The 113,932-nt window shown below is 60.4% G+C and carries 100 protein-coding genes and 5 tRNA genes (1 of these 105 cut by a window edge); 75 read left to right on the forward strand and 30 right to left on the reverse strand.

Annotation, left to right across the window (positions count from 1 at the left end; genetic code table 11):
- The 3 genes from ilvI to cra all read left to right on the forward strand — a co-directional run.
- Positions 1-1,476, forward strand: partial view of an acetolactate synthase 3 large subunit gene (gene ilvI, locus ACJ8IJ_RS16735; protein ID WP_442518829.1) — the 3' portion only. 258 nt of this gene lie to the left of the window's left edge; only the last 1,476 of its 1,734 coding nucleotides appear in the window; its start codon lies beyond the left edge, outside the window; it ends in the stop codon at positions 1,474-1,476.
- A gap of 2 nt (positions 1,477-1,478) precedes the next feature.
- Complete coding sequence (gene ilvN / locus ACJ8IJ_RS16740) at positions 1,479-1,970, forward strand: acetolactate synthase small subunit (protein ID WP_004932806.1); 492 nt, start codon at positions 1,479-1,481, stop codon at positions 1,968-1,970.
- A 217-nt stretch (positions 1,971-2,187) separates the two neighbouring features.
- A complete protein-coding gene (gene cra, locus ACJ8IJ_RS16745; RefSeq protein ID WP_442518830.1) occupies positions 2,188-3,192 on the forward strand; it encodes a catabolite repressor/activator in 1,005 nt (334 codons plus the stop codon).
- Positions 3,193-3,229: 37 nt separating this feature from the next.
- On the opposite strand, the gene ACJ8IJ_RS16750 is transcribed toward cra, so the two are convergent.
- The gene (locus ACJ8IJ_RS16750) at positions 3,230-3,670 is read right to left on the reverse strand and encodes an L-alanine exporter AlaE (RefSeq protein ID WP_004932798.1); all 441 of its coding nucleotides are present in this window, start codon (positions 3,668-3,670) and stop codon (positions 3,230-3,232) included.
- An 862-nt stretch (positions 3,671-4,532) separates the two neighbouring features.
- Between ACJ8IJ_RS16750 and mraZ the strand changes: the two genes are divergently transcribed.
- The 16 genes from mraZ (at position 4,533) to lpxC (ending at position 22,384) form a co-directional block, all read left to right on the forward strand.
- Positions 4,533-4,991 (forward strand): division/cell wall cluster transcriptional repressor MraZ, encoded by a 459-nt coding sequence (mraZ, locus tag ACJ8IJ_RS16755; RefSeq protein WP_004932796.1) that lies wholly within the window; start codon positions 4,533-4,535, stop codon positions 4,989-4,991.
- A gap of 2 nt (positions 4,992-4,993) precedes the next feature.
- Complete coding sequence (rsmH, locus tag ACJ8IJ_RS16760) at positions 4,994-5,935, forward strand: 16S rRNA (cytosine(1402)-N(4))-methyltransferase RsmH (protein ID WP_004932794.1); 942 nt, start codon at positions 4,994-4,996, stop codon at positions 5,933-5,935.
- Positions 5,932-6,252, forward strand: coding sequence for a cell division protein FtsL (gene ftsL, locus ACJ8IJ_RS16765; RefSeq protein WP_015376645.1), 321 nt, complete (start codon positions 5,932-5,934; stop codon positions 6,250-6,252). The genes rsmH and ftsL overlap by 4 nt, the downstream gene beginning before the upstream one ends.
- Before the next feature lie 42 nt (positions 6,253-6,294).
- The gene (locus tag ACJ8IJ_RS16770) at positions 6,295-8,058 is read left to right on the forward strand and encodes a peptidoglycan glycosyltransferase FtsI (protein WP_004932790.1); all 1,764 of its coding nucleotides are present in this window, start codon (positions 6,295-6,297) and stop codon (positions 8,056-8,058) included.
- Positions 8,045-9,532, forward strand: coding sequence for a UDP-N-acetylmuramoyl-L-alanyl-D-glutamate--2,6-diaminopimelate ligase (gene murE / locus ACJ8IJ_RS16775; RefSeq protein ID WP_131165218.1), 1,488 nt, complete (start codon positions 8,045-8,047; stop codon positions 9,530-9,532). The genes ACJ8IJ_RS16770 and murE overlap by 14 nt, the downstream gene beginning before the upstream one ends.
- Entirely contained in the window at positions 9,529-10,890 is a 1,362-nt protein-coding gene (gene murF / locus ACJ8IJ_RS16780) for a UDP-N-acetylmuramoyl-tripeptide--D-alanyl-D-alanine ligase (RefSeq protein ID WP_442518831.1), read from the forward strand. The genes murE and murF overlap by 4 nt, the downstream gene beginning before the upstream one ends.
- A complete protein-coding gene (mraY, locus tag ACJ8IJ_RS16785; RefSeq protein ID WP_004932782.1) occupies positions 10,884-11,966 on the forward strand; it encodes a phospho-N-acetylmuramoyl-pentapeptide-transferase in 1,083 nt (360 codons plus the stop codon). The genes murF and mraY overlap by 7 nt, the downstream gene beginning before the upstream one ends.
- Positions 11,967-11,968: 2 nt before the next feature.
- Positions 11,969-13,288, forward strand: a complete 1,320-nt coding sequence (gene murD, locus ACJ8IJ_RS16790) for a UDP-N-acetylmuramoyl-L-alanine--D-glutamate ligase (RefSeq protein ID WP_025301569.1) — start codon at positions 11,969-11,971, stop codon at positions 13,286-13,288.
- A complete protein-coding gene (gene ftsW, locus ACJ8IJ_RS16795; protein ID WP_004932776.1) occupies positions 13,285-14,487 on the forward strand; it encodes a cell division protein FtsW in 1,203 nt (400 codons plus the stop codon). Before murD ends, ftsW begins: the two co-directional genes overlap by 4 nt.
- Positions 14,488-14,490: 3 nt before the next feature.
- The gene (murG, locus tag ACJ8IJ_RS16800) at positions 14,491-15,555 is read left to right on the forward strand and encodes an undecaprenyldiphospho-muramoylpentapeptide beta-N-acetylglucosaminyltransferase (RefSeq protein WP_004932773.1); all 1,065 of its coding nucleotides are present in this window, start codon (positions 14,491-14,493) and stop codon (positions 15,553-15,555) included.
- 84 nt (positions 15,556-15,639) lie between these two features.
- Positions 15,640-17,115, forward strand: a complete 1,476-nt coding sequence (gene murC, locus ACJ8IJ_RS16805; protein ID WP_028127852.1) for a UDP-N-acetylmuramate--L-alanine ligase — start codon at positions 15,640-15,642, stop codon at positions 17,113-17,115.
- A complete protein-coding gene (locus ACJ8IJ_RS16810; RefSeq protein ID WP_131165220.1) occupies positions 17,108-18,028 on the forward strand; it encodes a D-alanine--D-alanine ligase in 921 nt (306 codons plus the stop codon). Before murC ends, ACJ8IJ_RS16810 begins: the two co-directional genes overlap by 8 nt.
- A 1-nt stretch (position 18,029) precedes the next feature.
- Positions 18,030-18,881, forward strand: coding sequence for a cell division protein FtsQ (gene ftsQ / locus ACJ8IJ_RS16815; protein WP_004932761.1), 852 nt, complete (start codon positions 18,030-18,032; stop codon positions 18,879-18,881).
- The gene (ftsA, locus tag ACJ8IJ_RS16820; RefSeq protein ID WP_004932758.1) at positions 18,878-20,134 is read left to right on the forward strand and encodes a cell division protein FtsA; all 1,257 of its coding nucleotides are present in this window, start codon (positions 18,878-18,880) and stop codon (positions 20,132-20,134) included. Before ftsQ ends, ftsA begins: the two co-directional genes overlap by 4 nt.
- Positions 20,135-20,208: 74 nt before the next feature.
- Positions 20,209-21,363, forward strand: coding sequence for a cell division protein FtsZ (gene ftsZ, locus ACJ8IJ_RS16825; RefSeq protein ID WP_004932757.1), 1,155 nt, complete (start codon positions 20,209-20,211; stop codon positions 21,361-21,363).
- A 103-nt stretch (positions 21,364-21,466) separates the two neighbouring features.
- Positions 21,467-22,384, forward strand: coding sequence for a UDP-3-O-acyl-N-acetylglucosamine deacetylase (lpxC, locus tag ACJ8IJ_RS16830; protein ID WP_004932754.1), 918 nt, complete (start codon positions 21,467-21,469; stop codon positions 22,382-22,384).
- 101 nt (positions 22,385-22,485) lie between these two features.
- Here the strand turns inward: lpxC and ACJ8IJ_RS16835 are convergent, their stop codons facing one another.
- Entirely contained in the window at positions 22,486-23,001 is a 516-nt protein-coding gene (locus tag ACJ8IJ_RS16835) for a DUF721 domain-containing protein (protein ID WP_004932751.1), read from the reverse strand.
- 26 nt (positions 23,002-23,027) lie between these two features.
- Between ACJ8IJ_RS16835 and secM the strand changes: the two genes are divergently transcribed.
- From secM to mutT, 3 genes are all read left to right on the forward strand, one after another.
- Entirely contained in the window at positions 23,028-23,558 is a 531-nt protein-coding gene (secM, locus tag ACJ8IJ_RS16840) for a secA translation cis-regulator SecM (protein ID WP_033650184.1), read from the forward strand.
- An 82-nt stretch (positions 23,559-23,640) separates the two neighbouring features.
- Positions 23,641-26,349, forward strand: coding sequence for a preprotein translocase subunit SecA (gene secA, locus ACJ8IJ_RS16845; RefSeq protein ID WP_004932741.1), 2,709 nt, complete (start codon positions 23,641-23,643; stop codon positions 26,347-26,349).
- Between the two features lie 80 nt (positions 26,350-26,429).
- Entirely contained in the window at positions 26,430-26,834 is a 405-nt protein-coding gene (gene mutT, locus ACJ8IJ_RS16850) for an 8-oxo-dGTP diphosphatase MutT (RefSeq protein WP_442518832.1), read from the forward strand.
- A 39-nt stretch (positions 26,835-26,873) separates the two neighbouring features.
- On the opposite strand, the gene yacG is transcribed toward mutT, so the two are convergent.
- Genes yacG through coaE form a run of 3 tightly spaced genes read right to left on the reverse strand, consistent with a single transcriptional unit; the run spans position 26,874 to position 28,489 of the window.
- Positions 26,874-27,065, reverse strand: a complete 192-nt coding sequence (gene yacG / locus ACJ8IJ_RS16855) for a DNA gyrase inhibitor YacG (RefSeq protein ID WP_004932737.1) — start codon at positions 27,063-27,065, stop codon at positions 26,874-26,876.
- A gap of 51 nt (positions 27,066-27,116) precedes the next feature.
- Positions 27,117-27,869, reverse strand: a complete 753-nt coding sequence (zapD, locus tag ACJ8IJ_RS16860; RefSeq protein ID WP_004932732.1) for a cell division protein ZapD — start codon at positions 27,867-27,869, stop codon at positions 27,117-27,119.
- A gap of 5 nt (positions 27,870-27,874) precedes the next feature.
- Complete coding sequence (gene coaE / locus ACJ8IJ_RS16865; protein WP_004932729.1) at positions 27,875-28,489, reverse strand: dephospho-CoA kinase; 615 nt, start codon at positions 28,487-28,489, stop codon at positions 27,875-27,877.
- Positions 28,490-28,851: 362 nt separating this feature from the next.
- Here coaE and ACJ8IJ_RS16870 point away from each other — a divergent pair, with 362 nt between their 5' ends.
- Entirely contained in the window at positions 28,852-29,895 is a 1,044-nt protein-coding gene (locus tag ACJ8IJ_RS16870) for a GMP reductase (protein WP_004932727.1), read from the forward strand.
- Between the two features lie 52 nt (positions 29,896-29,947).
- Here ACJ8IJ_RS16870 and hofC read toward each other — a convergent pair whose 3' ends face one another.
- The 4 genes from hofC to nadC all read right to left on the reverse strand — a co-directional run bounded on the left by hofC (position 29,948) and on the right by nadC (position 34,109).
- Positions 29,948-31,147, reverse strand: a complete 1,200-nt coding sequence (gene hofC / locus ACJ8IJ_RS16875) for a protein transport protein HofC (protein ID WP_442518833.1) — start codon at positions 31,145-31,147, stop codon at positions 29,948-29,950.
- Positions 31,144-32,586: a type II secretion system protein GspE gene (gspE, locus tag ACJ8IJ_RS16880; RefSeq protein WP_442518834.1), complete on the reverse strand. Its 1,443-nt coding sequence runs from the start codon at positions 32,584-32,586 to the stop codon at positions 31,144-31,146. Before gspE ends, hofC begins: the two co-directional genes overlap by 4 nt.
- A 5-nt stretch (positions 32,587-32,591) precedes the next feature.
- Positions 32,592-33,029 (reverse strand): prepilin peptidase-dependent pilin, encoded by a 438-nt coding sequence (ppdD, locus tag ACJ8IJ_RS16885; RefSeq protein WP_033631793.1) that lies wholly within the window; start codon positions 33,027-33,029, stop codon positions 32,592-32,594.
- A 189-nt stretch (positions 33,030-33,218) separates the two neighbouring features.
- Positions 33,219-34,109: a carboxylating nicotinate-nucleotide diphosphorylase gene (gene nadC, locus ACJ8IJ_RS16890; RefSeq protein ID WP_442518835.1), complete on the reverse strand. Its 891-nt coding sequence runs from the start codon at positions 34,107-34,109 to the stop codon at positions 33,219-33,221.
- 84 nt (positions 34,110-34,193) lie between these two features.
- On the opposite strand from nadC, the gene ampD reads away from it, so the two are divergent.
- Both ampD and ampE read left to right on the forward strand, forming a co-directional pair.
- The gene (ampD, locus tag ACJ8IJ_RS16895; RefSeq protein WP_442518836.1) at positions 34,194-34,790 is read left to right on the forward strand and encodes a 1,6-anhydro-N-acetylmuramyl-L-alanine amidase AmpD; all 597 of its coding nucleotides are present in this window, start codon (positions 34,194-34,196) and stop codon (positions 34,788-34,790) included.
- A complete protein-coding gene (gene ampE / locus ACJ8IJ_RS16900; RefSeq protein ID WP_004932714.1) occupies positions 34,790-35,644 on the forward strand; it encodes a beta-lactamase regulator AmpE in 855 nt (284 codons plus the stop codon). Before ampD ends, ampE begins: the two co-directional genes overlap by 1 nt.
- Before the next feature lie 58 nt (positions 35,645-35,702).
- Here ampE and hemL read toward each other — a convergent pair whose 3' ends face one another.
- Positions 35,703-36,992: a glutamate-1-semialdehyde 2,1-aminomutase gene (hemL, locus tag ACJ8IJ_RS16905; protein WP_442518837.1), complete on the reverse strand. Its 1,290-nt coding sequence runs from the start codon at positions 36,990-36,992 to the stop codon at positions 35,703-35,705.
- Between the two features lie 174 nt (positions 36,993-37,166).
- Between hemL and clcA the strand changes: the two genes are divergently transcribed.
- Positions 37,167-38,606, forward strand: coding sequence for a H(+)/Cl(-) exchange transporter ClcA (gene clcA / locus ACJ8IJ_RS16910; RefSeq protein ID WP_442518838.1), 1,440 nt, complete (start codon positions 37,167-37,169; stop codon positions 38,604-38,606).
- An 89-nt stretch (positions 38,607-38,695) separates the two neighbouring features.
- A complete protein-coding gene (gene erpA, locus ACJ8IJ_RS16915) occupies positions 38,696-39,040 on the forward strand; it encodes an iron-sulfur cluster insertion protein ErpA (protein WP_033641865.1) in 345 nt (114 codons plus the stop codon).
- A 126-nt stretch (positions 39,041-39,166) separates the two neighbouring features.
- Here the strand turns inward: erpA and ACJ8IJ_RS16920 are convergent, their stop codons facing one another.
- The 3 genes from ACJ8IJ_RS16920 to mtnN are packed head-to-tail and all read right to left on the reverse strand — an operon-like array spanning position 39,167 to position 41,290.
- A complete protein-coding gene (locus ACJ8IJ_RS16920; protein WP_019455092.1) occupies positions 39,167-39,781 on the reverse strand; it encodes a TRIC cation channel family protein in 615 nt (204 codons plus the stop codon).
- Positions 39,781-40,566 (reverse strand): vitamin B12 ABC transporter substrate-binding protein BtuF, encoded by a 786-nt coding sequence (gene btuF / locus ACJ8IJ_RS16925; protein WP_442518856.1) that lies wholly within the window; start codon positions 40,564-40,566, stop codon positions 39,781-39,783. The genes ACJ8IJ_RS16920 and btuF overlap by 1 nt, the downstream gene beginning before the upstream one ends.
- A 22-nt stretch (positions 40,567-40,588) precedes the next feature.
- Positions 40,589-41,290, reverse strand: coding sequence for a 5'-methylthioadenosine/S-adenosylhomocysteine nucleosidase (gene mtnN / locus ACJ8IJ_RS16930; protein ID WP_015376665.1), 702 nt, complete (start codon positions 41,288-41,290; stop codon positions 40,589-40,591).
- Between the two features lie 129 nt (positions 41,291-41,419).
- On the opposite strand from mtnN, the gene dgt reads away from it, so the two are divergent.
- Both dgt and degP read left to right on the forward strand, forming a co-directional pair.
- Positions 41,420-42,937, forward strand: a complete 1,518-nt coding sequence (gene dgt / locus ACJ8IJ_RS16935) for a dGTPase (RefSeq protein WP_442518839.1) — start codon at positions 41,420-41,422, stop codon at positions 42,935-42,937.
- A 181-nt stretch (positions 42,938-43,118) separates the two neighbouring features.
- Positions 43,119-44,558: a serine endoprotease DegP gene (gene degP, locus ACJ8IJ_RS16940; protein ID WP_004932695.1), complete on the forward strand. Its 1,440-nt coding sequence runs from the start codon at positions 43,119-43,121 to the stop codon at positions 44,556-44,558.
- Between the two features lie 68 nt (positions 44,559-44,626).
- On the opposite strand, the gene barA is transcribed toward degP, so the two are convergent.
- Complete coding sequence (gene barA, locus ACJ8IJ_RS16945) at positions 44,627-47,353, reverse strand: two-component sensor histidine kinase BarA (RefSeq protein WP_049188039.1); 2,727 nt, start codon at positions 47,351-47,353, stop codon at positions 44,627-44,629.
- A 66-nt stretch (positions 47,354-47,419) separates the two neighbouring features.
- Here barA and rlmD point away from each other — a divergent pair, with 66 nt between their 5' ends.
- The 8 genes from rlmD (at position 47,420) to ACJ8IJ_RS16985 (ending at position 58,385) form a co-directional block, all read left to right on the forward strand.
- Positions 47,420-48,769, forward strand: coding sequence for a 23S rRNA (uracil(1939)-C(5))-methyltransferase RlmD (gene rlmD, locus ACJ8IJ_RS16950; RefSeq protein ID WP_015376669.1), 1,350 nt, complete (start codon positions 47,420-47,422; stop codon positions 48,767-48,769).
- 9 nt (positions 48,770-48,778) lie between these two features.
- Positions 48,779-51,010 carry a GTP diphosphokinase gene (gene relA / locus ACJ8IJ_RS16955; protein ID WP_442518840.1) on the forward strand — a complete coding sequence of 744 codons (2,232 nt, stop codon included), beginning with the start codon at positions 48,779-48,781 and terminating at the stop codon, positions 51,008-51,010.
- 102 nt (positions 51,011-51,112) lie between these two features.
- The gene (gene mazG, locus ACJ8IJ_RS16960) at positions 51,113-51,907 is read left to right on the forward strand and encodes a nucleoside triphosphate pyrophosphohydrolase (RefSeq protein WP_033631803.1); all 795 of its coding nucleotides are present in this window, start codon (positions 51,113-51,115) and stop codon (positions 51,905-51,907) included.
- A gap of 351 nt (positions 51,908-52,258) precedes the next feature.
- Entirely contained in the window at positions 52,259-53,896 is a 1,638-nt protein-coding gene (gene pyrG, locus ACJ8IJ_RS16965; RefSeq protein ID WP_004932674.1) for a glutamine hydrolyzing CTP synthase, read from the forward strand.
- Positions 53,897-53,977: 81 nt separating this feature from the next.
- Positions 53,978-55,273, forward strand: a complete 1,296-nt coding sequence (eno, locus tag ACJ8IJ_RS16970; RefSeq protein ID WP_004932670.1) for a phosphopyruvate hydratase — start codon at positions 53,978-53,980, stop codon at positions 55,271-55,273.
- Positions 55,274-55,570: 297 nt separating this feature from the next.
- Positions 55,571-56,761: an NAD(P)/FAD-dependent oxidoreductase gene (locus tag ACJ8IJ_RS16975; protein ID WP_049188045.1), complete on the forward strand. Its 1,191-nt coding sequence runs from the start codon at positions 55,571-55,573 to the stop codon at positions 56,759-56,761.
- Positions 56,758-57,162: a hypothetical protein gene (locus ACJ8IJ_RS16980; protein ID WP_004932663.1), complete on the forward strand. Its 405-nt coding sequence runs from the start codon at positions 56,758-56,760 to the stop codon at positions 57,160-57,162. The genes ACJ8IJ_RS16975 and ACJ8IJ_RS16980 overlap by 4 nt, the downstream gene beginning before the upstream one ends.
- 29 nt (positions 57,163-57,191) lie before the next feature.
- Complete coding sequence (locus tag ACJ8IJ_RS16985) at positions 57,192-58,385, forward strand: methionine gamma-lyase (protein WP_442518841.1); 1,194 nt, start codon at positions 57,192-57,194, stop codon at positions 58,383-58,385.
- Positions 58,386-58,422: 37 nt separating this feature from the next.
- Here the strand turns inward: ACJ8IJ_RS16985 and ACJ8IJ_RS16990 are convergent, their stop codons facing one another.
- The 4 genes from ACJ8IJ_RS16990 to ACJ8IJ_RS17005 form a co-directional block, all read right to left on the reverse strand.
- A complete protein-coding gene (locus tag ACJ8IJ_RS16990; RefSeq protein WP_015376675.1) occupies positions 58,423-59,817 on the reverse strand; it encodes an amino acid permease in 1,395 nt (464 codons plus the stop codon).
- 102 nt (positions 59,818-59,919) lie between these two features.
- The gene (gene hutH, locus ACJ8IJ_RS16995; RefSeq protein WP_025301604.1) at positions 59,920-61,455 is read right to left on the reverse strand and encodes a histidine ammonia-lyase; all 1,536 of its coding nucleotides are present in this window, start codon (positions 61,453-61,455) and stop codon (positions 59,920-59,922) included.
- Entirely contained in the window at positions 61,452-63,143 is a 1,692-nt protein-coding gene (gene hutU, locus ACJ8IJ_RS17000) for a urocanate hydratase (RefSeq protein ID WP_442518842.1), read from the reverse strand. The genes hutH and hutU overlap by 4 nt, the downstream gene beginning before the upstream one ends.
- A gap of 375 nt (positions 63,144-63,518) precedes the next feature.
- The gene (locus tag ACJ8IJ_RS17005; RefSeq protein ID WP_197806559.1) at positions 63,519-64,859 is read right to left on the reverse strand and encodes an MFS transporter; all 1,341 of its coding nucleotides are present in this window, start codon (positions 64,857-64,859) and stop codon (positions 63,519-63,521) included.
- 323 nt (positions 64,860-65,182) lie between these two features.
- Here ACJ8IJ_RS17005 and queE point away from each other — a divergent pair, with 323 nt between their 5' ends.
- Entirely contained in the window at positions 65,183-65,854 is a 672-nt protein-coding gene (queE, locus tag ACJ8IJ_RS17010) for a 7-carboxy-7-deazaguanine synthase QueE (protein WP_004932641.1), read from the forward strand.
- 30 nt (positions 65,855-65,884) lie between these two features.
- On the opposite strand, the gene queD is transcribed toward queE, so the two are convergent.
- Positions 65,885-66,244 carry a 6-carboxytetrahydropterin synthase QueD gene (gene queD / locus ACJ8IJ_RS17015; protein ID WP_004932638.1) on the reverse strand — a complete coding sequence of 120 codons (360 nt, stop codon included), beginning with the start codon at positions 66,242-66,244 and terminating at the stop codon, positions 65,885-65,887.
- A gap of 436 nt (positions 66,245-66,680) precedes the next feature.
- Between queD and cysJ the strand changes: the two genes are divergently transcribed.
- The 3 genes from cysJ to ACJ8IJ_RS17030 all read left to right on the forward strand — a co-directional run bounded on the left by cysJ (position 66,681) and on the right by ACJ8IJ_RS17030 (position 70,994).
- Positions 66,681-68,483: an NADPH-dependent assimilatory sulfite reductase flavoprotein subunit gene (gene cysJ, locus ACJ8IJ_RS17020; protein WP_015376679.1), complete on the forward strand. Its 1,803-nt coding sequence runs from the start codon at positions 66,681-66,683 to the stop codon at positions 68,481-68,483.
- Positions 68,483-70,198: an assimilatory sulfite reductase (NADPH) hemoprotein subunit gene (cysI, locus tag ACJ8IJ_RS17025; RefSeq protein ID WP_442518843.1), complete on the forward strand. Its 1,716-nt coding sequence runs from the start codon at positions 68,483-68,485 to the stop codon at positions 70,196-70,198. Before cysJ ends, cysI begins: the two co-directional genes overlap by 1 nt.
- Positions 70,199-70,259: 61 nt before the next feature.
- Positions 70,260-70,994: a phosphoadenylyl-sulfate reductase gene (locus ACJ8IJ_RS17030; protein WP_015376681.1), complete on the forward strand. Its 735-nt coding sequence runs from the start codon at positions 70,260-70,262 to the stop codon at positions 70,992-70,994.
- 55 nt (positions 70,995-71,049) lie between these two features.
- On the opposite strand, the gene ACJ8IJ_RS17035 is transcribed toward ACJ8IJ_RS17030, so the two are convergent.
- The gene (locus tag ACJ8IJ_RS17035; protein WP_028127845.1) at positions 71,050-72,120 is read right to left on the reverse strand and encodes an aminopeptidase; all 1,071 of its coding nucleotides are present in this window, start codon (positions 72,118-72,120) and stop codon (positions 71,050-71,052) included.
- A 261-nt stretch (positions 72,121-72,381) separates the two neighbouring features.
- Between ACJ8IJ_RS17035 and cysG the strand changes: the two genes are divergently transcribed.
- The 5 genes from cysG to ACJ8IJ_RS17060 all read left to right on the forward strand — a co-directional run bounded on the left by cysG (position 72,382) and on the right by ACJ8IJ_RS17060 (position 77,221).
- The gene (gene cysG, locus ACJ8IJ_RS17040) at positions 72,382-73,812 is read left to right on the forward strand and encodes a siroheme synthase CysG (protein WP_442518844.1); all 1,431 of its coding nucleotides are present in this window, start codon (positions 72,382-72,384) and stop codon (positions 73,810-73,812) included.
- A 22-nt stretch (positions 73,813-73,834) separates the two neighbouring features.
- Positions 73,835-74,743 (forward strand): sulfate adenylyltransferase subunit CysD, encoded by a 909-nt coding sequence (gene cysD, locus ACJ8IJ_RS17045; protein ID WP_004932620.1) that lies wholly within the window; start codon positions 73,835-73,837, stop codon positions 74,741-74,743.
- Positions 74,744-74,754: 11 nt separating this feature from the next.
- A complete protein-coding gene (cysN, locus tag ACJ8IJ_RS17050) occupies positions 74,755-76,182 on the forward strand; it encodes a sulfate adenylyltransferase subunit CysN (protein ID WP_049242652.1) in 1,428 nt (475 codons plus the stop codon).
- A complete protein-coding gene (gene cysC / locus ACJ8IJ_RS17055; RefSeq protein ID WP_077791443.1) occupies positions 76,121-76,810 on the forward strand; it encodes an adenylyl-sulfate kinase in 690 nt (229 codons plus the stop codon). The genes cysN and cysC overlap by 62 nt, the downstream gene beginning before the upstream one ends.
- Positions 76,811-76,894: 84 nt before the next feature.
- A complete protein-coding gene (locus tag ACJ8IJ_RS17060; RefSeq protein WP_004932611.1) occupies positions 76,895-77,221 on the forward strand; it encodes a DUF3561 family protein in 327 nt (108 codons plus the stop codon).
- Between the two features lie 52 nt (positions 77,222-77,273).
- Here ACJ8IJ_RS17060 and ACJ8IJ_RS17065 read toward each other — a convergent pair whose 3' ends face one another.
- From ACJ8IJ_RS17065 to ACJ8IJ_RS17075, 3 genes are all read right to left on the reverse strand, one after another.
- A complete protein-coding gene (locus ACJ8IJ_RS17065) occupies positions 77,274-77,996 on the reverse strand; it encodes an amino acid ABC transporter ATP-binding protein (RefSeq protein ID WP_131165237.1) in 723 nt (240 codons plus the stop codon).
- Positions 77,980-78,699 (reverse strand): amino acid ABC transporter permease, encoded by a 720-nt coding sequence (locus tag ACJ8IJ_RS17070; RefSeq protein ID WP_042706788.1) that lies wholly within the window; start codon positions 78,697-78,699, stop codon positions 77,980-77,982. The genes ACJ8IJ_RS17065 and ACJ8IJ_RS17070 overlap by 17 nt, the downstream gene beginning before the upstream one ends.
- A 114-nt stretch (positions 78,700-78,813) precedes the next feature.
- The gene (locus ACJ8IJ_RS17075; RefSeq protein WP_033631812.1) at positions 78,814-79,584 is read right to left on the reverse strand and encodes a basic amino acid ABC transporter substrate-binding protein; all 771 of its coding nucleotides are present in this window, start codon (positions 79,582-79,584) and stop codon (positions 78,814-78,816) included.
- 403 nt (positions 79,585-79,987) lie between these two features.
- Here ACJ8IJ_RS17075 and ftsB point away from each other — a divergent pair, with 403 nt between their 5' ends.
- The 8 genes from ftsB (at position 79,988) to rpoS (ending at position 86,293) form a co-directional block, all read left to right on the forward strand.
- The gene (gene ftsB / locus ACJ8IJ_RS17080; RefSeq protein WP_016929043.1) at positions 79,988-80,308 is read left to right on the forward strand and encodes a cell division protein FtsB; all 321 of its coding nucleotides are present in this window, start codon (positions 79,988-79,990) and stop codon (positions 80,306-80,308) included.
- A 3-nt stretch (positions 80,309-80,311) separates the two neighbouring features.
- Positions 80,312-81,019 carry a 2-C-methyl-D-erythritol 4-phosphate cytidylyltransferase gene (gene ispD, locus ACJ8IJ_RS17085; protein ID WP_440484626.1) on the forward strand — a complete coding sequence of 236 codons (708 nt, stop codon included), beginning with the start codon at positions 80,312-80,314 and terminating at the stop codon, positions 81,017-81,019.
- Positions 81,020-81,029: 10 nt separating this feature from the next.
- The gene (gene ispF, locus ACJ8IJ_RS17090; RefSeq protein WP_004932594.1) at positions 81,030-81,503 is read left to right on the forward strand and encodes a 2-C-methyl-D-erythritol 2,4-cyclodiphosphate synthase; all 474 of its coding nucleotides are present in this window, start codon (positions 81,030-81,032) and stop codon (positions 81,501-81,503) included.
- Between the two features lie 4 nt (positions 81,504-81,507).
- On the forward strand, positions 81,508-82,554 hold the full coding sequence (gene truD, locus ACJ8IJ_RS17095) for a tRNA pseudouridine(13) synthase TruD (RefSeq protein ID WP_004932592.1): 1,047 nt from the start codon (positions 81,508-81,510) through the stop codon (positions 82,552-82,554).
- A complete protein-coding gene (surE, locus tag ACJ8IJ_RS17100; RefSeq protein WP_265261592.1) occupies positions 82,535-83,296 on the forward strand; it encodes a 5'/3'-nucleotidase SurE in 762 nt (253 codons plus the stop codon). The genes truD and surE overlap by 20 nt, the downstream gene beginning before the upstream one ends.
- On the forward strand, positions 83,290-83,916 hold the full coding sequence (locus ACJ8IJ_RS17105) for a protein-L-isoaspartate(D-aspartate) O-methyltransferase (protein ID WP_044029655.1): 627 nt from the start codon (positions 83,290-83,292) through the stop codon (positions 83,914-83,916). The genes surE and ACJ8IJ_RS17105 overlap by 7 nt, the downstream gene beginning before the upstream one ends.
- Positions 83,917-84,241: 325 nt before the next feature.
- A complete protein-coding gene (nlpD, locus tag ACJ8IJ_RS17110; RefSeq protein ID WP_015376692.1) occupies positions 84,242-85,240 on the forward strand; it encodes a murein hydrolase activator NlpD in 999 nt (332 codons plus the stop codon).
- Positions 85,241-85,294: 54 nt separating this feature from the next.
- Complete coding sequence (rpoS, locus tag ACJ8IJ_RS17115) at positions 85,295-86,293, forward strand: RNA polymerase sigma factor RpoS (RefSeq protein ID WP_004932578.1); 999 nt, start codon at positions 85,295-85,297, stop codon at positions 86,291-86,293.
- Between the two features lie 79 nt (positions 86,294-86,372).
- Here the strand turns inward: rpoS and mutS are convergent, their stop codons facing one another.
- The 4 genes from mutS to ACJ8IJ_RS17135 form a co-directional block, all read right to left on the reverse strand.
- Positions 86,373-88,928, reverse strand: coding sequence for a DNA mismatch repair protein MutS (mutS, locus tag ACJ8IJ_RS17120; RefSeq protein ID WP_442518845.1), 2,556 nt, complete (start codon positions 88,926-88,928; stop codon positions 86,373-86,375).
- A 311-nt stretch (positions 88,929-89,239) separates the two neighbouring features.
- The gene (locus ACJ8IJ_RS17125) at positions 89,240-90,232 is read right to left on the reverse strand and encodes a hypothetical protein (protein WP_442518846.1); all 993 of its coding nucleotides are present in this window, start codon (positions 90,230-90,232) and stop codon (positions 89,240-89,242) included.
- A gap of 30 nt (positions 90,233-90,262) precedes the next feature.
- A complete protein-coding gene (locus tag ACJ8IJ_RS17130) occupies positions 90,263-91,234 on the reverse strand; it encodes an aldo/keto reductase (protein ID WP_442518847.1) in 972 nt (323 codons plus the stop codon).
- 12 nt (positions 91,235-91,246) lie between these two features.
- Entirely contained in the window at positions 91,247-92,047 is an 801-nt protein-coding gene (locus ACJ8IJ_RS17135) for an SDR family NAD(P)-dependent oxidoreductase (protein WP_442518848.1), read from the reverse strand.
- 106 nt (positions 92,048-92,153) lie between these two features.
- On the opposite strand from ACJ8IJ_RS17135, the gene ACJ8IJ_RS17140 reads away from it, so the two are divergent.
- The 6 genes from ACJ8IJ_RS17140 (at position 92,154) to chbG (ending at position 98,359) form a co-directional block, all read left to right on the forward strand.
- A complete protein-coding gene (locus ACJ8IJ_RS17140) occupies positions 92,154-93,047 on the forward strand; it encodes a LysR family transcriptional regulator (RefSeq protein ID WP_440484622.1) in 894 nt (297 codons plus the stop codon).
- A 417-nt stretch (positions 93,048-93,464) separates the two neighbouring features.
- Positions 93,465-93,782 (forward strand): PTS sugar transporter subunit IIB, encoded by a 318-nt coding sequence (locus ACJ8IJ_RS17145; protein WP_442518849.1) that lies wholly within the window; start codon positions 93,465-93,467, stop codon positions 93,780-93,782.
- Positions 93,783-93,794: 12 nt separating this feature from the next.
- Entirely contained in the window at positions 93,795-95,156 is a 1,362-nt protein-coding gene (gene chbC, locus ACJ8IJ_RS17150) for a PTS N,N'-diacetylchitobiose transporter subunit IIC (RefSeq protein WP_004932557.1), read from the forward strand.
- 43 nt (positions 95,157-95,199) lie between these two features.
- Positions 95,200-96,585 (forward strand): glycoside hydrolase family 1 protein, encoded by a 1,386-nt coding sequence (locus tag ACJ8IJ_RS17155; protein WP_442518850.1) that lies wholly within the window; start codon positions 95,200-95,202, stop codon positions 96,583-96,585.
- 15 nt (positions 96,586-96,600) lie between these two features.
- Positions 96,601-97,449, forward strand: coding sequence for a transcriptional regulator ChbR (gene chbR / locus ACJ8IJ_RS17160; RefSeq protein WP_004932550.1), 849 nt, complete (start codon positions 96,601-96,603; stop codon positions 97,447-97,449).
- 148 nt (positions 97,450-97,597) lie between these two features.
- Positions 97,598-98,359, forward strand: coding sequence for a chitin disaccharide deacetylase (gene chbG, locus ACJ8IJ_RS17165; RefSeq protein ID WP_004932547.1), 762 nt, complete (start codon positions 97,598-97,600; stop codon positions 98,357-98,359).
- A gap of 9 nt (positions 98,360-98,368) precedes the next feature.
- Here chbG and ACJ8IJ_RS17170 read toward each other — a convergent pair whose 3' ends face one another.
- Complete coding sequence (locus ACJ8IJ_RS17170; protein WP_442518851.1) at positions 98,369-99,748, reverse strand: MFS transporter; 1,380 nt, start codon at positions 99,746-99,748, stop codon at positions 98,369-98,371.
- A 240-nt stretch (positions 99,749-99,988) separates the two neighbouring features.
- Here ACJ8IJ_RS17170 and pncC point away from each other — a divergent pair, with 240 nt between their 5' ends.
- The 14 genes from pncC to luxS all read left to right on the forward strand — a co-directional run bounded on the left by pncC (position 99,989) and on the right by luxS (position 110,101).
- A complete protein-coding gene (gene pncC / locus ACJ8IJ_RS17175) occupies positions 99,989-100,477 on the forward strand; it encodes a nicotinamide-nucleotide amidase (protein ID WP_004932543.1) in 489 nt (162 codons plus the stop codon).
- Between the two features lie 111 nt (positions 100,478-100,588).
- The gene (recA, locus tag ACJ8IJ_RS17180) at positions 100,589-101,653 is read left to right on the forward strand and encodes a recombinase RecA (RefSeq protein ID WP_004932541.1); all 1,065 of its coding nucleotides are present in this window, start codon (positions 100,589-100,591) and stop codon (positions 101,651-101,653) included.
- A gap of 60 nt (positions 101,654-101,713) precedes the next feature.
- Positions 101,714-102,229, forward strand: coding sequence for a recombination regulator RecX (recX, locus tag ACJ8IJ_RS17185; RefSeq protein ID WP_004932538.1), 516 nt, complete (start codon positions 101,714-101,716; stop codon positions 102,227-102,229).
- 133 nt (positions 102,230-102,362) lie between these two features.
- The gene (gene alaS / locus ACJ8IJ_RS17190; protein WP_004932534.1) at positions 102,363-104,990 is read left to right on the forward strand and encodes an alanine--tRNA ligase; all 2,628 of its coding nucleotides are present in this window, start codon (positions 102,363-102,365) and stop codon (positions 104,988-104,990) included.
- Positions 104,991-105,242: 252 nt separating this feature from the next.
- Positions 105,243-105,428, forward strand: coding sequence for a carbon storage regulator CsrA (gene csrA, locus ACJ8IJ_RS17195; RefSeq protein ID WP_004091602.1), 186 nt, complete (start codon positions 105,243-105,245; stop codon positions 105,426-105,428).
- 310 nt (positions 105,429-105,738) lie between these two features.
- Positions 105,739-105,831, forward strand: a tRNA-Ser gene (locus ACJ8IJ_RS17200).
- Positions 105,832-105,834: 3 nt separating this feature from the next.
- Positions 105,835-105,911 (forward strand) — tRNA-Arg (locus ACJ8IJ_RS17205).
- Between the two features lie 61 nt (positions 105,912-105,972).
- Positions 105,973-106,049: transfer RNA gene (locus ACJ8IJ_RS17210), tRNA-Arg, on the forward strand.
- Between the two features lie 189 nt (positions 106,050-106,238).
- A tRNA-Arg gene (locus ACJ8IJ_RS17215) sits at positions 106,239-106,315 on the forward strand.
- Positions 106,316-106,390: 75 nt separating this feature from the next.
- Positions 106,391-106,467 (forward strand) — tRNA-Arg (locus ACJ8IJ_RS17220).
- 315 nt (positions 106,468-106,782) lie between these two features.
- Entirely contained in the window at positions 106,783-107,349 is a 567-nt protein-coding gene (gene yqaB, locus ACJ8IJ_RS17225) for a fructose-1-phosphate/6-phosphogluconate phosphatase (protein WP_004932523.1), read from the forward strand.
- Entirely contained in the window at positions 107,346-107,774 is a 429-nt protein-coding gene (locus tag ACJ8IJ_RS17230) for a YqaA family protein (protein ID WP_025159656.1), read from the forward strand. Before yqaB ends, ACJ8IJ_RS17230 begins: the two co-directional genes overlap by 4 nt.
- Positions 107,775-107,856: 82 nt before the next feature.
- Positions 107,857-109,419: a glutamate--cysteine ligase gene (gene gshA, locus ACJ8IJ_RS17235; RefSeq protein WP_044029641.1), complete on the forward strand. Its 1,563-nt coding sequence runs from the start codon at positions 107,857-107,859 to the stop codon at positions 109,417-109,419.
- Between the two features lie 166 nt (positions 109,420-109,585).
- Positions 109,586-110,101 carry an S-ribosylhomocysteine lyase gene (luxS, locus tag ACJ8IJ_RS17240; RefSeq protein WP_004932513.1) on the forward strand — a complete coding sequence of 172 codons (516 nt, stop codon included), beginning with the start codon at positions 109,586-109,588 and terminating at the stop codon, positions 110,099-110,101.
- Between the two features lie 65 nt (positions 110,102-110,166).
- Here luxS and ACJ8IJ_RS17245 read toward each other — a convergent pair whose 3' ends face one another.
- Positions 110,167-111,456 carry an HlyC/CorC family transporter gene (locus ACJ8IJ_RS17245; RefSeq protein WP_015376704.1) on the reverse strand — a complete coding sequence of 430 codons (1,290 nt, stop codon included), beginning with the start codon at positions 111,454-111,456 and terminating at the stop codon, positions 110,167-110,169.
- Between the two features lie 42 nt (positions 111,457-111,498).
- Positions 111,499-112,290, reverse strand: a complete 792-nt coding sequence (locus ACJ8IJ_RS17250; protein WP_004932506.1) for a cytochrome C assembly family protein — start codon at positions 112,288-112,290, stop codon at positions 111,499-111,501.
- Positions 112,291-112,459: 169 nt separating this feature from the next.
- Here ACJ8IJ_RS17250 and ffh point away from each other — a divergent pair, with 169 nt between their 5' ends.
- Positions 112,460-113,821, forward strand: coding sequence for a signal recognition particle protein (gene ffh, locus ACJ8IJ_RS17255; RefSeq protein WP_004932504.1), 1,362 nt, complete (start codon positions 112,460-112,462; stop codon positions 113,819-113,821).
- Positions 113,822-113,932 lie beyond the last annotated feature (111 nt).

The following is a 113,932-nucleotide window of genomic DNA, read 5'->3' on the forward strand; positions in this document are numbered from 1 at the left end:
GCCACCGCCTATATGGACTCGATCCCGATGGTCGTCCTGTCGGGGCAGGTGCCCAGCTCGCTGATCGGCTACGACGCCTTCCAGGAGTGCGATATGGTGGGGATTTCTCGGCCGGTGGTGAAACACAGCTTCCTGGTGAAACGTACCGAAGACATCCCGGCGGTGTTGAAGAAGGCCTTTTACCTGGCTTCCAGCGGCCGCCCCGGCCCGGTGGTGATCGATCTGCCGAAAGACATCGTCGGCCCGGCGGTGCGGATGCCTTATGCCTATCCGCAGGACGTGAGCATGCGTTCCTACAACCCGACGGTGCAGGGCCATCGCGGGCAGATCAAACGCGCGTTGCAAACCATCCTGGCGGCCAAAAAGCCGGTGATGTACGTCGGCGGCGGCGCGATCAACGCCGGTTGCGAAGCCGAACTGTTGGCGTTGGCGGAGCAGCTGAACCTGCCGGTGACCAGCAGCCTGATGGGGCTGGGCGCTTTCCCCGGCACCCATCGCCAGAGTGTCGGCATGCTCGGCATGCACGGCACCTATGAAGCCAATAAAACCATGCACCATGCCGACGTGATCTTCGCCGTTGGCGTGCGTTTCGACGATCGCACGACCAACAATCTGGCCAAATACTGCCCGGACGCCACCGTGCTGCACATCGATATCGATCCGACCTCGATCTCCAAAACGGTGGACGCTGATATCCCGATCGTCGGCGATGCCAAACAGGTGCTGGTGCAGATGCTGGAGCTGTTGGCGCAGGATGACAAGGCGCAGGATGACAAGGCGCAGGATCACGATGCGCTGCGCGACTGGTGGCAGTCTATCGAACAGTGGCGCGCCCGCGACTGTTTGGGGTACGACAAAAACAGCGGCACCATCAAGCCGCAGGCGGTGATCGAAACCCTGCATCGCCTGACCAAAGGCGACGCCTATGTCACCTCGGACGTGGGGCAGCACCAGATGTTCGCCGCGCTCTATTATCCGTTCGACAAACCGCGCCGTTGGATCAACTCCGGCGGCCTCGGCACCATGGGCTTCGGCCTGCCGGCGGCATTGGGCGTCAAGCTGGCGCTGCCGGAGGAAACCGTGGTGTGCGTGACCGGCGACGGCAGCATTCAGATGAACATTCAGGAGCTGTCCACCGCGCTGCAATATAACCTGCCGGTGGTGGTGGTGAACCTCAACAACCGCTATCTGGGCATGGTCAAGCAGTGGCAGGACATGATTTATTCCGGCCGTCATTCGCAGTCTTACATGGATTCGCTGCCGGACTTCGTCAAGCTGGCCGAGGCTTACGGCCATGTCGGCATCGCCATCCGCACGCCGGATGAGCTGGAAAGCAAGCTGGCGCAGGCGCTGGCGGAAAAAGAGCGGCTGGTGTTCGTCGACGTGACCGTCGATGAAACCGAACATGTCTACCCGATGCAGATCCGCGGCGGAAGCATGGACGAAATGTGGCTTAGCAAAACGGAGAGGACCTGATCATGCGCCGTATTTTATCTGTCTTGCTGGAAAACGAATCCGGCGCCCTGTCGCGCGTGGTGGGGCTGTTCTCCCAGCGCGGTTACAACATCGAGAGCCTGACGGTGGCGCCGACCGACGATCCGACGCTGTCGCGTATGACTATCCAGACCGTCGGCGACGAGAAAGTGCTGGAGCAGATTGAGAAGCAGTTGCACAAGCTGGTGGACGTGCTGCGCGTCAGCGAGCTGGTGCAGGGCGCTCACGTCGAGCGCGAGATCATGCTGGTGAAGCTGCAGGCCAGCGGCTACGGCCGTGAAGAGGTGAAGCGCTGCGCCGACATTTTCCGCGGCCAGATTGTTGATGTGACGGCGACGCTGTATACGGTGCAGCTGGCCGGCACCAGCGACAAGCTCGACGCCTTCCTGAGCGCGGTGCGTGAAGTGGCGGAGATCGTGGAAGTGGCGCGTTCCGGCGTGGTCGGCGTGTCGCGCGGCGACAAAATCATGCGCTGAGCGCGGTCTGGCGGCGAATAATCGGGGCGCGGCGTGGCTGCGCCCTTTGTTTTTCGGTATTTTTTGCCCGATTGCTGGCACCTTTCGGCAAAAGCGGTTGCTAGGCAGTGTTTTCTGCTGTTAGATCGCAGAGGCTGGATTGAATAACCGTACGGGATGCCATGGTTAATCCGAGCACAGCCTTCACTTCTATTTTCAGCGTCATTAAGGGGTTAATGTGAAACTGGATGAAATCGCGCGTCTCGCGGGCGTTTCGCGCACGACGGCCAGTTATGTCATCAACGGCAAGGCGAAGCAGTATCGTGTCAGCGATAAAACCGTCGAGAAAGTGATGGCCGTGGTCAGGGAGCATAACTATCACCCGAATGCCGTCGCGGCGGGGCTGCGCGCCGGGCGCACCCGTTCTATCGGCCTGGTGATCCCGGATCTGGAAAATACCAGCTATACCCGCATCGCCAACTACCTGGAGCGCCAGGCGCGCCAGCGGGGTTATCAATTGCTGATCGCCTGTTCCGAAGATCAGCCGGACAACGAAATGCGCTGTATCGAGCACCTGTTGCAGCGCCAGGTGGATGCCATTATCGTCTCCACCGCCTTGCCGCCGGAACATCCTTTCTATCAACGCTGGGCCAACGATCCGCTGCCGATCATCGCGCTGGACCGCGCGCTGGATCGCGAGCATTTCATCAGCGTTGTGGGCGCCGATCAGGAAGATGCCTTTGCGCTGGCGCAGGACCTGCGCACCTTCCCGGCTGAATCGGTGCTGTATCTGGGCGCCTTGCCGGAGCTTTCGGTGAGTTTCCTGCGTGAGCAGGGCTTCCGTCAGGCCTGGCAAGAGGATCCCCGCCACGTCGATTACCTGTACGCCAACAGCTATGAACGCGAAGCCGCCGGCGCGCTGTTTGCCGAATGGCTGAAAACGCACCCGATGCCGCAGGCGCTGTTTACCACGTCGTTCTCTTTATTGCAGGGCGTGATGGACGTGACGCTGAAGCAACGCGGCCGCTTGCCGACCGATCTGGCGATTGCCACCTTCGGCGATCATGAACTGTTGGATTTCCTGGAGTGTCCGGTATTGGCGGTAGCGCAGCGCCATCGCGACGTGGCCGAGCGCGTGCTGGAGCTGGTGCTGGCCAGCCTGGACGAACCGCGTAAACCCAAGCCGGGGCTGACGCGCATTCGCCGCAATCTGTTCCGCCGCGGCAGCCTGAGCCGCAAGTAGTTTGCCTGACAGGGGCCCACATTGGCGGGCTCCTGGTTTAGACGTAATCCGCCACCCGGAACAGCCGCCGGCAGTATTCCAGGAAATAGCCATACACCACGCCCATCGCCATGGAGACCAGCGCATTGCTGGTTACCGCCGCCAGCATTTGTTGGCCGTCGGCGCCTACGCTCCATAGAATGGCGGCATAAACCGGCGACTGGAAGCTGACGTAGGCCAGCAGATCGGCGAGGTTGCGCAGCAGGAACTGGCCGCGCGGGCAGCGGCGCGCCGTGCGGATAAACAGATCGCGATAGCGGCCGTAAGGCCAGGCGATCAGGATGTTGACCGGGATCGACAACAGGCGTGAAGAGAGGGATTGCTGGAAGCTCATGCCTGAGATCAACACTTCTATCGCCATGCCGGCGATAAAGCAATACACCACCAGTGCGAACGTATCGGCAGCGGCGCTACGCCAGTGAGTAGCGGGCGAAAGCATGCGTCACCCCTTATGGTTAAAATTCTGTTAAATCATTCATTGCTGGATGTTAAGGCTGGTATTTTGCCTTTTTTATAGTGTACTAATCTGGATTGTGTTTTTTAACTAGGTTTATATTTTTATTTTTAACATTTGTTCGCTTTTTGTCCCGCAGAACAGGGGCGTAGGATGGAGCGGAGAGATTAAAATCGGCGTTTTTAAATAAATCGATTAAAAACATAAGGTTGCGATTTTTCGTTTTTGAAGAGGATTTTTTCCGGCAAAAATTGTGGAAATAAAGGTGTAAGAAAATGAAACCATAATTGTAAACAGGTATTTTGGGAATAATCTTACCAAGTTGATTTGAATCGAAATTACTTCTGCTCGTAATATCCGAGCCATTTATTTTTATCGCGGCCTCATCACGGCGGTGCAAATTGAAGTAAAATAGCGCCCGGTTTTACGGTGAATAACGATTGAGCGTTATTAACTCAAGGAGTTATGGCCTTATTCCGCGATCGGTTCGCCTGGCGCCGAGCCTTGGCGGGCGCGGCTCGCCAGCGGTTACAGCCCTGAGATTGCCGAGCTGAAAAATGAGACATGGCTTGCAGAAGGAAGTAATGAGTTAATTAATCGCCAGTTCGTCAGGTTTTTAATCAGATTCTTTCCGCTTAGAAAATTCTCTCCGTTTATCATGGTGTTAATTTTTAATCGTCGAATAATCAGAGTTTCTTTCGCGAGTCAGCTCCCAAAATGACCAGAGAAATATTGCCAAAGCGCTGGCGCTCTGGCTTGACAAGGTTTTCATACCCTCCGTAAACTCCATTGTGTGGGAATTTGTGGGGTAAAGTGGTGAAAACGGTCACTAAGGGGTAGCTCAGGAATGTTCCGTGGAGCGACGATGGTCAACCTCGACAGCAAAGGGCGGCTCGCCGTACCTACCCGATATCGGGAATTGCTCAACGAGGAATCGCAAGGCCAAATGGTCTGTACCATTGACCTCCATCAGCCCTGTCTGCTGCTTTATCCTTTGCCCGAATGGGAAATTATTGAACAAAAATTATCACGTCTGTCGAGCATGAATCCCGCCGAGCGCCGCGTTCAGCGCCTGCTGTTGGGGCATGCCAGTGAGTGTCAGATGGATAGTGCCGGTCGTTTGCTGTTAGCCAGTACGCTGCGGCAACACGCCGGGCTCACGAAAGAAGTGATGCTGGTCGGTCAGTTCAACAAGTTTGAACTGTGGGATGAACAGACCTGGTATCAACAAGTCAAGGATGATATTGACGCTGAACAGTCGACTCAGGAACCGTTGTCTGAGCGGCTACAGGACTTGTCGCTATAAGCATGTTGGAAAACTATAAACACACCACCGTCCTGCTGGACGAAGCCGTCAACGGCCTCAACATCCGCAGCAACGGCATATATATCGACGGTACTTTTGGTCGCGGTGGCCATTCTCGTCTGATTCTGTCCCAGCTGGGGCCGGAAGGGCGCTTGCTGGCGATTGACCGTGACCCTCAGGCGATTGCAGCCGCCAAATCTATTGAAGATCCTCGTTTTACCATCGTACACGGCCCATTTTCCGAGTTGTCGCACTATGTGCGGGAGCGCGAGCTGGTGGGCAAGATCGACGGCGTTCTGCTCGATCTGGGCGTTTCCTCGCCGCAGCTTGACGACGCGGAGCGCGGGTTCTCCTTTATGCGCGACGGCCCGCTGGACATGCGCATGGATCCGTCCACCGGCCTCTCCGCCGCGGAATGGCTGATGAAGGCCGAAGCGGACGACATCGCCTGGGTGCTGAAAACCTTTGGCGAGGAGCGTTTCGCCAAGCGCATCGCGCGCGCCATTGTGGAAAGAAACCGCGTGGAGCCGATGACGCGCACCAAAGAGCTGGCGGATCTGATCGCCGATGCCAGTCCGTTCCGGGAAAAGCACAAGCACCCGGCGACGCGCAGCTTCCAGGCGATCCGCATCTATATCAACAGCGAGCTGGAAGAGATCGAGCGTGCGCTCGACGGCGCGCTGGAAGTACTGGCCCCACAGGGCCGTTTGTCGATCATCAGCTTCCACTCGCTGGAAGACCGCATCGTCAAACGCTTTATGCGTCACCACAGCCGCGGCGCCCAGGTGCCGGCCGGCATTCCGTTGACCGAAGAGCAGCTGCGCGGCATGGGCGGCCGGACGCTGAAAGCGCTGGGCAAAATGATGCCGTCGGAAGCGGAAGTGGCGGACAACCCGCGTGCGCGCAGCTCGGTGCTGCGTATTGCTGAGAGGATGCCCGCGTGATCGGCAACGAACGTCACGGTCTGGTTGGGGTCATTGGCGGCGATCTGCTGCGCAACGCCAAGATCCCCCTGATTTTACTGATTGCGTCACTGGTCTCCGCGATTTTCGTGGTGACTACCGCGCACCGCACCCGCCTGCTGACCGCCGAGCGCGAGCAGCTGGTTCTGGAGCGCGATGCGCTGGATATCGAGTGGCGCAACCTGATTTTAGAAGAGAACGCCCTCGGCGATCACAGCCGGGTTGAACGTATCGCGACAGAAAAACTGCAGATGCAACACGTTGATCCATCGCAGGAAAATATCATCGTTAAACAATGAATGGTTTAACCGGAATAATGACACGGAGTAGAAAGGAAACGCATGAAAGCAGCGCGCCCCGGTAAGTTGAGACGCCAGGAAGATCAGGCCAGCTTTGTCAGCTGGCGTTTTGCGTTGCTGTGCGGCTGCATTTTGCTGGCGATGGTTGGCCTGATGTTGCGCGTCGCGTACCTGCAGGTCATCAACCCCGATCGTCTGGTGAAAGAAGGCGACATGCGTTCGCTGCGCGTGCAGGAAGTGCCGACCGCGCGCGGCATGATCAGCGATCGCGCCGGCCGCCCGTTGGCGGTCAGCGTGCCGGTCAATGCGGTGTGGGCCGATCCGAAAGAGCTGAACGAGCGCGGCGGCATCACGCTGGACAGCCGCTGGAAAGCGCTTTCCGATGCGCTGAACATCCCGCTGGACCAGCTTTCCAACCGCATCAACGCCAACCCGAAAGGGCGCTTCGTTTATCTGGCGCGCCAGGTTAACCCGGCGATCGGCGACTACATCCACAAACTCAAGCTGCCGGGGATCTACCTGCGGCAGGAGTCGCGCCGTTACTATCCGGCGGGGCAGGTGACGTCGCACATCATCGGCGTGACCAACATCGACGGGCAAGGCATCGAAGGCGTCGAGAAGAGCTTCGATCGCTGGCTGACTGGGCAACCGGGCGAGAGAACGGTGCGTAAGGATCGCTTCGGCCGGGTGATCGAAGACATCTCCTCCGTCGACAGCCAAGCGGCGCACAACCTGGTGCTGAGCGTCGATGAGCGCCTGCAGGCGCTGGTGTATCGCGAGCTGAACAATGCGGTGGCGTTCAACAAGGCCGAATCGGGCACTGCGGTGCTGATCGACGTGAACACCGGCGAAGTGCTGGCGATGGCCAACAGCCCGTCTTACAACCCGAACAACATGGCCGGTACGCCGAAAGAAACCATGCGTAACCGCGCCATCACCGATATTTTTGAACCCGGTTCAACCGTGAAGCCAATGGTGGTGATGACCGCGCTGCAAAACGGCGTGGTGAGAGAAAACAGCGTGCTGAACACCATCCCGTACCGCATTCAGGGCCACGAGATCAAAGACGTGGCGCGGTACTCGGAGCTGTCATTGACCGGGATCTTGCAGAAGTCGAGTAACGTCGGTGTTTCAAAGCTGGCGTTAGCGATGCCGTCCTCAGCGTTAGTAGATACTTACTCTCGTTTTGGGCTGGGAAAAGCGACCAATTTGGGGCTGGTCGGAGAAAGCAGTGGCATATACCCAAAAAAACAACGGTGGTCTGACATAGAGAGGGCCACCTTCTCTTTCGGCTACGGGCTGATGGTAACTCCGTTACAGTTGGCGCGAGTCTATGCAACGATCGGCAGCCTGGGCGTGTATCGCCCATTGTCGATCACCAAGGTTGACCCTCCGGTTGCCGGCGAGCGCGTTTTCCCTGAACCTCTGGTGCGCACCGTAGTGCACATGATGGAAAGCGTGGCCTTGCCGGGCGGCGGCGGCGTAAAAGCCGCCATCAAGGGATACCGTATCGCCATCAAAACCGGTACCGCGAAAAAAGTGGGCCCGGACGGCAAATACGTCAACCGATACATCGCTTATACCGCCGGCGTCGCGCCGGCAAGTAACCCCCGTTTTGCCCTGGTGGTCGTCATCAACGACCCGCAGGGTGGGAAATACTATGGTGGCGCAATCTCCGCGCCGGTGTTCGGCGCCATCATGGGCGGCGTATTGCGCACCATGAACGTCGAGCCTGACGCGTTGCCCACCGGTGACAAAAGCGAATTAGTGATTAACAAGAAAGAGGGTTCAGGTGGCAGATCGTAATTTGCGCGACTTACTCGCCCCGTGGGTGCCGACGGCACCCGGGCGCGCGCTGCGGGAAATGACATTAGACAGCCGTGTGGCGGCTGCCGGGGATCTGTTTGTCGCCGTGGTCGGCCATCAAACGGATGGGCGCCGCTATATTCCGCAGGCCATCGCGCAGGGCGTCGCCGCTGTGATCGCCGAGGCTGACGGTCAGGCCGAAGACGGCGCCATCGTTGAGATGCACGGCGTGCCGGTGATCTACCTGAGCCAACTGAACCAGCGCCTTTCCGCGCTGGCCGGGCGTTTTTACCATCAGCCGGGCGAGCGCTTGCGCCTGGTCGGCGTGACCGGCACCAACGGCAAAACCACCACCACGCAGCTGCTGGCGCAGTGGAGCCAACTGCTGGGCGAAACCAGCGCGGTGATGGGCACCGTCGGCAACGGCCTGCTGGGTCAGGTGTGTCCGACCGAGAATACCACCGGTTCCGCGGTGGATGTTCAACACGTATTAAACGAGTTGGCGGAACAGGGCGCGACCTTCGCCGCCATGGAAGTTTCTTCCCACGGTTTGGTGCAGCACCGGGTAGCGGCGCTGCCGTTCGCTGCGGCGGTCTTCACCAACCTGAGCCGCGATCACCTGGATTACCACGGTGATATGGCCAATTACGAAGCGGCCAAATGGTCGCTGTTCGCCGCCCACAACGTGGGGCAGGCGATCATCAACGCCGACGATGAAGTCGGTCAGCGCTGGCTCGGCAAATTGCCGGATGCGGTAGCGGTGACGATGCAAGGCAATCTGCAGCCGGGCTGCCACGGCCGCTGGCTGAAAACCACGGCGGTCGACTATCACGACAACGGCGCGACTGTTCGTTTCAGCTCCAGCTGGGGCGACGGCGAGATTGAAAGCCGCCTGATGGGCGCGTTCAACGTCAGCAACCTGCTGTTGGCATTGGCGACGCTGCTGTCGCTGGGCTATCCGCTGGCGGCGCTGGTGGAAACCGGCAGCCGTCTGCAGCCGGTCTGCGGCCGCATGGAAGTGTTCAACGCGCCGGGCAAACCGACGGTCGTGGTGGATTACGCCCACACGCCGGATGCGCTGGAGAAAGCGCTGGAAGCCGCGCGTCTGCACTGCCAGGGGCAGCTGTGGTGTGTGTTCGGCTGCGGCGGCGATCGCGACAAGGGCAAGCGTCCGCTGATGGGCGGCATCGCCGAGCAGTTCGCCGATCGCGTGGTGATCACCGATGACAACCCGCGTACCGAAGAGCCGCGCGCGATCATCAACGACATCCTGACCGGATTGCTGGACGCCGGGCAGGCGCTGGTGATCCACGGCCGCGCCGAAGCGGTGACCAGCGCTATTATGCAGGCGCAGGAGCAGGATGTGGTGTTGGTGGCGGGCAAAGGCCACGAAGATTATCAACTGGTGGGCAACCGCCGCCTGGATTACTCCGACCGCACGACGGTCGCCCGACTGCTGGGGGTGCTGGCATGATCCCTGTCTCTCTTCAGACACTGGCTGAGGTATTGAGCGCTGAACTGGTGGGCGCCGATTGCCAAATTGTCGAGGTGACGACAGACACCCGCAAGGTGACCGCCGGTTGCCTGTTTGTGGCGCTGAAAGGCGAGCGTTTCGACGCGCACGACTTCGCGGCGGATGCCGTAGCCGCAGGCGCCGGGGCGCTGCTGGTCAGTAAGCGCTTATCAGTGGACGCGCCGCAGCTGGTGGTGCAAGACACCCGTCTGGCGCTGGGCCAGCTTGGCGCCTGGGTGCGTCAACAGGTGCCGGCGCGCGTGGTGGCGCTGACCGGTTCCTCGGGCAAGACATCGGTGAAAGAAATGACCGCCGCCATTCTGCGTGAATGCGGCGAAGTGCTGTATACCGCCGGCAACTTCAATAACGACATCGGCGTGCCGCTGACGCTGTTGCGTCTGGCGCCGCAGCATGATTTTGCCGTGATAGAGCTGGGCGCTAACCACATTGGCGAAATTGCATACACCACCGCATTGACGCGTCCGCAGACCGCTTTGGTGAACAACCTGGCGGCCGCGCACCTGGAAGGCTTCGGCTCGCTGGCCGGCGTCGCCCAGGCGAAAGGTGAAATCTTTACCGGCCTGCCGGCCGACGGCGTGGCGATCATCAACGCCGATAACAACGACTGGCCGCACTGGCAGAGCATGCTGGGCGGCAAAACCGTCTGGCGCTTCTCGCCGCAGGCCGCCGAAGGCGTGGACTTCTTCGCGGACGAGGTGCGGGTGAACGGCGCAGGCACGCAGTTTACGCTGCACAGCCCGTTCGGCACCGCCGAGATCGCGCTGCCGCTGCAGGGGCGCCACAACGTGGCCAACGCGTTGGCGGCCACGGCGCTGGCGATGTCGGTAGGCGCCACCCTGGAAGCGGTGCGTCAGGGGTTAAAACAATTGCAGGCGGTGCCGGGACGTTTGTTCCCGGTAGCGCTGGCCGAAGGCAAGCTGCTGCTGGACGACAGCTACAACGCCAACGTCGGGTCGATGACCGCGGCGGCGCAGGTGCTGGCGGAGATGCCGGGCTACCGCGTGATGGTGGTCGGCGATATGGCCGAGCTGGGCGCAGAAGCGGAAGAGTGCCACCGTCAGGTGGGTGAAGCCGCCCGCCAGGCCGGGGTCGACAAAGTGATCAGCGTCGGCGGGTTGAGCCGCGTGCTGAGCGAAGCCTCCGGCAATGGCGAACATTATCAGGACAAGACAGCAGTGATCGCGCGCGTGGCGGAATTACTGTCGGAACATGCGGTCATCACCGTGTTAATCAAAGGTTCACGTAGTGCCGCAATGGAGCAGGTAGTACGCGCGTTACAGGAGAAAGCACCATGTTAGTTTGGCTGGCCGAGCATTTGGTCAAGTATTACTCAGGCTTCAACGTCTTTTCTTATCTGACGTTCCGAGCCATTGTCAGCCTGCTGACCGCGCTGTTCCTGTCGTTGTGGATGGGCCCGCGGGTGATCAAGCGTCTGCAAGAAATGTCCTTCGGGCAGGTGGTGCGTAACGACGGCCCCGAGTCGCACTTCAGCAAGCGCGGCACGCCGACCATGGGCGGCATCATGATCCTGACCTCCATCACCATTTCGGTGCTGATGTGGGCCTACCCGTCCAACCCGTATGTCTGGTGCGTGCTGTTTGTACTGGTGGGTTACGGCATCGTCGGTTTCGTCGACGACTACCGCAAGGTGGTGCGTAAGGACACCAAAGGGCTGATCGCCCGCTGGAAGTATTTCTGGCAGTCGGTGATTGCGCTGATTGTCGCATTCGCCATGTACGCCGTAGGAAAAGACACGCCAGCCACCGAGCTGGTTGTGCCGTTCTTTAAGGACGTGATGCCGCAGCTGGGCTTGCTGTACATCCTGCTGGCCTATTTCGTCATCGTCGGCACCAGCAACGCGGTCAACCTGACCGACGGCCTGGACGGCCTGGCGATTATGCCGACGGTATTCGTGGCGGCCGGTTTCGCGCTGGTGGCCTGGGCGACCGGTAACATGAACTTCGCCAACTACCTGCATATTCCGTATCTGCGTCATGCCGGTGAATTGGTGATCGTTTGCACCGCCATCGTCGGCGCCGGCCTTGGGTTCCTGTGGTTCAACACCTACCCGGCTCAGGTATTTATGGGCGACGTCGGTTCGCTGGCGCTGGGCGGCGCGCTGGGCACCATCGCGGTGCTGCTGCGCCAAGAGTTCTTGTTGGTGATCATGGGCGGCGTATTCGTGGTAGAGACGCTGTCGGTGATCCTGCAGGTGGGATCGTTCAAGCTGCGCGGACAACGCATTTTCCGCATGGCGCCGATTCACCACCACTATGAATTGAAAGGCTGGCCGGAACCGCGCGTGATCGTGCGCTTCTGGATCATTTCGCTGATGCTGGTGCTGATTGGCCTGGCAACGCTGAAGGTGCGTTAATCATGGCAGACTATCAGGGTAGAAAAGTCGTCATCATCGGGTTGGGCCTCACCGGCCTGTCCTGTGTCGATTTCTTCATGGCGCGCGGCGTAACGCCGCGCGTGATGGATACCCGTATCGCGCCGCCAGGGTTGGACAAACTGCCTGAAAGCGTGGAGCGCCATCTGGGCGATTTGAATCAGGACTGGCTGCTGGCGGCGGATCTGATCGTCGCCAGCCCGGGCGTCGCGTTGGCGACCCCGGCATTGAGCGCCGCAGCGGACGCCGGCGTGGAAATCGTCGGCGACGTCGAACTGTTCTGCCGCGAGGCGCAGGCGCCGATCGTGGCGATCACCGGCTCCAACGGCAAAAGCACCGTCACCACCCTGGTGGGCGAAATGGCGAAAGCCGCCGGTTGGGCGGTAGGCGTGGGCGGCAATATCGGCCTGCCGGCGCTGAGCCTGTTGCGTCAGGAATGTCAGCTGTATGTGCTGGAGCTGTCCAGCTTCCAGCTGGAAACGACGTATAGCCTGCGAGCGGCGGCGGCGACCATCCTGAACGTGACCGAAGATCATATGGATCGTTATCCATTTGGCCTGCAGCAGTATCGCGGCGCCAAGCTGCGCGTGTATGAAAACGCCGCGGTGTGCGTGGTGAACGCGGACGATGCGCTGACCATGCCGGTGCGCGGCGCCGACGAGCGCTGCGTCAGCTTCGGGGCGGACGTGGGCGACTATCACCTGAACCGTCAGCAGGGCGAAACCTGGCTGCGGGTGCGCGGTGAGAAGGTGCTGAATACGCGCGAGATGAAGCTGACCGGCCGCCACAATTACACCAACGCCCTGGCGGCGCTGGCGTTGGCGGATGCGGTCAATATCCCGCGAGCCTCCAGCCTGAAGGCGCTGACCACCTTTACCGGCCTGGCGCACCGTTTCCAGCTGGCCTGGGAGCACAACGGCGTGCGTTGGATCAACGATTCCAAAGCCACCAACGTCGGCAGCACCGAAGCGGCGCTGAACGGCCTGCAGGTGGACGGCACGCTGCATCTGCTGCTGGGCGGCGACGGCAAGTCCGCCGATTTCTCGCCGCTGGCGCGCTATCTGCAGGGCGACAACGTGCGGCTGTATTGCTTTGGCCGCGACGGCGCCCAGCTGGCGCAGCTGCGGCCGGAAGTGGCGACGCTGACCGAGACCATGGAGCAGGCGATGCGCACCATCGCCGGCCGCGTACAGCCCGGCGATATGGTGCTGTTGTCGCCGGCCTGCGCCAGTCTCGATCAGTTCCGTAATTTTGAAGTGCGCGGCGATGAGTTCGCCCGCCTGGCGCAGGAGCTTGGCGGATGAAACTACGCTTGCCGAACTTCGGGCTGACAGAACGGATGAAAGACTGGGTGACCGGCGCGCGTGACAACGACGCGGTCAACATGGTGCTGTACGATCGCACCCTGCTGTGGCTGACCTTCGGGTTGGCGATCATCGGCTTCGTGATGGTGACTTCGGCGTCGATGCCGATCGGCCAACGCCTGGCGGACGATCCGTTCCTGTTCGCCAAGCGTGATGCGCTGTACCTCGGCCTGGCGTTCGGCCTGTCGCTGGTGACGCTGCGCATCCCGATGGAAGTTTGGCAGCGCTACAGCAACGTGATGCTGCTGATGTCGATCGTGATGCTGCTGATCGTCCTGGTGGTGGGGAGCTCGGTGAACGGGGCCTCGCGCTGGATCGCGCTCGGCCCGCTGCGTATTCAGCCGGCGGAGCTGTCCAAGCTGTCGCTGTTCTGCTATCTGGCGAGCTATCTGGTGCGCAAGGTGGAAGAGGTGCGCAGCAACTTCTGGGGCTTCTGTAAGCCGATGGGCGTCATGGTGGTGCTGGCGGTGCTGCTGCTGGCGCAACCGGATCTCGGCACCGTGGTGGTGCTGTTCATCACCACGCTGGCGATGCTGTTCCTGGCCGGCGCGAAAATGTGGCAGTTCCTGGCGATCATCGGCTCCGGCGTGTTCGCCGTGGTGCTGCTGATTATCGCGGAACCTTACCGTATGCGCCGCGTGACCTCGTTCTGGAACCCGTGGGCCGACCCGTTCGGCAGCGGCTACCAGCTGACCCAGTCGCTGATGGCATTCGGCCGCGGTGAGTTCTGGGGGCAGGGGCTCGGCAACTCGGTGCAGAAACTGGAGTATTTGCCGGAAGCGCACACCGACTTCATCTTCTCCATTTTGGGTGAAGAACTGGGCTATATCGGTGTGGTTTTAGCCCTGTTAATGGTATTCTTCGTCGCTTTTCGCGCGATGTCCATCGGGCGCCGCGCGCTGGAGATCGACCAACGCTTCTCCGGCTTCCTGGCCTGCGCGATCGGCGTGTGGTTCAGCTTCCAGGCGCTGGTTAACGTCGGCGCCGCCGCAGGCATGCTGCCGACCAAAGGTCTGACGCTGCCGCTGATCAGTTACGGCGGCTCGAGCCTGCTGATTATGTCGACGGCGATCGTGCTGTTGCTGCGAATTGATTATGAAACGCGCCTGACCAAGGCTCAGGCGTTTGTGAAGAGGTAAGGTATGAGCGGGAAACCTAAGCGTTTAATGGTGATGGCAGGCGGTACCGGCGGGCACGTGTTCCCGGGGCTGGCGGTCGCGCATCATCTGATGGCGCAGGGCTGGCAGGTGCGCTGGCTCGGAACCGCAGACCGAATGGAAGCCGATCTGGTGCCGAAGCACGGGATCGAGATTGATTTTATCCGTATCTCCGGCCTGCGCGGCAAGGGCCTGAAGGCCCAGTTGACGGCGCCGCTGCGGATCTGGCAGGCGGTGCGGCAGGCGAAAGCCATCATGCGCAGTTATCAGCCGGATGTGGTGCTGGGGATGGGGGGCTACGTTTCCGGCCCCGGCGGCCTGGCGGCCTGGCAGTGCGGCATCCCGGTGGTGCTGCACGAGCAAAACGGCATCGCCGGTTTGACCAACCGCTGGCTGGCGCGCATCGCCGCCAAAGTGATGCAGGCCTTCCCCGGCGCGTTCCCGAACGCCGAGGTGGTGGGCAACCCGGTGCGTACCGACGTGCTGGCGCTGCCGTTGCCGGCGGAGCGGTTGCAAGGGCGCGAAGGCCCGATCCGCGTGCTGGTGATTGGCGGAAGTCAGGGCGCCCGCGTGCTGAATCAGACAGTTCCTGAAGTCGCGGCGCGTTTGGGCGATAGAATTACGCTCTGGCATCAGGTTGGCAAGGGCGCGCTGGAAACGGTGCTGCGTGACTACGAGAGGGTAGGGCAGACGCAGCACAAGGTGACCGAGTTCATCGACGACATGGCCGCCGCCTATGCCTGGGCCGACGTGGTGGTCTGCCGCTCCGGCGCGTTGACCGTCAGCGAAATCGCGGCGGCGGGGCTGCCGGCGATCTTCGTGCCGTTCATGCATAAGGATCGTCAGCAGTACTGGAATGCACGTCCGCTGGAAGAAGCCGGCGCGGCGAAGATTATCGAACAGCCGCAGTTTAACGCCGATGTGGTGGCCGAACTGCTGGCGAGCTGGGATCGCAAGACGCTGCTGGCCATGGCCGAGAAAGCGCGTGCGGTCGCCATTCCGGACGCCACCGAGCGCGTGGCGGCGGAGCTGGTGCGGCTCGCCAAGTAATGAGTGCAGGGGTTCGGTGCGCCGAACCTGAATAAAAGCAATGTGATGCAGGGCCGGGGTACCGGGTCCGGATTAGAGAGAGTGATGAATACACAACAACTGGCGAAACTACGTACTATCGTGCCCGAGATGCGTCGCGTCCGGCACATTCACTTTGTCGGCATCGGTGGCGCCGGCATGGGTGGTATCGCCGAAGTGTTGGCAAACGAAGGGTATCAGATCAGCGGCTCCGACCTGGCGCCGAATCCGGTGACCCAACAGTTGAGCGCGCTCGGAGCGACGATTTATTTCAATCACCGTCCGGAAAACGTGCTGGATGCGAGCGTGGTGGTGGTCTCTACCGCCATCTCCGCCGACAACCCGGAGATCGTCGCCGCTCGTGAAGCGCGCATCCCGGTGATCCGCCGCGCTGAAATGCTGGCGGAGCTGATGCGTTTTCGTCACGGCATCGCTATTGCCGGCACGCACGGCAAAACCACCACCACGGCGATGGTCTCGAGCATTTATGCCGAAGCCCGCCTGGACCCGACCTTCGTTAACGGCGGGCTGGTGAAGGCGGCGGGCACCCACGCGCGACTAGGGTCCAGCCGTTATCTGATCGCGGAGGCGGATGAGAGCGATGCGTCGTTCCTGCATCTGCAGCCGATGGTGGCCGTGGTCACCAACATTGAAGCCGACCACATGGACACGTACCAGGGCGACTTCGAGAACCTGAAACAGACGTTTATCAATTTCTTGCACAACCTGCCGTTCTACGGCCGCGCGGTGATGTGCATTGACGATCCGGTGGTGCGTGAGCTGTTGCCGCGCGTGGGTCGCCATATCACCACCTACGGCTTCAGTGAGGATGCCGATGTGCGCATCGAAGACTACCGGCAGATTGGGCCGCAGGGGCACTTTACCCTGAGCCGCCAGGACAAGCCGTTGCTGACGGTGACGCTGAACGCGCCGGGCCGCCACAATGCGTTGAACGCAGCGGCGGCGGTGGCGGTAGCGACCGAAGAAGGCATCGACGACGAAGATATCCTGCGCGCGCTGGCGGGCTTCCAGGGCACCGGGCGCCGCTTCGATTTCCTCGGCGAGTTCCCGCTGGAACCGGTCAACGGCAAAGCGGGCAGCGCGATGCTGGTGGACGATTACGGCCACCATCCGACCGAGGTGGACGCCACGCTGAAAGCGGCGCGCGCCGGCTGGCCGGACAAGCGACTGGTGATGATCTTCCAGCCGCACCGTTATACGCGCACCCGCGATCTGTACGACGATTTCGCCAACGTGCTGTCGCAGGTGGATGTGCTGCTGATGCTCGACGTGTACGCCGCCGGCGAAGCGCCGATCCCGGGCGCGGACAGCCGTTCGCTGTGCCGCACCATCCGCAGCCGCGGCAAGCTGGATCCGATCCTGGTTTCCGATGCCGATAGCGTGCCGGAAACCCTGGCGCAGCTGCTGCAGGATGAAGACCTGGTGCTGGTGCAGGGCGCCGGCAACGTGGGCAAAATCGCCCGTAAACTGGCCGAGCTGAAGCTGCAGCCGCCGAAGAAAGAGGAGGAGCACCATGGCTGATAAAGTTGCAGTTCTGCTGGGCGGCACCTCCGCCGAACGCGAAGTTTCCCTGCAATCCGGCGCCGCGGTGCTGGCCGGGCTGCGCGAAGCCGGTATCGATGCGCACGGCGTCGATACCCGCGATTTCCCGGTGACCCAGCTGAAAGATCAAGGGTTCACCAAAGTGTTTATCGCGCTGCACGGCCGCGGCGGCGAGGACGGCACCCTGCAGGGGCTGCTGGAGTTCCTCGAGCTGCCTTATACCGGCAGCGGCGTAATGGCCTCGGCGCTGACCATGGACAAATGGCGCACCAAGATGGTGTGGCAGTCGATGGGCTTACCGGTGGCGCCTTACGTGGCGCTGAATCGCCAGCTGTACCTCGGCGCCGAAAAAGCGGCGCTGTTGGCGCGCGTGGCGGATCTCGGTTTGCCGCTGATCGTCAAGCCGAGCCGTGAAGGCTCCAGCGTCGGTATGAGCAAGGTCACCGAAAGCGCTGCGTTGGAAGCGGCGTTGGAAGAGGCCTTCCGCCATGACGACGATGTGCTGGTGGAGAAGTGGTTGAGCGGCCCGGAATACACCGTGGCGATGCTGGGCGACCAGGTTCTGCCGTCGATCCGCATCCAGCCGGCCGGCGTGTTTTACGACTATCAGGCCAAGTACATTTCGGACGATACGCAGTACTTCTGCCCGAGCGGTTTGAGCGCCGAGCAGGAAGCCGAGATGGCGGCGTTGGCGCTGCGCGCCTACCGCGGTCTGGACTGCAGCGGCTGGGGCCGCGTCGACGTGATGCAAGACAGCGATGGCCGCTTCTATCTGCTTGAGGTGAACACCTCTCCGGGCATGACCAGTCATAGCCTGGTGCCGATGGCGGCGCGCCAGTTTGGATTAAGCTTCTCGCAGTTGGTGGCGAGAATTTTGGAGTTGGCCGACTGATATGTCGCAAGCTGCCCTGAATGCGCGCGATCGCGAGGTGGATAACGGCCCGCGCCGCAGCAATGGAACCCAGTTGGCGGGAATGATTTTCCTGCTGATGGTGTTGGGAACGGTCGTGTGGAGCGGTTGGGCGGTGCTTGGCTGGATGAAAGACGCCAGCCGCCTGCCGCTCTCAAGGCTGGTGGTGACCGGCGAACGCCATTACACCACCAACGATGATATTCGTCAGGCGATCCTGGCGCTGGGCGCACCCGGCACCTTTATGACGCAGGATGTGGACGTTATCCAGCAGCAGATCGAACGTCTGCCGTGGATCAAGCAGGCCAGCGTGCGCAAACAATGGCCGGATGAGCTGAAGATCCATCTGGTGGAGTACGTCCCGGTGGCGCGCTGGAACGATTTGCACATGGTGGACGCCGAGGGCAAAGCGTTCAGCGTACCGGCGGAGCGGGCGGGCAAGCAGAAGTTGCCGCTGCTCTACGGGCCGGAAGGGAGCGAGCAGGATGTGCTGGAAGGCTATCGGGCGATGAGCGCCACGTTGGCGGCCAGCAAATATACGCTGAAAATGGCGGCGATGACCGCGCGCCATTCCTGGCAGCTGGCGCTGGACAACGATGTCCGGCTTGAGCTGGGGCGCGATGACCGCAACGGGCGTTTGCAGCGGTTTATCGAGCTTTACCCGGTATTGCAGCAGCAGGGCCAGGCGGAGAGCAAGCGTGTCAGCTATGTCGATCTGCGCTACGAGTCCGGCGCTTCGGTAGGGTGGGCTCCGGTGTTGGTCGATCCGCAGGCGCTTGGCGGTCAGCAAAACAGTAATCAGCAACAGAATCAGGCACAGGCAAAACAACAATGATCAAGTCGACGGACAGAAAACTGGTAGTTGGACTGGAGATCGGTACTGCAAAAGTCTCCGCGTTGGTAGGGGAAGTTCTGCCCGATGGCATGGTCAACATTATCGGGGTGGGCAGCTGCCCGTCTCGCGGTATGGATAAGGGTGGCGTAAACGACCTGGAATCGGTGGTGAAGTGCGTACAGCGCGCCATCGATCAGGCCGAGCTGATGGCGGACTGCCAGATCTCTTCGGTGTACCTGGCGCTGTCGGGCAAACACATCAGCTGCCAGAACGAAATCGGCATGGTGCCGATCTCGGAAGAGGAAGTGACGCAGGACGACGTGGAGAATGTGGTGCACACCGCCAAATCGGTGCGCGTGCGCGACGAACACCGTATCCTGCACGTGATCCCTCAGGAATACGCCATCGATTATCAGGAAGGCATCAAAAACCCGGTTGGGCTGTCCGGCGTGCGCATGCAGGCCAAGGTGCATCTGATTACCTGCCATAACGATATGGCGAAGAACATCGTCAAGGCCGTGGAACGTTGCGGCCTGAAAGTTGACCAACTTATTTTCGCCGGTCTGGCCGCGAGCTACGCGGTGCTGACCGAAGATGAACGCGAACTCGGCGTTTGCGTGGTGGATATCGGCGGCGGCACCATGGATATGGCGGTGTATACCGGCGGTGCGCTGCGCCACACCAAAGTGATCCCTTATGCCGGGAACGTGGTCACCAGCGATATCGCCTACGCCTTCGGCACGCCGCCGACCGATGCGGAAGCGATTAAAGTTCGACACGGTTGTGCGCTTGGGTCGATTGTTAGCAAGGATGAGAATGTAGAGGTGCCTAGCGTCGGGGGACGTCCTCCGCGCAGTCTGCAAAGACAGACGCTGGCTGAAGTCATTGAGCCACGCTACACCGAACTGTTGAATCTGGTTAACGATGAAATTTTGCAATTGCAGGAGCAACTGCGTCAGCAAGGGGTGAAGCATCATCTGGCGGCAGGTATCGTGCTGACCGGTGGCGCCGCCCAGATTGATGGCCTGGCAGCCTGTGCGCAACGGGTGTTCCACACTCAGGTACGCATCGGCCAACCCTTGAACATCACGGGTCTGACGGATTATGCGCAGGAGCCTTACTACTCGACGGCGGTAGGTCTGCTGCACTATGGAAAAGAGTCTCACCTGAGCGGTGAGACAGAAGTAGAAAAACGCGCCTCGGTGGGCAATTGGTTTAAACGCATCAATAGCTGGCTGAGAAAAGAGTTTTAATGTTTCAACAAAGAGATCATGCTGAGTAATCTTTTTATGATCTCGCAGCGACAGGCACAAAACGGAGAGAAACTATGTTTGAACCAATGGAACTAACCAATGACGCGGTGATTAAAGTCATCGGCGTCGGCGGCGGCGGTGGCAACGCCGTTGAACACATGGTGCGCGAGCGCATCGAAGGTGTTGAATTCTTCGCTGTGAACACGGACGCCCAGGCGCTCCGCAAAACGGCGGTTGGCCAAACCATCCAGATTGGTAGCGGTATTACCAAAGGTCTGGGTGCGGGCGCGAACCCTGAGGTGGGTCGCAATTCAGCGGAAGAAGACCGCGAAGCCCTGCGCGCAGCGCTGGACGGCGCAGACATGGTCTTCATCGCAGCCGGCATGGGCGGCGGTACCGGTACCGGTGCGGCGCCAGTGGTGGCTGAAGTGGCTAAAGATTTGGGTATTCTGACCGTGGCCGTGGTGACCAAGCCTTTCAACTTCGAAGGCAAGAAGCGCATGGCATTCGCGGAGCAGGGTATCGCTGAACTGTCCAAACACGTGGACTCGCTGATCACCATCCCGAACGACAAGCTGTTGAAAGTTCTGGGGCGCGGCATCTCTCTGCTGGACGCGTTCGGCGCGGCCAACGACGTGCTGAAAGGCGCGGTGCAGGGTATCGCCGAGCTGATCACCCGTCCGGGCCTGATGAACGTCGACTTCGCCGACGTGCGCACCGTGATGTCCGAAATGGGCTACGCGATGATGGGTTCCGGCGTGGCTTGCGGTGAAGACCGCGCCGAAGAAGCGGCCGAAATGGCGATCTCCAGCCCGCTGCTGGAAGACATCGACCTGTCCGGCGCGCGCGGCGTGCTGGTCAACATTACCGCTGGCTTCGATCTGCGTCTGGATGAGTTCGAAACTGTGGGTAACACCATCCGTGCGTTCGCTTCCGACAACGCTACCGTGGTTATCGGTACCTCGCTGGATCCGGAAATGAACGACGAACTGCGCGTTACCGTGGTTGCAACCGGTATCGGTATGGACAAGCGTCCTGAAATCACTCTGGTGACCAATAAGCAGGCCAGCCAGCCAGTGATGGATCACCGTTATCAGCAGCACGGCATGTCGCCTCTGCCGCAGGAAGTGAAACCTGCCGCCAAGGTGGTCAACGACCAAGCTGCGCAGCCGAATAAAGAGCCCGACTATCTTGATATTCCAGCCTTCCTGCGTAAACAGGCAGACTAAGAATATCCTGAGAATTTGGAATCTCCGCTCTTTGTGCTAAACTGTCCCGCCGGCCATGCTGTATGCTTGGCTGGTAGGATGGATAACATTGCGAGATAAAACGATGATCAAACAAAGGACATTAAAACGTATTGTTCAGGCGACTGGCGTCGGTTTGCATACCGGCAAGAAAGTCACGCTGACAATGCGCCCAGCGCCGGCTAATACCGGGGTCATCTATCGTCGCACTGACTTGAATCCACCGGTTGATTTTCCGGCTGATGCAAAATCCGTGCGTGATACCATGCTCTGTACTTGCCTGGTGAATGAGCATGACGTGCGTATTTCGACCGTTGAGCACCTCAACGCCGCGCTGGCTGGGCTGGGCATCGACAATATCGTCATCGAAGTCGACGCCGCTGAAATCCCAATCATGGACGGCAGCGCCAGTCCGTTCGTGTTCTTGCTGCTGGATGCCGGCATCGAAGAACTGAACTCGGCGAAGAAATTCCTGCGTCTGAAAGAGACCGTGCGTGTTGAAGATGGCGACAAATGGGCCGAGCTGTCCCCGCATAACGGGTTCCGCCTGGACTTCACCATCGACTTCAACCACCCGGCTATCGACGCCAGCTCTCAGCGCTACCGTCTTGATTTCTCGGCTGAGTCGTTCGTGCGTCAAATCAGCCGCGCGCGCACCTTCGGGTTCATGCGCGATATCGAATATCTGCAGTCCCGCGGCCTGGCCCTGGGCGGCAGCTTCGATTGCGCCATCGTGGTAGATGACTACCGCGTGCTGAACGAAGACGGTCTGCGTTTCGAAGACGAGTTCGTACGTCACAAAATGCTGGACGCCATCGGCGACCTGTTCATGTGCGGCCACAACATCATTGGCGCGTTCACCGCGTTCAAGTCTGGGCACGCGCTGAACAACAAACTGCTGCAGGCCGTACTGGCCAAGCAGGAAGCGTGGGAATACGTGACCTTCCAGGACGAAGCCGAAATGCCGTTGGCATTCAAGGCGCCGTCTACCGTATTGGCGTAAGGTCTGAATTCCTCGCCTGCGAATAACGGCAGGCGCATCCTCTGAGAGCCTGAGAATTCAGGCTCGTGATGCCGTCTGATGTTTTGCAGTTGTGTCGCTGATTACTTATCACGACTGGTTGTGTTGGTACCCTCTCCGGCCAATGCAGCCAGCCGTTCCAATATCTTGCGCAGTTTCTCCGGGCTACGGCTCGCCAATCCTCTCAGCTCTTCCGCACTTTCCAGACTCAAATGCCGCATCGGCACGGGTTTTTCCGGCGCTTTTTCGGCGTTTTGCACCTGGTTGCTGCCTTTCGCCATCAAGGCCGGATTAATCCTGATGTCGATCGACGACAATGATGGTAGAATTTGCGCTCGTAGTGCAGACAGCAAAGCGGGTTGTTCGTAGCGCAAGCGCATCATCCAACTGGCATTTGCCGTTTCGAGCACTAAAATACCCTGTCGGAAATTCGCGACGCGGCACCAGGGATGCAGGGGGGCGGGCAACAGGCCCTTCACTGCACGGTTAAGCTTGAGCAGCGCCACCGCGCGTTGCTGGACGTTATGCAGCGGCCCTTTGCTGCCGGCAGACGCGTCGTCGAACAGGACATCTAATAATTGTGGACGGCTATCGCGCATAATGGGCTCCGGCGGATTATAAACTCGTGATCGGTATTCTAAATCGTTGGCGACAATTTGGCAGACGTTATTTCTGGCCCCATCTCCTGTTAGGGATGGTTGCGGCCTCGCTTGGCGCGTCTTCCAATTTGTCCGGCGCTCCCGATCAGGCCGCACTGCCGAATACGTCGTCCAGCCTTAACCGGCAAAATTCGGCCAACGGCACCTTCAATAGCCTGGCCCTGCTGCAGGACGCGCACCGCCGCCCTACCTTCAGCGTAGATTATTGGCAGCAGCATGCACTGCGCACCGTCATTCGTCACCTCTCTTTCGCGCTGGCGCCGCAGGCGGTTTATGCGCGGGTACAGGAGAGCGAAGCCGAAGCGGAACCGCCTTTGCAGGTAGCGCAACTGGCGCTGCTGTCTACCCTCAATGCGCTGCTGACGCATGAGCCGAAGCCGCCGACCATCATTCGCCACACCCACCTCGAGGTGCTGCCAACGCTGGCACGGCACCAGACCGGCCTGTGGGTGGCTCAGGTGCAAGGCATTCGCGCCGGGCCCGTCGTTCTCGTCTGACTCCGCCCTTAGGGCACAAAAACCATAAATAATAGCAAGTTGACTGCCGCATTCGGCCGTCATGACAGAGATATCAAACATCATGTTAGTGAAATTATTAACCAAAGTTTTTGGCAGCCGTAATGATCGTACCCTGCGCCGCATGCGCAAAGTGGTTGAGCAGATCAACCGCATGGAACCGGACATGGAAAAACTGTCCGATGACGAGCTGAAAGCGAAAACCAACGAGTTCCGCGCACGCCTGGAAAAAGGCGAGTCGCTGGAAAGCCTGATCCCGGAAGCCTTCGCCGTGGTGCGCGAGGCGAGCAAGCGCGTGTTCGGCATGCGTCACTTCGACGTGCAGCTGCTGGGCGGCATGGTGCTGAACGACCGCTGCATCGCCGAGATGCGTACCGGTGAAGGTAAAACCCTGACCGCGACGCTGCCGGCCTACCTGAACGCCCTGAGCGGCCGCGGCGTGCACGTCGTGACCGTCAACGACTATCTGGCGCAGCGTGACGCCGAAAACAACCGTCCGCTGTTCGAGTTCCTCGGCCTGAGCATCGGCATCAACCTGCCGGGCATGCCGGCGCCGGCCAAGCGTGAAGCTTACGCCGCCGACATCACCTACGGCACCAACAACGAATACGGCTTCGACTACCTGCGCGACAACATGGCGTTCAGCCCGGAAGAGCGCGTGCAGCGCAAACTGCACTATGCGCTGGTGGATGAGGTGGACTCCATCCTGATCGATGAAGCGCGTACGCCGCTGATCATCTCCGGCCCGGCCGAAGACAGCTCCGAGATGTACATCAAGGTCAACAAGCTGATCCCTAAACTGATCCGCCAGGAAAAAGAAGACTCCGACACCTTCAAGGGTGAAGGGCACTTCTCGGTGGACGAGAAGGCGCGTCAGGTACACCTGACCGAACGCGGTCTGATCCTGATTGAAGAGATGCTGGTGGAAGCCGGCATCATGGATGAAGGCGAATCGCTGTACTCGCCGACCAACATCATGCTGATGCACCACGTTACCGCCGCGCTGCGCGCCCACGTGCTGTTCACCCGCGACGTTGACTACATCGTGAAAGACGGCGAAGTGATCATCGTCGATGAGCACACCGGCCGTACCATGCAGGGCCGCCGTTGGTCCGATGGCCTGCACCAGGCGGTGGAAGCCAAAGAAGGCGTGGAGATCCAGAACGAGAACCAGACGCTGGCTTCGATCACCTTCCAGAACTACTTCCGTCTGTACGAGAAGCTGGCTGGGATGACCGGTACCGCCGATACCGAAGCCTTCGAATTCAGCTCGATCTACAAGCTGGACACCATCGTGGTGCCAACCAACCGTCCGATGATCCGTAAGGACATGCCGGATCTGGTGTACATGACCGAGAAAGAGAAGATCGGCGCTATCATCGAGGACATCCGCGAGCGTACCGCCAAAGGCCAACCGGTGCTGGTGGGTACCATCTCAATCGAGAAATCCGAAGTGGTGTCCCGTGAGCTGACCAAAGCGGGCATCGACCACAAGGTGCTGAACGCCAAATTCCACGCCATGGAAGCGGACATCGTCGCCCAGGCCGGCCAGAGCGGTGCGGTAACCATCGCCACCAACATGGCGGGCCGTGGTACCGATATCGTGCTGGGCGGCAGCTGGCAGGCCGAAGTAGCGCTGCTGGAAGCGCCGACCGAAGAGCAGATCGAAGCCATCAAAGCCGCCTGGAAAGAGCGCCATGACGCGGTGCTGGCGGCGGGCGGCCTGCATATCATCGGCACCGAGCGCCATGAATCGCGCCGTATCGATAACCAGCTGCGCGGCCGTTCCGGTCGTCAGGGCGACGCCGGTTCATCCCGCTTCTATCTGTCGATGGAAGATGCCCTGATGCGTATCTTCGCCTCGGATCGCGTATCCGGCATGATGCGTAAACTGGGCATGAAAGAAGGCGAAGCGATTGAGCACCCGTGGGTGACCAAGGCGATCGCCAATGCCCAGCGTAAGGTAGAGAGCCGCAACTTCGACATCCGTAAGCAACTGCTGGAGTACGATGACGTCGCCAACGATCAGCGCCGCGCCATCTACAGCCAACGCAACGAATTGCTGGACGTGTCCGACGTGAGCGAAACCATCGCCAGCATCCGCGAGGACGTATTCAAGAGCACCATCGACAACTACATCACGCCGCAGTCGCTGGAAGAAGAGTGGGATATTCAGGGGCTGGAAGAGCGCCTGAAGAACGACTTCGATCTGGAGATGCCGATCGCCCAGTGGCTGGACAAAGAGCCGGAGCTGCACGAAGAGACGCTGCGCGAACGCATTCTGGAGAACGCCAAAGAGCAGTATCAGCGTAAGGAAGAAGTGGTCGGCAGCGAGATGATGCGCAACTTCGAGAAGGGCGTGATGCTGCAGACGTTGGATTCTCTGTGGAAAGAGCATCTGGCGGCGATGGACTACCTGCGTCAGGGTATCCACCTGCGCGGTTACGCGCAGAAGGATCCGAAGCAGGAGTACAAGCGTGAATCCTTCAACATGTTCGCCACCATGCTGGAATCGCTGAAATATGAAGTGATCAGCGTGCTGAGCAAGGTACAGGTGCGGATGCCGGAAGAGGTGGAAGCGCTGGAACAGCAGCGCCGTGAAGAGGCCGAGCGTCTGGCGCAGCAGCAACAGCTGAGCCACCACGACGAGAACGCGCTGGTGACTGAAGATCCGAACGCGCCGGCGACCGCCGAGCGTAAAGTGGGGCGCAACGATCCTTGCCCATGCGGTTCCGGCAAGAAATACAAGCAGTGCCACGGCCGCCTGCAGTAATGCCGGCCGCGGTTAACCGATAACACCCAGGGGTTCAGCTTGCTGAGCCCCTGTTTTTTGGCACCCATCAGGAGGGTGAGATGAAACATCTGAATATCGCCGTGGGCATTATCCGCAATGCTCAACAGGAGATCTTTATTACCCGCCGCGCCGCCGATGCGCACATGGCCGGCTTTTGGGAGTTTCCCGGCGGTAAGATCGAACAGGGTGAAACGCCTGAACAGGCGTTGAGCCGCGAGCTGCGGGAAGAGACCGGTATCGAAGCCGAACGCGCCGAACTGCTGGAGGTGGTGGAGCACCGCTTCAGCGATCGCATCGTGACGCTGAATTTTTATCTGGTAGAAGCCTGGGTGGGTGAGCCGTTCGGCCGCGAGGGGCAACCGATGCGCTGGGTAAAACAGGTGGACCTGCGTGAAGACGAGTTCCCGGAAGCCAACGTCGGCATTATTCAGCTGCTGGTGGCACAGGCGAACGCCGCGCAATAACCAGTTTGGCCTGGCGTCCGCCAGGCCAACAGCGGGCGATCAGCGATCGTCCATTTCGCTCCAGTCTTCGCTTTCCGACAGATCGCTGTTGCTCGGAATGCGTTTCTCTTCATCGGCCCACTCGCCAAGATCGATCAGCTGGCAGCGTTTGCTGCAAAACGGCCGGAATGGGCTGACTTCACCCCAAACCACGCCGGTGCCACAGGTTGGGCATTTTACTACGGTCGTCATAACGGTTCCTTACGCCTTCTTGCGGTGCTGAGAAGGCTTTCTTTCATAAGTTCAACAACAGGCCAGTTCGAACGTCAGGCGTTCAGGCACCGCGCCATGTTCGCTGTCCAGCGGCAGGAAACGAATAGCATAACGCGTCTTATGGCCGGAAATCTGCGGATAAAGCTGCGGCGCCAGATGGAGGCGCAGGCGCAGCAGATCCGCCCCTTCGGCGTTGTCCTGGAAAAAACCGTTCAGGCTGATTTGATTGCGGAACGGCCCGGATTGGCGGATCAGATCCAACACCATGATCAGCGCCTGGTTCAGCGGATCCAGCGACTGCAGCCAGGCGGCGACGTCGGCATCGCGATCCTGCTGCGGCGCGTGCATCCACATGTGCAGGGTCGGCAGATCGAAGCTGCAGCAACCGCCAGGAATGTTCAGCCGCTGACGCACCAGGCCGATCAGCCGATCTTCGCGCAGCGCCTGGCCGAGGCGCGGCGCCGCCATCAGTGCCGATGAGCGCGACTTCAGCTGGCCGCGCAGCTGGTCGATCAGCGCCATATCCACGCCCGGCACATCGGCCCAGGCCAACAGTTTCTGCTGCTGGCGCTCCAGCTCTTTGAGCAGTTCGGTGCGCACTTCGCCGCGCTCCAGCACGTCCAGCAAGTCGGAGACGGTGCGAAAGAAGGTGAGGGCGATGGCGGTTTCACTCAGGGCGCGTTGGCCGTGCAGCTGTTGCAGCAGGAATTCGATGCGCAGCCAGGTGCGCATCTTCTCGTTCAGCGGGTGTTCAAAGAGAACGGTTGGGGAAACATCACTCATGCAGTTTAATCCTGTTGGGGCGCTGTTGCCGCCAGTTCAAGGTAGCGACGATGCAGAGCGGCGACCTGTGGCTCTATCCCCTGAGCGGCGCCGCTGTTGTCAATAATGTCATCCGCCACGGCGAGGCGCTGCTGGCGCGTGGCCTGGGCGGCGAGAATGCTCTGCGCTTGCTCACGGCTTACGCCGTCGCGCGCGATGGTGCGAGCCAGCTGGGTTTCGGCGTCGACGTCGATCACCAGCACCCGATCGGCGCGATCCTGCAGGCGGTTTTCCACCAGCAGCGGCACCACCCACAGCGCGTACGGGCTGGTGGCCTGCGCCAGTTGGCGCTGGGTTTCTCGGTGTATCAGCGGGTGCAGCAGCTGGTTCAGCCAGGTTTTGTCATCGGGATGGCTGAAGATGCGCTGACGCAGCGCAGCGCGATCCAACGCACCGTCCGGCAGCAACATTTCATTACCAAATCGTTCGGCGATCGCGGCCAAGGCAGGGGTGCCCGGCTCGACGACCTGACGGGCGATCACGTCGGCATCGACAAGGGTTGCGCCGTGGCGCGCAAAGGCGTTCGCGACGGTCGTCTTGCCGCTGCCTATGCCCCCGGTCAACGCAACAATGTAGGCCATGGTGTTAGGTGCATCCGATGTTCATAAAAAAATAATAGTCGAATCATAAAGCGATCGCGCAGAAGTGCAAGTCGGCAGGCGGCGCTTGCGCATCGGCACCGATTGGGCGGTGAGAAAAAACGCAGCGGCACGGCAAAAATGAGCGGGCAATCACACTGCGATTATGCAGGTAAATTTGTCGGATTGTAGCGTAAATAAAGGCGAATTCGCAGTCTTGTTCGGCGATTATTAGCGCGTATTATAACGTCACTGGAACTGGCATTAATCTCGCCGCCGTCTTTTTGCGCCACTGGAAAGCCGTCGGGTAGAGGTTCGAATATCCTCCTTGCGATCCGTCGCCATTAACCAGGAAATCATAAGTCATGCGTATTGAAGAAGATTTGAAGTTGGGCTTTAAAGACGTGTTGATCCGCCCTAAGCGCTCCACGCTGAAAAGCCGCTCCGAGGTTGAACTGGAACGTCAGTTTACCTTCAAGCATTCAGGTTGCAGCTGGTCCGGCGTGCCGATTATCGCCGCCAACATGGACACGGTGGGCACCTTCCGCATGGCCGAGGCCCTGGCTTCTTTCGACGTTCTCACCGCCGTACACAAACATTACAGCGTCGAGCAATGGGCTGACTTCGTGCAGCGCATGCCGGAATCGGTGCTGCGCCATGTGATGGTCTCCACCGGCACCTCCGAAGCCGACTTCGCCAAAATGCAGCAGATCCTGGCCCTGTCTTCGGCGCTGAAATTCATCTGTATCGACGTGGCCAACGGCTACTCCGAACACTTCGTCGCCTTCCTGCAGAAAGCGCGCGAAGCCTGCCCGAATCACGTCATCTGCGCAGGTAACGTGGTAACCGGCGAGATGGTGGAAGAGTTGATCCTCTCCGGCGCCGACATCGTTAAAGTCGGCATCGGCCCGGGGTCGGTATGCACCACCCGCGTGAAGACCGGTGTGGGCTACCCACAGCTGTCGGCGGTGATCGAATGCGCCGACGCGGCCCATGGGCTGGGCGGCCAAATCGTCAGCGACGGCGGCTGCTCGGTGCCGGGCGATGTGGCCAAAGCTTTCGGTGGCGGCGCGGACTTCGTGATGCTGGGCGGCATGCTGGCCGGCCACGACGAGTGCGAAGGCACCGTGGTGGAAGAGAACGGCGAGAAGTTCATGCTGTTCTACGGCATGAGCTCCGAGTCGGCGATGAAGCGCCACGTCGGCGGCGTAGCGGAGTATCGCGCGGCCGAAGGCAAAACCGTCAAGCTGCCGCTGCGCGGCGAGGTGGAGTTTACCGTGCGCGATATCCTCGGCGGCTTGCGTTCCGCCTGCACCTACGTCGGCGCCGAGCGTCTGAAAGAACTGACCAAGCGCACCACCTTTATCCGCGTGGCGGAGCAGGAAAACCGCGTCTTCGGCAGCAAATAAGCCGCAGCTTGCATTCGGGCGCCGCGCACCGCGGCGCCCGCTATCCTCTTCTTTATCCCAGCACGCTGCCCAGTTGAAAGATAGGCAGATACATGGCGATCACCAAAGCGCCGACAATCCCGCCCACCACCAGCATCAACAGCGGCTCCAGCGTTTGCGCCAGCGTATCGGCCAGCTCGTGCGTCTGCCGTTCATACCACTGCGCCAACTTATCCAGCAAGGCGTCCAGCGAACCGGACTCCTCGCCCACCCGCACCAGCTGCCGGCACAGTGGCGGAAACAGCGGTTGCAGGCCCAGGGCCTGATGAAACGCTTCGCCTTCGGCGATCTGCCGTTGCACCTGCTCCAGCGCCTGCCGGTACAGCGGATGATCCGCCGCCAGCGCCGCCGCGTTCAAGCCTTCCACCAGCGTCAGCCCCGCGCGTTGGGTCATGGTCAGGATACGAAATGTTTGGCTCAGCGCGCCGCCGCTCATCAGCCGGGAAATCAGCGGCAGGCGCAGCAAGGCGGCCTGTTCGCGTTGGCGCCACGGAGGGCGAGGATGCAGCCAGCGGCAGTAGCCGAACAGCAACGCGCCGAGCAGCAGCGCCAAATAGGGGCCAACGGCGATCAGCTGCGCGGACAACCCCAATAATCCTTGGGTAAACCAGGGCAGCTGCGCATCGAACGACTGATAAACCTTGGCAAATTCCGGCAGCACCATCACCAGCATCAGCACGCTGACCAGCAGCGCCACCGCGCAGATGAAGAGGGGATACCGCAGCGCTTTGGTCACCTTGCGGCGCAGCAGCAACTGGGCCTCCTGTTGCTGCGCCAGCTGCAGGCAGCAGCGATCGAGGTTGCCGGTCAGTTCGCCGATGGCGATCAGTTGGCGATAGATCAGTGGAAAAACGCCTGGTTGTGCGGCAAGGCTTTCGGAGAGCGGCTGCCCTTCGCGCACCTGGTCGGCCAGCTGGCGCAGCAGGCAGCGCCAGGCTGCCGAAGGATGCTCTGCTGCCAGCAACTGCAGCGTATTGACCAGCGGCAGCCCGGCCTGCAACAGGGTAGCGAGCTGGCGGGTGAAGTGGATTAACGGTTCTCCGCGCCATTGGCCGGGCGTGACGCGTTTGCCGTGCCCGATCCGCCAAGGTTGCAGGCCTTGTTCGATCAGCAGCCGGCTCACCTGCCGTTTTTCCTCGCTCATCAGTTCGCCGCGGCGTAAGGTGCCCTGAGCGTCGAAAGCTTGCCACAGAAACAACCGGCGCGCTTTCATGGCGTGGTTACGCCGGGCTGGACGACGTCGATCACGCGGTACAGTTCTTCCAGCGAGGTCGTGCCTTCGGCGGCCAGCGCCAGACCCGCCTGCAGCAGCGAAAGCTGCCCCTGTTCGCGGGCGATATCCGCCAGCAGACTGGGAGCTGCGTTCGCCAGCAATGCCGCCTGAATTTCCGGCGTAATGGCCAACAGTTCATACACGCCGATGCGCCCATAATAGCCGCCGAAGCAGTGCTCGCAGCCGTCGGCGCGCCAGGCGAGCAGCGGTTCCGCCCAGAGCGCGGTGGGAAAATGCGCCGGCTGGCTTTGCGGGTAGCGGCAGTGGCGACACAGCCTGCGCACCAGCCGCTGGGCGACGACCAGCTTCAGGCAGCCTGCGAGCAGGTAGCCGGGGATACCCATGTGCATCAGCCGCGTCAGGGTTTCAGCCGTGGAGTTGGTATGCAGCGTTGACAGCACCAGGTGGCCGGTTTGCGCGGCCTTGACCGCGATCTCGGCGGTTTCCGCATCGCGGATCTCGCCGATCATGATGACGTCCGGATCCTGGCGCAGCAGGGCACGCAGCACTCGGGTGAAGTTCAGCTCGGTTTTGGCGTTGATCTGGGTCTGATTGATGCCGAACAGCGGGATCTCGACCGGATCCTCGACGCTGCACAGGTTGCTTTGCGCATCATTCAACTGGCGCAGCCCGCTGTACAGCGTTACCGTCTTGCCGCTGCCGGTCGGGCCGGTCACCAGGATCAAACCTTGCGGGCAGGCCAACGCTGCCGCGTAGCGCGCCAGATCCGTCCGGCTCATGCCCAGTTGATCCAGCGGCAGCTCTTGCTGCTCGCCCTGCTGAACGCGCAGCACCACCTTTTCGCCGTGCAACGTCGGCAGGGTGGCGATGCGCATGGCATAGCGCGCGCTGTCCAGCGTCAGGCTGAGCTGCCCGTCCTGAGGTTGACGGCGCTCGGCGATATCCAGTTGGCCGAGGATCTTCAGCCGGGCAATGAGGCGCGCAGCCAGCTGCGGCGGCGGTGAGGCAAGGGTTTGCAGCACGCCGTCGATGCGCAGGCGAATGCGAAAATGCTGCCGAAAGGGCTCAAAGTGAATGTCCGAGGCGCGGCGCTGAATGGCCAGGCGCAGCGTCTGGTTGATGAACTGTACCACCGGCGCATCGCCGTCGTCGGGGTAGGCGATGTCGGTCGTATCCTCTTCGGCCGTCAACGGCGCCGGGAGCGGCTCGTGGTGCTGGTTCAGCGCCGTCTCCAGCCTGGCCGCCGGCCATTGTTCCAAATGGATGCGCTTGCCGGTGGCGAAACGCAGCGCCGCCAGCAGCCCCTGCGGCGCTTCTTCGCTGAGCGCGACCGTCAGGGTGGTCGGGTCTTCGCTCAGCGCCAGCGCCTGATAGCGCCGGCACAGGGCGTGAACCTCTTCGCTGATTTGCGCGTTCATCGCCATTACTCCGCCGCGTTGTCGAAGCGGAAGACTTCCTGGCACACCTCAACCAGCGTCGCGTTTTCGCTGCTGCACAGCCGGCTCCAGCGGGTCAGCCCATCGGCGTTCGACTTGGGGGTTAATGCCACCGCCAGGCCCTGCAGCGTTTGGCTGCCGGTCAGCGTGATCACGCCTTTGACGACTTTCACCCCGCTGACATAGCGCGACGTGCCGCCGGTGGGAATGCCTTTGCTGCCGGCCTCGCAGCCGGCTGGCGCGCCTTCGTCCAGCACGCACAGCTCGACCGCCATTTTATACGGCGCCATGGTTTGCAGCATGTCGGTCATCGCTGCTTTCTGGATGTAGCGCTGGTAGGCGGGAATGCCGATGGCGCTGAGGATGGCGATGATGGCGATCACCACCATCAGTTCTATCAGGGTAAAGCCGCGTTGTGTTTCCATGCGTTGTTTCCTCCATTGGGGTGTGGAAGACAACGGTAGCGGCTTGCTCGGGGACACGGCGAGGGGCGGTTACGCGTTTCTCGGCGCGCCTCCATCAGTAATGATGTGGTTTGCAGCGGTGAATAAAACGGTGAGAGGGGGTTCGCAATTTTACGGTAACGCCCCCGGCAGCGGCCGGGGGCGAGGGGATCATTTGAAGCGCATCGACAGATCGAGAGCGGTCACATGCTTGGTCAGCGCGCCGACCGAGATGTAATCCACGCCGGTCTCGGCGAAGGTGCGCAGCGTCTCGCGGGTGACGTTGCCGGACACTTCCAGCTGGGCGCGGCCCTGGGTTTGTGCGACCGCCTGACGCATCATCTCTACGCTGAAGTTGTCCAGCATGATGATGTCGGCGCCGGCATCCAGCGCCTGCTGCAGTTCATCGAGCGACTCGACTTCCACTTCCACCGGCACGTCGGCGTGCAGCCAGAAGGCTTTTTCCACCGCGTTTTTGATAGAACCGGAGGCGATGATGTGGTTTTCCTTGATCAGGAAGGCATCGGACAGCCCCAGCCGGTGGTTGCTGCCGCCCCCGCACAGCACGGCGTATTTCAGCGCGGTGCGCAGGCCGGGTAAGGTCTTGCGGGTATCGAGCAGGCGAGTCCGGGTTCCTTCCAGCAGGGCCACATAGCGGCTGACCTCGGTCGCCACGCCGGAGAGCGTCTGCACGAAGTTCAGCGCGGTGCGCTCGCCGGTCAGCATCACCCGCGCCGGGCCGCGCAGCCGGCAGAGCGGTTGGTTCGGCGTCAGACGGTCGCCGTCCGCCACCAGCCACTCCACCTGCACCTGATTGCCCAGTTGAATAAAGACCTCATTCAGCCAGCGGCGGCCGCAGAACACGCCGGCTTCACGGGTGATGACGGTGGCTTCGGCCTGCTTGTCAGCCGGTAACAATTGCGCGGTAATATCGCGCCCGGCGTCGACTTCACCCGCCAGGTCTTCGCGCAGCGCCTGGGCGACGGCATAGGGAATATCACTTTCAATTCGTTCAAGAAGCTCGGTGCGGCGACTGTCGGCACTGTAGCGGCGTGTCGGCATGGAAAACTCCGAAATGGACGGTTAGATCGTAGGGGAACATGCTACTCTGTTGCAGGAATAAGTACCACCGCAGAGAGGTGTCTGATGCAGTTGGAAAATGGCTGGATTGTCGGGGTGACGCGAGTGCTCTCGCCGCACAGCGATCGGCGCCCGGATGACGAGCCGCCCTCGCTGCTGGTCATCCACAACATCAGCTTGCCGCCCGGCGAGTTCGGTGGCCCCTATATCGACCAGCTGTTCACCGGCACGCTCGACCCTGCGCAGCACCCTTATTTCGCCGATATCCATCAGCTGCGGGTGTCGGCGCATTGCCTGATTCGCCGCGGCGGAGAGATCGTGCAGTATGTGCCATTCGACCAGCGCGCCTGGCACGCGGGCGTTTCCCTGTATCAGGGGCGCGATCGGTGCAACGATTTCTCCATCGGCATCGAGCTGGAAGGGACTGACCAGTTACCCTACACCGAAGCGCAATATCGCACGCTGCAGGCGGTCACCGTGCTGCTGGCCGAACATTATCCACCGCTGGCGGCCAATATTGCCGGGCATTGCGATATCGCCTCCGGCCGCAAGACCGATCCCGGGCCGGCGTTCGATTGGGATCGCTATCTGGCATCTCTGGAACAACGCGGCGCGCCCGCCGACGCTATGCTTGAGACAAGAAAAAGGGAGAGGAATCGCTAATGACGCTGTTTACGCTGTTGCTGGTTTTGGCCTGGGAGCGCCTGTTCAAGCTGGGAGAACACTGGCAGCTGGATCATCGCCTCGAAGTGGTATTTCAGCGGCTGCATCGGGTTTCGCTGGCGCAGACGCTGGCGATGACCGCCGCCTGGATGGTGATCGTCTGGGGCGTTCTGTGGTTGTCGCACGGGCTGTTCTTCGGCGTGGTGACGCTGCTGCTGTGGATCGTCATCGATCTGCTGTGCGTCGGCGCCGGCATCAAGCGCAAACACTACCGCGCCTACCTGAAAGCGGCGCGGCAGGGGGATATCCACGCCAGCGATCAGATGGCGGAAGAGCTGGCGTTGATCCACGGCTTGCCGGTGGACTGCAGCGAAGAGCTGCGCCTGCGCGAGCTGCAAAACGCGCTGCTGTGGATTAACTTCCGTTATTACCTGGCGCCGCTGTTCTGGTTCGTGGTCTTTGGGCCGTACGGGCCGATCGCGCTGGCGGGGTATGCCTTCCTGCGCGCCTATCAAACCTGGCTGGCGCGCCACAATACGCCGCTGGAGCGTTCACAGTCGGGCATCGATCACCTGCTGAACTGGCTGGACTGGATCCCGGTGCGTTTGGCTGGAGTGGCCTACGCGCTGTTTGGCCACGGCGAGCGTGCGCTGCCGGCCTGGTTCGCCTCGCTGGGGGATCGGCATTCGTCGTCGTATCAGGTGCTGACGCGGTTGGCCCAGTTCTCGCTGGCGCGCGATCCGCATATGGATCCGGTGCAAACGCCGCGGGCGGCGGTGACGCTGGCGCGCAAGGTGACGATGATCATCGTGGTGGTGGTGGCGCTGTTGACCATTTACGGCACGCTGCTTTAAGCCGCAGAGAAAAAAAACGGGCGCCGAGGCGCCCGTTTTTTTGGCCATTCGGCCGGGATTACAGCTTGGCGAAGCAGAGACGCGCGGCGTCGATGGTGCGCTGGATGTCTTCCTTGCTGTGCGCCACGGACATGAAGCCCGCTTCGAAGGCGGACGGTGCCAGATACACCCCTTCTTCCAGCATCAGGTGGAAGAAGCGCTTGAAGCGTTCCACGTCGCACTGCATCACGTCCTGGTAGCAGGTGACCGCCGGCGCGTCGGTGAAGAACAGGCCGAACATGCCGCCGACGTTGTTGACCACCAGCGGAATATTCTCCTCCTGCGCCGCGTGCAGCAGGCCAGCGGCCAGCATCTCGGTCAGTTCGGTCAGCGTCTGGTGCACGCCGACCTGTGAGACTTCGGTCAAACAAGCGTAGCCCGCCGCCATGGCGATCGGGTTGCCGGACAGGGTGCCGGCCTGGTAGACCGGGCCGGTCGGCGCCAGCGCCTCCATCACTTCGCGACGGCCGCCGAAGGCGCCCACCGGCATGCCGCCGCCGATGATTTTGCCGAGGCAGGTCAGATCAGGCTCGACGCCGTAATAGGATTGCGCGCCGGCCAGCGCGACGCGGAAGCCGGTCATCACTTCGTCGATGATCAAGAGCGCGCCGTACTTGTCGCACAGGGCGCGCAGGCCCGGCAGGAATTCCGGCAGCGGCGGCACGCAGTTCATGTTGCCGGCGACCGGCTCGACGATGATACAGGCGATTTCGGACGGGTACTGTTCGAAGGCGGCGCGCACCGAATCCAGATCGTTATAGGTGCAGGTCAGAGTGTGCTTGGCGAAGTCGGCCGGCACGCCCGGTGAGTTCGGCTGGCCGAGGGTCAGCGCGCCGGAGCCGGCTTTCACCAGCAGGCAGTCGGCGTGGCCGTGGTAGCAGCCTTCGAACTTGATGATTTTATCGCGGTTGGTGTAGCCGCGCGCCAGGCGGATGGCGCTCATGGTGGCTTCGGTGCCCGAGTTCACCATGCGCACCATATCCATCGTCGGCACCAGCTCGGTGACCAGCTGCGCCATTTTGACTTCCATCTCGGTCGGCGCGCCGAAGCTCAGGCCACGCTGCGCCGCTTCGATCACCGCGTCGCGGATCGCCGGGTGGTTATGCCCCAGCACCATCGGCCCCCAGGAACCGACATAGTCGATATAGGCCTTGCCGTCGGCATCGAACAGGTAAGCCCCGTCTGCGCGCTCGATAAACAGCGGCACACCGCCCACGCCGGTGAATGCACGCACCGGAGAGTTTACCCCGCCGGGGATCAACTGTTGCGCCTGGGCGTACAGACTTTCGGACTTGCTGTGTAGGCTCATAAATCGGCTCCTGGATTCTCTTTTGAATGATTTGACCGCGCTATTCTAGAGGAGAGCGCCGCGTTATGAAACGATCACAGTCAGATACCATTAACGGCAGCGTCCGCCGCCAGGTTGGGGTAGAATTATCGCCCTGCCTATTTGTATTACAAATTACCTGACGAATCACTCGCGATGACAGAATCACAATCACAGCCCGTCGGGACGTTGAGCCCGCGTCTTAGCCGCAGCGATGCGGTGCGTCAGTTTATTCGCCGCGATAAAACCCCGGTGGCGATCCTGGTGATGGCCGCGCTGGTGGGGGCGCTGGCTGGTTTGCTCGGCGTGGCCTTCGATAAAGCGGTGGAGTGGGTGCAGCAGCAGCGGCTGGCTTCGCTGGCGCAGGTCGCCGACTCCTGGCTTCTGGTGTGGCCCCTGGCGTTTATCCTGTCCGCCGCGCTGGCGGCGCTGGGCTATTACCTGGTGCGGCGCTTTGCGCCTGAGGCGGGCGGCTCGGGCATTCCGGAAATCGAAGGCGCGCTGGAAGAGCTGCGGCCGGTACGCTGGTGGCGCGTGATCCCGGTGAAATTCATCGGTGGCATGGGCACGCTGGGGGCGGGCATGGTGCTGGGGCGCGAAGGGCCCACGGTGCAGATGGGCGGCAACGTCGGGCGTATGGTATTGGACGTGCTGCGCATTCGCGGCGCCGAGGCGCGTCATACGTTGCTGGCGACCGGGGCCGCCGCCGGGTTGTCCGCCGCGTTCAACGCGCCGCTGGCCGGCATCCTGTTCATCATCGAAGAGATGCGGCCGCAGTTCCGCTACAACCTGATCTCGATTAAAGCGGTGTTTATCGGCGTTATCATGTCGAGCGTGGTGTTCCAGCTGTTTAACGGCCAGGGGGCGGTGATCGCGGTCGACAAACTTTCTTCGGCGCCCATCAATACCCTGTGGCTTTATCTGGTGTTGGGGGCGATCTTCGGCGCGGTGGGCGTGGGGTTCAACGCGCTGATCTTCCGCACCCAGGACATGTTCGCGCGCCTGCACGGCGGCAGAATGCGCAATGTCTTGCTGATGGGCGGGCTGCTCGGCGGCGTGTGCGGCATTCTGGGGCTGATCCAGCCGGAGGCAGCGGGCGGCGGCTTTGGGCTGATCCCGATCGCCGCGGCGGGCAACTACAGCGTCGGCATGTTGATGTTTATCTTTATCACCCGCATCTTCACCACGCTGCTGTGTTTCGGTTCCGGCGCGCCGGGCGGCATCTTCGCGCCGATGCTGGCGCTGGGCACGCTGTTCGGCACCGCCTTCGGGCTGGCGGGGGCGCATCTGTTCCCGCAGTACGGCATCGAGGCGGGCACCTTCGCCATTGCCGGCATGGGGGCGCTGTTCGCCGCCACGGTGCGCGCCCCGCTGACCGGCATCGTGCTGGTGCTGGAAATGACCGACAACTACCAACTTATTTTACCGATGATCATCACCTGCCTCGGCGCCACGGTGGTGGCGCAGCTGCTCGGCGGCAAGCCGCTGTATTCGTCGATCCTGGCCCGCACGCTGCAAAAGCAGGAGGCGCAGCTGGCGTGGGAGGCGGCGCAGAAAACAAGTAAGGAAAATACAACAAATGCGGTGAATACTTGAACGCAACACTCAGGTATCGGATAATCGTTAATATTAATCAGGCAGCCCTGGTCGCGATCTGATGCTGAACAATGTTGGGAGTAAAGAGTATGAGTGATGAAACGGCACTGCCCCTGCAATTTACCGAGGCAGCAGCAAACAAGGTCAAGTACCTGATTGCTGACGAAGAAAATCCGAACCTGAAGTTGCGGGTTTACATTACCGGCGGCGGCTGCAGCGGATTCCAGTACGGCTTCACTTTTGACGACAAGGTCAACGATGGCGACATGACCATCGAGAAGCAGGGCGTGGCGCTGGTGGTCGATCCGATGAGCCTGCAGTATCTGGTTGGCGGTTCGGTGGACTACACCGAAGGGCTGGAAGGATCGCGCTTCGTGGTGACCAACCCAAATGCCAAAACCACCTGCGGTTGCGGTTCGTCGTTCAGCATCTGAGTTTGCCTGTCAGAATATCAACCCGCTCGCTTTCCGGCCGGCGGGTTTTTTTATGCCTACCATTCCACGAGGATCACTGCCGTGCCGTTCTCCTGCACCGGACGGCCGCGAGTGATGCGCGGCTGCTCAGCGTTCGAGAATAAAGGCGGGCAGCTTGAGATGCCAACGAATGGCCGCCAGCCGAATGGCCAGGGTGATGAGCATGCCCAGCATCATGGCCTGCTGCAGCGGCATGCCGAAGGTGTAAAACGCCGTGGCGTGCACGATGCCGCCGATGATGCAGGCGGTGGCGTAAATTTCGGTGCGCAGGATCATCGGGATCTCGCGCGCCAGCACGTCGCGGATAATGCCGCCGCCGACGCCGGTGATCACCCCCATGCAGATCGCCACCAGCGGGCCGGTGCCGGCCGCGAAGGCCTTGTTGACGCCGATGCCGACGAACACCGCCAGCCCGACGGCGTCCAGCACCGGCAGCACCCACTTCGGCAGGCGGCGCGGCTGGCGCACCAGCAGCAGCGTCAAGACGCAGGTGATCATCGCCACCACCAGATCGGTGGGATCCTTGACCCAGAATACCGGGCCGTTGGCCAGCGCCATGTCGCGGATGGTGCCGCCGCCGACCGCGGTGACCACGCCCAATACCAGCACGCCGAACGGATCCATGCGCAGCTTGCCGGCCAGCAGTACGCCGGAGACGGCGAACACCGCCGTGCCGAGAATATCCAGCCAGAACACCAGCATCAGCGGATTTCCGCCAGCTGGCGGCACAGCTGCTGCGCCGCCAACAGGATGCGCGGCCCGCCGCGATTGAACCAGTCTTCGTTCAGCGCGATCACCGGCACCTGCAGCTGCGGCGCCCAGAAGGCTTTCACATTGGCGGCCTCTTTCGCGCCGCCGGTGATGACGATGGCCTGCGGCTGACGCGCCAGTACCTGCTCGCGGCTGATCTGCGGCCAAGGGGTGCGGCTGTCGGCGAAGACGTTCTGCCCGCTGCACAGCGCCAGCACCTGGCTTTGCAGCGTGGCGCCGGAGCTGGTGAACAGCGGCTGGGTGCCGAACTGCAGCAACACGCGGCGTGGCACGTTAGTGGCGTACTGTTGCTTGAGAGCGGCGAACTGGCGGCGAAGGCCTTCTGCGGCCTGATGCGCCTGGTCCGGGTGCGGGCTGTAGCGCGCCAGCTTGTCCAGCAAGCCGGCAATCCCTTCGAGATTGTCGGCGTCCGCATAGAAGATCGGGATGCCGAACGCGGCGAGCTGATCCAAGGCGCGTTGCGGATTGCCGCCGCGCCAGGCGAGGATCAGATCCGGCTTGAGAGCCAGAACCCGCTCCAGATTGATGCCCTGCCAGGAGGCCACCTGCTCCAGCCTGGCGGCCTGCGGCGGGTAATCGGAATAGGCGCTCGCCGCCACCAGCACATCGCCCATGCCGGCGGCATAGGCGAGTTCGGTGGCGTTGGGCGCCAGGCTGATCACCCGCTGCGCGGCGCCGGCCGGCAGGGCCAGCCAGAGCGCCAACAGGCAGAACATCGAGGTGAAGCGCAGTCTCACATCAACCGCGCTTGGCCAGGGTTTGCAGCATGGCGTTGACCATCAGCGTGGACTGCTTGGCCGCTACCACCAGGAACTCGTCAAAGCTCATGTGCGATTCGCTGTCGGCGACGTCGGAAATGGCGCGCACCACCACGAACGGCGTGCCGAACAGATGGCAGACGTGGGCGATCGCCGCGGCTTCCATTTCCACGGCGGCGACGCTCGGGAAGGTGGCGCGGATGCGCGCCAGCGGTTCGGCGCCGTTGATGAAGGCGTCACCGCTGCAGATCAGGCCGCGCACCGCGTGCAGATCCAGCTGTTTGATGCAGCTTTCCGCCAGCGCGATCAGCGCGTCGTCGGCGACGAACGCCGCCGGGCAGCCGGCCATCTGGCCCGGCTCGTAGCCGAAGGCGGTGACGTCGGCGTCGTGGTAGCGCACTTCTTCCGACACCACGATATCGCCCACGCGCAGCGTGCTGGCCAGGCCGCCGGCGGAGCCGGTATTGATCACCACGTCGGGGCTGCAGTGCTCCAGCAACAGGGTGGTGCCCATGGCCGCAGAGACTTTGCCGATGCCGGATTTCAGCAGGGCCACGTCAACGCCGCCGATCTGACCGGTGTAGATTTCGCAGCCCGCGCGCTGGATGGTTTGACGGTTTTCGATTTGATCGCGCAGCAGGGTGACTTCCTGCTCCATTGCGCCGATGATGCCTACTTTCATAAATAACACTCGCTGATTGGCCGTGAGAATTGCGGCATAGTCTATCATGGCTGTGTAAGAGAGATAATGCGTTGCATCCGCTGCCGGGAATTGTTATCACGGGGGCAGGGCGCAACGGCGGAGAAACAGATGTCCGGGATCGACTTCAAGCAAAAAATCAGCTTCCAACGGCCTTTCAGCAAACCGATCGAGGCCGAGGAAGAGTACGACATCGTGCGGCAGTTTGAGAGCGATCGCGGGCGCATCGTCAACTCGGCGGCCATTCGCCGTCTGCAGCAAAAAACTCAGGTATTTCCGCTGGAGCGCAACGCGGCGGTGCGCAGCCGCCTGACGCACTCGATGGAGGTGCAGCAGGTCGGGCGCCATATCGCCAAAGAGATCCTCAACCGCTTCAAACAGGCGGGGAAGATCGACGAACTCGGCCTGACCCGGCTGCTCGATCCGTTTGAAAGCATCGTGGAAATGGCCTGCCTGATGCACGACATCGGCAATCCGCCGTTCGGTCACTTCGGCGAATCGGCGATCAATGACTGGTTTGCCCAGCGGCTCGATCCCGCCAGCTGCGGCAGCGAGCCGGGCAGCCACGATCGCTGCCAGGTGGCGACGCTGCGCCTGCATGAAGGGGAGAGCGATCTGAATCGGCTGCGCAGCCGGATCCGTCAGGATCTCAGCCACTTCGAGGGCAACGCCCAGGCGATCCGCATGGTGTACAGCCTGTTGAAACTCAACCTGACCTACGCGCAGGTCGGCTGCATTCTGAAATACACCCGCCCGGCCTACTGGGCGAGTGACATCCCCGCCAGCCACAGTTACCTGATGAAAAAGCCCGGCTACTATCTGGCGGAAGAAGCCTTCGTCGATCGGCTGCGGCGTGAGCTGCATATGGGCGAGTTCGATCGTTTCCCGCTGACCTACATTATGGAGGCCGCCGATGATATCTCTTACTGCGTGGCCGATCTGGAAGACGCGGTGGAGAAGAGCATTTTCACCGTCGAGCAGCTGTATCAGCACCTGATTCAGGAGTGGGGCGAGGTGGCGCCGGGCGATCTGTTCGACAAGACCGTCGCCAGCGCGTTTCGCAAGATCGATCGCGGCGGCGCGCGGCGCAGCGCGGAAGATCAGTTCTTCATGTATCTGCGGGTGTTTACCGTGGCGCGGCTGGTGCCGCACGCGGCGCAGCGCTTTATCGACAATCTGGACGCGGTTTATCAGGGCAGCTTCAATCAGGCGCTGCTGGAGGATTCCAGCCCGGCCTATCGGCTGCTGAAAATATTTAAAAATGTGGCGTTCAAGCATGTGTTCAACCACCCGGAGGTCGAGCAGCTCGAGCTGCAAGGCTACCGGGTGATCAGCGGCCTGCTGGACATTTACAGCCCGCTGTTGGCGATGTCGCTGGCGGACTTCAGCCTGCTGGTGCGTGAGGACAGCCACCGCGCTTACCCGATCGAAACGCGCCTGTTCCACAAGCTGTCCACCAAGCATCGGCTGGCGTATGTGGAGGCGGTAGAAGGGCTGCAGCATTTATCGCCGGAGCAGCAAGCCATTCGGGAATATTATTTCCGCGCGCGTTTATTGCAGGACTATATCAGCGGAATGACCGACCTGTATGCCTATGATGAATATCGTCGATTAATGGCGGCGGAATAATTGAGCTGAGGAATAATTATCAGCAATTCCAACCGGTTGGCTGTCTTGATTTTTGTAAAGACGGACAATATTTGTTTACTATTGCCAATCATCTGTGCCGGAACTTCAGGCTATTAATTAACTCTGAATAAGCACGCAAGACGGCCATTCTTTTTTGAACGACTTTATAAGAGACACACAGATGAAAAAAACCGCATTAGTTCTGAGCGCACTGGCATTCAGCATCGGCATGGCGATGGGCCCGGTGACGGCCAGCGCCGCTGAAACCGCCTCTTCCAGCACCCAGCAGTTGCCGAGCCTGGCACCGATGCTGGAAAAGGTAATGCCTTCCGTGGTGAGCATTAACGTTGAGGGCAGCACCACGGTCAATACGCCGCGCATGCCGCAGCAGTTCCAACAGTTCTTCGGTGAAGATTCGCCGTTCTGCCAGGACGGTTCGCCGTTCCAGGGCTCGCCGATGTGTCAGGGCGGTGAACAGCCTGGGCCGGATGGCCAGCCGCAGGGCACGCAGCAGAAATTCCAGGCGCTGGGCGCCGGGGTGGTCATCGATGCCGCCAAGGGCTATGTGGTGACCAATAACCACGTGGTGGATAACGCCAACAAGATCCAGGTGCAGCTGAGCGACGGCCGCCGTTTCGACGCCAAGGTGATCGGCAAGGATCCGCGTTCCGACATCGCCCTGATCCAGCTGAAAGACTTCAAGAACCTGACGGCGATCAAGATGGCGGACTCCGATCAGCTGCGCGTCGGCGATTACACCGTGGCGATCGGCAACCCGTACGGGCTGGGCGAAACCGCCACCTCAGGCATCGTGTCCGCCCTGGGGCGCAGCGGCCTGAACATCGAAAACTACGAAAACTTTATCCAGACCGATGCGGCGATCAACCGCGGCAACTCCGGCGGCGCGCTGGTTAACCTGAACGGCGAGCTGATCGGCATCAACACCGCGATCCTGGCGCCGGATGGCGGCAACATCGGCATCGGCTTCGCCATTCCGAGCAATATGGTGAAAAACCTGACGGCGCAAATGGTCGAGTATGGCCAGGTGAAACGCGGTGAGCTCGGCATCATGGGCACCGAGCTGAACTCGGAGCTGGCCAAGGCGATGAAGGTCGACGCGCAGCGCGGCGCTTTCGTCAGCCAGGTAATGCCGAAATCTTCCGCCGCGAAGGCGGGCATCAAGGCCGGCGACGTGATCGTCACCATGAACGGCAAGGCCATCTCCAGCTTCGCCTCGTTCCGGGCGGAGATCGGCACGCTGCCGGTCGGCAGCAAAATGTCGCTGGGCATTATCCGCGACGGCAAACCGGTGACCATTGACGTCACGCTGGAGCAAAGCGCGCAGACCCAGGTGGCCTCGGGCAATATCTACACTGGCATCGAAGGCGCCGAGCTGAGCAATGCCCAGGTCGGCAACGTGAAAGGCGTCAAGGTCGACAGCGTGAAAGCCGGCAGCGCCGCCGCGCGTATCGGCCTGAAAAAGGGCGACGTGATCCTGGGCGTGAACCAACAGCCGATCCAGAACCTGGGCGAGCTGCGTAAAATCCTCGACAGCAAACCGTCGGTGCTGGCGTTGAATATTCAGCGCGGCGATAGCCAACTGTACCTGCTGGCGCAGTGATAAACGTCAGGCGCTAAAAGCAACAAAGGCACGCTATGGCGTGCCTTTTTGCATTATGGCCTGAGGATTCAGGCCGGTTGCGCCAGATGCGCGCGCGCCGCGTGGATCACCAGTTCAATCTCATCCAACAGCTCCAGCCACTCCGGCTCCAGTTCGTCGTTGGTGATGCCCTGGCGCAGCTGCCGCTCGAGGTAGAAACACAGCTGCTTGAGGCGCGGCACGCCGCTGTAGCTGCAGCTGCCGTGCAGCTTATGGACCAGGTCGAGGATCTCGTCGTCGTGTTGCCCCTCGAGCAGCGCCTGCACCCGTTCGCGCACCTGCGGCAGGAAATCGAGCAGCATTTGCAGCAGATCGCGCGCCAGATCCGGCTTATTGGCCGCCTGGCGCAGCGCCAGCGGCCAGTCGAGCGACAGCGGGGCATCGTCGGCGACGGCGCTTTCCACGTCGCCGCTGTGATAGCGCGACAGCACGCGGGTCAGCATTTTCTCGTCGATCGGCTTGGCCAGGTAGTCGTCCATCCCCGCCTGCAGCAGATGCTCGCGTTCGCCGCTGGCGGCATGGGCAGTGACGGCGACGATCGGCGTGGAGTTATGGTGCGGCAACTGGCGGATCAGTTCGCTGGCGTGAATGCCGTCCATCTTCGGCATTTGAATGTCCATCAGGATCAGATCCAGCACGTTGTTGCGCGCCAGCGCCAGCGCCTCCTCACCGCTCTCGCACAGCAGCGTTTTTTCCACCTGTTCGCCCAGCAGCGTGCCGATCAGCTTCAGGTTGGCCGGGTTGTCGTCGACCGCCATCACCGTCAGCGGCAGACGTTTACGCTCAGGCGGGGCGGCGAGCCGATCGGGCGTCTCCATTCTCAGCAGAGGGAACAGACGCGTGCTGGTGATCGGCTTGATCAGGCAGCCGAGCGCGCCTTGTTGTTTAAGCAGCTCGGCATCGATCTGCGCCTGGCACGGCAGCGCCAGAATGACCCTATCGGCCAGTTTCAGCGAGGCCAGCAATTTGTCCTGATGCTGCGCCATGTTGTCGCGGAACGGGATCGGCACGCCGGCCAGCAGGAAGTCATAGTGGCCTGGCGGCAGCTGGCCCAGCGTCGGCGAGTGGGTGATCACCAGCTGCGTGACGCTGAGCATGTTGAGCGTCGCCTGCGCCGCCGTCGGGTTGGACTCGATATAGGCCAGCGTTTTGCCGTTCAGATCCGGCAGACTCGGCGCCAGCGACAGCATGCCCTCATTCAGATCCAGCGTGATATGGAACCAGAAGGTCGAGCCGCGGTTCAACTGGCTGTGGAAGCAGATATCGCCCCCCATCTCTTTCACCAGCTTTTGCGTGATCACCAGCCCCAGCCCGGTGCCGCCGTGGCGGCGGGAGATGCTGGCGTCCGCCTGGCGGAATGCCTGGAACAGCTGCGACTGCTGGCGTTCGGAGATGCCGATGCCGGTATCGTGGATCTGCACTTCCACTTCCACCCGGCGATCCAGCTGTTTGCGCAGCTCCACGCGAATGTCGATATTGCCGGTTTCGGTGAATTTGATGGCGTTGCCCAGCAGGTTGGTGATGATTTGCTGCAGGCGCAGCGAGTCGCCGATCACCTGCTCCGGCACGTCGTTGTGCACATCCAGCGTCAGCTCCAGGCCCTTGTCGTGGGCGCTGGGCGCCAGCAGCACCACCACTTCGTCCAGCGTTTCACGCAGGGCGAACGGAATATGCTCCAGCACCAGCTTGCCGGCCTCCAGCTTGGAGAAGTCCAGCACGTCGTTGATGATGGTCAGCAGGTTGTTGGCCGAGCGCTCGATGGTCTGCAAATAGTCGGTCTGGGTTGCGCTCAGATCGGTTTTCAGCATCTGGCGGGTGAAGCCGATCACGCCGTTGAGCGGAGTACGCAGCTCATGCGACATGTTGGCCAGAAATTCGGACTTGATGCGCGCCGCCTCCTGCGCACGTTTTTTCGCCAGATCCAGTTCGACGTTCTGGATCTCCATCTGCTCCAGCGTTTCGCGCAGGTCTGACGTGGCCTGATCGATGTTCTGCTGCATCTCTTCGTGATAGGCAGTGAGCGACATCGCCATCGAGTTGATGCCGTTTTTCAGCATGTGCAGCTCGCCGAGCATGTAGCCTTCCACGCGGCTGTCGAGCTGGCCGCGGCGGATGCGGTCGACGGTGTTCACCATATTGCGGATCGGGCCGGTCACGTCGCGCATCAGCCGATAAGCGAACAGGATGGCGATACACATGCACAGCAGCAACAGCAGGGTAGAGACAAAGACCTCTTTATATTGCTGCAGCCGCACCGACTGCAGATCCAGCTCGATCGCCACATAGCCCAGGTTGTTGTCGGGATGGCTGCCGCCGTCGGCGGTTTCATCCGGATACTGGCTTTCCGACAGGATCGGCGTGCGCAGGATCAGCGAATCGCCGCGTCGGGTGAGCATCAGATCGGTGGGCAACGGCACGCCTTTCGGCAGCTGCAGCTGAGCGAAGTTGTGATGATAATTGGAGGTGACGAACAAATTGTTCTGCGCATCGAACACGGTGATCGAACGCACGATGTCCGAATGGCGGCGGTGCAACAGGCTGACCAACTGCCTGACCGATTCGCGGCTGCGGAACGTCATGCCGTACTCGCTGGCCACCGCCAGCGGCTCGATGATGCTGGCGCCGGCGTCGACCAGTTGTTCCTGCAGCTCGTTATAGCGGTGCACCACGAAGAAGGTGCTGAGCAGCAAACCAATCAGCAAGGTCGGTGCCAGAATCAGGATCATCATGCGCGCACGCAGGCTGTATTTGGTCATGGGATTCCAATGTGGGAGAATTGACAGCTGACACTAGCTTAATGAACCAGCACACAATCGACAAATATGGCGCAATTCTACTCTCCCAAACGCCGCGTGACGACCCGGCAGAGCTCACAAATCTTCACCGTGACGGTGAGCGATCTCGATCCTTTCGGCCAGGGCGTGGCGCGCCACGACGGCAAAGCGGTGTTCGTGCCGGGCGTCTTGCCGGGCGAGCAGGCGGAAATCCAACTGACCGAAGACAAGCGTCAGTTCGCCAAAGGCAAGCTCAAACGCCTGCTGAGCCGCAGCCCGCAGCGGGTAGAACCGCGCTGCCCGCATTTTGGCGTGTGCGGCGGCTGCCAGCAGCAACATGCGGATGAGGCGCTGCAACAGCAGAGCAAGGCGGCGGCGCTGGTGCGCATGATCGCCCGCGAAACCGGAGTAACCCCGCAACAGGAACCGGTGATCGCCGGCCCGGAATACGGCTATCGCCGCCGCGCCCGCCTGAGCCTGGCATGGCAGCCGAAGCAGCAGCGCCTGATGATGGGCTTTCGCCAGGCGGCCTCCAGCGAGCTGGTGGCGGTGGAGCACTGCCCGGTGCTGCGGCCGGAGCTGGAGCAGCTGCTGGCGCCGGTGCGCGCCTGCCTGAGCGGGCTGCAGGCGGTGCGGCGGCTGGGGCATGTGGAGCTGGTGCTGGCGGATAACGGCCCGCTGCTGGTGCTGCGTCATCTCGACGCGCTGAAAGAGGCGGATCGGCAGGCGCTGTTGGCGTTTGGCGAGCGGGAAAAGGTCGCCGTTTATCTGGCGCCGGACAGCGAACGGGTGGAAAAACTGTGCGGTGAAACGCCGTATTATCAGGTTGACGGGCTACGCTTAGACTTCAGTCCGCGCGACTTTATTCAGGTCAATGACGTCGTAAACCAACAAATGGTGGCGCAGGCCCTTGAATGGCTCGACATTCAACCCAATGATCGGGTGCTGGACCTGTTCTGCGGCATGGGTAATTTCACCCTGCCGCTGGCGCGCCGCGCCGCCGCGGTGGTGGGCATCGAAGGTGTTGCCACGCTGGTAGCGAATGGGCAATATAATGCACATAAGAATAAGCTGAATAATGCGTCGTTCTTCCATGAGAATCTGGAGGACAACGTTGCGCGGCAACCTTGGGCAGCACAAGGGTTTGATAAGGTGATGCTGGATCCCGCCCGCGCCGGTGCGGCCGGGGTGATGTCACACATTGTAAAACTGGCGCCGGCGCGGGTGGTGTATGTTTCCTGTAACCCCACCACGCTGGCTCGCGACAGCAACGTGCTGTTGAACGCCGGTTATCGTCTTGCGCGCGTGCGGATGTTGGATATGTTTCCGCACACGGGGCATCTTGAATCAATGGCGCTGTTTATCAACGAGCGTGCGCCAGAGGTCGCTGCAAAGTAGGGAGAAGTTATGGTTGCGGTAAGAAGTGCACATCTGAATACGGCGGGTGAGTTCGCTCTCGATGAGTGGATCGCCGGCTTGGGGCTACCTAACCCGCAGTCATGTGAGCGATTGGCCGCAACCTGGCGTTATTGTGAGCAGCAGACCCAAAACCATCCTGACGCCTCGCTGCTGCTGTGGCGCGGCCTGGAGATGGTGGAAATTCTCTCGACGCTGAGCATGGACAATGACAGCATGCGCGCCGCGCTGCTGTTCCCGCTGGTGGACGCCGGCATCGTGCAGGAAGAGATCCTGACCGAAGCGTTCGGCAAGGGCATCGTCGCGCTGGTGCACGGCGTGCGTGACATGGACGCCATTCGCCAACTGAAAGCCACCCAAAACGACTCGATGGCCTCCGAACAGGTCGACAACGTGCGCCGCATGCTGTTGGCGATGGTGGAGGATTTCCGCTGCGTGGTCATCAAGCTGGCGGAGCGCATCGCCCACCTGCGTGAGGTGAAAGACGCGCCGGAAGACGAACGCGTGCTGGCGGCGAAAGAGTGTTCCAACATCTACGCCCCGCTGGCCAACCGGCTCGGCATCGGCCAGCTGAAGTGGGAGCTGGAGGATTTCTGCTTCCGCTACCTGCATCCGGAAGAATATAAGCGCATCGCCAAGCTGTTGCATGAGCGCCGCATCGATCGCGAACAGTTCATCGACGATTTCGTCGCCGGGCTGCGCGCCGAGATGGCCAACGAAGGCATTCGGGTGGAGATCTACGGCCGGCCGAAACACATCTACAGCATCTGGCGCAAGATGCAGAAAAAACACCTGGCGTTCGACGAACTGTTCGACGTGCGTGCGGTGCGCATCGTGGCGGAGCGCCTGCAGGATTGCTACGCGGCGTTGGGCATCGTGCATACCCACTTCCGCCATTTGCCGGATGAGTTCGACGACTACGTCGCTAACCCGAAACCGAACGGCTACCAGTCGATCCACACCGTGGTGCTGGGGCCGCGCGGCAAAACCGTAGAGATTCAGATCCGCACGCGCCAAATGCATGAAGACGCCGAACTGGGCGTGGCCGCGCACTGGAAGTACAAAGAGGGCGCAGGCGTGACCGTGCGCTCCGGCTACGAAGAACGCATCGCCTGGCTGCGCAAGCTGATCGCCTGGCAGGAAGAAATGGCGGACTCCGGCGAGATGCTCGACGAAGTGCGCAGCCAGGTGTTCGACGATCGGGTCTATGTATTTACCCCGAAAGGCGACGTGGTGGATCTGCCGGCCGGCTCCACGCCACTCGATTTCGCCTACCACATTCACAGCGACGTCGGTCACCGCTGTATCGGCGCCAAGATCGGCGGCCGCATCGTGCCGTTTACCTATCAGCTGAAGATGGGCGATCAGATTGAGATCATCACCCAGAAACAGCCGAACCCGAGCCGCGACTGGCTGAACCCAAACCTGGGGTATGTCACCACCAGCCGCGGGCGCTCGAAGATCCACAACTGGTTCCGCAAGCAGGATCGCGACAAGAACATTCTCGCCGGCCGCCAGATGCTGGACAACGAACTGGAACACCTCGGCATCAGCCTGAAAGAGGCCGAAAAGCTGCTGATCCCGCGCTACAACATGAACTCGCTGGACGAGGTGTTGGCGGCGATCGGCGGCGGGGACATTCGCCTGAACCAGATGGTGAATTACCTGCAGGGCAAGTTCAACAAGCCGAGCGCCGAAGAGCAGGATCGCGAGGCGCTGCGCCAACTGGTGCAGCAGAAAGCGCCGCCGCCGGCCCGCAACAAGGACAACGGCCGAGTGGTGGTGGAGGGCGTGGGCAACCTGATGCACCACATTGCCCGCTGCTGCCAGCCGATCCCTGGCGACGACATCGTCGGTTTTATCACCCAGGGGCGCGGCATCTCGATCCACCGTGCGGACTGCGATCAGCTGGTCGATTTGCAATCGCACGCGCCGGAGCGCATCGTCGATGCGGTATGGGGTGAAAGCTACTCCAGCGGTTATTCGCTGGTGGTGCGCGTGATGGCCAACGATCGCAGCGGGTTGCTGCGCGACATTACCACCATTTTGGCCAACGAAAAGGTCAACGTGCTGGGGGTTGCCAGCCGCAGCGACACCAAGAAACAGTTGGCCACCATCGACATGGATATCGAAATCTACAACCAGCAGGTGCTGAGCCGGGTGCTGGCGAAGCTGAACCAGCTGCCGGACGTGATAGACGCCAAGCGTCTGCACGGCAACTAAGCCCACATCGCCTTTCGGGCCGTATGCGCTATCGATACGGCCCGAGATCCATGCATTCGGTGGGCGCTCCCATGCGCCCCCATTCTTTCTCAGAGATTTTTTATGACCCAATCCACTCCGCTGCAGCGCCTGCTGAACATCATGAAAACGCTGCGCGATCCGCAGGTCGGTTGCTCGTGGGACCGCAAGCAAACTTTCGCCACCATCGCGCCCTACACGCTGGAAGAGACTTACGAAGTGCTGGACGCCATCGAGCGGCAGGACTATGCCGATCTGCGCGACGAACTGGGCGACTTGCTGTTCCAGGTGGTGTTCTACGCCCAGATGGGGCAGGAACAGGGGCTGTTCGATTTTGATGAGGTGTGTACCGCCATCAGCGATAAGCTGGAGCGCCGTCACCCGCACATTTTCGGTGACGCCGAGGGTGGGGACAGCGAAGCCGTGGCCGCGCGCTGGGAGCAGCTCAAGGCCGGCGAGCGCGCCGAAAAAGCGCTGCACTCGGTGCTGGACGACATTCCGCAGGCGTTGCCGGCGCTGATGAAGGCGCACAAAATTCAAAAACGCTGCGCCTCGGTCGGCTTCGACTGGAACACCCTGGGGCCGGTGCTGGACAAAGTGTACGAAGAGATCGATGAAGTGATGCACGAAGCCCGCCAGGCGGTGGTCGATGAGAGCAAGCTGGAAGAGGAGATCGGCGATCTGCTGTTCGCCACGGTGAATCTGTCGCGCCATCTGGGGCACAAGGCGGAGAACGCGCTGCAGGCGGCGAACCGCAAGTTCGAGCGCCGCTTCCGCCAGGTGGAAGCGATCGTCCAGCAACGCGGGCTGCGGCTTGAAGACGCCACGCTGGAGCAGATGGAAGACGCCTGGCAGCAGGTGAAACGCCAGGAAAGTTGAATCGCTGCGACGACAATGTTGATCGCCGACAAGGTTCACGAAAGCTGAAACGGTTAAGCTTGCAGTCAGGTCACAGGCGCATGGCTGCCGTCGGCAGCAAAAGGCCAACAAACTGAAATCTAAGGCGTTTTATCGCTCCTGAGGGGCGGTAAAAAGAAATTTTCTCCGCTAACTCTTTGTATTTCCTGGAGGGTTTACGGGGCGCCGGCGGAGTAAACCCTGATGAACACGGGAGGGCGGCCGAGATGATGGACAGCAAAACGATCGTTTGTAGGTCAGGAGAGGTTCGGGTATACTACTTTCCCGTCCTGGTTCTTCCATCGTCTTTAAACCTAAACTCTCAGGTTCAGCATGACAACTAATTATATTTTTGTGACCGGCGGGGTCGTATCCTCTCTGGGTAAAGGCATTGCCGCAGCCTCTCTGGCGGCTATTCTTGAAGCCCGTGGCCTCAACGTTACCATCATGAAACTGGACCCGTACATCAACGTGGATCCGGGCACCATGAGCCCGATTCAGCATGGGGAAGTTTTCGTCACCGAAGACGGCGCAGAAACCGATCTGGATTTGGGTCACTACGAGCGCTTCATTCGCACCAAAATGTCGCGTCGCAACAACTTCACCACCGGCCGCATCTACTCCGACGTGCTGCGTAAAGAACGCCGCGGCGACTATTTGGGCGCGACCGTGCAGGTCATTCCGCACATCACCAACGCGATCAAAGAGCGCATCATCGAAGGCGGCGAAGGCCACGATGTGGTGCTGGTGGAAATCGGCGGCACCGTCGGCGATATCGAATCGCTGCCGTTCCTCGAAGCCATCCGTCAGATGGCGGTGGAAGTGGGCCGCGAGCACACGCTGTACATGCACCTGACGCTGGTGCCGTACATGGCGGCGGCCGGCGAAGTGAAAACCAAGCCGACCCAGCATTCCGTAAAAGAGCTGCTTTCCATCGGTATTCAGCCTGATGTGCTGATTTGCCGCTCCGATCGCGCGGTTCCTGCTAACGAACGCGCTAAAATCGCGCTTTTCTGCAACGTGCCGGAAAAAGCGGTTATCTCTCTGAAAGACGTTGATTCTATTTATAAAATCCCAGGCCTATTGAAATCTCAGGGGCTGGACGATTATATTTGTAAACGATTCAGCCTGAACGCGCCGGAAGCCAACCTGGCCGAATGGGAACAGGTGATCTACGAAGAAGCCAATCCGGGCGGCGAAGTGACCATCGGTATGGTCGGCAAATACGTTGAGCTGCCGGACGCCTACAAGTCGGTGATTGAAGCGCTGAAGCACGGCGGGCTGAAAAACCGTCTGACCGTGAACATCAAGCTGATCGACTCGCAGGACGTGGAAACCCGCGGCGTGGAAGTGCTGAAAGGGCTGGACGCGATCCTGATCCCGGGCGGCTTTGGCTATCGCGGCGTGGAAGGCAAAGTGATGACCGCACGCTATGCGCGCGAGAACAACATTCCTTACCTGGGCATTTGCCTGGGCATGCAGGTGGCGTTGATGGAGTTCGCTCGCAACGTGGCGGGGATGGAGAACGCCAACTCCACCGAGTTTATGCCAGACTGTAAGTACCCGGTGGTGGCGTTGATCACCGAATGGCGCGACGAAGACGGCAACGTCGAAGTGCGCAGTGAAGAAAGCGATTTGGGCGGCACGATGCGCGTAGGTGGCCAACAGTGCAACCTGAGTGACAACAGCCTGGTGCGTCAGCTGTACGGCGAACCGACCATTGTCGAGCGTCACCGTCACCGTTACGAAGTTAACAACATGCTGTTGAAGCAGATCGAAGCCGCAGGGCTGCGTGTCGCCGGTCGTTCCGCCGACAACAAGCTGGTTGAGATCATTGAACTGCCGAATCACCCGTGGTTTGTAGCCTGTCAGTTCCACCCGGAATTTACGTCTACGCCGCGTGATGGGCATCCGCTGTTCGCCGGCTTCGTGAAAGCCGCAGGCGAGCATCAGAAGCGCCAGGTGAAATAACATATTTGGTAGGCGGCGCGCGGTGAGAACCGCGCGCTGTTTGTCTGGAGTTTTAGTTTAACTTGTACTGAGGAAAACCTAATGTCCAAAATCGTTAAAGTCATCGGTCGTGAAATCATCGACTCCCGCGGTAACCCGACTGTTGAAGCCGAAGTTCATCTGGAAGGCGGTTTCGTCGGCCTGGCTGCTGCGCCGTCAGGTGCTTCTACCGGTTCCCGCGAAGCGCTGGAACTGCGTGACGGTGACAAGTCTCGTTTCCTGGGTAAAGGCGTACTGAAAGCCGTTGCTGCAGTAAACGGTCCGATTGCTCAGGCAGTACTGGGTAAAGATGCCAAAGACCAGGCGAACATCGACAAGATCATGATCGAGCTGGACGGCACCGAAAACAAATCCAACTTCGGCGCCAACGCCATTCTGGCGGTTTCCCTGGCAGCAGCGAAAGCGGCCGCAGCCTCTAAAGGTATGCCGCTGTACGAGCACATCGCTGAACTGAACGGCACCCCAGGCAAATTCTCCATGCCACTGCCGATGATGAACATCATCAACGGCGGCGAGCACGCTGACAACAACGTCGACATTCAGGAATTCATGATTCAGCCGGTTGGCGCGAAGACCCTGAAAGAAGCGGTGCGCATCGGTTCTGAAGTGTTCCACCACCTGGCTAAAGTTCTGAAAGCCAAAGGCATGAACACCGCCGTGGGCGACGAAGGCGGCTATGCGCCAAACCTGGGTTCCAACGCCGAAGCGCTGGCGGTTATCGCTGAAGCGGTAAAAGCGGCGGGCTACGAGCTGGGCAAAGACGTCACTCTGGCGATGGACTGCGCGGCTTCCGAATTCTACAAAGACGGTAAATACGTGCTGGCCGGCGAAGGTAACAAAGCCTTCACTTCCGAAGAGTTCACTCACTTCCTGGAAGAGCTGACCAAACAGTACCCAATCGTGTCTATCGAAGACGGCCTGGATGAATCCGACTGGGCGGGCTTCGCTTACCAGACCAAAGTACTGGGCGACAAAATCCAGCTGGTTGGCGACGATCTGTTCGTGACCAACACCAAGATCCTGAAAGAAGGCATCGAGAAAGGCATCGCTAACTCCATCCTGATCAAGTTCAACCAGATCGGTTCTCTGACCGAAACCCTGGCAGCTATCAAGATGGCGAAAGACGCCGGTTACACTGCGGTGATCTCTCACCGTTCCGGTGAAACCGAAGACGCGACCATCGCTGACCTGGCGGTAGGGACTGCGGCTGGCCAGATCAAAACCGGTTCCATGAGCCGTTCTGACCGCGTTGCCAAGTACAACCAACTGATCCGTATCGAAGAAGCGCTGGGTGACCGTGCGCCGTTCAACGGCCTGAAAGAAGTTAAAGGCCAGTAAGTTCGACCGATTCGGTTGCTAAATAAAAACCCGCCGCGGCGGGTTTTTTTATGTTTTAAATTCGTGATGATTGTCATTTTAATAATAAGTTTTTTATTGAAAGCGTGGTTTTGTTTAACCCGATAATTTCATTAAAGATAGTAAACACGCTTATTTTATATTCCCATTTTATTTGCTTTATAACTATTCGTTACTAGACTGCCAATAAGGCAGTTTATTTTCGCCGTTCTGCCGTAGACCTTGAACATCACCATACCTTAATACTGCCGGCTTGCTGGCCGGTTGAGCGAGGGCTTGATGCGACAACGAATCATCATTGTCGGCGGCGGAACCGGCGGCACCATCCTGGCCAATTTATTGGCCGCAAAATTGCACCGGGAAATTATTAATAATAAAGTCGAGTTATTAATGATATCGGATTCACCGCTGCATTATTACAAACCGGCGTTTATGTATGTGGCATTCAATACTTTTTTCAAGCAAGAGCTCACGCGCTCACAGCGGAGTTTATTGCGGCCCGAAATACAGTTTATTATTGATAAAGCAGAATCTTTCGATTTAAAACAGCGAAGTATAGCGACGCAAAGCGGTAAATTTTATTCCTATGATTTTCTGGTTTTCGCCACCGGCTGCGTACCCTGGCCAGAGCGCATCGAAGGATTGGCGCAGGCGGGCGATCATTTTTACCAGTATCAGGCCGCCAGGCGGTTAGCGCATAAATTGGCGACGATCGAGAAAGGCCGCATTTTCATCACCGTGTCCTTCCCTGAAACGCCCAACGTGCCCCACCAGTGCGGCATCGCCCCGATCGAAACCACCCTGATGCTGGATGACTACCTGCGGCGGCGCGGCGTGCGCAAGGCGGTGGAGATTGTGTACACCTATCCGACCATTTCTCAACTCTTGCGTAACTGCCTGTTTTTACAGCGCCCGACCGGCGAAGCGCTGCCCGCCATTTTTGCCGCACGTGACATTCTCCACCAGCGTGGGTTTACCCTCAGCCGGGTAGACCCCCAACGTAACATCGCCTATTCCGCTGAGGGGGAAGAGCAACCGTTCGACATTCTGATGGCAACGCCGCCGATTCGCGCAGTCGAGGCGGTGCGCAATACCGGGTTGAGCGAGAGTCAAAACGGTGAAGGCTGGCTGCCGACCGATCATCAAACGCTGCAGGTCTACGGCCAGCAGGGCGTGTATGTCATAGGTGATACCGTGGATTTGCCGGTCAGCAAGGCCGGCGGCTCTTGCCATAATCAGGCGCCGGTCATTGCCGACAACATCGTGGCGGAAATGCGGCTGGGCCAAACTGTGAGCCATTATGACGGCAAGGTGCAGGCGGTTGCGCAAATGGGGCTGAATGCCGGCATGCCGCTGGTGTACGACTACCGTCACGACGTGCTGCCGACGCCCGCCACCAAGGTGGGCGGCATGCTGCGCAATGGGTTTAACCGTGGCCTTTACTGGGCCACGGTAAGGGGGCTGATATGACGGAAAGCACGGTGCATGCGGCTGACCTGCAATCATTGGCGGCATTGCTCGATAAACTGCAGCCGCTACTGGCGGGTGGCCGGTTGGATAACGTGGTCGATCTGTTGTCGCTGTTGTCGGACGTGGTGGATATTGCCGACAACGCGCTGGTGGAGAAATTAGCCGGCGTCTTTGAAGGTTTGGTGACCCTCGGCTGGGAAGGTGGAACGGCGCTGCAGATGGCGCACAGCGAGCTGCAGTTGAATCCACCACCGGCCAGTTTTCGCGCGCTGTACGCCTTGCTGAAGCAGCCGGATACCTTGCTGGGGTTAACGTTGCTGCTGCGTACTTTACAAATCATCGGCCGGCGCACGCGAGACAGCGCGTTGCCGCCGGCCATTTCGGATGAATCAACGAATTAAGCTTTCCCACTCAGGTAAGGAGTTGCGTTATGTCCGCCATCACTGGCCACGCTTTCGCCACCCGCGCCATTCATTACGGCTACGATCCTCAGTTGTATTGGGGGGCACTGTCCCCACCGGTGTTTATGAGCTCTACGTTTGCTTTTCCCACGGCGGAATACGGCGGCGCCTGCTTTGCCGGCACCGAGCCGGGGTACTTTTACTCGCGCATCGCCAACCCGACGTTAAACCTGCTCGAGCAACGCATCGCCAACCTTGAGGAGGGGGAGGCGGCGGTGGCGTTCGCTTCCGGCATGGGGGCGATCACCGCGTGTTGTTGGACGCTGCTCAGACCGGGTGATGAGCTGATTGTCGACGAAACCGTGTATGGTTGCACCTTCAGCTACTTTCATCATGGTCTGGCGCGCTTTGGCGTCAAGATAACCCACGTTGATCTGACCCGGCCGGAGCGGCTGGCGGCGGCCATGGGGCCGCGTACCCGCCTGGTGTATTGCGAAACGCCGGCCAATCCCAATATGCGTTTGATCGATATCGCCGCCGTGGCGGAGATCGCCCATCGGCATCAGGCGCTGTTGCTGGTGGACAACACCTATTGCACGCCCTATCTGCAGCGGCCTTTGGCGTTAGGCGCCGATATCGTGGTGCACTCGGCGACCAAGTACCTCGGCGGACACGGCGATCTCCTGGCCGGAATAGCGGTGACGCGTCAGGCGTTGGCCGAGGCGATCCGTCTGGAGGGGCTAAAGGACATGAATGGGGCGGTACTGTCGGCGCAGGATGCCGCGCTGGTGCTGCGCGGGATGAAAACCCTGCCGCTGCGCATGGATCGTCATTGCGATAACGCGCAGCGCCTGGCGGAGATGTTGGCGGAGCATCCGGCGGTCGAGCGGGTATATTACCCCGGCCTGGCGAACTTCCCGCAGCATGCGTTGGCGCAGTGGCAAATGGCGCGCCCCGGTGGCATGCTGGCGTTTGAGCTGCGGGGTGGCCTGCGTGCGGGCATTCGCTTCCTCAACTCGCTGCAGCTCATCTTGCGCGCGGTCAGCCTGGGCGATTGCGAAAGCCTGGCGCAACATCCGGCCAGCATGACGCACTCGGCCTACACGCCGGAAGAGCGGAAACGGCACCACATCAGCGAGGGGCTGGTGCGGCTGTCCGCCGGGCTGGAGGCGTTTGACGATCTGCAGGCGGATATCCTGCAAGCGCTGGCGCAGGCGCAATAAAAAAACCCGCCGCAGCGGGTTTTAGCCGAAGCGAGCGTTACATCTGTTGCGTCGCTGTGGTCACCGGCGAACCGCCGCCTTTTTTGCGCACCCACAGCCAGTAAGCTGCGGTGAGGAACGCGATCCACACCAGCCCGACATACAGCGCGATGCGGCTCTCTTCGAAGTAGCCGAGCAGGCCGATGACGAACGCCATAAAGGCGGTCGCCAATGCCGGCGCCACCGGCCACCACGGCACCGGGAAGCTCAACTGACGGGTTTCTTCCGGCGACAGCGTGCGGCGCATGACGATCTGCGACAGCAGGATCATCAGCCACACCCAGACGGTGGCGAAGGTAGCGATCGAGGCGATGATCATGAAGACCTTCTCCGGGATCAGGTAGTTGAGCACCACCGCCAGCAGCAGGGCGACCGACATCACCAGCACCGTCATCCAGGGCACGCCGCTGGCGGTCAGTTTGGTGAAGCTGCGCGGCGCCTGGCCGTCCTGCGCCATGCCGTACATCATGCGGCCGGCGCCGAAGATGTCGCTGTTGATGGCCGAAATGGCCGCGGTGATCACCACCACGTTCAGCACGTTGGCGGCGGAGCTGATGCCGAGGTTGCTGAAGATCTCAACGAACGGGCTGCCGTTCTGGCCGATGCTGTTCCACGGATAGATCGCCATCAGCACCGTCAGCGTCAGCACGTAAAACAGCAGGATGCGCACCGGCACGGCGTTGATCGCCTTCGGCAGCACTTTGGCGGGGTCTTTCGCCTCGCTGGCGGTGATGCCGATGATCTCGATGCCTCCGAAGGCGAACATCACTACCGCTAATGACGCGACCACTCCGCCGATGCCGTTAGGCATAAAGCCGCCGTGCTGCCACAGGTTGCTGATGCCGGTGGCGTGCTGGGCTTGCCCGAAACCGAACAGCATTACCGCCGCGCCGCCGACGATCATCGCCACGATGGCGGCGACCTTGACCAGCGACAGCCAAAACTCCAGCTCGCCGAACACCTTGACGCTGCACAGGTTGAGCGCGCCGATAAACAGGATGATGCTGAGCACCCAAACCCACTGGGCGACGTCCGGGAACCACAGCCCCATATAGATGCCGAAGGCAGTGACGTCCGCCAGGGCGACGATCACCATTTCAAAGGTGTAGGTCCAGCCGGTAAGGAACCCGGCCAGCGGGCCGAGATAGTGGCTGGCGTAGTGGCCGAACGAGCCGGAAACCGGCTGGTGCACCGCCATTTCGCCCAGCGCGCGCATCACCATGAATACCGCCGCGCCGCCCACCAGGTAGGCCAGTAGCACCGCCGGGCCGGCCAGCTGGATGGCGCCGGCGGAGCCGTAGAACAGGCCGGTGCCGATCGCCGAGCCGAGAGCCATGAAACGGATATGCCGCGCGTTTAGTCCGCGTCTGAGTTGTGTCGTTTCGTTACGCATGTTGCTTCCCGTTAAGTGTTTGCCGAACAGGCACGCGCTGCCCGCGCCGGGTGGAACGCACCCGGCGGGGCAGAACAAACTGCGTGATTCAGTATGTGATGATTATGCCTGGCTAGGCAGCAGCGCCGCAGGCAGCAGCGATGTCAGGTGACCGGCCGCCAAGAGTTGGCTGGCGGCTTCAATGTCGGGGGCGAAGAAACGATCCTTGTCGTAGAAACTGACATGCTCGCGCAGCAGACGGCGCGCCTGCTCCAGACCTTCCGAGGTCTTCAGGCCGTTGCGGAAATCCAGGCCCTGGCAGGCGGCCAGCCACTCGACCGCCAGAATGCCGCGCACGTTGTCCGCCATGCTCCACAGGCGGCGGCCGGCGGCCGGCGCCATGGAGACGTGGTCCTCCTGGTTGGCGGAGGTCGGAATGCTGTCGACGCTTGATGGATGCGCCAGCGCTTTGTTTTCGCTGGCCAGCGCTGCGGCGGTGACCTGAGCGATCATGAAGCCGGAGTTCACGCCGCCGTTCTCCACCAGGAACGGTGGCAGCTGCGACATGTGTTTGTCCATCATCAGCGAGATGCGGCGCTCGGACAGCGAACCGATTTCGGCGAATGCCAGCGCCAGGTTATCGGCGGCCATCGCCACCGGTTCGGCGTGGAAGTTGCCGCCGGACAGCACGTCGCCCTGTTCGGCGAACACCAACGGGTTATCGGAGACGGCGTTGGCTTCGATCTCCAGCACCTCGGCGGCCTGACGGATCTGCGTCAGGCAGGCGCCCATCACCTGCGGCTGGCAGCGCAGGGAGTAAGGATCCTGCACTTTTTCACAGTTTCGGTGCGAGTCGGAGACTTCGCTGCGCGCGCCGAGCAGGTGACGATAGGCGAGGGCGGCGTCGATCTGGCCGCGCTGGCCGCGCACCTCGTGGATACGCGCGTCAAACGGGCTGCGAGAGCCCAGCGCCGCTTCCACCGTCAGGCTGCCCGCCACGGTGGCGGCCGCGAACAGATCTTCGGCATCGAACAGGCCGCGCAGCGCGAAGGCGGCGGAGACCTGGGTGCCGTTCAACAGCGCCAGGCCCTCTTTCGCCGCCAGCGTCAGCGGTTTCAGGCCGGCTTTGGCCAGCGCTTCGGTCGCCGGCAGCCATTGGCCCTGATGGCGCGCCTGGCCTTCGCCCAGCAGCACCAGGCTCATGTGTGCCAGCGGCGCCAGGTCGCCGGAGGCGCCGACGGAGCCTTTCAGCGGAATATGCGGATAGACTTCGGCGTTGACCAGCGCGATCAGCGCCTGGATAACTTCCAGGCGAATGCCGGAGAAGCCGCGCGACAGGCTGTTGATCTTCAGCACCATGATCAGGCGCACCAGATTGTCGTCGGTCGGCTCGCCCACGCCGGCGGCGTGTGACAGCACGATCGAGCGCTGCAGATTTTCCAAATCGTCGCGGGCGATGCGCGTCGAAGCCAGCAGGCCAAATCCGGTGTTGATGCCGTATGTGGTGCGGTTTTCTTCAACGATGCGCTCTACGCAGGCCACGCTCTGCTGGATAGGGCCGTAGGCGTTGTCGTCCAGCGTCAGCGTCACCGGATGTTGATAGACGTCGCGTAGCTGGGCCAGCGTCAGTTTGCCTGGGCGAATAGTCAGCGCTTTCATGCTTTTTCTCCTTGGGTGGCGGCAACCATCGGCAGGTTCAGGCCTTGCTCGCGGGCGCAGTCGATAGCGATATCGTAGCCGGCGTCGGCGTGACGCATGACCCCGGTAGCCGGGTCATTGTGCAGCACGCGGGCGATGCGCTCGGCGGCTTCGTCGGTGCCGTCGCAGACGATCACCATGCCGGAGTGTTGGGAGAAGCCCATGCCGACGCCGCCGCCGTGGTGCAGGGAAACCCAGGTGGCGCCGCTGGCGGTGTTCAGCAGGGCGTTCAGCAGCGGCCAGTCGGAGACCGCATCTGAGCCGTCTTTCATCGCTTCGGTTTCACGGTTCGGGCTGGAAACGGAGCCGGAATCCAGGTGGTCGCGGCCGATGACGATCGGCGCGGACAGTTCGCCGCGGCGCACCATCTCGTTGAACGCCAGGCCCAGCTTGGCGCGCTGGCCGAGGCCAACCCAGCAGATGCGCGCCGGCAGGCCCTGGAAGCTGATGCGCTCGCGCGCCATGTCCAGCCAGCGGTGCAGGTGTTCGTCATCCGGGATCAGCTCTTTCACCATGGCGTCGGTTTTGTAGATGTCCTGCGGATCGCCGGACAGGGCCGCCCAGCGGAACGGCCCGATGCCGCGGCAGAACAGCGGACGGATGTAGGCCGGCACAAAGCCCGGGAAGTCGAAGGCGTTGTCGACGCCGGTTTCTTTCGCCATCTGGCGAATGTTGTTGCCGTAGTCGAAGGTCGGCACGCCCATCTGCTGGAACGCCAGCATGGCTGTGACGTGATCGGCCATCGATTGCTTGGCGGCGGCGACCACTTTGGCCGGCTCGGTTTGCGCGCGCTGGCGATACTCTTCCCAGCTCCAGCCCTTCGGCAGGTAGCCGTTCAGCGGGTCGTGGGCGCTGGTCTGGTCGGTGACCATGTCCGGGCGCACGCCGCGGCGCACCAGCTCAGGCAGGATTTCCGCCGCGTTGCCGCACAGAGCGATGGAGATGGCTTTGCCTTCTGCGGTGTATTTCTTGATGCGGGCCAGCGCGTCGTCCAGATCTTTGGCCTGCTCATCGACGTAGCGGGTTTTCAGACGGAAATCGATGCGGCTCTGCTGGCATTCGATGTTCAGCGAGCAGGCGCCCGCCAGCGTGGCGGCCAGCGGCTGCGCGCCGCCCATGCCGCCCAGACCGGCGGTCAGCACCCAACGCCCCTGCAGACTGCCGTCGTAGTGCTGGCGGCCCGCTTCGACGAAGGTCTCATAGGTGCCCTGAACGATGCCCTGGCTGCCGATGTAGATCCAGCTGCCGGCGGTCATCTGGCCGTACATCGCCAGGCCTTTGGCGTCCAGCTCGTTGAAGTGTTCCCAGGTCGCCCAGTGCGGCACCAGGTTGGAGTTGGCGATCAGCACGCGCGGCGCGTTGCTGTGGGTTTTGAATACGCCGACCGGCTTGCCGGACTGCACCAGCAGGGTTTCGTCTTCTTCCAGCGTTTTCAGGGTTTCGACGATCTTGTCGTAACAATCCCAGTCGCGCGCGGCGCGGCCGATGCCGCCGTACACCACCAGCTCGTGTGGGTTCTCCGCAACTTCAGGATCGAGGTTGTTCATCAGCATGCGTAACGGCGCTTCGGTCAGCCAGCTTTTTGCGTTTAATTGTGTGCCGCGTGGCGCGCGTACATCGACATTGCGAACTTTGTTATTTGTAGTCACAGCATTTTCCTCAAACAGTATCGGTGCAGATTCCATGCCGCGGTGGGGATGAGTACCACGGCATAACAATGCGTAGGGCTTATTAACATATACTTGTATGTACAAGCATATGCAACACTGACCAGTTGCCGCTGAAAAGTGGCATAAGAAAAAGTTATTTTCTTTTTATATCAGGTTGATATGCGATTTTTTATCGCCGGTCTCAGATACGGAAAGCCGGAGAAAAGTGAGCTGTTCGGCAAAAATGAATTAAAATTGACTCATTTTTGGGCGGCTAGTCACAATATTTTTACAGACTGATTACAGTTGGCGGCGGAGGATAAACAAGCCCTATCACCGCAGGAAGAAAGCCCGCCGTGGGCGGGCTTGCCAGGCTCAGGCAGCCGGTTGCAGCATCGGCTTGCGGCTCATCTTGCACACCGTGGCGATGGCGGCGATCAGAGCCGGTACGCACAGGAACATCAGGATGCTCTGCACTTCCCACTGCATCGCCAGCAGTTGGGCGCCCATCATGGTGCCGGCGACGCCGCCGAAGCGGCCGATGCCCTGCATCCAGGCGATGCCGGTGGCGCGGCTGTGGGTCGGGTAGAAGGTGGCCGCCAGCGTTTGCAGCCCGGACTGCGCGCCGTTCATGGTGACGCCCATCAGGAAGATGAAGGCGCCCAGCAGCACGATCTGCTTGTCTTCGGTGGCCATCGCCACGATCAGCAGGGCGGTGACGACAAAGCCGCTCGAGACCACTTTGTGCGCATTCCAGCGGTCCATCAGCCAGCCGGCCACCAGGATGCCCAGCGTGCCGCCGAAGGTGAACAGCGAGGTGAGCATCGCCGACTGTTCCAGCTGATAGCCCAAGCCCTGCATCAGGATCGGCATCCAGCTCAGCAACACGTAGTAGATCACCAGCCCCATGAAGTAGGTCACCCACAGCATCAGCGTGCCGAGCAGGTAAGGGCGACTGAACAGCAGCCCTACGCTGGTCTTGGCCTGCGTCAGCTTCTCTTCATACAGGTAGAAACGCGTCACGCCGTCGAGGCTCTGGCTGACGAAGCGTTGCGCAATGCGTTTGATCTTCGCCGCATCCTGCCCGCGGTTGACCATATATTTGACCGATTCCGGCAACAGCAGGATCAGCAACACCGTCAACGCCAGCGGCGCAATGGCGCCGAGCAACAGCACGCTGTGCCAGCCGTAGCTCGGGATCAGCCACGATGAAATGGCGCCGCCGCCGGCCGCGCCCAGCGGAAAGCCGCAATACATGGTATTGATCGCCAGCGAACGGCAGCGCTGCGGCGCGTATTCGGAGATCAGAGTGATAGCGTTGGGCATCGCCGCTCCCAGCCCGAGGCCGGTGAGGAAACGCCACAACGTCAGGCTATTGAGCGAGCCGGCGTAGGCGGTGGCCAGGCTCGACAGGCCGAAGAACAGGCAGGAAAACACCAGCACGCGCTTGCGGCCGATGCGGTCGGAGATTGGTCCGGCTATCAGCGCGCCGAGCGACAGCCCCAGCAGCGCGGCGCTCAGCACCGGCCCCAGATCTTGCTTCATGATGCCCCAGTCTTTGGCGACCGAGGGGGCGATATAGCCCATGGCGGCGGTATCGAAACCGTCGATGGCGAGGATCAGGAATCCGAGAATGATCAGTGTCCAGTGAAACAGCGAAAACTTGCTGTCGTCGATGGCCTGTTGAATGTTTAACTCGCTGGTGGAATGAGTCATGGCACCCTCTAAACGCAGATGTAGTCGTGATGGAACGTGGCCGGAACTGTCGCCCGGCTTGTGTTTGCTTGTATATACATCTGCGCGTCGGCGCTTTATGTCAAATATAATTATCTTATTTGTTAACTGCGTGTTGTTTTTTGTGGAGCAGCTTGCACCGCGGATGAAAGGCCTAAGGCCGGTTAACAAATTAAATGAACGCCATTGGCGGTGAGATATGCTGACGGCGGCGCCGAGGAAAAAATTTAATACACTTTTGGCCGTTTGGTCGCCGGGCCGGAATCTGCGATAATCGCTTTTTACTTTTCCAGATTGAGAAACCGATGCAGTACCCGATCAACGAGATGTTCCAAACCTTGCAGGGCGAAGGCTTTTTCACCGGCGTGCCGGCCATTTTCATCCGCCTGCAGGGCTGCCCGGTAGGGTGCAGCTGGTGCGACACCAAACATACCTGGGAAAAGGAAGCCCATCGGGAAGTCGACCTGCAACGGATCCTGGTCAAAACAGAAGAGAGCGACGCCTGGGGCAATGCCAGCGCCGAGCAGTTGCTGGCGGTGATGCGTCAGCAAGGCTACACCGCGCGTCATGTGGTGATCACCGGCGGTGAACCCTGCATCTACGATCTGGCGCCGCTGACCGAGCTGTTCGAACAGCACGGCTACCGTTGCCAGATTGAAACCAGCGGCACCCACGAAATTCGCTGTTCCGCCAACACCTGGGTGACGGTTTCGCCCAAGGTGAATATGCGCGGTGGCATGAAGGTGTTGGATCAGGCGCTGCGGCGCGCCGACGAGGTGAAGCATCCGGTGGCGCGCGAGCGCGACATCGAGGCGCTGGATGCGCTGCTGGCGACGTTGCAGGATGACAAGGCGCGCATTATCGCACTGCAGCCGATCAGCCAGAAAGAAGAGGCGACCCGTCTGTGTATTGAAACCTGTATCGCGCGCAATTGGCGGCTGTCGATGCAGACCCACAAGTATCTGAACATCGCCTAAAATCAGGGCGCCATTGCGGCGCCCTTTCTTTTAACCTTTATATACGCATCCCGCCGTACAGGTCTCTTTCACCATCACCGCCGTCAATTCCGGCAGCTGGGGCTTGAGCTGCTGCCAAATCCAGGCGGCGAGCACTTCGCTGGTGGGATTTTCCAATCCTGGAATATCGTTCAGATAATGGTGATCCAGCCGTTCCCAGATCGGGGAAAACACAGCCTTGAGCTCGGCGAAATCCATCACCCAACCGGTGTGGGGATCCACTTCACCGGTCACTTCCAGACGCACCATAAACGAATGCCCATGCAGACGGCCGCATTTATGGCCCTCCGGCACGTGCGGCAAGCGGTGTGCGGCTTCAAACTGAAAATCTTTAAACAGCGTGGTTGCCATTATTACGGCCTCATTGACTCAAAAACCGCCGCATAGTACCGGAAAGCGCGTCTGCTTGCCATTTATACCGTTATGGTCTACCGCCACGGCCAACGCGCCCGTTTAACACTTTTTTTGTTTGGTGTTTGCGGCACCTATCGGCTGGGGTTATGAGTCGAAATGTTGAACGGTGAAAAAACGATGAAAAAAAGCGCTTTAATTTCATCTGGATAAAAAACTTTGTTTAACGGTTTAAGCGTTATCCCTTACCAGAAAAACAGCTTAGTCATTTTGGTTATGATTTATTGCTATCCCTTATTTAATCGTTGCTATTCTGCTCGGTAACCTTACAAACTCTCCTGATCTTTTCCGCACACCCGACGCAGCGAAGAGACAGCGACTGACACTGGCGCGCGCCTGGCAGGAAAGGCGCTAAGTATAGGAAATAAGTACAGCAATGACGACTCAGGCTCCTCCAACATCTTTGCTCCCGCTGACGCCCGAACAGCTGGCGCGCTTGCAGGCGACGATCGGCGACTATTCGCCGACGCAGCTGGCGTGGCTGTCCGGTTATTTTTGGGGCATGGTCAATCAACAGCCCGGAGCCGTGGCCATTGCGCCTGTTGCCCCTGCGGCTGCCGCCGGCATCACCATCATTTCTGCTTCGCAGACCGGCAATGCGCGCCGCCTGGCGGAGCAGCTGCGCGACGATCTGCTGGCCGCCAATCTGAGCGCCACGCTGATCAGCGCCGGCGACTACAAGTTCAAGCAGATAGCTCAAGAGCGCCTGCTGGTGATCGTCGCCTCCACGCAAGGGGAAGGCGAGCCGGCGGAAGAAGCGGTGGCGCTGCATAAATTCCTGTTCTCGAAAAAGGCGCCGAAGCTGAATGATACCGCTTTTGCGGTGTTCGGGCTGGGCGACACCTCTTATGAGAATTTCTGCCAGTCTGGTAAGGATTTCGACGGCAAGCTGGCCGAGCTGGGCGCCGAGCGCCTGGTGGAGCGTGTGGACGCCGACGTGGAGTACCAGGAACTGGCCGCCGCCTGGCGCAAACAGGTGGTGTCGGTGCTGAAGGCGCGCGCGCCGGCGGAAAGCGCCGCGCCGGGCGTGTTGGCCAGCGGCGCGGTCGATCTGATCGACAGCAGCCCGTACAGCAAGGAACAGCCGCTCACCGCCCAACTGGCGGTCAAGCAGAAAATTACCGGCCGCGCGTCGGATAAAGACGTGCGCCATATCGAGATCGATCTGGGCGACTCCGGCCTGCGCTATCAGCCGGGCGATGCGCTCGGCGTATGGTTCGACAACGATCCGGCGCTGGTGGACGAACTGGTGCAGCTGTTGTGGCTGAAAGGCGACGAGCCGGTCGAGGTGGAAGGGCAAACCCTGCCGCTGGCGCAGGCGCTGCGCAGCCATTTCGAGCTGACGCAGAACACCACGCCGATCGTCGATAAATACGCCGCCCTGTCGCGCGATGAAACGCTGATCGGCCTGCTGGCGGATAAAGCCGCGCTGCAGCAGTACGCGCACAACACGCCGATCGTCGACATGGTGCGCCAGGCGCCGGCGGATCTGAGCGCCGAACAGCTGGTCGGCCTGCTGCGCCCGCTGACGCCGCGCCTGTACTCCATCGCCTCTTCGCAGGCGGAGAACGAAAGCGAAGTGCACATCACCGTGGGCGTGGTGCGTTACGACATCGACGGGCGCGCCCGCAGCGGCGGCGCCTCCGGCTTCCTGGCGGATCGTCTGGAGGAAGACGGCGACGTGCGGGTGTTTATCGAACACAACGATAACTTCCGCCTGCCGGCCAACCCGGAAACGCCGGTGATCATGATCGGTCCGGGCACCGGCATCGCGCCGTTCCGCGCCTTTATGCAGCAGCGCGACGCCGACGGCGCCGGCGGCAAAAACTGGCTGTTCTTCGGCAACCCGCACTTTACCGAAGATTTCCTGTATCAGGTCGAATGGCAGCGCTATGTGAAAGACGGCCTGCTGACCCGCATCGATCTGGCCTGGTCCCGCGACCAGCAACATAAAATATACGTACAAGACAAACTGCGCGAACAGGGCGCGGAAGTGTGGCGCTGGATTCAGGAAGGCGCGCACATTTACGTCTGCGGCGATGCCAATCGCATGGCAAAAGACGTGGAAAACACATTACTGGAACTGGTGGCCGAGCACGGTGGCATGGATACCGAGCAGGCGGATGAATTTTTAAGTGAGCTGCGCCTTGAGCGCCGTTATCAGCGAGATGTTTACTGATGAGTGATAAACACCCCGGGCCTTTGGTAGTCGAAGGCAAACTGGCCGATGCGGAGCGCATGAAGAAGGAGAGCAACTTCTTGCGCGGCACCATCGCCGAAGATTTGAACGACGGCCTGACCGGCGGCTTCAACGGCGACAACTTCCTGCTGATCCGTTTTCACGGCATGTACCAGCAGGATGACCGCGACATTCGCGCCGAACGCGCCGAGCAGAAGCTGGAGCCGCGTCACGCCATGATGCTGCGCTGCCGCCTGCCGGGCGGCGTCATCAGCCCGCAGCAGTGGCTGGGCATCGACAAGTTCGCGCAGGAAAGCACGCTGTACGGCAGCATTCGTATCACCAACCGCCAGACGTTCCAGTTTCACGGCATTCTGAAAGGCAACGTCAAACCGGTGCACCAACTGCTGAACCGTCTGGGGCTGGACGCGCTGGCGACTGCCAACGACGTGAACCGCAACGTGCTGTGCACCTCCAACCCGGTGGAGTCCGAGCTGCATCAGGAAGCCTACGAGTGGGCGAAGAAGATCTCCGAACACCTGCTGCCGCGCACCCGCGCCTACGCAGAGGTGTGGCTGGATCAGGAGAAGGTGGCCACCACCGACGAAGAGCCGATTCTGGGGCCGACCTACCTGCCGCGCAAATTTAAAACCACGGTGGTGATCCCGCCGCAAAATGACGTCGATCTGCACGCCAACGACATGAACTTCGTGGCGATCGCCGAAAACGGCAAGCTGGTGGGCTTTAACCTGCTGGTGGGCGGCGGGCTGTCCATTGAGCACGGCAACAAGAAAACCTACGCGCGTCAGGCCAGCGAGTTCGGCTACATTCCGCTCGAACATACGCTGGCGGTAGCGGAAGCGGTGGTGACCACGCAGCGCGACTGGGGCAACCGCACCGATCGCAAGAACGCCAAAACCAAATACACGCTGGAGCGCGTCGGCGTGGACGTTTTCCGCGCCGAAGTGGAAAAGCGCGCCGGCATCACCTTCGCGCCGATCCGGCCGTATGAATTCACCGGCCGCGGCGATCGCATCGGTTGGGTGAAGGGCATTGACAATCAGTGGCATCTAACGCTGTTTATCGAGAACGGCCGCCTGCTGGACTATCCGGGGCGCCCGCTGAAGACCGGCATGGCGGAGATCGCCAAGATCCATAAAGGCGACTTCCGTCTGACGGCGAACCAAAACGTGATCATCGCCGGCGTGCCGGAAAGCGAAAAGGCGAAGATCGAAGCCCTGGCGCGCGATTATGGCCTGATCGACGACCAGATCAGCGAGCAACGCAAAAACTCGATGGCCTGCGTGTCGTTCCCGACCTGCCCGCTGGCGATGGCGGAGGCCGAGCGTTTCCTGCCGCAGTTTGTCACTAAGGTGGAAGGGATTATGCATCGGCACGGGGTGGGCGACGAGCATATCGTGCTGCGCATCACCGGCTGCCCGAACGGCTGTGGCCGCGCGCTGCTGGCGGAGCTGGGGCTGGTGGGCAAGGCGGTCGGCCGCTATAACCTGCATTTGGGCGGCAACCGCGAAGGCACGCGCATTCCGCGCATGTACCGCGAGAACATCAACGAAGATGAGATCCTGAGCGAGATCGACCTGCTGGTGGGGCGCTGGGCGAAGGAGCGCAACGCTGGCGAAGGTTTCGGCGACTTCACCGTTCGCGCGGGCGTCGTCAAACCGGTGCTGGATCCGGCGCGAGATTTCTGGGAGTGAGGCCGGGCGGCCCCTGGGCAGAGGGGCCGCACAGATAATTTCAAGTATCAGGAGAGACAACATGGCTGAATTCGATCTGGCGGCGCTGAACGCGTTGCCCAAATCCGGGCAGGCGCTGGCATTGGCGGTGGTCAACGGCCAACTGGAGACCCTCAGCGCCGAACAGCGCGTTGAATGGGCGCTGGAGCATCTGCCCGGCGAGTTCGTACTCTCGTCCAGTTTCGGCATTCAGGCGGCGGTATGCCTGCACCTGGTGACGCGCATCCGGCCGGATATCCCGGTGATCCTGACCGACACCGGTTATCTGTTCCCGGAAACCTATCGCTTTATCGATCAACTGGCCGACCAGCTGAAGCTGAATCTGCAGGTGTTCCGCGCGGAGCAGTCTCCCGCCTGGCAAGAGGCGCGCTATGGCAAGCTGTGGGAGCAGGGCGTAGAAGGGATTGAAAAATACAACCAGATCAACAAGGTCGAGCCGATGAACCGCGCGCTGGAGACGCTGGGCGCGCAGAGCTGGTTCGCCGGCCTGCGGCGCGAGCAGTCCGGCAGCCGCGCCAATCTGCCGGTCCTGGCGGTGCAGCGTGGGGTGTTCAAGATCCTGCCGATCATCGACTGGGACAACCGCAAGATTTACCAGTATCTGACCGAACACGGGCTGAGCTATCACCCGCTGTGGGAGCAGGGCTACCTGTCGGTAGGCGATACACACACCACCCAGAAGTGGGAGCCGGGCATGAGCGAGGAAGAGACGCGTTTCTTCGGCCTGAAGCGCGAGTGTGGCCTGCACGAAGGCTAAACGGCGTGATTGACATGACAGGGCTCAGCAATGCTGGGCCCTGTTTTTTTGCGGGCTACTTTTTCTTCTGTGCTTTCGGCGGGTGCGCCTGCGCCAGCTCTTTGATCAGCGGCAGCAGGATCTGCACGCTGTCGCGGCTGCGTTTGTCGATCCGCCCCGGCAGGTAGCGATCCAGATACTGCAGATTGTCATACTGCGGACGGTGCCAGGTGATGCCCTGCGGGAAGTGCGGGCTGACGGCGCGCTGCTGGTAGCCATCTTTGTCGCCCAGCGACCAGTTGGTGGCCTCCACCGACAGCACCGGGATGCCCGCGGCGTCGAACACCTCTTGATCGGAGCAGCAGCCGGTGCCCTTCGGGTGCTGCGCGCTGCCCGGATTGGTGGCGGCGGCGATGCCGTAGCGGTGGGCGATATCCAGCGCGCGATCGCGGGAACGCTTCGCCATTTGCGGCGGCGTGTTGCGCCCGGCGTTGAAATACAGACGATCGCCGGTGATCAGGCTGTCGAGGTTGATCACCAGCACGGTGTTGCTTTTCTCTTCCGCGCTCATGCGTTGCAGGTAGTTCTGCGCCCCCAGTGAACCGATCTCTTCGGCGCTGGTGGCGACGAAGCGCAGGCCGTAGGCAGTGGGGATGTTCTTCAGGCGTTCCGCCAGTTCCAGCATCACACCGATGCCGGAGGCGTTGTCGTCGACGCCCTGCAGCGTCAAGCCGCCGAGGTTGTTATCCAGATCCTCGTCGCTCTGCGGCGTATAGGTGTCGAAGTGGGCGACGACCACGATCTGTTTTGGGCTGTCGCCGTTGCGGGCGGCGATCACCGAGCTGGCGGTGACGTTGTTCCAGTTCTTCTTGCCGTCTTTGCTGGTGTAGAGATAGCGCGTATTGACGCTGCGAATGTCGCTTTGGTAACCCATCTTGCTGAATTGCTGCTTCAGATAGTCGGCGGTGAGCAATTCAGCCGGGCTCCCCGCCATGCGGCCGGGGAAGTAAGTGGCGATGTGGCGGGTCTGCTCGGCGGCGAAACGGCCCATTGGCGCGTCTTTTACGGGCTGTGCGGCACAAACGCTGAAGACGCCGCCGAGTGCGAGGGCCAGCAGGCTGGTCTTCAGGTAAAAACGGGAAAACATACCGAAAAATCCTTCTTTGCTATCGGCGCTGCCGATCATTTTTCTTCGGCACCCAGTATGAGACGCCGGGCGGCATTACACAATTTCCCTGTCTCTTAATTTTCGCGCGAACGCGCAAACCGCCGCCGTGAGTATTACCGTTTGCCTCCTGCGTTGCGGCCTATATTCCATAAAGTAACTAATCATTCCTTTTCGTCATTTCAGAGGCTAAATCTCAGCCCGTATAGTCACACTATCTTTCTGTTATATGAAAAGGCTGTTGTGGACTATCTACCAATATTCGCCGACCTGAAACAACGCCCGGTGCTGGTCGTTGGCGGTGGTGACGTGGCGGCGCGCAAAGTCGATCTGCTTCAGCGCGCCGGGGCTGAAATACGGATAGTTGCGCAGTCGCTCTCACCGGAACTGGAACAACAACGTCAGCAAGGGCGGGTGCTCTGGCTGGGGAAAACCTTTGATCCGCAGCAGTTGGACGACGTGTTTCTGGCGATCGCCGCCACGGACGACAACGCGCTGAACGCCGCGGTGTTCGCCGAGGCGGATAAACGCCGGGTGCTGGCCAACGTGGTGGACGATCAGCCGCGCTGCTCGTTCATCTTCCCGTCGATCATCGATCGCTCGCCGCTGGTGGTGGCCGTATCGTCCAGCGGCCAGGCGCCGGTGCTGGCGCGACTGCTGCGCGAAAAGCTGGAGGCGTTATTGCCCGCCAGTTTGGGGCAGATGGCGCAGGTAGCGGGCCGCTGGCGCGGCCAGGTCAAACAGCGGTTGGCTTCGATCGGCGAACGTCGCCGTTTCTGGGAGAAAACCTTCGGCGGCCGTTTCGCCACGCTGGTGGCCAACGGCCAGACGGCGCAGGCGGAACGGCAGCTGGAGCAGAATTTACACCGCTTCGCCGCAGGCGATGAAGGCGTACAGGGCGAGATCGCCCTGGTAGGCGCCGGGCCGGGCGACGTGGGGTTGTTGACCCTGCGCGGGTTGCAGGTGATGCAGCAGGCGGACGTGGTGCTGTATGACCATCTGGTCAGTGGCGAGATCCTCGATCTGGTGCGGCGCGACGCCGAGCGCATCTGCGTGGGCAAGCGCGCCGGCGCGCACTCGGTGATCCAGGAAGAGACCAACCGGCTGCTGGTGGAGCTGGCGCAGCAGGGCAAACGGGTGGTGCGCCTCAAGGGCGGCGATCCGTTCATCTTTGGCCGCGGCGGCGAAGAGCTGCAGGTGGCCGCCGCCGCCGGCATTCCGTTCCAGGTGGTGCCGGGCGTCACGGCCGCCGCGGGGGCGACCGCCTACGCCGGCATTCCGCTGACGCATCGCGACCATGCGCAGAGCGTGACCTTTATCACCGGCCACTGCCGCCCGGACGGCGATGGCCTGGACTGGGCCGATCTGGCCCGGGCGCGGCAAACGCTGGCTATCTACATGGGCACCATGAAGGCGGCGGACATCAGCCAACGCCTGATCGCCCACGGCCGCGACGCTGCGACGCCGGTGGCGGTGATCAGCCGCGGCACGCGCGCCGATCAGCAGGTGCAGATCGGCACGCTGGAACAACTGGAATATCTGGCCCAACGGGCGCCGTTGCCGGCGCTGCTGGTGATCGGCGAAGTGGTGGAACTGCACCACCAAATCGCCTGGTTCGGGCATCAATCGCAGACGGAAGGGGCCGTGCGCCCGGCCGTCGTGAATTTGGCATAGGCAAGGCTTTTAAGGATCTGTTATGGACGAAAAACGACTCACTCATTTGCGGCAATTGGAGGCGGAGAGTATCCATATCATCCGTGAAGTCGCCGCTGAATTCGCCAACCCGGTAATGCTGTATTCCATCGGCAAGGACTCTTCCGTGATGCTGCATTTGGCGCGCAAGGCGTTCTTCCCCGGCACGCTGCCGTTCCCGCTGCTGCACGTCGATACCGGCTGGAAGTTCCGTGAAATGTACGAATTCCGCGATCGCACTGCGAAGGAGTACGGCTTTGAGCTGCTGGTGCATAAAAACCCGGAAGGGGTGGCGATGGGTATCAACCCGTTCGTGCACGGCAGCGCCAAGCATACCGACATCATGAAGACCGAGGGCCTGAAACAGGCGTTGAACAAGTACGGTTTTGACGCCGCCTTCGGCGGTGCGCGGCGCGACGAGGAGAAATCGCGCGCCAAAGAGCGCATCTACTCGTTCCGCGATCGCTTCCACCGCTGGGATCCGAAAAATCAGCGGCCGGAGCTGTGGCACAACTACAACGGCCAGATCAACAAAGGGGAGAGCATCCGTGTCTTCCCGCTGTCGAACTGGACCGAGCTGGATATCTGGCAGTACATCTTCCTGGAAAAGATCGACATCGTGCCGCTGTACCTGGCGAAACCGCGCCCGGTGGTGGAGCGCGACGGCATGTTGATGATGGTGGACGACGATCGCATCGATCTGCAGCCGGGCGAAGTGATCAGCCAGCGCATGGTGCGTTTCCGCACTCTGGGGTGCTGGCCGCTGACCGGCGCGGTGGATTCGCAGGCGCAAACCCTGCCGGAGATCATCGAAGAGATGCTGGTCTCCACCACCAGTGAACGCCAGGGGCGGATGATCGATCGCGATCAGTCCGGCTCGATGGAGCTGAAAAAGCGTCAAGGGTATTTCTAAGGAGCCGCCGGATGAACAACGCAATTGCACAACAAATCGCTGACCAGGGCGGCGTCGAATCCTATCTGCACGCGCAGCAGCACAAGAGCCTGCTGCGCTTTCTGACCTGCGGCAGCGTCGACGACGGCAAAAGCACCCTGATTGGCCGCCTGCTGCACGATACCCGCCAGATCTACGAGGATCAGCTGTCGACGCTGCACAGCGACAGCAAACGCATCGGCACCCAGGGCGAAAAGCTCGATCTGGCGCTGCTGGTGGACGGCCTGCAGGCCGAGCGCGAGCAGGGCATCACCATCGACGTGGCCTATCGCTATTTCTCGACCGAAAAACGTAAATTTATCATCGCCGATACCCCGGGGCACGAGCAGTACACCCGCAACATGGCCACCGGCGCCTCGACCTGCGATCTGGCGATCCTGTTGATCGACGCGCGCAAAGGGGTGTTGGATCAGACTCGCCGCCACAGCTTTATCGCGACCCTGCTGGGCATTCGCCATCTGGTGGTTGCGGTAAACAAAATGGATCTGGTGGACTATCAGGAAGCGGTGTTCGAGCAGTTCAAACAGGATTACCTGACCTTCGCCCAGCAGCTGCCTGGCGATCTGGACATCAAGTTCGTACCGCTGTCGGCGCTGGACGGCGACAACGTGGCGAGCGAAAGCGCCCATATGCCGTGGTACAGCGGCCCGACGCTGCTGGAAGTGCTGGAGAGCGTTGACGTGATCAGCGAGCGAGAAAACCAGCCGCTGCGCTTCCCGGTGCAGTACGTCAACCGCCCGAACCTCGATTTTCGCGGCTATGCCGGCACGCTTTCCGCCGGTGTAGTGCGGGTGGGGCAACGCATCAAAGTGCTGCCTTCCGGCGTGGAGTCCAGCGTGGCGCGTATCGTGACCTTCGACGGCGATCTGCAAGAAGCGGTGCCGGGCGAGGCGATTACGCTGGTGCTGAAAGATGAAGTGGACATCAGCCGCGGCGATTTGCTGGTCGACGCCGGAGAAAGTCTGCAGGCGGCGCAGAGCGCGCGGGTGGACGTGGTATGGATGGCCGAGCAGCCGCTGGTGCCGGGCCAGAGCTACGACATCAAGATCGCCGGCAAAAAGACCCGCGCCCGCGTGGAGAGCATTCGCCATCAGGTGGAGATAAACACGCTGGCGCAACACCCGGCCGACACATTGCCGCTCAACGGCATCGGGTTGGTGGAGCTGACCTTCGACGAACCGCTGGTGCTGGACAGCTATCAGAGCAATCACGACACCGGCGGGCTGATCTTCATCGATCGCATGAGCAACGTGACGGTTGGCGCCGGTCTGGTGCGTGAAACGCTGCAGGATGCCCCGGCGGCGCGCGGCGAGTTCAGCGCCTTCGAGCTGGAGCTGAATGCGCTGGTGCGCAAGCACTTCCCGCACTGGGGCGCACGCGATCTGCTCGGTGGCCGATAAGGTGGCCGCTGAACTGAGGGCAACCGGGCCGGACGATGAGAACGTGGTTTGGCATCCGCATGCGGTGACGCGTGCGGATCGCGAAGCGCGCAACGGCCACCGCGGCGCGGTGCTGTGGTTTACCGGGCTGTCCGGCTCGGGCAAATCCACCGTCGCCGGCGCGCTGGAGCAGGCGCTGCATGGGCTTGGCGTCAGCACCTATCTGCTGGACGGCGATAACGTGCGCCACGGTCTGTGCCGCGATCTCGGTTTTTCCGACGAGGATCGGCGCGAGAACATCCGCCGGGTGGGGGAAGTGGCCAAGCTGATGGTGGATGCCGGGCTGGTGGTGCTGACCGCATTCATTTCGCCGCACCGCGCCGAGCGGCAAATGGTGCGCGAGATGCTCGGCGACGATCGCTTTATCGAGGTGTTCGTCGACACGCCGTTGGCGATCTGCGAGGCGCGCGATCCGAAAGGGTTGTATAAAAAAGCGCGTGCCGGCGAGCTGCGCAATTTCACCGGTATCGACGCGGTTTATGAGGCGCCGCAGCAGCCGGAAATCCACCTCGACGGCCAACAATTGGTAACAAATTTGATTGCGCAATTGTTAGACGTGTTGCGTGGTCAGGCTATTATCAAACCCTGAATTCAAAAAAAGCGTGTGGCGTTTTTCGCCATGCGCTTTTTACTCTAAGCCGCCGCAGAGCGAGCCGAATAACCAGGGATCACTATGCAAAATGTCACGCCTATCTTGATCGACTCCAAGCAGTCAAAACAGGAGAGAGAGGAGCCTTCTTATTCTTTCCTGGGCGGCGTCAGCGGCTTTGTTTTCTACTGGCTGGCGTTCGCGTTGCCGTTTCTGGTTTACGGTTCCAACACGCTGTTTTTCCTGCTCTATACCTGGCCGTTCTTCCTGGCGCTGATGCCGCTGTCGGTGCTGATCGGCATCACCCTCAGCATGCTGTTGCGCGGCCGTCTGATCCTGACGCTGCTGCTGACCGGCGCGATCGTGCTGTGCCTGTTCTGGCTGGTGTTCAGCTTCCTGACCGGGTGGTGAGAGAGCGGGCGCCGATGCCGGCGCCCGAAGGATTGCAAAGCCGTGTCGAAGGTTACAAAACTTTGCTTAGAAACGCCTGCGTGCGCGGATTGGCCGGCTGGCTGAAGATCTGCTGCGGCGCACCCTCCTCCTGAATGATCCCCTGATCGATAAACAGCACCCGGTCGGCCACCTCGCGGGCAAAGCCCATCTCATGCGTCACCACCACCATGGTCATGCCCTCGTGGGCCAGTGATTTCATCACCGCCAACACTTCGCCCACCAGCTCAGGATCGAGTGCGGAGGTCGGCTCGTCGAACAGCATGATCTTCGGCTCCATCGCCAGCGCGCGGGCGATCGCTACCCGCTGCTGCTGGCCGCCCGACAGGCTGTTGGGATAGGCGTCGATCTTGTCGAGTAGGCCGACCTTGAGCAGCAGCTGTTCTGCGTGCGCGATGGCTTCGGCGCGCGGCTGTTTCTTCACGCTCACCGGCGCCATGATGATATTTTCCAACACCGTCATGTGCGGGAACAGATTGAAACGCTGGAACACCATGCCCACGCTTTCCCGCATCTTGTTCAGGTCGGTTTTCTGATCGTGGACGGCGAAACCGTTGACCTCGATCTCGCCGCCGGAGAGCGTCTCCAGCGCATTGATGCAGCGCAGGAAGGTGCTCTTCCCGGAGCCTGAAGGGCCGATGACGCACACCACTTCGTTGGCGGCGATCCGGCAGGAAATGCCGCGCAGCACGTGGCTTTCGCCGAACTGTTTTTGCAGATTATGTACGCGAATCACTTTTACCGAACCTCTTTTCCATGTGCTGCACCAGCAGCGAGAGCAGGAAGGTGATGACCCAATAGACCAGCGAAATGGTCAGGTAGGGCTCCCAGTAGGTGGCGTAGGCGCCGGAGACGGTACGGGCGGCATAGGCCAGATCCGCCAGGCCGATGGCGGAGGCCAGCGACGAATCCTTGACGATGGCGATGGCGTTGTTGCCCAGCGGCGGCAGCATGCGCCGGAAGGCTTGCGGCAGGATCACCTGGCGCATGGTTTTGCCATAGCTCATGCCCAACGAGCGCGAGGCTTCCATCTGGCCGCGGTCGATCGACTGGATCCCGGCGCGGAAGATCTCCGACACATAGGCGCCGGCGTTGAGCGTGATCGCCACCACGCAGGAGAGAAAGGCGCCGTAGTCGGCGCGCAGCGCACGGGCGAAATCGACGCTCATCAGGCCGCTGGTGACCAGCAGACCGTCACGCGGGTTGATGAACAGCGGCACCAGCGCGAAGTGCACCACCATGATCTGCACGAACAGTGGCGTGCCGCGAAAGGCGCTGATGTAGATGCGCACCGGCCACTGAACGCCGTAATGCAGGATGGGTTTCCAGATGCCGTGCGGCGCCTGCGCCAAACGGCCCAGTCCGAGGATCAAGCCCCAGGTGGTGCCCAGCAGCACGCAGATAATGGTGCATTTGATGGTCATCCAGGCGCCTTCCATAAACAGCGGCGCGTATTCCTGGATGATCTCCCAGCGGAAGTTCAAGGGGTATTCCTTCTTGGTAGGCTGAAACGGTGGTGCGCCGACGCCCTTGCTGGCGCCGGCTACTGGGGATTATTCCGCCGGCAGCGTCGGTACGTTGCTGTCGAACCAGGTTTGGTAGATCTTGGCGTAGGTGCCGTCGGCGACGATTTTCTTCAGGCCGGCGTTGATCTTGTTGCGCAGCTCATCGTTGCCTTTGGCGACGGCGATGCCGAAATACTGGCGCTCGAACTTGGCGTCGGGCACCAGCTTGAAGGCTTTCTCAGGGTGGGTCTTGATATAGAACTTGGCCACGCCGACGTCGCCGACCGCCGCGCCGATGCCGTCTTCATACAGCTCCTGCAGCATCAGCGGGGTATTGTCGAAGCGCTTGATGGCGGTGCTGTTTTTACCCAGCGCGTCGGACACCACGATGTCGCCGGTGCTGGAGTTCACCACGCCGACCTTCAGTGCTTTCAGCGCGGCGATGGAGTCCACCTTCGAGTCTTGCGGCACCACGATAGCCTGCTCAGCCGGGAAGTAAGGCGCAGAGAAATCAACCATCTGCTTGCGCTTATCGGTGATGGTGATGCCGGAAATGATGATATCGCGATCGCCGGAGTTCAGCGTGGCGAAGATCCCTTCCCACGGCGTATTGATCAGTTTGATTTGGAAGCCTTCGGCCTTGGCCACCGCCTTGATGATGTCGATGTCGAAGCCTTCCAGCTGCTTTTGGCTGTTTTCAAATTCGAATGGCCGATAGGTGCCGCCGGAGCCGACGACGTAGGTGGGTTCAGCCGCCAACGCAGCGATGGAGAAGGTGGCGGCCAGGCAGGCGCCGATCAGAACTAAACGTTTTAACATCGCGATCCCCGATAATGAATGGTTATATATTGGAATTATTTATGCACTATGAGTGCATAAAAATAAGCCTCAATGAATGAAAGTGCAACCGCTGCATGACGATTCTTCTCTCTATGGTGTTAAATATTCACTTTTTGCTTTGCTGTGGCGCAAGCGATGTGTCAGGAAGCGGTGATGCAGTGATTCTTGCTGCATAATGGAGGTAGGGCAGTGTGTGTCTCATTGGAAAACGCGGCGCGTGCGCCGAGCCAAAGGGGCGTTTTTTGCCGCTTTCGCAGCGGAATTAGGCGATAAACACGGGAACCCTTCATCCGTATTCTGAATTTGGCGTTGAAATGCCGCTCTCAGTGTGGAGTCCAACGAGAAGTTGTGGGATGATTGGTCGGTTTTTCAGGGGGCGGAGATGGGAAAACTTACGCTGCTATTGCTGGCATTGCTCGGTTGGTTACAGTATTCACTGTGGCTGGGCAAAAATGGTATTCACGATTACGTGCGGGTCAATGAAGACGTTGCGGTCCAGCAGGGCAACAACGCCAAGTTGAAAGCGCGTAACGATCAGCTGTTTGCCGAAATCGATGATTTGAACGGCGGACAGGAAGCGATCGAAGAGCGTGCGCGTAATGAGCTGGGCATGATCAAGCCCGGTGAGACTTTTTATCGTCTGGTTCCTGACCAATCCAGGCGCAACGCGGCGTCTTCTTCGCAAAACAACGCACAAAAATAACGCATGAATCACTCCGCAGGTACCTTTCCCTCGGTGATTGCCGTCCTGCCCGCTGCCGGTATCGGCAGCCGCATGCAGGCGGAATGCCCGAAGCAATATTTAACCATCGGCCGGCACAGCATCGTCGAACACGCCATCCACGCCCTGTTGCGCCACCCGCGCATTGAACGGGTGATCGTGGCGATCAGTCCGGAAGATCGTCAGTTCGAACGGCTACCCATCGCTCAGGATCCGCGGGTGACCGTCACCGAGGGCGGCAAACAGCGCGCCGATTCGGTGATGGCCGGGTTGAAACTGGCGGGGGATGCGGACTGGGTGCTGGTGCACGACGCCGCGCGCCCCTGCCTGCACGCCGACGATCTCGAGCGCCTGCTGGCGATCACCGCACACAGCAAGGTGGGCGGCATTCTCGCCGCGCCGGTGCGCGACACCATGAAGCGCGCCGAACCCGGCCGCGACACCATCGCCCACACCGTTGAACGGCAGGATCTGTGGCATGCGCTGACGCCGCAGCTGTTTCCGCTGCCGCTGCTCAAGCAGTGCCTGCAGCGCGCGCTGGATGAAGGCGCGAACGTCACCGACGAAGCCTCGGCGCTGGAACATTGCGGCTATCATCCGCTGCTTATCGCCGGCCGGGCGGACAACATTAAAGTAACGCGGCCGGAGGATTTGGCGCTGGCGGCGTTCTATTTGACCCAGTTAGACAATTAAGGAGCGCATCATGCGTATCGGTCACGGTTTTGATGTACATAAATTCGGCGGCGAAGGCCCGTTGGTGATCGGTGGTGTTCGCATCCCTTACGACAAAGGCTTGCTGGCCCACTCCGACGGTGACGTCGCGCTGCATGCCGCCACCGACGCCCTGCTGGGGGCGGCGGCGCTGGGCGATATCGGCAAACTGTTCCCCGATACCGACCCGGCCTTCAAAGGCGCCGACAGCCGCGAGCTGCTGCGCGAAGCCTGGAAACGCATCCGCGCCAAAGGTTACCGCCTCGGTAACCTCGATATCACCATCATCGCTCAGGCGCCGAAAATGGCGCCGCACATCCCGCAGATGCGCGTCTTCCTGGCGGAAGACCTGCAGTGCCATATGGATGACGTCAACGTGAAGGCCACCACCACCGAGCAGCTCGGTTTCACCGGGCGCGGCGAGGGCATCGCGTGCGAAGCGGTCGCCTTGCTGATCAAGGAATAACCGCATGGATATGGCGAATCTGACCTGGCTGCATGGCCGGCCGCAGAGTTCCGGGGTGTTGAAAGCCAATCCGGAAGATTTCGTGGTGGTCGAAGATCTGGGCTTTGCGCCGGACGGTGAAGGTGAGCACGTGCTGGTAAATATCCGTAAAAACGGCTGCAATACCCAGTTCGTGGCCGACTATCTGGCGCGCTTTGCCGGTATTCACGCCCGTTCCGTCAGCTATGCCGGTTTGAAGGATCGCCACGCGGTGACCGAACAGTGGTTCTGCCTGCATATGCCGGGCAAAGACACGCCGGATTTCTCCCGGTTTACGCTGGAAGGCTGCGAGGTGCTCTCGTTCGCCCGCCACCTGCGCAAAATGCGCATCGGCAACCTGAAGGGCAACCACTTTACGCTGGTGCTGCGCCAGATTTCCGATCGGCAGGACGTGGAACGTCGCCTGCAGGCCATCGCCGCGCAGGGCGTGCCGAACTATTTCGGCAGCCAACGCTTCGGCCGCGGCGGCAACAACCTGGTGATGGCGCGCCGCTGGGCGAACGACGAAATTCGTGTCAAAGAGCGCAGTAAGCGCAGCTTCTACCTGTCCGCCAGCCGCAGCGCGCTGTTCAATCTGATCGCGAGCCAACGCCTGGCTGACGGGCTGCAGCGTACCGTGCTGGAAGGGGATGCCCTGCAGCTGAGTGGGCGCGGCAGCTGGTTCGTCGCCAAAGCCGATGAGCTGGAGACGTTGCAGCAACGGCTGGATGCCGGCGAGCTGGCGATCACGGCTCCCTTGCCGGGCGATGGTGAGCCAGGCACCGCCGACCAAGCCTTGGCTTTTGAACAACAATGCTTGGCGGAACAACCGGAATTGCTTACGCTTTTAAAGCGCGAGCGTGTCGAACCCGCTCGCCGGGCCCTGCTGTTGCAGCCGCAAAATTTGCAGTGGAACTGGTGGGATGACGTTACCGTGGAACTGCGCTTCTGGCTGCCGGCGGGCAGCTTTGCTACCAGCGTGGTTCGCGAGATCATGCAGCAGGATAACAGTGATGCGGATATTGCTGAGTAACGATGACGGCGTCAGCGCCCCGGGCATTCAGGTGCTGGCGGCGGCACTGCGGGAATTCGCCGAAGTGCAGGTCGTGGCGCCGGATCGTAACCGCAGCGGCTCTTCCAATGCTTTAACGCTGGAGTCGCCGTTGCGCACGCAGACGCTGGCCAACGGGGATATTGCGGTGTTGCAAGGGACGCCGACCGACTGCGTTTATCTTGGCGTCAACGCATTTATGCGCCCGGCGCCCGATATCGTGGTATCCGGCATTAACGCCGGGCCGAATTTGGGCGATGACGTTATCTATTCCGGCACCGTCGCGGCGGCGATGGAGGGCCGGCACCTGGGGTTGCCTGCCTTGGCGGTGTCGCTGAACGGCCACCGGCACTACGCGACCGCCGCCGCCATTACCTGCCGCATCCTGCGCGCGCTGCAGCGCGAACCGCTACGTACCGGAAAAATTCTGAATATTAACGTGCCGGATCTGCCGCTGGCTGAGATCAAAGGCCTGCGCGTTACCCGCTGCGGCAGCCGCCATCCCGCCGACAAGGTCTTCTGCCAGCAGGATCCGCGCGGACAAAATATCTACTGGATCGGGCCGCCTGGTGATAAATTTGATGCCGGGCCGGATACCGACTTTGCGGCGGTGGAACAAGGCTATGTGGCGATAACGCCGCTGCAGGTGGATTTAACCGCCTACGCGGCGCAAGAAGTCGTGAAAACATGGTTAACCAAGGCAGAGGTTAGCGGGGAATGGTGAATAAGCGCATGCAAACATTGCTGACGCAGCTGCGGCAGCAGGGGATCCGAGACGAAAAGCTGCTGCGGGCGATCGAAGCGGTGCCGCGCGAGCGTTTTGTCGATGAAGCGCTGGATCATAAGGCCTACGAAAACACCGCATTGCCGATCGGTTCCGGTCAGACCATTTCCCAGCCTTATATGGTGGCGCGGATGACCGAGCTGCTGAATCTGAAACCTACCTCAAGGGTGCTGGAGATCGGTACCGGTTCCGGTTATCAAACCGCTATCCTGGCGCATCTGGTGCAACACGTTTGTTCCGTCGAACGCATCAAGGGGCTGCAGTGGCAGGCCAAGCGCCGCCTGAAACAGCTCGATCTTCACAATGTTTCCACCCGCCATGGCGACGGCTGGCTGGGTTGGGCGTCGCGCGGCCCGTTCGATGCGATCATCGTCACTGCCGCGCCGCCGGAGATCCCGCAGGCACTGGTGGAGCAGCTGGACGACGGCGGCATTTTGGTGTTGCCGGTGGGCGAGCAGGCCCAAACCCTCAAACGCATTCAGCGTCATGGCAACGATTTCGTGGTCGATGCGGTAGAGGCGGTGCGCTTTGTGCCGTTGGTGAAAGGCGAATTGGCCTAGCGATTGTCTGAATTTTCGACCGTCTGCAAAATCTGTTGCACTTTCATCATGGCCGGATAAGGTTTTCTCGTTCCAATCAGGCTAATTTTCACTAGAATTGGCCTTTCTACGTAGTTGTCTTATGGTGCGGCAACGCCAATGTGGTTAGCATTGGCGCGCGTTTTGATGCTCCGGCGCGAGATGACCTGGCGTTCAGGGATCGGCCGGCGGCGCCTTTACATCGCAGAAACTGGGAAGTGGCAAAAGCTCGGCTACGATGTAAAGGGTATTTTGGATATATCACTGATATTGCTGTCATGGGGGAAGCATGAGCACGGGAAGCCCAATGATTACGTTACGCCGGGTAGCGGTGTGTACGATGGTAAGTTTGTGGTTGGCGGGTTGTACGAATACGGCCTCGACGTCGGCTCCTATCAGCAGCGTGGGGGGCGGCGGTGCCGCTCCATCCGGCAATAATAATGGCGGAGTGCAGCAGGCCAGCCCAGAGGGCCGCATTGTCTATAACCGCAGTTATAACGCCATCCCTAAAGGGAGTTACAGCGGCGGCGAAACTTATACGGTCAAGCGCGGCGACACGCTGTTTTATATCGCCTGGATCACCGGCAATGATTTCCGCGACCTGGCGCAGCGCAACAATATTCCCGAGCCATACAGCCTGAATGTTGGCCAAACCATTCAGCTTGGTAATGGTTCTGCCAACGGCGGCGGCGGCATGTTGGCGACGACAGATGCGACCAAAGGCGGTGTTCCGAAGCCACCTTCCAGCTCCCAGATCCAGACGGCAACGGTTGATTCTCAATCAACTAACGCGTATTCTGAAAACTCGGGTAAACAGAATGTAGGTAAGATGTTACCTGCAGCAGGTGCCGCAGCGGTTGGGACCGCGACTGCGCCTGTTACCGCGCCGGAAGCCGCTCCACCTGTGAGCAGCACCGTCAGCAACAGCGCTCCGGTCAGTACCTGGAGATGGCCGACTGACGGTAAGGTTATTGATAACTTTTCCTCATCAGAAGGTGGGAATAAGGGTGTCGATATCGCCGGTTCCCGTGGGCAGCCTATTTTCGCTACCGCCGATGGCCGCGTAGTGTATGCAGGCAACGCTTTACGGGGTTACGGTAATCTAATCATCATCAAACATAATGATGATTACCTGAGCGCCTACGCTCATAACGACACAATGCTGGTCCGGGAACAACAAGAAGTGAAGGCGGGTCAAAAAATAGCCACCATGGGTAGCACCGGTACCAGTTCAGTACGTTTGCATTTTGAAATTCGTTACAAGGGGAAATCCGTAAACCCGCTGCGTTATCTTCCGCAGCGATAGATTGGGCAGAATACGCTGAGATTCTGCTCGCGGTATCACGGGTAGGAGCAGCATATGAGCCAAAATACGCTGAAAGTTAACGAGTTACATGATGATGCGGATTTCGACGAGAATGGAGCTGAGGCCGAGTCGTTTGATGAAAAAGCGCTGGTAGAAGAAGAGACCAGCGAGAACGATTTAGCGGAAGAAGAGCTGTTGTCTCAAGGCGTTACGCAACGCGTATTGGATGCGACGCAGCTCTATCTGGGTGAGATCGGTTATTCACCTCTGCTGACCGCAGAGGAAGAAGTCTATTTTGCGCGGCGTGCTCTGCGCGGTGACGTGCCGTCCCGCCGCCGCATGATTGAAAGCAACCTGCGGCTGGTGGTGAAAATCGCCCGCCGCTACAGCAACCGCGGTCTGGCGCTGCTGGATCTGATCGAAGAGGGTAACCTCGGTCTGATTCGCGCAGTGGAAAAATTCGACCCGGAACGCGGCTTCCGCTTCTCCACTTATGCAACCTGGTGGATCCGTCAGACGATTGAACGGGCGATCATGAACCAAACCCGTACCATTCGTTTGCCTATCCATATCGTCAAAGAACTGAATGTCTATCTGCGCACCGCGCGCGAGCTTTCCCACAAGCTGGATCATGAACCGAGCGCTGAAGAAATTGCCGAGCAACTCGACAAGCCGGTGGATGACGTCAGCCGCATGCTGCGCCTGAATGAGCGCATCACCTCGGTGGATACGCCGCTGGGCGGGGATTCGGAGAAAGCGCTGCTGGACATTCTGGCCGACGAGAAGGACAACGGGCCTGAAGACACCACGCAAGATGACGATATGAAGCAAAGCATCGTCAAATGGCTGTTCGAACTGAACGCCAAACAGCGTGAAGTGTTGGCGCGTCGTTTCGGCCTGCTGGGCTATGAAGCGGCGACGCTGGAAGACGTAGGCCGGGAGATTGGCCTGACGCGCGAGCGCGTCCGTCAGATTCAGGTAGAAGGTCTGCGCCGTCTGCGTGAGATTTTGCAGATGCAGGGCCTGAGCATTGAGGCGCTGTTCCGCGAATAACGCCGGTTGTTGAACCGCATCAAATAAAAACGGTGAGCATGATGCTCACCGTTTTTTTATGCCCGCGTTTGGCGCCAGATTACACCATATTTTTCAGCCGGTAGATCCATTCCAGCGCCTGTCGAGGCGACAGGGAGTTTGGATCAAGCGCCTCCAGGGCTTCTACTGCCGGCGAGGTCTCTTCCTGCAGCAGCGTCATCTGGGTGGCATCGACGCTGCCCGACGCGGTGTGGCTGGAGATGGATTCCAGCTCGCGCAGTTTCTGACGGGCGCGTTTGATGACGTCGCGCGGCACGCCGGCCAGTGCGGCGACCGCCAGGCCATAGCTTTTGCTGGCGGCACCGTCCTGCACGCTGTGCATGAAGGCGATGGTGTCGCCGTGTTCAAGCGCATCCAGATGCACGTTGACCACGCCTTCCATCTTCTCAGGCAGGGTCGTTAGCTCGAAGTAGTGGGTGGCGAACAGCGTCATCGCCTTGATGCGGTTGGCCAGGTTCTCGGCGCAGGCCCAGGCCAGCGACAGGCCGTCGTAGGTGGAGGTGCCGCGGCCGATTTCATCCATTAACACCAGGCTGTGCTCGGTGGCGTTGTGCAGAATGTTGGCGGTTTCGGTCATCTCCACCATGAAGGTGGAGCGGCCGGAAGCCAGATCGTCCGCCGCGCCGACGCGGGTGAAGATGCGATCCACCGGGCCGATGGTGGCCTTGGTGGCCGGCACGTAGCTGCCGATGTGCGCCATCAGCACGATCAGCGCCGTTTGCCGCATATAGGTGCTTTTACCGCCCATATTCGGACCGGTTATGATCAGCATGCGGCGCTGCGGCGACAGGGTGAGCGGGTTGGAGATAAACGGCTCGCTCAGCACCTGCTCCACCACCGGATGGCGGCCTTCGGTAATGCGGATCCCCGGCTGCTCGCTCATGGTCGGGCAAGCGTAGTTCAGGGTATCGGCGCGCTCGGCCAGGTTGGCCAGCACGTCCAGCTCGGCCAGCGCGGCGGCGCTTTGTTGCAGTTCCGCCAGGTGCGGCAGCAGCAGATCGAACAGCTCGTCGTACAGGCTTTTCTCGATCGCCAGCGCCTTACCCTTGGAGGTGAGCACTTTGTCTTCGTACTCTTTCAGTTCCGGGATGATGTAGCGCTCGGCGTTTTTCAGCGTCTGACGGCGTACATAGTGGATCGGCACCAGGTGGCTTTGACCGCGGCTGACCTGAATGTAATAGCCGTGTACGCCGTTGAAGCCGACCTTGAGCGTATCCAGACCCAGCTTTTCACGCTCGCGGATCTCCAGCCGATCGAGGTAGTCGCTGGCGCCGTCGGCCAGGGCCCGCCACTCGTCCAGTTCGCTGTTGTAACCGGGGGCGATCACGCCGCCGTCGCGCACCAGCACCGGCGGTGATTCAATGACCGCACGTTCCAGCAGCTCGCGCAGTTCGTCAAACTGGCCCACCTGCGACAGCAGCTGCTGCACGTGCGGCGTTTTCACATCCTGCAGCAGCGCGCGGATGTCCGGCAGTTGCTGGAAAGCATGGCGCATGCGCGCCAGATCGCGCGGCCGGGCGGTGCGCAGCGCCAAACGCGCCAAAATACGTTCCTGATCGCCTACCTGACGCAGCGAAGGCTGCAGATCCGCGAACAGTTCCTGTAATGCGCCGATCGCCTGCTGGCGGGCGGTCAGCACCTTGATGTCGCGGGTCGGCATGTGCAGCCAGCGTTTCAGCATGCGGCTGCCCATCGGCGTGACCGTACGGTCGAGGATCGCCGCCAGCGTGTTGTCGCTGCCGCCGGACAGGCTCTGCGTCAGCTCCAGGTTGCGGCGGGTGGCGGCATCCATGATGATGCCGTCCTGCTGGCGTTCCATGGTGATGCCGCGAATGTGCGGCAGCGAAGTGCGTTGGGTATCTTTGACGTACTGCAGCAGACAGCCGGCGGCGCGCAGCGCCTGGTGCGCCTGCTCGACGCCGAAGCCGGTCAAGTCGCGGGTGCCGAACTGCAGGTTGAGCTGTTGGCGTGCGGTCTCAAGCTCGAATTCCCACAGCGGGCGGCGGCGCAGGCCGTGGCGCTGTTCGATCAGCGCCATGTGTTCGAAGGTTTCCGGATAGAGCAGCTCGGCCGGATTGGTGCGCTGCAGCTCGGCGGCCATGGTTTCCAGATCCTGCGGCTCGGCGACGCGGAAGCGGCCGGAGCTGACGTCCAGCGTGGCGTAGCCGAAGCCGCGCGCGTCCTGCCAGATCGCCGCCAGCAGGTTGTCCTGGCGTTCTTGCAGCAGCGCTTCGTCGGTGATGGTGCCGGGGGTGACGATACGTACCACTTTGCGCTCGACCGGCCCTTTGCTGGTGGCCGGATCGCCGATCTGCTCGCAGATGGCGACGGACTCGCCGAGCTGCACCAGCTTGGCCAGGTAGTTCTCCACTGCGTGGTGCGGCACGCCGGCCATCGGGATCGGTTCGCCCGCCGAGGCGCCGCGTTTGGTCAGCGAGATATCCAGCAGTTGGGAAGCGCGCTTGGCGTCGTCGTAAAATAGCTCGTAGAAGTCGCCCATGCGATAGAACAGCAGGATTTCAGGATGCTGGGCCTTGAGGCGCAGGTACTGCTGCATCATCGGCGTGTGCGAATCGAGTTTATCGGTGCTATTCATGCGATTATTTTTCCAATCCATTGAATGTAAAGGGAACTGTGATTTTCATTGTCGTCATTCGCTATCACATTGTTTCAGCAGGCGCCACCCCATTCAGCGCTTGGCGGGCGGCGCAAATCAAGTCATCAAAACGCCAAACGGCGTGTTCAAACCCAAGGTTTGCACAGACGCTTATACTAGCCCAGCGGGCAATCGGCTGTCACAGGTAAAAATGGGAAGCGCTGCGCAAGGCCGGTTTGCAACGAAGCGGGATTGTCGTTCGCCTGCGGGCAATAACGCAAGTGTCGCCGCCCGCTGAGGCGGCGTAGAGGTTATTGTGCGGCGGTGAGAGGCAAGGGCAGTTGATAGAGGCGGAAACTGTCGGGCACTTCGGTTTCATGGCCGGGCAGCAGGCGGTGGCGGATGCGCGATTCGCTGACGAAGGCGCAGCCTTGCGGAGTGATAGTCAGGTTGACCGGCGATTCCATGCCTTCGCGCAAGACCTCAATCCGGTGCATGCCTGCCGCCTTGGGTGACGGGATCCGCAGGATCCGCCCCTGGCCGCTCTGGATCCCGTTTTCCAGCACGATCAGCGCGCCATCCGGCGCCAATCCCATTCCGTCCGGGTTTTCGATGAGGCGCGGCAGCTGCATTTCCGTCAGTTGCGGCCTTGGAGCGTTATAACTGAGGGTGTAGAGCTTACCGGTACCGAAATTGGCGACAGCCATCAGCCGATCGTCGAGAAGCACGATCCCGGCGGCGCCCAGCCCGCTGGGGGCCGCTAACTGCGGATCCTGAAACAGCGTACGGAATGCCGTCTCGCCCGGCCGCAGGCGCAGGATGCCGCCGCCGCGGGTTTCCGTCACATACACCGTACCGTCTGCGCCGAGTACGATATCGTTGCCCATTTCGCCCGCCGGCAGCGCCAGGCTGCGGTTGAGCGTGCCATCCGCGACGTTCAGCGCATAGATGCGGTTGGCGCGCGTTTTGCCGCCGGAGAGGAAGTCCGGCGAATTGCCCCACAGCAGCCCACGTTTTTCGTCCAGCCGCAGCGCGTTTGAGGCGAACACTGTGTCAGCGCCGGGGAAAAAGGTTTCCCACGCTTGACCCGGCCGCTTGCGCAGCACGTTGCCGCTGGTGACAAAGCCGACATACAGCGTACCGTCCGTCGCACGGGCGATGCCGTTGGGGTAAAGCGCGCCAGGCGGCAGCGTCATGCTGTTTGCGGCGCAGTCTGCGCTGACGGCAGCCTGCACCGGAGCGCTAAGGGTGAATGCGGCAGCGAGGGTGAACAACACCGCTCGCACGGTAAGCGCATATGACATGTCTTCTCTCCTGGAATGACGGAAAAGGGGCTACCAGCGATCGGGGCGGACAGCATGCGCCATCGGCGCCTCCAGCGCGGCCACGTCTTCCGGTGATAGCCTGAGGTCGAGCGCTGCCAGCGCATCCTGCAGATGATGCGGCTTGGACATGCCCACCAGCGGCGACACCACGCCGGGTTTGGCCAACAGCCAGGCCAGCGCGATTTGCGCCGGTGGAACGCCGCGCGCGGCCGCCACCTCCGCGACCGCCGCGACGGTGCGTTCTACCTCGTTTCTGCCGCCGTACCAACGGGGCGCCTGTTCGTCGGTGGCGGAGCGCAGCGTGCCGCCGCTGCCGGAGCCGGCCAGCACGCCGCGGGCCAGCGGCGACCAGGGCGTCAGGCCAAGACCTTCCTCCAGGCACAGCGGAATCAGCTCCTCTTCATCTTCACGCGTCACCAGGTTGTATTGGCTTTGCAGCGAAATAAACGGCGCCAGGCGGTGCTGACGTTGAAAGGCCAGCATTTTCATCAGGCGCCAGGCGTGCAGCGAGGAGGCGCCGAGATAGCGGATCTTGCCCGCCCGCACCAGGCCATCGAGGGTGTCGGCGGTTTCTTCGATCGGCGTTTCGGTGTCGAAGCGGTGCAGCACGAACAGATCGAGGTAATCCGTTCCCAGCCGCTGCAAGGAGGCGTCGACGCTGTGCAGCAGGTGCTTGCGTGATAGCCCCCGGCTGTTCGGCTGCGCGTCTATTGGAAAGTAGGCCTTGGTGGCGATCACCACGTCTTCACGGCGGGCGAACGCCCTCAGCGCGCGGCCGAGAATGCGCTCGCTTTCTCCGCCGGAGTAAATGTTGGCGGTATCGAAAAAATTGATACCCGCCTCCAGCGCCTCGCGGATAAAGGGGCGCGCTTCATCTTCCTTCAGCACCCAGGGCCGCCAGGCCGGATCGCCGTAGGTCATGCAACCCAGGCAGAGGCGGGACACCTTCAGGCCGCTGTCGCCAAGCCGAACGTAGTTCATGGCCTCGTCTCCTCAACGCATGCCGGCGATGGTGTAACCGCCGTCCACCAGCAGGCTTTGGCCGGTGATGAAGCGAGCTTCGTCCGTCGCCAGCCACAGCGCCACATCGCCGATGTCTTCCGATTCACCCAGGCGGCCGGCGGGCGTGTGGGCGATAAAGGGCGCGAAGGCCGCGCTGTCAGCCACGCTGCCGCGTGCCATCGGCGTGTCGATGATGCCGGGGTTGATGTTGTTGACGCGGATGCCCTGGCCGCTGTACTCGAGCGCCACCGCGCGGATCATCGCATCGAGCGCGCCCTTGCTGGCGGAGTAGCTGGATGAGCCGGCCAGCGCGCCGTGGGTCAGCCAGGAGGAGGTGTTGATGATCACGCCGCCCGAGCGCTGAGCCAGGAAGGTTTCAATCTCATATTTCATCGCCAGCCAGACGCCCCTGAGGTTAATGGCGATCACCTGGTCAAAATCCTCGCTGGTCTGCTCGGTGATGGGGGCGAAGTTGCCGATGATGCCGGCGTTGTTGAAGGCGACGTCGAGCCGGCCGTAATGGGCGGTCACCGTGGCGATCAGTTGGCGGATATCGTCTTCCTGGGAGACGTCGGCCACGATGGGCAGGGCGTCGCCGCCGGCCAGCGCGATGTCGCGCGCCGTGGCTTCGATTTCGGCCGCGCGTCGGCCGGCCAGCGCGACTTTGGCGCCTTCGCGGGCATAGGCCAGCGCGGCGGCGCGGCCGATGCCGGTGCCGCCGCCGCTCACCAGTACGACTTTGCCCGCCAGACGGCGCGGCGTTTCATGAGTTGGAGCTGTAGCATTAATCATCGTATCGATACCTGGTAATGGGGTCGATCGCAATGCTATGTTGTTAGGTGACGGATAACTATCCGCTAAAAATTCATCTCACTATTAGATAATTTATATCAATAGCATGAAAAAACCTGAACTGTCCGGCCTGGCGGCCTTCGTGGCTATCGCCAGTGAACGCAGCTTCCGCCGCGCCGCCGCCCGATTGGGCGTGACGCCGCCGACGCTGACCCACACCCTGCGCGAATTGGAAGCGCAGGTGGGCATTCGCCTGCTAAACCGCACCACCCGCAACGTCTCGCCGACGGAGGCCGGTGAGCATCTGTTGGCACAGCTGGTGCCCGCTTTTACCGACATCGACGCCGCGCTGGAGAGCCTGAATGTGTTTCGCGAAGGGCCGCGCGGCCTGGTGCGCATCAACGCGCCGCGTTCGGCCATCGATCTTGCCATCGTGCCGCATCTGGAGCGGTTGGCCTGCGAGTACCCCGGCATTACGCTGGAAGTGGTGGCGGACGAGGGGTTTGCCAACATTGTCGAACAGGGCTTTGACGCCGGTATTAGGCTCGGCGAGGATCTGCACAACGATATGCGCGCGGTGCGTCTGACGCCGGATCTGCGTTTCGCCATCGTCGCCACGCCGGACTATTTTCAACGGTACGGCGAACCGACGCATCCGCAGGATTTGTTGCAGCACCGCTGCATCGGTTGGCGCAAGGCCTCTTCGGGCGAGCGCTACAAATGGGCATTTCAGCAGGGTGAGCAGCGGTTTTCCGTGGCGGTTAACAGCCCGTTGATACTCGATGACGGCAGGATGATGGTGCAGGCGGCGCTGGCGCACGTCGGCATCGCTTTCGCCATCGAACAAGAGGTAGAAGAACACCTGGCGAGCGGGCGGCTGCGGCGGGTGTTGAACGACTGGTGCGCGCCGTTTACCGGTTTTTACCTCTATTACCCCAACCGCAGGAATCATTCCGTGGCGCTGAGCACGGTGATCGAGTTGCTGCGTCTGCCCACCTAATCCTCTTCACCGGCTATCGCGTTCGGATGGCCGTAGGTGAATCAAGCTTGAACTATTTTTATTCCCTTTTCGTTTGTTCAGGCGCAAATAAACCCTTAAATTCTCGGTGAGTTTGTAACTTACTGTTTATAATTGTTATTTGAATATTTATTGCGAATATTCCGAGTTTTTATCGGTTATTTGAGAGCCCGGTCACACTATTTTTTTGTGCGAAATGTGAAGGGGGTCAATCCGCCAGGTCAATGAGAGACGGTTATGTCTCCTCCTGGCTTACCGATCCGTTTTTCATGCTCCGTATACTGTCCGTAACCAGGGCAACGTGACGGAAATTTTCATAAGGAATGTGCGTGAAGCAATCGTGATTGCATCTGGCATACAAATAACACGGGGTTTTTTTGATTATCTGAGGTGCTTGGTATGGAAAAGAAAAAAATCTATCTGTTTTGTTCTGCCGGTATGTCCACTTCCCTGTTGGTATCAAAAATGAAGGCGCAGGCCGAGAAATATGAAGTGCCGGTGATCATCGCCGCCTATCCGGAAGCGCTGGCTGCGGAGAAAGGCGTTGAGGCGGATCTGATCCTGCTGGGGCCGCAGATCGCCTACACCTTGTCGGAAGTGCAAAAACAGCTGCCCAACAAACCTGTGGAAGTCATCGATCCGCTGCTGTACGGCAAGGTCGATGGGCTGGGCGTACTGAAGGCCGCGGTGGCCGCTATCAAGAAAGCCAATCAATAACAGGAGGCCGCCGTGAATACCCTCATTGCCTCGCTCGAGAAGGTTATCCTGCCTTTCGCCGTAAAAATCGGTAAGCAGCCCCACGTCAACGCCATCAAGAATGGCTTTATCCGCCTGATGCCGCTGACCTTGACCGGGGCGATGTTCGTGTTGATCAACAACGTGTTCCTGAGCTTCGGCGAAGGATCGTTCTTCTATTCGCTGGGCGTAAGGTTGGATGCCTCTACCATCGAGACGCTGAATAGTCTGAAGAGCATCGGCGGCAGCGTTTACAACGGCACGCTGGGGATCATGTCCCTGATGACGCCGTTCTTTATCAGCATGGCGTTGGCGGAAGAGCGAAAGGTCGATCCGCTCGCTTCGGCGCTGCTGGCGGTGGCGGCCTTTATGACCGTCACACCGTTCAATGTCGGCGAGGCCTATGCGGTGGGAGCCAACTGGTTGGGCGGCGCCAACATCATTTCCGGTATGGTGATTGGGCTGGTGGTGGCCGAGATGTTTGCCTTCATCGTGCGGCGCAACTGGGTGATTAGCCTGCCGGACAGCGTGCCGGCTTCGGTGTCGCGCTCCTTCTCGGCGCTGATCCCCGGTTTCATCATCCTTTCCATCATGGGGCTGGTGGCGTTCGCGCTGGCGCACTGGGGCACCAACTTCCACCAGATCATCATGGACGGCATTTCGGCGCCGCTGGCCAAGATGGGCAGCGTGGTGGGCTGGGTGTACGTGCTGTTCTCCTCGCTGCTGTGGTTCTTTGGGGTGCACGGCTCCATGGCGCTGGCGGCCCTGGACAGCGGTATCATGACGCCGTTCGCGCTGGAAAACGTGGAGCTGTACAACAAATACGGTTCGGTTGAAGCGGCGGTGGCCGCCGGAAAAGAGTTCCACATGTGGGCGAAACCGTTCGTCGACTCCTATATCTACCTCGGCGGCACCGGCTCGACGCTGGGCTTGATCATCGCCATCTTCATCGCCTCGCGCCGCGAAGATTACCGGCAGGTCGCCAAACTGGCGACGCCATCCGGCATCTTCCAGATCAACGAACCGATACTGTTCGGCCTGCCGGTGATCATGAACCCGGTGATGTTCATTCCGTTCATCCTGGTGCAGCCGGTGCTGACCATTATCACCTCCCTGGCCTACTACTCCGGGCTGATCCCGCCGATCACCAACATCGCGCCCTGGACCATGCCGGTCGGCCTGGGGGCGTTCTTCAACACCAACGGCAGCATCATGGCCATGTTGCTGAGCCTGTTCAACCTGGCGGTCGCCACCGTGATCTATCTGCCGTTCGTGGCGATCTCCAACAAGGCGCAGAGCCAGATCGACGCGGCGACGGAAAGCGAAGAAGACATCGCCAAGGCGCTGAAATTCTAACTGTGGAACGGGGCGGCGTGGCCGCCCCGCGAGGGACGCGAGTATGGAATATCAATTTGCCGACGGGTTCTGGTGGGGCAGCGCCACCTCCGCGCCACAGTCTGAAGGGGCGGCCGCGCGGGACGGCAAGAGCCGCAACATCTTCGACTATTGGTACGAGATCGCGCCCGAGCGCTTTCACGAGCGGGTGGGTCCGACCGAAGCCTCGACCTTTTACGACCATTTCCGCACCGATATCGGGCTGCTCAAAACGCTGGGCCACAATACCTTTAGAACGTCGATCTCGTGGTCGCGGCTGATCCCGGACGGCGACGGTGAAGTGAACCCGCAGGCGGTGGCGTTCTATAACGCGATGTTCGACGAGCTGCTGGCGCAGGGCATCACCCCGTTTATCAATCTCTATCACTTCGATATGCCGCTGTGCATGCAACAGCGCGGCGGTTGGGAAAGCCGGGCAGTGGTCGAAGCCTATGCGCGTTACGCCGATACCTGTTTCGGCTTATTTGGCGATCGGGTCACCCACTGGTTCACCTTCAACGAGCCGATCGTGCCGGTGGAAGCCGGTTACCTGAATGACCTGCACTACCCTTGCGTGGTGGACTTCAAACGGGCGGTCACCGTGGCGTATCACAGCGTACTGGCGCACGCCATGGCGGTGCAGCGTTTCAGAGCGCGGGGGCTGCCGGGGAGCATCGGCATCATTCTAAATCTGAGCCCGACCTATCCGCGCTCCGACGCGCCGGAGGATCGGCAGGCGGCACACGACGCCGATCTGCTGCTCAATCGCAGTTTCCTCGATCCGGTCGCCAAAGGGCGTTACCCGGCCGCATTGTTGCACCTGCTGGAGCGGCATGGGCTGATGCCCTACTGCGAACCGCAGGACGCGCAGCTGATCGAAGGCGGCGTGGTGGATATCCTTGGCGTCAACTATTACCAGCCGCGCAGGGTGCAGGCGAAAGAGGGACGGCGCACCGAGGGGCCGATCGCATCGCCGGAGGATTTGTTCAGTTACTATGCAATGCCGGGCCGCAAAATCAATCCGCACCGCGGCTGGGAGATCTATGAGAAGGGGCTGTACGACATCCTGATGGATCTGAAAGAGAACTACGGCAATCTGCCCTGTTATATTTCGGAAAACGGCATGGGCGTCGAGGGCGAAGAAGCGTTTATCGGCGCCGATGGGCGGGTGGAGGACGATTACCGCATCGACTTTATTCGCGAGCACCTGAAGTGGCTGCACCGCGCGCTGGCGGAAGGCTCGCAGTGCAAGGGCTATCATCTGTGGACCTTTATCGATTGCTGGTCCTGGCTGAATGCCTACAAGAATCGTTATGGGCTGGTGCGGCTGGATCGGGCGGATCAGCGGCGCACCATCAAAAAAAGCGGTTACTGGTTTGCCGAGGCGGCCAGACGCAACGGATTTGACTAACGGGAGGCCGGCGCTGTGTCCGATAACCGAATTTCGCTGAGTGCCAACGACGTGAAGCTGATTCGCGAGCAGGATTTCTTTAACTGCAAAGACTTTCACCTGTTCATCTACAACAAGGTGGAAAGCGCCACCGGGCTGCATCAGCACGACTATTACGAGTTCACCATCGTGCTGAGCGGCAAATGCTATCAGGAGATCAACGGCAAGCGGGTGCTGCTGGAACGCGGGGATTTCGTCTTTATCCCTATCGGTTCCTACCACCAGAGCTTTTACGAGTTCGGTGCGACGAAAATCTTCAACGTGGCGGTCAGCAAAGCGTTCTTTGAAGAACATTACTTGCAACAGCTGCCGCGTTGCTTTGTCGCCTCGCAGGCCTACAGCCTGAGAAGCGAGTTTTTGGCTTATATCGAATCGGTGGTGAGTTCGCCGCAGTTTCGCGAGGATGACTTCGCCGAATTTCTCGAAACATTGACCTTCTACGTGATCAGCCGCATCCGTCACTATAAAGAAGACACCGACGGCGGTGATGATATCCCGCAGTGGCTGAAGAACACCCTGGCCGGCATGCATGACAAGGCGATGTTCGGCGAAAGGGCGTTGGCGAACATGGTGGCGCTGTCGGGGAAAACCCAGGAGTACCTGACCCGGGCGATGCGGCGCTACTACCAGAAGACGCCGATGCAGGTGATCAATGAGATCCGCATCAACTTCGCCAAGACGCAGCTGGAGGTCACCAACTATTCGGTCTCTGACATCGCCTTCGATTCCGGCTATGGCGACGTCAGCTTGTTCATTAAAAACTTCAAGCGGCTCACCGACGTGACCCCAGGCAACTACCGAAAAAAGTGTTACGGCCCTCTTTAGGGCCGCTCCCGATCAGTATCAACGCCGATATGCCGATGAGCTTCAGGGCGCCGGTCGGTTAATCATTTGATTTTTACCTTAACGAGGGGGAATGCCGCGCCGAGCGGTCGGCCTTCCCTTGCCAAAAATCCATCCCGCGGGAGCCTCTATGGAAAAACTACTGATCGTGAATGCCGATGATTTCGGCCTGAGCAAAGGGCAGAACTATGGCGTCATCGAGGCGTATCAGCATGGCGTCGTTTCCTCCACCACGGCGATGGTGAACGGCGGCGGCGCGCAGCACGCGGCGGCGCTCAGCCGGCAATATCCGGGGTTGCCGATTGGGCTGCATTTCGTTTTGACCCATGGCAAGCCGCTGGGCGCCATGCCTTCGCTGGTCAACGAACATGGCGAACTGGGCAAATGGCTGTGGCGCCGCGCCGAGGCCGGCGAGCTGCAGCTGGACGAAATTCACGAGGAGCTGCAGCGCCAGTTCGCGCGCTTCGTGACGCTGTTCGGCCGGCCGCCGACGCATATCGACAGCCACCACCATGTGCATATGCAGCCGCAAATTTATCCGCTGGTGGAGGCGTTCGCGCAAGCGCAGGGTCTGCCGCTGCGTCTCGATCGCGAAGAGGCGAAACGGCGTGGCATCACGCTGCATGCCCCCTATAGCACTGACGCTTTTGACGCGGGATTCTACGGTGAGACGATTTCCGAAACGTTGTTCCTGCAAAGGTTGGCGCGCGCCGACGAGCAGGGCGCAGAATCATTGGAAATGATGTGCCACCCGGCGTTCCTCGACGCGACGATCCTGCAGAGCCAATACTGCCATCCGCGCCTCGTCGAGCTGGATGTGTTGACCGCGCCGACGCTGAAAGCGGCGATCGCCGAACGCGGTTTTCTGTTGGGCTCCTTCCAGGATCTGTAACGCCGCCGTTTACAGCATGGCGTGCGCCTTTTTCAGGCCGGTGTCTTCTTCCGGATCGGCGCCCTGAGGCAAGGGCTCCGCCTCTTGTGCTTCGGGCTGCGGCTCGTCGACCTCGGGCGCCGCTTCCGGCGGCGGCATGGTGTCGTGAATGATCTGTTCATCGAAGGTCGGATTGAGCGCCGGCGACAGCGGCGAGCTGGCGAGGCTGTCCGGCAGCGGAATGTGCGGCACCGGCGCGTCCTGCGCCAACTGCGGTTCCTCCGCTTTCGCCGTGCGGCTGAGGGCCGCCAGCAGCACGCCGCACAGGGCGAAAAAGGCGTACAGGATATTGCCGCCCAGCGGCTCGATCAGCGCGCCGACCGCCAATGGCCCGATGCTGGCGCCGACGCCGAACGCCATCAGCAGACAGGCGGCCAGCGAGACGCGGCGTTCCGGCTCGATCAGATCGTTGGCCAGCGCCACCACCAACGGGTAGAGCGTAAATTGCAACATGCTGACGACGAACCCGACCGCCAGCAGCAGCGGGAAATCGATGTGCGGCAGCAGCGCCAGCGGCAGCGCCGCCACGATCAGAAAAATGGCGTTGAGGCGCATCAGCAACGGGCGATTATAGCGATCCGACAGCCAACTGAGCGGGAACTGCGCCACCAGCCCGGCGAAGATGGCCAGCGCCATGAACAGGCCGGTTTGCTGAGTGGTTAAGGATTGCAGGCTGGCGTAGACCGGCGCCAGGCCGTAAAACGAGCCCACCACCATGCCGATCACCAGCGTGGTAGCCAGCACCTTGGGAATGGCGCCGATAAAGTAACGCAGCTCCATCGGGGCCGGCGACATGTGGCGCGCATTGGTGCGGGTGGTGAGAGCGATGGGCACCAGACAAAGCGCGAAGCACAGCGCGATCACCAGCAGCGTGGTGATGCCCAGGTTGCTTTGCAGCATCAGCACTATCTGGCCCAGCGACATGCCGAGATAGGTCGCCGCCATATAGAAGCCGAACACCATGCCGCGCTGGTTGGATTCCGCCTGGTCGTTCAGCCAGCTTTCCAGCACCATATACTGGCACATCATGCACAGCCCGATCACCAGACGCAGCGCGACCCAGGCGGGAATGAACGCCGTCAGACCGTGCCCCAGTACCGCAGCGGTGATGATGCCGGCGCAGGCCACGTAGGCGCGGATATGCCCGACGCGGGCGATGAGAAAGTGGCCGACCTTGCCGCCGATCACCAACCCGATGTAGTTGGCGGCGATGATGGCGCCGATCAGCGCGCTGCTGACGTGGATGGAGGCCAGCCGCAGCGAGACATAGGTGGTGAGCAGGCCTGAGCCCAACAGCAGCAACAGGGTGGTGGTGTACAACGGCAAGAATACGCCCAACGTTTTTTTCACGCTATCATCCTAATCTCTTCTGGTGCGCCCTGAGGCCGCCGCAGCGTGCCGCCTCCGTGATGTTCCTTGTGCTGGTGCGCCGCCGCTCAATGGGGCGCTTCTTTTGATACTAGCAGCTTGGCCGGGCGCTTAAAACCGCACCTCCTGCGAGGCGCTGCGCATTTCTGCGCGCCGGCCGCCGTGTCGCCTTGATAAATGCTACTATCGGGCGCATATACCTGAATTTGCGAGGGAGGGGTTATGAGTGAAAACCAACTGCGCCGGCTCAGCGTGCTGGCGGGGGAAAAACTGAAGGCTCAGGGCCGCTGGATCACCTGCGCGGAATCCTGCACCGGCGGCGGCATCGCCAAGGCCATTACCGATATCGCCGGCAGCTCCGCCTATTTCGATCGCGGTTTCGTCACCTACAGCAATGCGGCGAAACATGATCTGCTGGGGGTGAGCGAAGCGACGTTGGCGGCGCACGGCGCGGTCAGCGAAGAGGTGGTGCGCGAGATGGCGATAGGGGCGCTGCGGGCGGCGCAGGCCGATCTGGCGCTGTCGGTGAGCGGCATCGCCGGCCCGGACGGCGGCAGCGTGGAAAAGCCGGTCGGCACCGTGTGGTTCGGCTTTGCCAGCAGCGATGGCCGGGGGCTTTCGCGCAAGATGCAGTTCGAGGGCGACCGCGATGCGGTGCGGCTGCAGGCGACGATTTTCGCGCTGCAAACCGCCATCGACGAATTTTTGTAAATTAGGCTTGATACTGTATGACCATACAGTATAATTAGTGACATTTCCTGCACAACATACATTCAGTGGCAGTGTGGGGTAACACCGGCATTGCGAAACGAAGGAGCAAAAATGGCTATTGATGAGAACAAGCAAAAGGCGTTAGCTGCGGCACTGGGCCAGATTGAGAAACAGTTCGGCAAAGGCTCCATCATGCGCCTGGGTGAAGACCGCTCCATGGACGTGGAAACGATCTCCACCGGCTCACTGTCACTCGATATCGCCCTGGGCGCCGGCGGCCTGCCGATGGGCCGCATCGTAGAAATCTACGGCCCGGAATCGTCCGGTAAAACCACTTTGACGCTGCAGGTGATCGCCGCCGCGCAGCGCGAAGGCAAAACCTGTGCGTTCATCGACGCCGAACACGCGCTGGATCCTATCTATGCGAAAAAGCTGGGCGTCGATATCGACAACCTGCTGTGCTCCCAGCCGGATACCGGCGAGCAGGCGCTGGAAATCTGTGATGCGCTGACCCGCTCCGGCGCGGTTGATGTCATCATCGTCGACTCCGTGGCGGCGCTGACGCCGAAGGCGGAAATCGAAGGTGAAATCGGCGATTCGCACATGGGCCTGGCGGCGCGCATGATGAGCCAGGCGATGCGTAAGCTGGCCGGCAACCTGAAAAACGCCAATACCCTGCTGATCTTCATCAACCAGATCCGTATGAAAATTGGTGTGATGTTCGGCAACCCGGAAACCACAACCGGCGGTAACGCCCTGAAGTTCTATGCTTCGGTGCGTCTGGATATCCGCCGCATCGGCGCCATCAAAGAGGGCGACGAAGTGGTGGGCAGCGAAACCCGCGTGAAAGTGGTGAAGAACAAAATCGCTGCGCCGTTCAAACAGGCTGAGTTCCAAATCATGTACGGCGAAGGCATCAACAGCCGTGGCGAACTGGTCGATCTGGGCGTGAAGCACAAGATGATCGAAAAAGCCGGCGCCTGGTACAGCTATAACGGCGAGAAGATTGGTCAGGGCAAGGCGAACGCCTGTAACTTCCTGAAAGAAAACCCGGCTATCGCCGCCGAACTGGACAAGAAGCTGCGTGACCTGCTGCTGCACAGCGGCGGTGAGCTGGTGGCTGCCTCCGGTGACGATTTCGAAGACGACGAAGCGGAAACCAGCGAGCAGTTCTAATCGCTGAAGATGTGCGCCGCCGTTTATGTGGCGCATATCCTCTGAATTCAGGCTTGAATGATGAATGACTTGCTAAGCCGCGCCATGCGCCTGCTGTCGCAACGCGATCATAGTGAAGCTGAACTGCGCCGCAAACTTGCGGCGCAGCCGTTTGTGGCGAAAGCCCGGTTTGGCGGTAAGGGGCCGCATGCGCCGACATCGCCGCCGCCGGTAGCTGAAGAGCCGGTGGATCCCGCGCTGATCGATCAGGTTATCGCCTACTGTTACCAGCACAACTGGCTGGACGATCAGCGTTTCGCCCACAGCTACATCGGCAGCCGCAGCCGCAAAGGTTATGGCGCGCAGCGCATCCGCAGCGAACTGATGCAAAAGGGCGTGGATAAAGCGCTGGTGCAGGACGCGTTGGCGGAATGCGATATCGACTGGTGCGAACAGGCGAAGCAGGTGGCGCAGCGAAAATTTGGCGATGCGTTGCCAACCGACTGGAAAGAGAAAGCCAAAGTGCAGCGTTATCTGCTCTATCGCGGCTTCTTCCAGGAAGAAATTCAGTCAATTTACCGTGATTTTGCGCAATGAGCGCACACGGGGTTTTACTTCCCTCTGAAGAAAATTTATCTTATCCCCACTTTTTGTTCGTGAGCTGGTTGTCATCGTCGGGATGACGCGCCACCGGCTCACGTGTCGTTATTCTAGCCTTTCCAGGAAAATTATGAGCAAGAGCACCGCTGAGATCCGTCAAGCGTTTCTCGATTTCTTTCATAGTAAGGGCCATCAGGTTGTAGCAAGCAGCTCCCTGGTGCCTAACAATGATCCGACATTGCTGTTTACCAATGCCGGCATGAACCAATTTAAGGATGTTTTCCTGGGGCTCGACAAACGCGCCTATTCCCGCGCCACCACCTCGCAGCGCTGCGTGCGCGCAGGCGGCAAGCATAACGACCTGGAAAACGTCGGTTATACCGCTCGTCACCACACCTTCTTTGAAATGCTGGGCAACTTCAGCTTCGGCGATTACTTCAAGCACGACGCGATCAGCTACGCGTGGGAACTGCTGACCGGTGAAAACTGGTTCAACCTGCCGAAAGAGAGACTGTGGGTCACCGTGTATGAAACCGATGACGAAGCCTTTGACATCTGGCAGAAGCAAATCGGAGTACCGGCCGAGCGCATTATCCGCATCGGCGATAACAAGGGCGCGCCTTTCGCTTCAGATAACTTCTGGCAGATGGGCGATACCGGCCCATGCGGCCCGTGCACCGAGATTTTCTACGATCACGGCGATCACATCTGGGGCGGCCCTCCGGGCAGCCCGGAAGAAGACGGCGACCGCTACATCGAGATCTGGAACATCGTTTTCATGCAGTTCAACCGTCAGTCCGACGGCACCATGCTGCCGCTGCCGAAACCTTCGGTGGATACCGGTATGGGTCTGGAGCGCATCGCGGCGGTGTTGCAGCATGTGAACTCCAACTATGAGATCGACCTGTTCCGCACCCTGATCGCCGCCGTAGCGAAAGTGACCGGCGCGACCGATCTGGATAACAAATCCCTGCGCGTTATCGCCGACCACATTCGTTCCTGCGCCTTCCTGGTGTCGGACGGCGTGATCCCGTCTAACGAAAACCGCGGCTACGTGCTGCGCCGTATCATTCGCCGCGCGATCCGTCATGGCAACATGCTGGGCGCGAAAGATACCTTCTTCTACAAGCTGGTAGCGCCACTGATCGAAGTGATGGGCCCGGCGGCCGACGAGCTGAAACGCCAGCAATCGCTGGTGGAGCAGGTGCTGAAAACCGAAGAAGAGCAGTTTGCCCGCACGCTGGAGCGTGGTCTGGCGTTGCTGGACGAAGAGCTGGCCAAGCTGCAGGGCGATACTCTGGACGGCGAAACCGCTTTCCGTCTGTACGATACCTACGGTTTCCCGGTCGATCTGACCGCTGACGTTTGCCGCGAGCGCGGTCTGAAAGTCGACGAAGCGGGCTTTGAAGAAGCGATGGAAGCGCAGCGCCGCCGCGCGCGCGAATCCAGCGGCTTCGGCGCCGACTACAACAGCCTGATCCGCGTGGATGGCAGCAGCCAGTTCAGCGGCTACGATCACGACGAGCAGCAGGCGACGGTGATCGCGCTGTTCCGTGACGGCCAGCCGGTCGAGCAGATCAACGCCGGCGAAGAGGCGGTGGTGGTGCTGGACGAGACGCCGTTCTACGGTGAATCCGGCGGCCAGGTCGGCGATAAAGGCGTGCTGAAAGCCGCCGGCGCCGAGTTTGTGGTCAATGACACCCAGAAATACGGTCAGGCTATCGGCCACCAAGGCAAACTGGCGCAGGGCTCGCTGAAACTGAACGATCGCGTGGATGCGCAGATCGACGCCGAGCGCCGCAACAGCATCCGCCTGAACCACTCCGCGACTCACCTGCTGCACGCCGCGCTGCGCCAAACGCTGGGCGATCACGTTGCGCAGAAAGGCTCGCTGGTTAACGACAAATACCTACGTTTCGACTTCTCGCACTTCGAAGCGATGAAGCCGGAACAAATCCGCGCGGTGGAAGATCTGGTGAACCAGCAGGTGCGTCGTAACCTGCCGGTGCAGACCGAGCTGATGGCGTTGGAAGACGCCAAAGAGAAGGGCGCAATGGCGCTGTTCGGTGAGAAGTACGACGACAACGTGCGCGTGCTGACCATGGGCGACTTCTCCACCGAGCTGTGCGGCGGCACCCACGCCAGCCGCACCGGCGATATCGGCCTGTTCCGTATTCTGAGTGAGTCGGGCACCGCGGCGGGCATCCGCCGTATTGAAGCGGTGACCGGCGCAGGCGCTATCGCTACGCTGCATCAGCAAAGCGATTTGTTGCAAGACGTTGCTCAGTTGGTGAAGGGCGACAGCAACAACCTGACCGATAAAGTGCGCTCGGTGCTCGATCGCACGCGCGCGCTGGAAAAAGAACTGCAGCAACTGAAAGATCAGCAGGCGGCGCAGGAAAGCGCGTCGCTGTCCAGCCAGGCGAAACTGGTTAACGGCGTGAAGCTGTTGGTCAGCCAGTTGGACAATGTCGAAGCCAAAATGCTGCGCACCATGGTGGATGACCTGAAAAATCAATTGGGTTCGGCCATTATCGTGTTGGCGACGACGGCTGATGACAAAGTCAGCCTGGTCGCGGGCGTGACCAAGGATCTGACTGACCGCGTGAAAGCCGGCGAGTTGATCGGCAACGTGGCGCAGCAGGTCGGCGGCAAGGGCGGTGGTCGCCCGGATATGGCGATGGCGGGGGGGACGGATATCAACGCTCTGCCAGCGGCGTTAAACAGCGTAGAAGCCTGGGTGGCCTCAAAGCTGTGAACATAAATAAATAGCACGGACAAACGCCATAATACTTTGTTGATTATGGCGTTTTCATACTGTGCTAACACAATTTAGTTACAATTGCGGGAACAAAGTTTTTCTGGTCGGCTAAACTTACCATTATCTGAGGTGGGACCAAGTCTGCTTACACTTATTGTGGATTGCGCGGCTTACGTTTTCACCACATATGATGGATAATGACGGGGAAACTGAGAGACCCGACTCTTTTAATCTTTCAAGGAGCAAAGAATGTTAATTCTGACTCGTCGAGTTGGTGAAACCCTCATGATTGGCGATGAGGTTACGGTCACTGTGCTAGGGGTAAAAGGCAACCAGGTGCGTATTGGTGTGAACGCCCCCAAAGAGGTTTCAGTTCACCGTGAAGAAATCTATCAGCGCATTCAGGCAGAGAAGTCTCAGCAGACGACTTACTGATTCCGAAGCAGCGTCTCGTTGCCAGACGAGACGCTACTGCATCGTTTTACCCACTTCTTTCGTTCTCCCCTCTCTTTTTCGTGATTATTTTCCCGGTGAGTTTCCTGCTTTATTGCTGCAGACGTTGCGGTTGCCTGTTGATAAAACGCCCTTTTTGCCGTGAAATCGCCCATGTTGGGTGTGAATTGTGCAAACGCGCATGAGTTGGGAAAAATTGTTTGACTTAAAAGTCGGAGAAAGTAATATGTGCGCCACGCAGTGCCGATGAGCTTCTCTAAAGCAAGTTAGGCACAATTCGAAAGAAGCGTATGGTGAGGTGGCCGAGAGGCTGAAGGCGCTCCCCTGCTAAGGGAGTATGCGGTCAAAAGCTGCATCCGGGGTTCGAATCCCCGCCTCACCGCCATTTGCATCCGTAGCTCAGCTGGATAGAGTACTCGGCTACGAACCGAGCGGTCGGAGGTTCGAATCCTCCCGGATGCACCATATTTTGCAGTATGGTGGGGTAGTAACAACGTACCATACGGTATCAAAAAAGAATTCCTGTGCATCCGTAGCTCAGCTGGATAGAGTACTCGGCTACGAACCGAGCGGTCGGAGGTTCGAATCCTCCCGGATGCACCATTCTTAATCTCATTCGTCGCGAAGAAAAATCTTCATGCGGGTGAGAGGAAAAAAGTGTTACCAGGGAGGATAACGTTGCTTCAGCAACGGCCCGTAAGGTGAGGCGCTAGCGCCGAATCATCCTCCCGGATGCACCATTCTTAAAGCCTGGCTTTATTAGCAAAGCCGGCACGCGGTAAAAATAGTAATGCATCCGTAGCTCAGCTGGATAGAGTACTCGGCTACGAACCGAGCGGTCGGAGGTTCGAATCCTCCCGGATGCACCATCTAAGAGAAGCCCGCCTTAGCGGGTTTTTGCTTTTCTGTTATTCGTGAAACAGACAAGCGGCAAAAACAGTCATGCATCCGTAGCTCAGCTGGATAGAGTACTCGGCTACGAACCGAGCGGTCGGAGGTTCGAATCCTCCCGGATGCACCATGTTTAACCTCCCGTATCGCGAAGAGAAATCGTCATGCGGGTGGTAAAAAGAAAGTGTCCTTGGGGAGGATAACGTTGCTTTAGCAACGGCCCGCAGGGTGAGGCGTTGGCGCCGAATCATCCTCCCGGATACACCATCTAAGAGAAACCCGCCTTGGCGGGTTTTTCGCTTTTCAGCATTCAGCCATTCTCTCTTCACTCCTTTCCTGCTTTGCACCCGAACGCTCACAGCACATTCCGCTATGACGCAGTCAGCGACAACCCAACGGCTTTACGCTAAAGTAGTTTTCTTTCCTCAACGATCATGGAGTAACGATGTACGACCGCTATCAGGGTCTTATTTTCGACATGGACGGCACGATTCTGGACACCGAGCCAACGCACCGCAAAGCGTGGAGTGAAGTGCTGTCGCGTTATGGCATGACGTTTGATGAAGCGGCTATGGTGGCGCTGAGTGGTTCACCGACCTGGCGCATCGCTCAGGCGATTATCGCCAGCCACCAGGCCGATCTCGATCCCCATCATCTGGCGGCGGAGAAAACCCGCGCGGTGGAGGCGATGCTGTTGGACAGCGTACGCCCGTTGCCGCTGATCGAGGTGGTAAAATCCTATCACGGTCGCCGTCCGATGGCGGTCGGTACCGGCAGCGAGCACCGCATGGCGGAAATGCTGCTGCGTCATCTCGGCCTGTTCAACTGCTTCGACGCGATCGTCGGTGCGGACGACGTACAGCGCCATAAACCGGAGCCGGACACCTTCCTGCGTTGCGCCGAACTGATCGGCGTGCCGCCGGAAAAGTGCGTGGTGTTTGAAGACGCCGAGTTCGGCATTCAGGCGGCAAAAAGCGCCGGTATGGACGTGGTAGACGTTCGCACGCTGTGAGTAGTACGCTAGCCGTAATATCGTTATTTGGCAGCAGCTTCCTCAGTGCGACGCTGCTGCCGGGAAATTCAGAAATCGTTCTGGTCGCTTTGCTGACCCAGAGTCGCGTCTCGCCGGAATTGCTGGTGCTGGCCGCGACCCTGGGCAACACGCTGGGCGGCTTGACCAATGTCATTATCGGGCGCCTGTTACCGGCGTTGAAACCACAGCGGGGGCTGGCAACGGCGCTCGGGTGGCTGCAACGCTTCGGCCCGGCTGCGCTGTTGCTCAGTTGGGTGCCGGTGGTGGGCGATTTGTTGTGCGTGTTGGCAGGTTGGCTGCGCATGCCCTGGGGCTCTGTCGCGCTGTTTCTGTGTATCGGAAAGGCGCTGCGTTACATCGTTTTGACTATGATAACGGTACAGGGCATCGCCTGGTGGCAGTAACCAAGTGAATATAACTCAATATTCTCTCGGGTGCGGATTCAGTATGCTTACGAGTTATTGTTTTTAGAAGCGGGAGGTCAATTTGATCCCGGACGTATCACAGGCGCTTTCTTGGTTGGAAGCCCATCCTCAGGCATTAAAAGGCATTCGTCGCGGCATCGAGCGTGAAACGCTGCGAGTCACGCCGAACGGCACCTTGGCGACTACCGGGCATCCGGAAAAGCTGGGGGCGGCATTGACGCATCACTGGATCACCACGGATTTCGCCGAGGCGCTGTTAGAGTTCATTACGCCGGTTGATGACAATATCGATCACCTGCTGACGTTCTTGCGCGATATTCATCGCTACGTGGCGCGCAATATTGGCGATGAACGCATGTGGCCGCTCAGCATGCCGTGCTTTATCGAAGCCGAGCAGGATATTGAGCTGGCGCAGTTCGGTTCTTCGAACATCGGCCGCATGAAGACGCTGTACCGCGAAGGGTTGAAGAATCGCTATGGCGCGCTGATGCAGACCATTTCCGGCGTGCACTACAACTTCTCGCTGCCGCTGGAGTTTTGGCAGGCCTGGGCCGGCGTGCAGGACGCAGAAAGTGGTAAAGAGCAGATCTCGGCGGGGTATTTCCGTCTGATCCGCAACTACTACCGTTTCGGTTGGGTGATCCCGTATCTGTTCGGCGCATCGCCGGCCATTTGTTCTTCGTTCCTCAAAGGGCGCGAGACCACTCTGCCGTTCGAACGCACCGAGCAGGGGATGTGCTACCTGCCGTACGCCACCTCGCTGCGTCTGAGCGACCTGGGTTACACCAACAAGTCGCAAAGTAATCTGGGCATCACCTTCAACGATCTGCACAGCTATGTGGCCGGTTTGAAGCGGGCGATCGTTACGCCTTCCGAAGAGTTCGCCAAGCTGGGCGTGAAAGAGGGTGATCGCTATCTGCAGTTGAACAGCAACGTGCTGCAAATCGAGAACGAGCTGTATGCGCCGATCCGGCCGAAGCGCGTGACCCAAAGCGGCGAGACGCCGTCAGACGCGCTGCTGCGCGGCGGTATCGAATACATCGAAGTGCGTTCGCTGGATATCAACCCGTTCTCGCCGATCGGCGTGGATGCGGTGCAGGCGCGTTTCCTGGATCTGTTCCTGGTGTGGTGCGCGCTGGCCGATGCGCCGGAGATGAGCAGCGATGAACTGCTGTGCACGCGCAAGAACTGGAACCGGGTGATTCTGGAAGGGCGCAAACCGGGCCAGACCATCGGCATCGGCTGTGGCGCCAGCCATGAACCGCTGGAAAAAGTGGGCAAGGCGCTGTTCGCCGATCTGCGTCGGGTCGCGGAAGTGTTGGACGGCGAAGCCGGCAACCGTCAATACCAGCAGGTGTGCGATGAGCTGGTCGCCGCGTTTGACGACCCTGAGCTGACTTTCTCCGCGCGCATTCTGAAGGCGATGAAGGCGGAAGGCACCGGACGCGTCGGTCTGCAGCTGGCGGAGCAGTATCGCCAGACATTGCTGGAAGAACCGTTGGAAATCCTGAACGAAGCCGAGCTGGATAAAGAGCGGGAAGCCTCTTGGCAGCGTCAACGCGACATAGAAGCCAATGATACGCTAAGCTTTGAAGCGTTCCTGAAGCAAAACGGCGGAAGCTGAAAAAGAAAAAGGCCACATCAATGTGGCCAAATATGCATCTCTGATGACAGGGATGATGATAACAAATGCGCGTCTTTCACATACTCAGACTCGCAGGGTTGGAAAAGGTTTCCCGGTTAGGAAAAAAAGTTTCGAAATAAATGCTCTTTTACGAGGAGGTAGCGAAATGCCATTGCTGGATAGCTTTACCGTCGATCATACCCGTATGGCAGCCCCGGCTGTCCGCGTTGCGAAAACCATGAAAACGCCTCATGGCGATACCATCACGGTATTTGATCTGCGCTTTTGCCGCCCGAACCTGGAAGTGATGCCCGAACGCGGCATTCACACGCTGGAACACCTGTTCGCCGGCTTTATGCGCGACCACCTGAACGGCCAGGGCGTGGAGATTATCGACATCTCCCCAATGGGCTGTCGCACCGGTTTCTACATGAGCCTGATCGGCGTGCCGGAAGAGCAGCGCGTTGCCGATGCCTGGAAAGCGGCGATGGCCGACGTGCTGAAAGTGACCGACCAGCGCAAGATCCCTGAGCTGAACGAGTACCAGTGTGGTACCTACCACATGCACTCGCTGGAAGAAGCGCAGGAAATCGCCAAGCACATTCTGGATAACGGCGTGGTGGTGAACCACAACGACGAACTGGCGCTGCCGAAAGAGAAGCTGCAGGAGCTGCATATCTAACCGTACGTTTCCCGCAGAGACAAAAAAGACGCGATTTCGCGTCTTTTTTACGTTCTGGCGGAGGGTTAGTGATGGCCGATGCTGGACTGCAGCGAGGTGATCGGCGTGACCCGCACCTGTTTGATCATATTGCCCTGCACGTCGAGAATGTCGATATCGTAATGGCCGATACGCACCCGGGTGCCGATTTCGGGGATCTCTTCCAGTTCTTCCAGCAGCATGCCGTTGACGGTGCGAGCTTCATTGGCGGGTAAAGTCCAGTTAAAGGCCTTGTTCAGCTCCCGCACGTTGGCGGTGCCGTCGATCAAGACCGAGCCGTCGCTCTGCGGCGTGACTTCTTCCGCCAGCGTCGGCGACATCGAGGTGGTGAAGTCGCCGACGATCTCCTCGAGGATGTCTTCCACCGTAACCAGGCCCTGAATGTCGCCGTACTCGTCGACCACGATGCCGACCTTCTCCTTGTTGCGCTGGAACTTCACCAGCTGCACGTTGAGCGGCGTGCCTTCCGGTACGAAGTAGATCTCATCGGCGGCGCGCAGCAGGTTCTCTTTGTTAAACTCTTTTTTCTCGGTCATCAGACGGTAGGCTTCGCGCACGCGCAGCATGCCGATCGCGTCGTCCAGCGAGCTGCGATACAGCACGATGCGACCGTGTGGCGAGTGGGTCAGCTGGCGCATGATCGACTTCCAGTCGTCGTTGACGTCGATGCCGACGATCTCGGTGCGAGGCACCATGATGTCGTTGACCGTCACCTTTTCCAGGTCCAGCACCGAGATCAGCATGTCCTGATTGCGGCGGGAGATCTGCGACTGGGATTCACGCACGATGGTGCGCAGCTCATCCTTGCTGACGGCGTCGCTGATGCGCACGTTGGTGCGAATGCCGAACAGGCGCAAGGTCAGGCTGGTGATGCCGTTGAGCAGCCAGACCAGCGGGAACATCACCTTTTGCAACGGGGCCAGCAAGACGCTGCTGGGGAAGGCGATGCGTTCCGGATAGAGCGCGGCGAAGGTTTTCGGCAGCACCTCAGCGAACAGCAGCACGGCGAAGGTCAGCACGCCGGTCGCAATCGCCACGCCGAGATCGCCATACAGCCGCATGCCGACGATGGTCGCCAGCGCCGAGGCGAGGATGTTGACCAGGTTGTTGCCGATCAGCACCAGGCCGATCAGCCGATCCGGTTTTTGCAGCAGCTTCTCCACCCGGCGCGCCGAACGGTTACCCTGCTTGGACAGGTGGCGCAGGCGATAACGGTTGAGCGTCATCATGCCGGTTTCGGAGGCGGAGAAGTAAGCGGAGACCACGATCATGATCACCAGGATAATGATGAGGGTCCCCGTCGACACATGCTCCAATGCAGTATTCCTTATAGAGAGGGAAAGTTGAACCGGGCTGGCTCAGCGCACCATCACCTGCTGAATCAGACGGCTGCCGAAGTAGGCGAGCGTCAGCAGGAAGGCGCCGGCGAAGCTGAACCAGACGACGCGGCGGCCGCGCCAGCCTTCATGGTAATGGCCCCACAGCAACACGATATACACGAACCAGGCCATGATCGACAGCACGGCTTTATGCACGTTTTCTTTGCTGAACAGATTATCCATGTACAGCAGGCCGGTGCACAGGGTGAGCGTCAGCAGCACCACGCCGATCTGGGTGATATGGAACATCTTGCGCTCGATGCTCATCAGCGGCGGCATGTCGGCGCTAAAGGTCAGCTTCTTGTTTTTCAACAGGTAGTCGAGCCAGGCGAGCTGTAAGGCGTAGAGCGCGGCGATGATAAGGGTGGCGTAAGAGAACAGCGCCAGGCCGATATGCACCATCAGTTCCGGGCTGGCTTCCAGATGAGTGATGAACTCGCCGGGCATGAAGCTGGCGAAGGCCAGATTGATCATCGCGAAGCTGTAGACGATCGGCAGCAGGAACCAGCCGCGATCGCGCGAGGCGACGAAGGTCATCACCGAGCAGATGATCAGGCTGACGATAGAACCAATGTTCAGCAGGCTGAGATTCTGCCCGGCGCTGACGTCAAAGATGCGCTGCTGCAGCGCGATGGCGTGGCAAATCAACGCCACCACCGCCGAGACGAGGGCGAGCCGACGGTATGCGCTGTTCTTCCGCAACAAGCTGGGAATGATCAGTCCAAGGCTGAGCAGGTAGGCCATCAAAGCCACAATGGAGAAAACTGGCATAACGTTTAATTTTGCTTCGGCGTGGTTAATTGGAGTGTCAGTATAGCGTTGCGCGCGTTTCACTCCAACCTATCTCCAACGCTGAGGCAGAGATCCTGCGCGCTTCGTGTTATCATCGGCGCAATTGTGTCGCCGGAGCGGCCTGTCATTACACGTTGAGCATGAGACGATGTTTGAAAATTTAACCGATCGATTGTCGCGCACGTTGCGCAATATCAGCGGCCGCGGGCGGCTGACCGAAGAGAATATCAAGGAAACCCTGCGTGAAGTGCGTATGGCATTGCTGGAAGCGGACGTTGCGCTGCCGGTGGTGCGCGACTTCATCAACCGCGTCAAAGAGAGCGCGGTTGGCCATGAAGTCAACAAAAGCCTGACGCCGGGGCAGGAGTTCGTCAAGATCGTCAAGGGCGAGCTGATCGCCGCGATGGGCGAAGTCAACACCGAGCTGAATCTGGCGGCCCAGCCGCCGGCGGTGGTGCTGATGGCGGGCCTGCAGGGCGCCGGTAAAACCACCAGCGTCGGTAAGCTCGGCAAGTTCCTGAAAGAAAAACAGAAGAAGAAAGTGTTGGTGGTTTCCGCGGACGTTTATCGCCCGGCGGCGATCAAACAGCTGGAAACGTTGGCGGAAGGCGTCGGCATCGACTTCTTCCCGTCTGACGTCAAAGAAAAACCGATCGACATCGTCAATCGCGCGCTGCAACAGGCCAAGCTGAAGTTCTACGATGTCCTTATTGTCGATACCGCCGGCCGCTTGCACGTTGACGAAGCGATGATGGACGAGATCAAACAGGTACACGCGGCGATCAAGCCGGTGGAAACCCTGTTCGTGGTCGACGCCATGACCGGCCAGGACGCCGCCAATACCGCCAAGGCGTTTAACGAAGCGCTGCCGCTGACCGGCGTGGTGCTGACCAAGGTCGACGGCGATGCGCGCGGCGGTGCCGCGTTGTCCATCCGCCATATCACCGGCAAGCCGATCAAGTTCCTCGGCGTCGGCGAGAAGACCGAAGCGCTGGAGCCGTTTTACCCGGATCGCGTGGCATCGCGCATCCTGGGCATGGGCGACGTGCTGTCGCTGATCGAAGATATCGAAAGCAAGGTCGACCGCGAGCAGGCGGAGAAGCTGGCCAACAAGCTGAAGAAGGGCGACGGTTTCGATTTGACCGACTTCCTGGAGCAGCTCAAGCAGATGCGCAACATGGGCGGCATGGCCAATATGCTGAGCAAGCTGCCGGGCGCCGGCCAACTGCCGGACAACGTCAAGTCGCAGATGGACGACAAAGTGCTGGTGCGCATGGAGGCGATCATCAACTCGATGACGCTGAAAGAGCGCGCTAAACCGGAAATCATCAAGGGCTCGCGCAAGCGTCGCATCGCGATGGGGGCCGGCATGCAGGTGCAGGACGTCAACCGCTTGCTGAAGCAGTTCGACGAAATGCAGCGTATGATGAAGAAGATGAAAAAAGGCGGTATGGCGAAGATGATGCGCGGCATGAAAGGTATGATGCCGCCGGGCTTCCCTGGCCGCTGACGGGCTTCCGCACGCTGAGTGCGGGCGCTTTCAGCATTCGCCGTTCGCGGTGAAAACCGTCCGAAATTTGGCAGGCTGCAAAAGTTGTCCCCTGCGATCGACGCTTTAGAT

Source organism: Serratia sp. CY40230 (assembly GCF_052168835.1).
Taxonomy (GTDB): domain Bacteria; phylum Pseudomonadota; class Gammaproteobacteria; order Enterobacterales; family Enterobacteriaceae; genus Serratia; species Serratia nematodiphila.

What these genes read in the sequence shown, in the direction of transcription:
- ftsQ (WP_004932761.1), top strand. Translation starts at nt 18,030, where the DNA reads ATGTCGCAAGCTGCCCTGAATGCGCGCGATCGCGAGGTGGATAACGGC.
- murF (WP_442518831.1), top strand. Translation starts at nt 9,529, where the DNA reads ATGATCCCTGTCTCTCTTCAGACACTGGCTGAGGTATTGAGCGCTGAA.
- degP (WP_004932695.1), top strand. Translation starts at nt 43,119, where the DNA reads ATGAAAAAAACCGCATTAGTTCTGAGCGCACTGGCATTCAGCATCGGC.
- ACJ8IJ_RS17250 (WP_004932506.1), bottom strand. Translation starts at nt 112,290, where the DNA reads ATGCCAGTTTTCTCCATTGTGGCTTTGATGGCCTACCTGCTCAGCCTT.
- dgt (WP_442518839.1), top strand. Translation starts at nt 41,420, where the DNA reads ATGTCCGGGATCGACTTCAAGCAAAAAATCAGCTTCCAACGGCCTTTC.
- surE (WP_265261592.1), top strand. Translation starts at nt 82,535, where the DNA reads ATGCGGATATTGCTGAGTAACGATGACGGCGTCAGCGCCCCGGGCATT.
- cysN (WP_049242652.1), top strand. Translation starts at nt 74,755, where the DNA reads ATGAACAACGCAATTGCACAACAAATCGCTGACCAGGGCGGCGTCGAA.
- hutH (WP_025301604.1), bottom strand. Translation starts at nt 61,455, where the DNA reads ATGAAAGCGCTGACTATTCGCCCAGGCAAACTGACGCTGGCCCAGCTA.
- secA (WP_004932741.1), top strand. Translation starts at nt 23,641, where the DNA reads ATGTTAGTGAAATTATTAACCAAAGTTTTTGGCAGCCGTAATGATCGT.
- ampD (WP_442518836.1), top strand. Translation starts at nt 34,194, where the DNA reads ATGCAGTTGGAAAATGGCTGGATTGTCGGGGTGACGCGAGTGCTCTCG.
- ACJ8IJ_RS17155 (WP_442518850.1), top strand. Translation starts at nt 95,200, where the DNA reads ATGGAATATCAATTTGCCGACGGGTTCTGGTGGGGCAGCGCCACCTCC.
- yacG (WP_004932737.1), bottom strand. Translation starts at nt 27,065, where the DNA reads ATGACGACCGTAGTAAAATGCCCAACCTGTGGCACCGGCGTGGTTTGG.
- queE (WP_004932641.1), top strand. Translation starts at nt 65,183, where the DNA reads ATGCAGTACCCGATCAACGAGATGTTCCAAACCTTGCAGGGCGAAGGC.
- ACJ8IJ_RS16975 (WP_049188045.1), top strand. Translation starts at nt 55,571, where the DNA reads ATGCGACAACGAATCATCATTGTCGGCGGCGGAACCGGCGGCACCATC.
- truD (WP_004932592.1), top strand. Translation starts at nt 81,508, where the DNA reads ATGGATATGGCGAATCTGACCTGGCTGCATGGCCGGCCGCAGAGTTCC.
- ilvN (WP_004932806.1), top strand. Translation starts at nt 1,479, where the DNA reads ATGCGCCGTATTTTATCTGTCTTGCTGGAAAACGAATCCGGCGCCCTG.
- ACJ8IJ_RS16770 (WP_004932790.1), top strand. Translation starts at nt 6,295, where the DNA reads ATGAAAGCAGCGCGCCCCGGTAAGTTGAGACGCCAGGAAGATCAGGCC.
- mraZ (WP_004932796.1), top strand. Translation starts at nt 4,533, where the DNA reads ATGTTCCGTGGAGCGACGATGGTCAACCTCGACAGCAAAGGGCGGCTC.
- ACJ8IJ_RS16980 (WP_004932663.1), top strand. Translation starts at nt 56,758, where the DNA reads ATGACGGAAAGCACGGTGCATGCGGCTGACCTGCAATCATTGGCGGCA.
- ACJ8IJ_RS16750 (WP_004932798.1), bottom strand. Translation starts at nt 3,670, where the DNA reads ATGCTTTCGCCCGCTACTCACTGGCGTAGCGCCGCTGCCGATACGTTC.
- pncC (WP_004932543.1), top strand. Translation starts at nt 99,989, where the DNA reads ATGAGTGAAAACCAACTGCGCCGGCTCAGCGTGCTGGCGGGGGAAAAA.
- csrA (WP_004091602.1), top strand. Translation starts at nt 105,243, where the DNA reads ATGTTAATTCTGACTCGTCGAGTTGGTGAAACCCTCATGATTGGCGAT.
- pyrG (WP_004932674.1), top strand. Translation starts at nt 52,259, where the DNA reads ATGACAACTAATTATATTTTTGTGACCGGCGGGGTCGTATCCTCTCTG.
- ACJ8IJ_RS17125 (WP_442518846.1), bottom strand. Translation starts at nt 90,232, where the DNA reads ATGTCATATGCGCTTACCGTGCGAGCGGTGTTGTTCACCCTCGCTGCC.
- gspE (WP_442518834.1), bottom strand. Translation starts at nt 32,586, where the DNA reads ATGAACGCGCAAATCAGCGAAGAGGTTCACGCCCTGTGCCGGCGCTAT.
- ppdD (WP_033631793.1), bottom strand. Translation starts at nt 33,029, where the DNA reads ATGGAAACACAACGCGGCTTTACCCTGATAGAACTGATGGTGGTGATC.
- cysD (WP_004932620.1), top strand. Translation starts at nt 73,835, where the DNA reads ATGGACGAAAAACGACTCACTCATTTGCGGCAATTGGAGGCGGAGAGT.
- ACJ8IJ_RS17140 (WP_440484622.1), top strand. Translation starts at nt 92,154, where the DNA reads ATGAAAAAACCTGAACTGTCCGGCCTGGCGGCCTTCGTGGCTATCGCC.
- ACJ8IJ_RS17135 (WP_442518848.1), bottom strand. Translation starts at nt 92,047, where the DNA reads ATGATTAATGCTACAGCTCCAACTCATGAAACGCCGCGCCGTCTGGCG.
- ACJ8IJ_RS17035 (WP_028127845.1), bottom strand. Translation starts at nt 72,120, where the DNA reads ATGTTTTCCCGTTTTTACCTGAAGACCAGCCTGCTGGCCCTCGCACTC.
- cysJ (WP_015376679.1), top strand. Translation starts at nt 66,681, where the DNA reads ATGACGACTCAGGCTCCTCCAACATCTTTGCTCCCGCTGACGCCCGAA.
- cysI (WP_442518843.1), top strand. Translation starts at nt 68,483, where the DNA reads ATGAGTGATAAACACCCCGGGCCTTTGGTAGTCGAAGGCAAACTGGCC.
- ACJ8IJ_RS17060 (WP_004932611.1), top strand. Translation starts at nt 76,895, where the DNA reads ATGCAAAATGTCACGCCTATCTTGATCGACTCCAAGCAGTCAAAACAG.
- ACJ8IJ_RS17005 (WP_197806559.1), bottom strand. Translation starts at nt 64,859, where the DNA reads ATGACTCATTCCACCAGCGAGTTAAACATTCAACAGGCCATCGACGAC.
- ACJ8IJ_RS16810 (WP_131165220.1), top strand. Translation starts at nt 17,108, where the DNA reads ATGGCTGATAAAGTTGCAGTTCTGCTGGGCGGCACCTCCGCCGAACGC.
- ACJ8IJ_RS16985 (WP_442518841.1), top strand. Translation starts at nt 57,192, where the DNA reads ATGTCCGCCATCACTGGCCACGCTTTCGCCACCCGCGCCATTCATTAC.
- relA (WP_442518840.1), top strand. Translation starts at nt 48,779, where the DNA reads ATGGTTGCGGTAAGAAGTGCACATCTGAATACGGCGGGTGAGTTCGCT.
- alaS (WP_004932534.1), top strand. Translation starts at nt 102,363, where the DNA reads ATGAGCAAGAGCACCGCTGAGATCCGTCAAGCGTTTCTCGATTTCTTT.
- rsmH (WP_004932794.1), top strand. Translation starts at nt 4,994, where the DNA reads ATGTTGGAAAACTATAAACACACCACCGTCCTGCTGGACGAAGCCGTC.
- eno (WP_004932670.1), top strand. Translation starts at nt 53,978, where the DNA reads ATGTCCAAAATCGTTAAAGTCATCGGTCGTGAAATCATCGACTCCCGC.
- ACJ8IJ_RS17130 (WP_442518847.1), bottom strand. Translation starts at nt 91,234, where the DNA reads ATGAACTACGTTCGGCTTGGCGACAGCGGCCTGAAGGTGTCCCGCCTC.
- ffh (WP_004932504.1), top strand. Translation starts at nt 112,460, where the DNA reads ATGTTTGAAAATTTAACCGATCGATTGTCGCGCACGTTGCGCAATATC.
- murD (WP_025301569.1), top strand. Translation starts at nt 11,969, where the DNA reads ATGGCAGACTATCAGGGTAGAAAAGTCGTCATCATCGGGTTGGGCCTC.
- luxS (WP_004932513.1), top strand. Translation starts at nt 109,586, where the DNA reads ATGCCATTGCTGGATAGCTTTACCGTCGATCATACCCGTATGGCAGCC.
- yqaB (WP_004932523.1), top strand. Translation starts at nt 106,783, where the DNA reads ATGTACGACCGCTATCAGGGTCTTATTTTCGACATGGACGGCACGATT.
- lpxC (WP_004932754.1), top strand. Translation starts at nt 21,467, where the DNA reads ATGATCAAACAAAGGACATTAAAACGTATTGTTCAGGCGACTGGCGTC.
- ftsA (WP_004932758.1), top strand. Translation starts at nt 18,878, where the DNA reads ATGATCAAGTCGACGGACAGAAAACTGGTAGTTGGACTGGAGATCGGT.
- nlpD (WP_015376692.1), top strand. Translation starts at nt 84,242, where the DNA reads ATGATTACGTTACGCCGGGTAGCGGTGTGTACGATGGTAAGTTTGTGG.
- mutS (WP_442518845.1), bottom strand. Translation starts at nt 88,928, where the DNA reads ATGAATAGCACCGATAAACTCGATTCGCACACGCCGATGATGCAGCAG.
- clcA (WP_442518838.1), top strand. Translation starts at nt 37,167, where the DNA reads ATGACAGAATCACAATCACAGCCCGTCGGGACGTTGAGCCCGCGTCTT.
- coaE (WP_004932729.1), bottom strand. Translation starts at nt 28,489, where the DNA reads ATGGCCTACATTGTTGCGTTGACCGGGGGCATAGGCAGCGGCAAGACG.
- mraY (WP_004932782.1), top strand. Translation starts at nt 10,884, where the DNA reads ATGTTAGTTTGGCTGGCCGAGCATTTGGTCAAGTATTACTCAGGCTTC.
- nadC (WP_442518835.1), bottom strand. Translation starts at nt 34,109, where the DNA reads ATGCCGACACGCCGCTACAGTGCCGACAGTCGCCGCACCGAGCTTCTT.
- murG (WP_004932773.1), top strand. Translation starts at nt 14,491, where the DNA reads ATGAGCGGGAAACCTAAGCGTTTAATGGTGATGGCAGGCGGTACCGGC.
- ftsZ (WP_004932757.1), top strand. Translation starts at nt 20,209, where the DNA reads ATGTTTGAACCAATGGAACTAACCAATGACGCGGTGATTAAAGTCATC.
- ispD (WP_440484626.1), top strand. Translation starts at nt 80,312, where the DNA reads ATGAATCACTCCGCAGGTACCTTTCCCTCGGTGATTGCCGTCCTGCCC.
- zapD (WP_004932732.1), bottom strand. Translation starts at nt 27,869, where the DNA reads ATGAGTGATGTTTCCCCAACCGTTCTCTTTGAACACCCGCTGAACGAG.
- mazG (WP_033631803.1), top strand. Translation starts at nt 51,113, where the DNA reads ATGACCCAATCCACTCCGCTGCAGCGCCTGCTGAACATCATGAAAACG.
- rpoS (WP_004932578.1), top strand. Translation starts at nt 85,295, where the DNA reads ATGAGCCAAAATACGCTGAAAGTTAACGAGTTACATGATGATGCGGAT.
- ACJ8IJ_RS17075 (WP_033631812.1), bottom strand. Translation starts at nt 79,584, where the DNA reads ATGTTAAAACGTTTAGTTCTGATCGGCGCCTGCCTGGCCGCCACCTTC.
- ACJ8IJ_RS16835 (WP_004932751.1), bottom strand. Translation starts at nt 23,001, where the DNA reads ATGCGCGATAGCCGTCCACAATTATTAGATGTCCTGTTCGACGACGCG.
- recA (WP_004932541.1), top strand. Translation starts at nt 100,589, where the DNA reads ATGGCTATTGATGAGAACAAGCAAAAGGCGTTAGCTGCGGCACTGGGC.
- ACJ8IJ_RS17070 (WP_042706788.1), bottom strand. Translation starts at nt 78,699, where the DNA reads ATGGAAGGCGCCTGGATGACCATCAAATGCACCATTATCTGCGTGCTG.
- ACJ8IJ_RS16870 (WP_004932727.1), top strand. Translation starts at nt 28,852, where the DNA reads ATGCGTATTGAAGAAGATTTGAAGTTGGGCTTTAAAGACGTGTTGATC.
- barA (WP_049188039.1), bottom strand. Translation starts at nt 47,353, where the DNA reads ATGACCAAATACAGCCTGCGTGCGCGCATGATGATCCTGATTCTGGCA.
- hemL (WP_442518837.1), bottom strand. Translation starts at nt 36,992, where the DNA reads ATGAGCCTACACAGCAAGTCCGAAAGTCTGTACGCCCAGGCGCAACAG.
- ACJ8IJ_RS17145 (WP_442518849.1), top strand. Translation starts at nt 93,465, where the DNA reads ATGGAAAAGAAAAAAATCTATCTGTTTTGTTCTGCCGGTATGTCCACT.
- rlmD (WP_015376669.1), top strand. Translation starts at nt 47,420, where the DNA reads ATGGCGCAATTCTACTCTCCCAAACGCCGCGTGACGACCCGGCAGAGC.
- erpA (WP_033641865.1), top strand. Translation starts at nt 38,696, where the DNA reads ATGAGTGATGAAACGGCACTGCCCCTGCAATTTACCGAGGCAGCAGCA.
- cysC (WP_077791443.1), top strand. Translation starts at nt 76,121, where the DNA reads ATGCGCTGGTGCGCAAGCACTTCCCGCACTGGGGCGCACGCGATCTGC.
- ACJ8IJ_RS17030 (WP_015376681.1), top strand. Translation starts at nt 70,260, where the DNA reads ATGGCTGAATTCGATCTGGCGGCGCTGAACGCGTTGCCCAAATCCGGG.
- ispF (WP_004932594.1), top strand. Translation starts at nt 81,030, where the DNA reads ATGCGTATCGGTCACGGTTTTGATGTACATAAATTCGGCGGCGAAGGC.
- ampE (WP_004932714.1), top strand. Translation starts at nt 34,790, where the DNA reads ATGACGCTGTTTACGCTGTTGCTGGTTTTGGCCTGGGAGCGCCTGTTC.
- ftsW (WP_004932776.1), top strand. Translation starts at nt 13,285, where the DNA reads ATGAAACTACGCTTGCCGAACTTCGGGCTGACAGAACGGATGAAAGAC.
- mutT (WP_442518832.1), top strand. Translation starts at nt 26,430, where the DNA reads ATGAAACATCTGAATATCGCCGTGGGCATTATCCGCAATGCTCAACAG.
- ftsB (WP_016929043.1), top strand. Translation starts at nt 79,988, where the DNA reads ATGGGAAAACTTACGCTGCTATTGCTGGCATTGCTCGGTTGGTTACAG.
- mtnN (WP_015376665.1), bottom strand. Translation starts at nt 41,290, where the DNA reads ATGAAAGTAGGCATCATCGGCGCAATGGAGCAGGAAGTCACCCTGCTG.
- queD (WP_004932638.1), bottom strand. Translation starts at nt 66,244, where the DNA reads ATGGCAACCACGCTGTTTAAAGATTTTCAGTTTGAAGCCGCACACCGC.
- hofC (WP_442518833.1), bottom strand. Translation starts at nt 31,147, where the DNA reads ATGAAAGCGCGCCGGTTGTTTCTGTGGCAAGCTTTCGACGCTCAGGGC.
- ACJ8IJ_RS17105 (WP_044029655.1), top strand. Translation starts at nt 83,290, where the DNA reads ATGGTGAATAAGCGCATGCAAACATTGCTGACGCAGCTGCGGCAGCAG.
- btuF (WP_442518856.1), bottom strand. Translation starts at nt 40,566, where the DNA reads ATGTTCTGCCTGTTGGCGCTCTGGCTGGCCCTGCCGGCCGGCGCCGCG.
- ACJ8IJ_RS16990 (WP_015376675.1), bottom strand. Translation starts at nt 59,817, where the DNA reads ATGCGTAACGAAACGACACAACTCAGACGCGGACTAAACGCGCGGCAT.
- chbG (WP_004932547.1), top strand. Translation starts at nt 97,598, where the DNA reads ATGGAAAAACTACTGATCGTGAATGCCGATGATTTCGGCCTGAGCAAA.
- murC (WP_028127852.1), top strand. Translation starts at nt 15,640, where the DNA reads ATGAATACACAACAACTGGCGAAACTACGTACTATCGTGCCCGAGATG.
- ACJ8IJ_RS16920 (WP_019455092.1), bottom strand. Translation starts at nt 39,781, where the DNA reads ATGCTGGTGTTCTGGCTGGATATTCTCGGCACGGCGGTGTTCGCCGTC.
- recX (WP_004932538.1), top strand. Translation starts at nt 101,714, where the DNA reads ATGAATGACTTGCTAAGCCGCGCCATGCGCCTGCTGTCGCAACGCGAT.